Here is a 115,343-nt window from a genome sequence, read left to right as displayed (position 1 = left end):
GACTACGGTTTACAATCGTTAGATTCCAAGTGGATCTCCAACCGTCAAATCGAAGCAGCCCGTGTGGCAATCACACGTTACATGAAGCGTGGTGGGAAAGTTTGGATTAAGATTTTCCCTCACAAATCCTACACCAGTAAAGGTGTTGGGGTCCGGATGGGTAATGGTAAAGGTACGCCTGATGGCTGGGTAGCCCCAGTTAAGCGCGGTAAGGTTTTGTTTGAAGTGGGTGGCGTTTCTGAAGAAACCGCTCGTGAAGCCTTACGTTTAGCTGCCATGAAGCTTCCCGTTCGTACGAAGGTTTTATCCCGAGAGGAAGTAGGTGGCGAATCAAATGAAAACTAAAGACATCAACGAATTAACCACTGCTGAAATGCTCGATAAAGAAAAGAGCTACAAGGACGAATTATTTAACCTGCGTTTCCAATTAGCTACTGGTCAATTGGAAAACACCGCACGGTTGAAGCAAGTTCGTAAGAACATTGCGCGGATTAAAACCGCTCTTCGCCAACAAGAACTGAACAAGTAGAATACGATAAGAAGGAGGTCACTAATACATGAGTGATGCACGTAATAACCGCAAGGTTTACCGTGGTCGTGTCGTTTCCGACAAAATGGAAAAGACGATCACTGTCGTTGTAGAAACGACGAAGACGGATGCAAGATATGGCAAGCGTGTCAAGTACTCCAAGAAGTACAAGGCACATGACGAAAACAACGAAGCCCACACTGGCGACATTGTTGAAATCATGGAAACTCGTCCTCTGTCTGCTACCAAGCGGTTCCGCTTAGTCGACATTGTTGAAAAAGCAGTAATCATTTAGGTGTCGTTTTTATCGTATTCTGAATTAGAACTGAAGGGAGGACACTAGCTGTGATCCAACAAGAAAGTCGCTTAAAGGTTGCCGACAACTCTGGCGCCCGTGAAATTCTGACTATCAAAGTTCTGGGTGGCTCCAAGCGTCGCTACGCCGGAATTGGTGATATCATTGTCGCTACTATCAAACAAGCAACACCAGGTGGCGTTGTCAAAAAAGGTGACGTTGTGAAGGCCGTTGTTGTTCGTACGAAGTCCCGTGTACGTCGTAACGATGGTTCATACATCAGCTTTGATGAAAATGCTGCAGTGCTGATCAAAGACGATAAGAGCCCACAAGGGACTCGGATCTTCGGACCAGTTGCCCGTGAATTACGTGACAACGATTTTATGAAGATTATCTCATTAGCACCCGAAGTACTGTAATCAAGAAACGTTTAACAAGGAGGTGCCCACAGGAATGCTTATTAAAACTGGTGACAAGGTCCGCGTGATCGCCGGCAAAGACAAAGGAAAAGAAGGAACTGTTTCCAAAGTCATGAATGCCAAGAATCGTGTGATCGTTAAAGGTGTCAATATGATTAAGAAGCACCAAAAAGCTTCTCAAGCCAACCCACAAGGTGGCATTATCGATATTGAAGCACCAATTCACGCATCCAACGTTATGCTCATCGATCCTTCGAACAACGAACCGACCCGGCTTGGCGTTCGAGTAGAAGATGGTCACAAAGTCCGTTTCGCTAAGAAGTCCGGCGAAACCATCGACAAATAATCTTTGAAAGGAGGAACATAATTTCATGTCAGCTCGTTTAAAAGAAAAGTACGTTAATGAAATTACACCATCATTGGTGGAAAAGTTCAGCTACAGTTCTGTTATGCAAACGCCGAAGATCGAAAAGATCGTTTTGAACATGGGTGTTGGTGATGCTGTTTCCAACGCTAAGAACCTGGACGAAGCCGTTGAAGAATTGGGCTTGATTTCTGGTCAAAAGCCATTGGTTACTAAGGCCAAGAAGTCAATCGCCACCTTCCGTCTTCGTGAAGGCATGTCAATCGGTGCTAAGGTTACCCTGCGTGGGGACCGGATGTACGAATTCCTGGACAAGTTAATCAACGTGTCATTGCCACGTGTTCGTGACTTCCGTGGTGTTAGCAAGCGTGCCTTTGATGGCCGCGGTAACTACACCTTGGGTGTTAAGGAACAATTGATTTTCCCAGAAATTAACTTTGATAACGTTAACCGTGTTCGTGGTTTGGACATCGTTATCGTTACGACGGCTAACACTGATGAAGAGTCACGCGAATTGCTGACTCAATTCGGTATGCCGTTTGCACACTAATTTAAGGAGGTTCACACAAATTGGCTAAGAAATCTCAAATTGCTAAGAACAAGCGTCCTGCGAAGTTCTCTACTCAGAATTATACTCGTTGCGAACGTTGTGGACGTCCACACTCTGTTTATCAAAAGTTCCATCTTTGCCGTATCTGCATGCGCGAATTAGCCCACAAGGGTCAAATTCCTGGCATGAAGAAGGCTAGCTGGTAAAACGAATTTTAAACAAAGGGAGGGTAAACGTTAATGTCCATGACTGATCCTATTGCAGACTTCTTGACGCGGATCCGTAACGCCAACATGGTGCGTCACGAATCACTCGAAGTACCTGCATCAACAATTAAACGTGACATCGCTGAAATCCTGAAGCGCGAAGGGTTCATCCGTAACGTCGAATACATCGATGATGACAAGCAAGGCATCATCCGCGTATTCCTGAAGTACGGTAAGGATAACCAACGTGTCATCAGTGGTTTAAAGCGTATTTCAAAGCCCGGCTTGCGTTCATACGTTAAGGCCGACGCTGTACCAAAGGTATTAAACGGTTTGGGTATCGCTATTATCTCCACCTCTGAAGGTGTAATTACTGATAAAGAAGCGCGCGCCAAGAAAATCGGTGGCGAAGTTCTCGCCTACGTTTGGTAAAACTTTTAAGAAGATAGGAGGTGCCTTACAGTGAGTCGTATTGGTTATAAAACTGTCAACGTCCCAGCCGGCGTTGAAGTTAAACGCGATGGTGATCAAGTGACCGTCAAGGGTCCTAAGGGTTCTTTAACCCGGACTTTCTCAAACATCATTTCTATGAAGATTAGTGATGGTGCGGTTGACTTCGATCGTCCAGATGATAACAACAAGACGCGGGCCCTTCATGGGACTCAGCGGGCTAACTTAAACAACATGGTTGAAGGTGTTGTAAGTGGCTTTGCTAAGACCTTGAAGCTCGTCGGTGTTGGTTACCGTGTTCAAGCTAAGGGCAAGACCTTGGTATTGAGTGTGGGTTACTCCAACCCAGTTGAAATGGCTATTCCTGAAACCTTAGATGTTAAGGTTCCAGATAACACCACTATCAACATTTCCGGTATTAGTAAGCAAGAAGTCGGTGACTTCGCTGCTGAAGTTCGTGCCGTTCGTTCACCAGAACCTTACAAGGGTAAGGGTATCCGTTACGAAAACGAATATGTTCGTATCCGTGAAGGTAAAACTGGTAAGTAACATTAAAGCAGCTTAAAGCTGATAATTCTACAAAGAGGTGACTATTTTGATTTCAAAACCAGATAAGAACAAGACACGTCAAAAGCGTCATATGCGTGTCCGGAACAAAATTTCTGGGACTGCAGAACGCCCACGCTTAAACGTTTTCCGCTCTAACAAAAACATCTACGCTCAAGTCATTGATGACGTAGCGGGTGTCACGCTTGTTAGTGCCTCAACGTTAGATAGCGATGTCAATGGTGACAACAAGACCGACCAAGCTAAGGCTGTTGGTGAATTAGTTGCTAAGCGCGCTGTCGAAAAGAAGATTAGTGATGTTGTGTTTGATCGTGGCGGGTACTTGTACCATGGCCGTGTCCAAGCATTGGCAGAAGCTGCTCGCGAAAACGGGCTGAAATTTTAACAGTAAGGAGGAATAACCACACATGGCAAAATTTATTGATCCTGACAAGTTAGAACTTGAAGACAACGTTGTTGCTATCAACCGTATCACTAAGGTTGTTAAAGGTGGCCGTCGTCTGCGGTTTGCTGCGCTTGTTATCGTCGGCGATAAGAACGGTCACGTTGGCTTTGGTACTGGTAAAGCTCAAGAAGTTCCAGAAGCTATCCGTAAAGCCGTTGAAGCCGCTCGTAAGAACCTGATCGAAGTACCTATCGTGGGAACGACCATTCCTCACGAAGTTCTCGGTTCATTTGGTGGGGGCAAGATCATGCTCAAGCCTGCTGCTGAAGGTTCTGGGGTTACTGCCGGTGGCTCAGTTCGTTCCGTCATGGAATTAGCTGGTGTTGCTGACGTTACTTCCAAGCGTTTGGGTTCTAACACGCCAGTCAACGCTGTCCGGGCCACTTTTGATGGCTTGGCTCAGTTGAAGCGTGCTGAAGAAGTTGCCGCTCTCCGTGGTGTCTCTCTTCAACACTTAGCTGAATAAGGAGGGGTATTAAAATGGCTCAATTAAAAGTTACTTTAATTCATAGTGTTGCTCACCGCCTCCCTAAACAGCGGAAGATTGTGGAAGCTATGGGCTTACACCGAGTAAACAGCACCGTTATCCAACCAGATAACGACGCAACTCGTGGTGCGCTTTTCCAAATCGCACATTTGATTAAGGTTGAAGAAGTTAAGTAATTCTCATATCATTAAATAAGGAGGTGCGCAATAGCATGAAGTTGAATGAATTAAAACCTGCTGAAGGCTCACGGAAGGTTCGTAACCGGGTTGGCCGTGGTGATTCATCTGGTAATGGTAAGACCGCTGGCCGTGGCCAAAAAGGTCAAAAGGCTCGTAGCAAGACTCGTTTGGGTTTTGAAGGTGGCCAAATGCCATTGTACCGTCGTATTCCAAAGCGTGGGTTTACCAACATTAACCGTAAGGAATTTGCTGTCGTAAACTTAGCTGCTTTGAACGTCTTTGATGATGGTGCTGAAGTAACTCCAGCTGCCCTGGTTGAAGCCGGTATCGTTAAAAACGAAAAGGCCGGTGTTAAGATCTTGGGTAACGGTGAGTTAACGAAGAAGTTGACGGTGAAAGCCGCTAAGTTCTCCAAGTCAGCCGCCCAAGCTATCGAGGCTGCTGGTGGTAAAACTGAGGTGATTTAATGCTATCAAGCTTGAAAAACGCCTTTAAGATTAAAGACATTCGTAAAAAAATTCTCTTTACTCTATTGGTTTTGATTGTCTTTCGGTTGGGTACTTATATTACCGTCCCCGGCATTAACGCAAAGGCACTTCAAAGCGTTGCGTCTTCTGGATTGGTTAGTATTTTAGATACCTTCAGTGGTGGTGGGTTGACCAACTATTCCATCTTCGCGATGGGGGTTTCACCTTACATCACTGCACAAATCGTTATTCAATTGCTACAAATGGACATCGTTCCACGCTTCGTTGAATGGAGTAAGCAAGGGGATACTGGTCGGCGGAAGTTGAACCAGGCCACGCGTTACTTAGCGATTGCTTTGGCATTCGTTCAGTCTATCGGGATTACGGCTGGTTTCAGTGCCTTAAGTTCACTGAAATTGGTCCAAAATCCAAGTGTTACCACGTACCTCTCAATCGGGTTGATCCTGACTGGGGGAACGATGTTGACGACTTGGATGGGTGATATGATCACCGATCGTGGGTTGGGTAACGGGATTTCAATGATTATCTTTGCGGGGATCATTGCCCGGACACCAACTTCTGTTTACAAGTTGTACCAAACTTACTTCGTTGACGCTACGGCGGGCACCATGTGGAAGAGTGTCGTTTTCGTTCTTGCTTTAATCGTGTTGGTATTGATCATTGTGACCTTTACCACCTGGGTTCAGCAAGCGGAACGCCGTGTACCTATGCAGTACACGCGGCGGGTATCTGGTTCGCCAGATAGCAGCTACCTTCCATTAAAGGTTAACGTTGCTGGGGTTATCCCAGTTATCTTCGCTAGTTCGTTTATTGCGACCCCTCAGACTATTCTGATGGCGTTCCAAAACACGCACTCCCAAGATGCTTGGTACCAGACGTTAACAGATGTCTTCAACATGCAAACGGTCGATGGGGCCATTTTGTACACTGTTCTGATCATTGTGTTCACGTTCTTCTATGCGTTCGTGCAAGTCAACCCAGAAAAGTTAGCTGAGAACCTGCAAAAGCAGGGGAGCTACATTCCTGGTGTTTGGCCGGGTCACGAAACACAATCATATGTTTCCAACTTATTGATGCGGCTCAGCACTGTTGGGTCACTCTTCCTTGGATTCATTTCCTTGATTCCGTTATTAGCCCAAAACCTTTGGGACTTAGATGAGTCAATTGGTTTAGGTGGGACCAGCCTCTTAATCGTCGTTGGTGTTGCTATCGAAACCATGCGGCAAGTTGACGGATTGATGATGAAGCGCGAATACGTTGGCTTTATCCAAGATCCAGAACCAGCTTAATGAGTTTCCAGCGGGTGTGTTGATCTATTTAGCACACCTGCTTGTGTTTTTCGGGCAAATTTTCGAATAAGGAGAACGAACATGACAGCAATGAATTTGATTCTCATGGGTTTACCAGGCGCCGGTAAAGGGACGCAAGCCGAAAAGATTATCAAGGAGTTCCACTTACCGCATATTTCTACGGGAGACATCTTCCGGGAAGCGATGAAGAACGAAACTGAAATGGGTTTGGCTGCGAAGAAATTTATCGACAAAGGTGAATTGGTACCGGACGAAGTCACTAACGGCATCGTGCGTGACCGGTTAGCCCAAGATGATACCAAAGACGGGTTCATGTTGGATGGGTTCCCCCGTTCCTTAGTTCAAGCCGAAGCGTTAGACACCTTTGGCCCTGAACTGGACCGGACCATCAACGCCGTGATCAACATTCACGTCGAACCAGATGTTTTGGTAGAACGCCTTTCTGGTCGTTACATCTGCCGGACTTGTGGGGCTACTTACCACAAGCTCTACAAGCAACCTAAAGTTGCCGGCACTTGTGATGTCTGTGGTGGGCATGACTTCTATCAACGTGAAGACGACAAGCCAGAAACGGTGAAGAACCGGTTAGCGGTCAATCTGAAAATGAACACGCCGCTGGTTGATTACTACACCAAGAAGGGCTTATTGTTCACTGTTGATGGTGACCGTGACATCGATGATGTTTATGTCGACATCGAAAAAATCCTGAAGAACCTGTAACAGGTCGCTAAGTTCTTGCGTCTTCGTAAGAATTATGGTAAGCTTATTCAGGTTTAGCCTGTAAATGGCGCGCTGTCGCAATTCACAGGTGCTAGGCGGGGGCAAGGTCCTTGTCCCTACCGCTTTTACGTGTATTTTACACGCAATTAAAAGGGAGGTACTTTCGTGGCGAAAAGCGATGTCATCGAAGTCGAAGGTAAAGTTACCGAAACATTACCTAACGCAATGTTTCGGGTCGAATTAGAAAACGGTCATGAGATTCTCGCTCACGTTTCCGGTAAGATTCGGATGCACTACATCCGGATTCTGCCTGGTGACCGAGTAACTGTTGAAATGTCACCGTATGACTTGTCTAAAGGCCGGATTACTTATCGGTTTAAGTAACCGCCTGGACAGATGTAGGAGGGATATTCATGAAAGTAAGACCATCAGTTAAGCCAATGTGCGAACACTGCAAGGTTATCAAGCGTAAGGGTCGAGTAATGGTTATTTGCTCAGCCAACCCTAAGCACAAACAACGCCAGGGTAAGTAATTCAATTTATAGGAGGTGCACTTAAATGCCACGTATTGCTGGAGTGGATTTACCACGTGATAAGCGAATCGCTTACGGTTTGACTTACATTTTTGGAATTGGGATCAACACCGCGCACAAGATTGTTGCGGATGCTGGTGTCCCAGAAGACGTTCGGGTTCGTGATTTAACCCCTGAACAAGAAGACAAGGTTCGTGTCGAAGTTGACAAGTACAAGGTCGAAGGTGACTTACGTCGTGAAGTTAGCCTGAACATCAAGAACTTGCAAGAAATCGGCTCATACCGCGGTATGCGTCACCGTCGTGGACTGCCTGTTCGCGGCCAACACACCAAAAACAATGCCCGCACTCGGAAGGGTAAAGCCGTTTCGATCGCCGGGAAGAAGAAGTAAGGGAGGTTTATCACTTTATGGCTACTAGAAAAACTAGTCGCAAGCGTCGGGTCAAAAAGAATATTGAATCCGGTGTTGCACACATCCATGCTACGTTTAACAACACTTTGGTCATGATCACTGACGTTCAAGGGAACGCTATTGCTTGGTCATCTGCCGGTGCTTTAGGTTTCAAGGGTAGTCGGAAGTCAACGCCATTTGCTGCACAAATGGCCGCTGAAGCCGCTGCCAAGGCATCACAAGAACACGGTGTTAAGTCCGTTGAAGTTGCTGTTAAGGGTCCTGGTTCAGGACGTGAAGCTGCTATTCGGGCAATCCAAGCTGCTGGGATCGAAGTCACGGCTATCCGCGATGTTACCCCAGTTCCTCATAATGGTACTCGTCCTCCAAAGCGCCGTCGGGTCTAACGTGAGCGTTTCATTAATGAGGGCAACCTTCATGATGGGATTGACTTATAGGAGCTCAACGCGGTTTGAAAGGGGTAAACGATAAGAATGATTGAATTTGAAAAGCCTAACATTCATAAAATTGATGAGAGTAGCAACTACGGTAAGTTTGTTGTTGAACCGTTGGAACGTGGATACGGGACAACCTTAGGCAACTCCTTACGGCGGATCTTGCTTTCATCATTACCTGGTGCAGCTGTTACCAGCATTCAAATCGACGGGGTTCTGCATGAGTTTTCGACTGTCGAAGGTGTCGTAGAAGACGTCACGCAAATCATCTTAAATGTTAAGAAGATTGCGCTGAAGTTGAACGGTGCTGACGATCAGGAAGAAACGATGGAGATCAACGTTAAGGGACCCGCTCAGATCACCGCTGGTGATATTGTGGCAGGTGCTGACGTTGACGTTTTGAACCCAGATCTGTACATTGCTACAGTTGCTGATGGGGCAACGTTCCACATGCGAATGACTGCGGACAAGGGCCGAGGCTACGTTTCTGCTGACGAGAACAAAGCTCGTAATACAGAAATGCCAATTGGTGTTTTAGCCGTAGATTCCATTTACACCCCAATCGAACGGGTTAACTACCAAGTAGAGAATGCACGGGTTGGCCAACGGGCTGACTACGATAAATTGACCCTGGATGTTTGGACAAACGGTTCAATTAATCCAAGCGAAGCCATTGCATTGGCTGCAAAGATCTTGACCGAACATCTGGCTATGTTTGTCGACCTGACCGACGAAGCTAAGAATGCGGAAATCATGGTTGAAAAAGAAGAAACGCACAAGGAAAAGATGCTTGAGATGACCATCGAAGAGCTCGACTTGTCCGTTCGTTCTTACAACTGCTTGAAGCGTGCTGGAATCAACACGGTTCAGGAATTGAACAACAAGACCGAAGCAGACATGATGAAGGTTCGTAACTTGGGTCGCAAGTCCCTTGAAGAAGTTAAGGCTAAGTTAGCTGACTTAGGTTTGTCACTTCGGAAGGAAGACTAATTTTAGACACTCAAAGGAGGGTTTCTGGTTATGAGTTACCGTAAATTACAACGGACTAGTTCTCAACGTCGTGCCTTGTTACGCGATTTGACCACTAGTTTAATCTTGAACGGCCGCATCGAAACGACTGAAGCACGCGCTAAGGAAGTTCGCAAGACGGCTGACCAAATGATTACCTTGGGTAAGCAAGGCGACTTACACGCCCGGCGTCAAGCTGCTGCTTTCATCCGTAACGTGGTTGCAGATGTTAAAGAAGACGGCGATGATGTTGTCGTGACTAGCGCATTGCAAAAGGTATTTAGCGAATTAGCACCGAAGTACGCTGATCGTAACGGTGGTTACACGCGTATCTTGAAGACGATGCCTCGTCGCGGTGATGGTGCCGCTATGGCCATCTTGGAATTCGTTGACTAATTTTTAGTTAAGCGATTCGGGAGTGTCCGCGTCCTTAAACGGGGAACAATAGTTACAAATTAATCACTAGAACCATGTGGTATAGAGCGCTACGATGATGGAGGAAATTCTTTCCGAGTCTAGCTTGAATGGGGGCTAACGCCTCAGCGCCGCTGGTTTGTTAGTGATTTTTTTTGTACACTTTTTTCGCTTTGACTAGGCGTCACGGACGAGTCGTCAGGATTTTGCGGCGCGGCTGAAAGAATCTGGCGGAACACTTCGGAAATTCACAAAACTTTGCTATAATTAGCGGTGACATTTTACTAGGAGAATCAAAAACGCGGATGGCAAATATCATTGAAGTCAAACATCTTTCATATGCATACGGGGACGACCAGCGTCCGGCGCTAACGGACGTGAGTTTTGATGTCCACGCGGGGGAATGGTTGGCCATTGTTGGCCACAACGGCAGTGGCAAGTCGACCTTAGCGAAGTCTCTAGACGGTCTGTTGCCGTTTACTCAGGGGACGATCACGGTGGCTGGGATTACGCTGACTCCCGACACCGTTTGGGACGTGCGCGAAAAAATCGGCATGATCTTTCAGAACCCGGATAACCAATTCGTGGGTGCCACGGTTGAAGACGACGTCGCCTTTGGCCTGGAGAACCGCCAGATTGCGCGGACAGACATGGTACCGCGGGTTCAGGCCGCACTGAAAGAAGTGGGCATGGCTGAATTCGCCCAGCGCGAACCCAGTTCACTATCAGGCGGGCAAAAACAGCGGGTGGCGTTGGCCGGTATCGTGGCCATTGCCCCGGACATTTTGATCTTGGATGAGGCCACGAGCATGTTGGACCCCCAAGGCCGCCACGATATGCTAGCGCTGGTCCGGCGGTTACGTGAACAGCAACACTTGACCGTGATCTCCATTACCCACGACATCGACGAAGCCGCCGGTGCCGACCGAATCTTGGTGATCGATGACGGCCGACTAGTGGAAGAGGCACAGCCGGCGACCATCTTTGCGCGTGGCGAGGCCCTGATTGATATGGGCCTCGACGTGCCATTTCCCGTTAAATTACAGACGGCACTCAAGCAGCGGGGCATCACCCCACCCACGACTTATCAAACGACGGCGGAAATGGAGGAATGGCTGTGGCAATCGCTTTCGAACACGTAACCTATACTTATCAAGCCGGGACGCCGATGGCCCACACCGCGGTCGAGGATGTTTCCTTTCAGGTGCCGGATCACGGTTATTTGGCCATCATCGGCCATACCGGTAGCGGTAAATCCACGCTGATCCAGCAACTGAATGCGTTGTACAAGCCCAGCGCGGGGACGATTCACGTCGATGACTTTACCGTCACGCCGGCCACGACCAACGCGGCCTTGAAACCCTTACGCCAACACGTGGGCATGGTGTTCCAGTTTCCAGAGAGCCAGCTCTTTGAGGAAACGATTCGCCAAGACATTGCCTTTGGACCGAAGAATTTCGGCATGAGTGAGGCCGACGCCAACGCCCTGGCGGATGAAATGCTTACGACGGTGGGCCTCGACACCAGTTACGCTGAGCGCTCACCATTTGAGCTCTCCGGTGGGCAAATGCGGCGGGTGGCCATCGCCGGAGTCTTGGCTATGAAGCCGCAAGTCTTGGTCTTAGACGAGCCGACAGCGGGCTTAGATCCCCAAGGTCGTCAGGCGATGATGGCACTCTTTGAACGGCTCCATCAAGAACAGGGACTGACCATCGTGTTGGTGACCCACCAGATGGAAGACGTCGCCCAGTACGCCGAACAGGTCGCAGTGATGCGGGCCGGTAAGCTGGTCAAATTTGGCACGCCCCATGACGTCTTTGCCGACCCCGATTGGCTACGAGCCAACCAACTAGATGTGCCGCGGGCCGCGCAATTTGCCCAACAGTTACGCCAACGTGGCCTGAACTGGGACACCTTACCGTTGACGGCTGACCAGCTAGCCGACCAAATTGCGGCGCGTTGGCCAGCAAAGGGGGCCGACCATGTCTAAATTTATCTTTGGGCGGTATTTGCCCCTGAACTCGGTCGTGCACCGTTTGGATCCCCGGGCGAAATTGATGCTGAGCTTTTGTTATATCATTTTAGTTTTCATGGCCAACAATCCGGTGACCTATGCGATTTTGATTGCGCTGACGGTCGGGTCGATCCTGGCGTCAAAAATCAGCCTGGGCTTCTTCTTACGGGGTATTCGGCCACTACTTTGGCTAATTGTCTTCACCGTGGTCTTGCAACTCTTATTCAGCCCCGTGGGCGGCCACACGTACTTTCACTGGGCCTTTATCAATATCAGTCAGTTTGGGCTGATCAATGCCGGGTATATTTTCATTCGGTTTCTGTTGATCATCATGATGTCCACGTTACTGACGCTGTCGACGCAGCCGCTGGACATTGCGACCGGCTTGGCCTCGCTGATGAAGCCGTTGCGGTGGCTCCACGTGCCTGTGGATACGCTGGCAATGATGCTGTCGATCGCGTTGCGTTTCGTGCCGACGTTAATGGACGAAGCGACTAAGATCATGAACGCCCAGCGTGCGCGTGGGGTTGACTTTGGGGAGGGTGGTTTGTTCAAGCAAGCCAAGGCCCTGATTCCCTTGATGGTGCCGCTGTTCATGAGCGCCTTCAACCGTGCCGAGGATCTCTCGACGGCGATGGAAGCGCGCGGCTATCAAGACAGCGAACACCGCAGCCAGTATCGAATTTTGACCTGGCAGAAGCGAGATACGGTGACCTGGATTTTATTTTTGATTGGATTTGCGGCGATTCTCGCTTGTCGTCGTTGGTAGGAGGAACTGAATGCAACGCTACAAAGTAACTTTTATGTATGACGGGACCGACTTTGCCGGTTTCCAGCGCCAGCCCAATAAACGGACCGTGGAAAGCGTCCTGACCAAGGTCGTCAATAAGATGGCCAAGAACCCGGATCCCGCCATCGTCATCTACGGATCGGGGCGGACTGACGCAGGTGTCCATGCGCTGGCCCAGGTGGCCCATTTCGACTTTCCCTTCGTGATTCCCGCGGACAACATGCGCAAGGGCTTAAACAGCATGTTACCCATGGATATGGAGGTCTTAAAGGTCGATCTGGTCTCCGCAGACTTCCATGCCCGATATGACGTGTCTGGCAAACGCTACCTGTACCGCATGGACATGGGCGAGTTCCGGAATCCCTTTAAACGCCACTATACCGGCCAATGGAAATTCCCGGTTGAACTGGATAAGATCAACGTGGCCTTACAGGACCTGGTCGGCGAACACGACTATACCAGTTTCGTAGCGTCGGGCGCACAGACGCGGACCTTCGTGCGGACCATTTACGAGGCCACTTGTCATATCGACCACGCCAACAATGAATTGGTTTTTGAATTTTACGGCAACGGCTTCATGTACAACCAGGTGCGCATCATGGTCGGGGTGCTGGTCGAAATCGGCTCTGGGACCCGACCAGTTCACGATATTTTACGACTTTATCAAGTCAAGGATCGCAAACAAGCGCGGCGGACGGTTCCGGCGGCTGGCCTGTATTTAAAGCACGTGTATTACCAGGGGGAGGACCCCGAACATCCCACCAAATTGCCGCAACATCAACGGTAATTTTTGGTTAAGGGGCAAACAATCATTGACTTTATGGGAAAAACTTTGTATTATGGTTGTTGGTATTGTTTGCCCCACGATAAGCCCCGGAAAGTTTACTTGGTGTCAGACAAACACAGATTTATGGAGGAATTTAACGTGCGTACAACTTATATGGCAAAACCTAACGACATTGACCGCAAATGGTACATTGTCGACGCAACCGACGTGAGTTTAGGTCGGCTTGCTTCAGTCGTTGCTTCTGTATTACGTGGTAAGAACAAGCCAACGTTCACCCCTAACGTGGACACTGGTGATAACGTAATCGTCATCAACGCTGAAAAAATCGCTTTAACTGGTCGTAAGGCCACCGACAAAGTCTACTACCACCATTCTGGTTTCGCTGGTGGCTTGAAGTCACGGACTGCTGGTAACTTCCGGGAACAGAACCCAGAAAAATTGATCGAAACTTCTGTACAAGGTATGCTCCCTAAGAACTCCTTAGGTCACCAAATGGCATTGAAGCTTCACGTGTACGCTGGTGCAGACCACAAGCACGAAGCACAAAAGCCAGAAGTATTAGACATTATTAACCTTATCTAAGGAGGAAAACCAAATTGGCACAAGTTCAATATCGCGGCACTGGCCGTCGTAAAAACTCCTCTGCACGTGTACGTTTAGTACCCGGCTCAGGTAAAATCGTTATGAACAACAAGGCAATTGAAGACTACATCCCATTCGCAAGTATTCGGGAAGTTGTCTTACAACCATTCAACGTTACGGAAACGCTTGGTAACTACGATGCATTAGTTACTGTGCGCGGTGGCGGTTTCTCCGGTCAAGCCGGCGCAACTCGTCACGGGATCGCTCGGGCATTGCTCGAAGTTGACCCAGATTTCCGTGGTCCGCTGAAGCGTGCGGGTCTTTTGACTCGTGACGCCCGGATGAAGGAACGGAAGAAGCCAGGTCTGAAGAAGGCACGTAAGGCTTCACAATTCTCCAAGCGTTAATATTTCGATATTATCAATTGGGAAATCCTCACCAGTTATTTGGTGGGGATTTTTTGTTTGGTGAAAAAATGGTGGACTGACGGGCGGTTAGCTGTTTTGAACGACACCAGTTGCCGGTGGGCACACGTTGCGGCCGGAAGCGACATTGCGATTTCACAAAGCATCTGCTAAGATTAGGGGTATCAAGTATTGGTGTGGCCGATAATTTTTTGGTTAAAGTATTGTGGCGGCGCCAGTGGATAAGAGGCGGAGTATGGGGAAGTTAGTGAAACGGTGTCGTGGCATGATTGTGTTGGTTGCGGCGGTCTTGGTTGGTGTGGGGATGTTAAATCAGGTTCAGACACCGACTGCGCAGGCGCAAGCAACGTCATCTTATAAGGCGTTGAAGAATGTACCGAAGAAGATGCGGGGAACTTGGTACCATTACTTCAAGGGGAGAGGACTCTATCAGCTAGTGATTAAAAAGCATCATTTGCGAGAAGGATTTGTTAAAGATGGGTTGTATTCACTCCCCAGCTTAACCATTCACAAGCTAGGGCGGAAACATAAACGGACCGTCTATGCCTTTAACAGTAAGACGCACCCAGCTGATGGGCCGTCTTATGCGACCTACGTCAAGAAAATCAAGGGTAAGAAGCGTCACGTCTTAATTGAACCGCAACAAGATGCAACTTTGAAGCCAACCGTCTTCACCCACTTCAAGCCAAAGAAAGAATATTTCACGGCGTTATCGGTTGAAAAACAATTTGCTTAAACGCCACTAAAAATCTCACCACACACCGAGGTGAGATTTTTTATTTAGATTTTTGTGAAAGCGATAACCCCGAAACGATTGGTCATCGGCACGTTCGCCCAGCGTAAAATCCGGTTGAAATGGGTATTGTTTTCCCGCTACGTTTGGCTTAAGCTGAAAGGAATAGCTTAATAGGACTGGAAGACTTATGGAAAAAATTTCGCGTTTTAAATTGTTTGATACACTCTCAAAAAAGATGGTCTGGGGGTTCATCCTCCTGATCACGGTGGGGACCATCCTGCTGAGCTTGCCTGCCGCGACGAACGGGATGCGCGGTACCAGCTTCATCAATACCGTGTTTACCGCCACGTCGGCGACCTGTATCACCGGGCTAACGGTGGTCAACACGGCCGAGCACTGGTCGTTGTTTGGGCAGATTGTCATCTTGGTGCTTTCCGAAATCGGGGCACTGGGGTACATGACCTTTGCCGTGCTGTTATTTAACATCATTCGCCGCAATCTGGACTTGTCGACGCAACTGATGGTCAAGGAATCCTTGAACCTGGAAAACCTGAGCGATACCAAGAGCGTCATGAGATACGTTGTCGGCCTCTCTGCGCTCTTTCAGGTCGGTGGGGCGTGTTTGATTGCGGTCGACTTTATTCCGCGCTACGGCTGGAAATGGGGGCTATACACGTCGGTCTACCATTCGGTCATGTCTTTTTGTAACGCCGGCTTTGATGTCTTTGGCAACAGTCTGATGGGTTTTCGGGATGATTCCTACCTCCTGATTGTGACCATCATCCTAATCATCGGCGGGGGCCTGGGCTTTCTGGTCTGGCGCGACCTGCTGTTGTACCACGAGCGCAAACGGCTGAGCCTGAACTCTAAGCTGACGCTGGTCACGACGGGGACGTTATTCGTGATTGGCTTCTTGTTGCTGCTGATGACGGAAAAAGATTTGACGTTATTACCCAAGGGGACGTCGTGGTTCAACCGGACCATCAACACGTTGTTCCTGAGCGTGACGCCGCGAACGGCTGGACTGGTGACCTTGCCAACCAACGACTTACAGGCCGGGAGTATTTTTTTGATTATGATCTTAATGTTTGTCGGCGGGACGCCGGGATCCACGGCCGGGGGAATCAAGACCACCACATTTGGCGTCTTGATGCTTCAAAGTATTGCCCAGATCCGCGGCAAAAAGGACGTTGAATTCAGTCGGCGGCGTTTCAGCCAGACCAATATCAGTCGCGCGCTGTTACTGATCTTTCTGGCCAGCGTCGTGATTGTCATCGCCACGCTGATTTTGACCCAAACCGAGAAGATTCCGAAAGGTTTTGGCTTGGAATACATCGTGTTTGAGGTACTGTCGGCGTTTGGTACGGTCGGCTTGAGTCTGGGCTTGACGCCCCATCTGACGGTCATCGGCAAGCTGGTCATCATGTTGCTGATGTTCATCGGGCGGGTCGGCATCTTCACGTCGTTGTACTCGCTGTCCAAGCGGCAGACCAAGTTCAACCAGATTCGTTACCCGGAAGAAAACATTTTAATTGGTTAAGGAGTTTTTGAAAATGACGAAAAAGAGTTTTGCGGTGCTGGGGCTCGGCCGGTTTGGCCAAAGCGTCGTGCAAACATTAGTGGAGGCCCATCAGGACGTCTTGGCGGTCGACGTCAAGGAAGAGCCCGTCAATGAGATGATGGACGTCGCCACGCAGACCTTGATTGCGGATACGCGGGATGAAGACGTGCTGCGCGGTTTGAACATCGACACCTTTGACTACGTGATCGTAGGGATTGGGAACAACATGGAAGCCAGCATCTTGACGACCATGTTGACCAAGGAGCTGGGGGCCAAAAAGGTGATTGCTAAGGCCGAAACTAGCGACCACGGTCGCGTGTTAAAACGAGTGGGGGCTGACCAAGTCATCTTCCCCGAACGGGACATGGGCCACAGCATCGTGCGCAAATTATTGTCCAATCACATTCTGAATTTCATCGACCTGAGTGATGAGTATACGCTGGCCGAGGTGGTCATCACCGACCCCAACTTCGTCAACCAGGACCTGGTCAAGCTCGACTTGCGCCGGCGCTTTGATCTGACCGTCATCGCCATTCAACACGGTCACGCCATCAACATTTCCCCACAACCCACGGACATCGTCCAGCTACATGACGTGCTGACGGTGGTCGGGCCGATTGCCAATGTGGAGAAGCTGGATGAGACGTTGAAGAAGTAGATTAGCTAGCCATTGAGTTAGCCGGTTAATCGCTAGCAGGTGCATGACGAAAACTGTTGCTTTGCTTGGTGAATATGATATATTTAAGCAAATCAATTAGGCGGGTGACGATGATGAATCAGAGCGCTAATAATCGTGATGACGTTGCTCGGGCACTCTGGGCTGCTCTCGAGAAGGCTGAACAAAGAGGGACTGTCTCGGCTGAGGAGACCCGCCGCTAATTAGGCTTTAACCGGTAGCACTTGTGTTTGAGGAATTACAATTTGTCCAAAACAGTACCATTCGTTTATTTCCTAACGGGATAGGCGAGTGGTACTTTTAGACTTTAGATTTTCAGCTAGCGCCAACTTAGGCTGGTCAATTTAAGACCAGGAAGGGAAGATGAACTTGGAAGACGACAAAATTATGCAGACATTCTTATCAATGCTAAAGGCCACCCCGTATGAGAAGCTGTCGGTGCGGACTATCATGGCGCAGGCCGGAGTGACACGAACGGTGTTTTATGTTTATTTTGATAACAAAGATGACCTTGCCCGGGAGACCTTGGCCGAGCAGTTAGAGGATGTAATCTTACGTGTGAGTCAGGTCTTTACGAGCTCACGTACCATGAATGTGCAGACGACGGTAGAAAGCCTGCGTATTTTACGGTCGAAACAAGATGACATTCGTCGACTCTTCGCCATTCAGCGTACGCAGCTACATTTGCGTGCTGAGTTTCAAGATCAGGTTGCCCAGTCGATTTCAGAACAGGTCCGTCGGTATTGGCCGAAAACGCCAGCACAACAACAAGACTATTTTTCACAGTTATTTGCGGCCTCAATGATCGCGACGATTCTCTGGTTCTTCCAGCATCAAGATGTGTCTGAGGCAGATTTGGTTCAGGTGATCAATACCTGTGTTTTCCAAGGACTTGCCAAGCTTTTGACAGATTAACAGAAGTGTCTACCTTGTTATCAAAAGACTCGGTACACTTAGGGTATCCTGAATGAGGAGGAATCCTAATGAAATCTCTTGAAAGCGTTTTGAATGTGAAATATCCTATTATTTGTGGTCCGATGGCATGGACTTCGATGGCACCGTTAGTGGGTGCGGTCAGCAATGCGGGTGGCTTCGGTGTTTTGGGGGTCGGGTTTGCCCCAACTGAAGTCGTTGAACGTGAAATTAAGGCGACAAGGCAATTGACCGATAAGCCTTTTGCCATTAATGTGACGCTCTTTCCCGAGGCAGAAGCCAATCTTGAACGAATTACGGAGATTGCTGCTAAGGAACAAGTGGGGTATATCTATGCGGATAATTTTGCTGGACTCGTTCATGACTTTACGCAGAAATGGTTCGATCGGTGGCATGCGTTGGGGATGACGGTCTTAACTAAGGTCATGACGAGCCAAGAAGCCCAAGTGGCAGATGATTGTGGTGCCGATGTCATTATCGCTAAAGGTTGGGAAGGTGGCGGTCACATTTCTAAGGAAGGGACCTTTGCCTTACTACCTCAAGTACGTGCGGTGGTTAAACACGCGGTATTGGTGGCCTCCGGTGGGATTGCCGATGGTCAAGGCTATGCTGCGGCCAGAGTATTTGGTTATGCCGGCATTGAAATGGGTACGGCATTTATGGTTGCTACTGAGGGGAGTACCCATCAAAACGTCAAAGACGCCGTGGTTAAGGCAGTTGATGGCGACGTGACCATGACCGGGGCTTCAACAGAGGCCCCATGTTGGCAGTTACAGAATGACTTGTCAGACCAAATGGCGCAGATTGAGCGGGAAAATAAACCAAGTGTAGCGGCTGAGAAGCTCCAATCCTTAGCGACCAGCTCGTTGCGACAAGCATCTGAGCAAGGCAACGTGACCGACAAAGGGGCCGTTATGGCTGGACAGGTTGCCCCACTGATCAAAGAACAAAAAACAGTTGCCCAAATCTTGGCGGACACTTATCAAGAGGGTATCCGTATTTTGCGGCAGGTTGCTGATCTGCCCGAATTAGCTAACTAAAAAGTAGAAAAGCACAGCTAATGCGCCGTCATGCAACGGGTACTAGTTGTGCTTTTTAATATGAAAAGATATTTTTACAGTAAATGAATCCCATGGGCTTCACATTGATCAATCATTTCTTGAGGCCACAAAGCGGCTTGAACTTCACCGACGTGGGCCTTGCCCAACAGCAACATGCACAGCCGAGATTGGCCGATACCGCCGCCGATGGTGTAAGGGACTTCTTCGTTTAAGACCATTTGGTGGTAAGGCAACTTGGCCCGGTCTTCGGCGTGAGCCAGCTTGAGTTGGCGCTTCATGGCCGCGGCGTCGACCCGGATGCCCATGCTGGAGATTTCGATGGATTGGTTTAATGGTTCGTACCAGAATAAGATGTCACCGTTTAACGTCCAGTCATCGTAGTCGGGGGCCCGGCCGTCATGACGTTTGCCACTCTTCAAGGCGTCACCGATCTTCATCAAGAAGACGCAGCCCAGTTTCTTGGCGATGGCGTTTTCCCGTTCGCGCGGCGTCATCGTCGGGTACATGTCTTCCAACTCTTGCGTCGTGATGAAGTGAATCTCGTCTGGCAGGTGGTGGACAGCTTCAGGGAACTTGTACCAAACTTCATGCTCCATGTGCTTGATGACCTTGAAAATGGTCCGCACGGTGGCCTTCAAGGTCTCTTCGGTCCGTTCATCCTTGGCGATGACTTTTTCCCAGTCCCATTGATCCACGTAAGCGGAGTGGAAATTGTCCAGGTCCTCGTCCTTACGAATGGCGTTCATGTTGGTGTAGAGGCCTTCGTGCATCTTGAAGCCGTACCGCTTTAGGGCCACGCGCTTCCACTTAGCCAGGGAGTGGACGATTTCAATGGTTTCGTCGCCCATGTCGGCCATGGTGAAGGAGACCGGCTTTTCGACCCCGTTCAAGTTGTCGTTAAGTCCCGTCGACTTTTCAACAAACATCGGTGCGGACAGCCGCGACAGATTTAATTGCTTACCAAATTCTTCTTGGAAGGTTTCCCGGATGTAGCGAATCGCGGTCTGGGTCTCCCGAACGGATAATTTTGGATCGTATGATTTTGGAATAATTAAATGCATAAGCACGTTCTCCTTTTGTGGGCCAAATTTTTTTTAAGATAAAACAAAAAGGTTTTCCATCCCTTGTGAAATCAAGGGACGAAAAACCTTTTCGCGGTACCACCCAAGTTGTCGATCCAAATGATCGGCCAGCTCAATTAGAGTACAAACATACTCTACCGATGGTAACGTACCGGTTAACGGCTTACCCTAGCGTGACGGCGTCATTTCAGGCAGCAACTAAGAAAGTGTTATTCGGTAAGCTCACGCCCGATTGGGTTTGCACTAAGTCCCAACTCACTGACGGGGTGATCAAACGTACTGGTCTTTCCTGCGTTTTTTATCTTGTGGCATTAATATTAGCACCAATTTTCAAATTGTAAATACGTAAATTAAAATTTAACGAGATTTAGACCGCGGCGGTCGCTAATTTTTTAGCGGGCATCTATAGTAAAAACGGGACAACCATGCGGGGAAAATAATTTTTTCAATGGCTGTTGGTACAAATTAAATTATTAGAGTTTAAGTTTATCTGTAGCTGGATTCGTGGGTCTAGACCAGTCGCAAGTAACACGGTATGCTGGAACTAACTTTTGAGAGTAGGGGATGACCAGCATGCATTTTGAAGACTTGTTTAGCTTGAATGGCCAGTTGAATGGCGCCGCCCGCACCCTTGAGATGGGAGAGACCATCACCGACCGGATTCGTGTAGAGGAGGCCGTCGATGAACCCAGAAGATGAGCAGATTCGCCGCCTGATTCAGACACTCCTGGTGCAATTGCGCAATGCGGGGATTCATGTGGCGGTCACCCATCACCGCACACCCAGCCTTTACCTGCATTTAGACCATGACGTGTTAAAAGAGATTCGCCTCAGTGACCACCCGATGGGGCGCAAGTCACGCCACCGCGTGGGTTATGATATTTTGATCAATTGTGAACGTCGGCGCCGGTACTCGGCCGCTACCCGTTGCTTTCAATACGGGACGAACAACGCGCTGACCGTGGTGGCCCAGGTAGTGACAGACCGGGATCGCAAGGTGGCCCAATTGGGCGGCACGATCAGTTATCGCAGTCTGGTTCAACTCGCCCAGCAGCGGCCGCAATTACCCAGTAAGCAGGCAGCATTTGAAAATAAGCTCAGTACGTTTCTCGACCAGGCTCCGGCAAGCGGTGGTCGCCGGGAACGGCCGCGGGTGTGAGTGGCTTCTGTGAAAACAGTTATGTAAATAATTTAAGGATTGACACGGCATTTAGGGGGGGATAATCCTTGGAAGTAACTGCTTTCAGCGGATTGTCTATTGACATCTTTGCCAAATGAAATTAGAATATATGAATTAGTTTTAATCGTATTTTAATCAGCCATTTGGAAGGAGGGGGATGTCAGTGGGACGACCACGGCAACTCTTTATTAAAAAGCAGGTGCAAACAGACTTGTACCGCAAGACGGGGTTGGAAAAGACGTTGACTGCCTTTAGCCTGACGACGATGGGTATCGGTGCCATTGTCGGCTCCGGGATCTTTATCACGCCCGGCTTGATTGCGGCCAACTACACGGGTCCCGGGGTCATGTTATCTTACTTGATTGCCGTGGTGGTGTGTGCGATGGCTGCACTGTGTTATTCGGAATTTTCCTCGACGATTCCTTTGGCAGGGAGTGCCTACACCTACGTTTACGCTGTTTTCGGTGAATTTGCGGCCTGGATTTTGGGCTGGGCGCTGATCTCGGAGTATTTATTCGCGGTGTCCTCGGTGGCCGTTAGTTGGTCGTCGTATTTTCAAAACCTGTTGGCGGGCTTTGGGATTAAGCTCCCGAATTTCTTGCAGGCCGCAGCGGGTACCGCCGGCGTGCATGGCGGTGGCGTCGATATTGTGGCGCTGGTCATCACCATGTTGGTGGCATGGCTGCTGTCCAAGGGGATTCGTGAATCGGCGCGGATCAATAACATCATGGTCATCGTGAAGATTTTGGTCATCCTCTTATTTATTGGAATCGCCATCTTTTACGTGAAGCCCGCTAACTACAATCCGTTCCTGCCATTTGGGACGAGTGGTATCTTCAAGGGGGCTGCGGTGGCCTTCTACGCCTACATCGGATTTGACGCCGTGTCGACGGCTAGTGAAGAAGTCAAGAATCCCAAACGTAACATGCCGATTGGGATCATCAGCTCACTGTTGGTCGCGGCCGTCTTGTACATCAGTCTGTCAGCCGTGTTAGTCGGGGTCGTCCACTACACCAAGTTAGGGGTGGCAGACCCTGTCGCATTGGCCCTGACGCTGATTCATCAAAACTGGGCATCCGGCGTGATTTCACTCGGGGCCATCGTGGGGATGACGACGGTGCTGATCGTCATGTCTTATGGCGGCACCCGCTTGTTATTTGCCATCAGCCGAGACGGCTTGTTACCAGCCTCGCTGAAACGGCTGAATCCCAAGACACACGTACCGGTCGCCAACACCTGGATTTTTGGGGTGGTTGCCAGTCTCTTTGCGGCCGTGATTCCCATTGATAAGATTGCGGAACTGGTCAACATCGGGACGCTGTCGGCCTTTGCCATGGTGTCACTGGGCATCGTCTTTTTGCGACACGACGAACGGTTCAAGAACCTGGATACCTCGTTTAAGGTGCCGTGGTATCCTTACCTGCCGATTGCCTCGTTTCTGGCCTGTGTCTATCTGATGACGCAGCTGCAAGCCTTCACCTGGCAAGCTTTTGGCATCTGGGTCGTCCTTGGCCTGATTGTCTACGTCAGCTACGGCTATCATCACAGTCGCGTGCGGTCGGCCGCATAGTGCGATAACGCTTTCATTTGTGGTAAACTATTCTCAGACTATGTGAGAGGGATGACTGGATGCGTTACTTAGCAAGTCCAAGTTTAGATATTCGGCAAAATTTAGCGATTGAAACCTATCTGATGGAGCACGCCGATTTGACGGAGCCCATCTTGTACTTTTATGTGAATTCACCGTGCATCATCGTCGGGCGGTACCAAAACGTGCTGGCAGAAATCAACCAGCAGTATGTCAAGGACCACCACATCATCTTGACCCGACGGACATCCGGGGGCGGTGCGGTCTATGATGACCTGGGCAACGTCAGCTTTAGTTTCATTACCAAGGATGATGGGGATGCTGTGGGTAACTTCAAGCGTTTCACCGATCCAGTGATCAAGGCCCTTCATCAAATGGGCGCGACCGGCGCAGCCATGACCGGGCGGAATGACCTGACGATTGACGGCAAGAAGTTCTCTGGCAATGCCATGCACGTGGAAAATGGGCGGATGTTCTCGCACGGGACACTGATGTATGACGTGGACCAAACGCAAATTGAACACGCCTTACAGGTGCCGGCCGATAAGCTCGCTACGAAAGGCATCAAGTCTGTCCGCAGCCGGGTCACGAACCTGAAGCCGTACTGTGCTCCTGAATTTCAAAACCTAACGATTGAAGAATTCCGGGATACCCTGGCTAAGGAAATCCTCGGGGTCTCTGACCTGACGCAAGCCCACCACTATCAGTTGACGGCCGAAGATCAGGCGGGGGTCAAGGCGTTAGCTGATCAGTACTTTAACAATTGGGACTGGATCTACGGCAACGACCCAGCGTATTCCTTAACACGTCGGCGGCATTTTCCGGCTGGTACGGTTGAGTTTGACCTAGACGTTGACGGGGGAAAGATCAAGGCCATTCAGATTCACGGCGACTTCTTTGGCCAATTACCAATTGAAGATGTCACAGCTAAGCTGACCGGCGTGACCTATTCGCCAGCGGCCATCCAAGCTGCCTTTGACCAGCTGGACGTGCCAAGTTACTTTGGCAAGATTCCAGCCGCTGATTTGGTCGACTTGTTGAGTAAGCAACCGCAAGCGTAACTAAAGATTGAAAATAGCATTAACGCGGTAATTCCCGCAATGACAGTATCCGGTTCACTAAAATTAGTCAAACCAGGAGCCTGCGTCAGTCAGAAATTCCGCCTGCTGGGGAACACCTCCAGCCTGAGAAACGGGCTTCCGGTTCGCTTGAAAGCCTGGCATAAACCGCCAGTCTCTCAAGTCGCGCCACGCTATAGGCGGAGAAAAGACCTCAGCCAACACCATCGACACAGCTGGGGCCATCTCTGACTGCCTCCGGCGAAGAGTGACGATCATCAGCAATACTGTGTTAGTCAAAAAACTAGTTGCCAAAACAGCCGCTACCTGGGGCTAAACCGCTTGTTACTGGTACGCACTTTTGTAGCCGGGAGTCCGCCAAATATGGGTTCAACCCATAGTTGGCGGACGGTAGGCGGACAGCTCAAACTACGAAGCTGTAAACGACTAATTTTTACACCATATTTAATAACCAGAGAAGCGCCACTGCCCCGGCGGTGACGCTTTGTTTTTTTCTTAAGGTTGGGCGGAACTTAAGTCGTCTTAAGGTGTAACCCCTATAATGGTCAAGTTGATTAAAATCAGAAAAATCCGCCAGTCGGCACAGAATCGGCTGGATTGAAAAGGTGGCTATCAAACTATGGCAATGGAAAAGCGGCAACGGCCGCGGCGAAAGAAGCATCCCATCCGCAATCTCCTGATTATCTTGGTGATTGCGCTGTTAGCAGGCGGGACCGCGTATGGCATGCATAAGTATCAAAGCATTAAAGATTCCGTCGACAAGACCTATAAGGCGTCCGGCGTGAAGAAATTACGGAACGTCAATCAAGTCTTGAAGGACAAGCAACCCGTCTCGATTCTATTGATGGGGACCGACACGGGCGCGTTGGGGCGGACCTTTGCTGGCCGGACCGATAGTATGATGGTGGTCACCTTGAATCCCGCAACGAATAAGACGACCATCACCAGTATTCCGCGAGATACGGCTGTGACTATTCCGGGTTATGAGGATTACGGCCTCGCGAAAATCAATGCGGCCTACGCCTATGGCAAGTCCAAGACAGCCATTACGACCGTGCAGGACATGCTAAACGTGCCCATCGACTTCTACGCCATCATCAACATGGGTGGCATGGAAAAGATCATCGACGAGGTTGGCGGGGTCGACTTGAAACCATCGCTGTCATTTAGCTATGGCGGCTATTCCTTCAAGAAGGGCGTCAGCACGCACATGAACGGCAAGAAGGCGCTGGCCTACGCCCGGATGCGTGACGATGATCCATTAGGGGATTACGGCCGGCAAACGCGGCAACGGAAGGTCATTATGGCGCTATTGAATAAATCCAATTCAGTGACGTCATTGCTAAATGAATCCTTCATTTCGTCGCTGTCCAAGCAAACCCAAACGGATTTGACGTTTGATGATCTGACAGCCATTGCGACTAATTACCGCAAGGCCACGCACCACATCAAGACTACGCATTTGCAAGGTACCAGCGAGACCATCAATGGTCAAAGCATGGAGGTGGCCTCAAAGTCCGAACTTCAGCGAATCACGAACTACATCCGCACAGCCCTGGGTTTGACACACAAGTCGACCGGGACGATTGCCCAGTTGGACGCCACGTCATCAACGACCACGACGACCGACGGCAATACGGGCGGCACTGATACTAGCAATAACGGCGGCCCGGGTGGCGGCTATTAACCGATAAATGAGGACCGTCGCACTTGATTTGCGGCGGCCCTTTTTGGATAATTGGCATCAGGAGGGGATTGGATGAACAATTTACTAGTAACCGGGGGTGCCGGGTTCATCGGCGCCAATTTTGTCCGTTATGTGGTGGCCCAGCACCCGGCGGTCCACGTGACCGTGTTGGACAAGCTGACCTACGCGGGTAACCGCACCAATTTGGCGGGCTTACCGGCTGACCGGGTCCAGCTGGTGGTCGGTGACATTGCGGACGCTGCGCTGGTCAACCAGTTAGTCGCGCACACCGATGCTGTGGTCAACTACGCGGCCGAGAGCCACAACGACCGTTCGCTACAGGATGCGGACCCGTTCATCCAAACCAACATCGTCGGCACCTACACATTGCTACAAGCCTGCCGCCAATTTGATGTCCGCTACCATCAGATTTCAACGGATGAAGTGTACGGTGACTTGCCGTTACGGCAAAATGGGGTGGGCGCCAAATTCACACCGACCTCCCGTTATCAACCCAGCAGTCCCTACTCAGCCTCTAAGGCCAGCGCGGATCTATTGGTCCAGGCTTGGGTCCGGTCGTTTGGCCTGCGCGCGACGATCTCTAACTGTTCGAACAATTACGGGCCGTACCAGTACATTGAAAAATTTATTCCGCGGCAAATCACCAATATTCTAAGTGGCCGTCGTCCGAAGCTCTATGGCAACGGGGCTAACGTCCGTGACTGGATTCACGTGACCGACCACGCGCGGGCCGTCTGGGAAATTCTGACCCGCGGCCAAATTGGGGTGACCTACCTGGTTGGGGCCAACGGCGAGCGCAGCAATCGGGACGTTTTAGCACTCATTTTAAAGCTGATGGCCCAGCCCGCTGACGACTTCGATTGGGTCAAGGACCGGCCGGGACACGACGTGCGGTACGCCATTGATGCCAGTCGGTTGCGTGATGAATTGGGCTGGCGACCAGCAGTCACGGATTTTGAAACGGGATTACGGCAGACCATCGCCTGGTATCGGGCACATCCAGAGTGGTGGCAGGGTGCTAAGGCCACAGTGGAGGCGGATTACCGTCGAAATGGCCAGTAAATTACGATTTTAGTCATTGAAAAACGCGCGTTCGCTAGCGGCTCGTCAGGGTGTTCGGTAAGCTGGTTAGAGGACGTTAGGCAGCGTTTATGGTATACTGAGTGAACGCTTCTGACCGGACCAATTTTTTCAGAAGGGATGGCTGAAGCAGTGGCATTTTGGTTGACCTTAGCACCTTTATTAGCACCGGTCGTTTCGATAGCGACGATTGGTGGTATCGTGATTGCCTTGATTCAGTTGCAAGTCGTCTTACGAAATCGCCGGATTGATTTAGCCGCCACGAAGTTTGATCATACGATTCAGGCTTATCAATTTTACCAAAATAATGTGGCGGAGATTTTAGAAGGAACAATCGCACAGTACGAGACGGCTTTACGAGTGAATGAATTTCAAAAAAAGAAAGATGAGCATGTTCGCCGATCAATTATCATTCAAGCGATGGTCGTCGCTGATTTTGGTACTTGCTTTCAACGTCTAAACATTCTAGAAAGTTATGTTTATTACGACGAAATTGATAAATATCAGCTTTATAGTAGTATAGGTGATTCTATCTATGAGTTAATTCGGCTCGAGGGATTTGCGTTTGTCCAAAGTCAGTTCTTAAAAGAACAAGCGATGAATAATTATGTTTATCTATTAAATGATATCCAACAGTATGTACAGAAAAGAAGGCGGAAAAATGACGCAAAAGATTGATCACTTGGAATATGAAATTGACCCCAAAGAACGTGCTGCTATTCTTGAATTTATCAACGAACCTGGTGGCGACCAGGAACTAAAGCGAAATCTACAACGATATTCACCAGATGAAGTGGATGCAATGAATCTGGAACGTATCCGCCAACAAATGCTCCATACCCGCGTTATCTTCCCGCACCACTAGCAAAAACGCCCTCGCCAAATCAAATCGGCGAGGGCGCTTTTCTTAACCAAATTTAGTAACCACGACTGACGTCAACCAAGTTCACAGACAAGGTGCCATCTGCTTTCCAACTCTTCAAATTATCAGTCAGATAACCGAAGATGGGACGGATGTTATCGACGTCAAAGCCCGTTTGGTGTGGCGTAATCAAGACGTTCGGGTAGTCCCACAGCTTGGAATCCTTAGGTAGCGGTTCATGCTCAAAGACATCCAGCGCGGCGTTCAAGACGTTTTGGTAGAGCAGGGCGTGCATCAAGGCGTTTTCGTCGACGGACTTGCCGCGGCCGACGTTGACAAAGATGCGAACGCCGTTGAGTTGCGTGAAGTAATCGTTGTTGAAGTAGTGGGTGGTCTCAGCGGTGGCCGGCATTGCGTTGATGACCACGTCGGCGTCCTTGACCAGGTCCGCATCGTCCTTCAGGCTAACGGTGCCTTGGAAACCTGCGACACCGTGGCCGGACCGGTTGACGCCAAATGGGTAGTTGCCAAAGCCGTTGAGCAATTCAGCGATGTGTTGGCCAATACTCCCGGTACCATAGATGACGACCTTTTGATTGGCCAACGTAGCCAGCTCCGAACGCGCTGGTACTTGCCAGAAATGGCCGGCCTGATTCTTTACGGCGTCGTTGAAGTCGCGTAAGAAGTAGAGCAGGTAGCCAATGGTAGATTCCGCAATGGCCGCGGAGTAAGCGCCACTGGCGTTGGTCACTTGCACGTGGTGGGCTTGAATCCAGTCGAGGGGCAGGTAATCGACCCCAGCGCTAAACGTTTGGATCCAACGGACGTGGTTCTGCGGATTTTGCAAGACTGCTGCGCCGTGTGCGCCCCAGCCAAAAATGATGTCGATATCAGTGGCCGTTTCCCAGTCGCTGGCAGGGATGACCTCGACTCCGAGGGCTGTCAGCTGATCAATTTGCGTTTGATTGAGAGTTGGAAAGGTGAATAATCTTTCTGTCATGTGAAAAACCTCCTTCGACGGATGCCGTCTCCTATATTTTAGCACGAGTGACCCGGTTCCACCTAGGAATCCCGTCAAATCAGCGAAATCGCTTACATAAACGACACACATTTTCAAATGTGTCACGATGACTGGCAACTTAATTGCACACAAATTTCGAATGTATTCCATTAACTTTCAGTAGATTGACACCGAACCATTGCGCATTGACTTATCACTCGATATAATAGAGTCAAGACAGCAATTATTTATTTACACTAATAACGTTTGGGGAGGTTAGAAAAATGTTAAATCTTGGTCTGGATATCCTAGGCCTAGCGCGATTCCAATTTGGAATGACCACTGTCTTTCACTTCTTCTTCGTTCCATTTTCCATCGGGTTGGCCTTCGTCGTTGCCGTCATGGAAACGATGTATGCGATTAAAGGTGATGAGGATTACAAGAAGATGGCCCAGTTCTGGGGCAAAATGTTCCTGTATAGCTTCGCCGTGGGTGTGGTTACCGGGATCATTCAAGAATTCCAATTTGGGATGAACTGGTCTGAATACTCGCGATTCATGGGTGACATCTTCGGGGCACCATTGGCCATTGAAGCCTTAGCCGCCTTCTTCATGGAATCCACGTTCATTGGGATGTGGATGTTCACTTGGGACCGCTTTAATAAATGGGTCCACACGCTCTTTATTTGGCTCGTTATGTTCGGGTCTTCACTATCGGCACTGTGGATTTTGGCCGCTAACAGTTTCATGCAAAACCCATTGGGCTACATCATCAATCAACAAACGGGTCACGTCCAAATGGTCAGCTTCGGCGCCGTTTTGAGTAACCCGCAACTGTGGAGTGAATTTCCACACGTTATCTTCGGTGCATTTGTGACCGCTTCCTTTGTCATCGCCGGCTGTGCCGCTTGGCGGTTACTGAAGAAAGATCACGTCACGTTCTACCGGAAGTCATTGAACGTTGCGCTGGTCATTGGGTTGATCTTCTCCTTGGGCTCCATTGCCAGTGGGGATATTCAAAGTCGTTACTTAATTAACAATCAGCCGATGAAGTTCGCCGCTATGGAAGGGCTCTACAAGGACTCGACCAACAAAGGGGAATGGGCTGCGATTGCTGGTTTTGATAACAAGCAACACAAGACCACCTGGTCCGTCGATGTGCCTTACGTCTTGAACTTATTGAGCTATCACAAGACGACCGGGACCATCAAAGGTATGAACACCATCAACAAGGAATTACATGCGAAGTATGATAAGAAATATGGCAATGATATTAATTATTACGTACCAACCAAGACCTTGTTCTGGAGCTTCCGGATCATGTCTGGCGCCGGCGCTTTGTTTGCCTTGTTAGCCATCGTGGGCTTGATCTTTAACCGCAAGAAGTCCCAGCTGATTATGAGTCAACGCTGGTTCCTGTACATTTTGGGTTTGTGCCTGTGGCTACCATTCATCGTTAACACAGCGGGTTGGTTCATTACTGAATTTGGGCGGTACCCATGGGTCGTCTACGGCTTACTCACGATTGCCGATGCGGTTTCGCCAAATGTTTCCGTTGCGTCGCTACTCACGTCAAATATCATCTACTTCCTGATGTTTGCGGGCATGGGCGTCGTCATGATCGTCTTATGCCACCGGACATTGAAGGCTGGACCTGACATTGAAAATACCGATGGGTATGCGGCGGGCGATACTGACCTTGATCCGTACTCAAAGGGGGCGTTCAACCATGACTAACTTACAACTACTCTGGTTTATTCTGATTGGTGTCCTGTTTAGCGGTTTCTTCTTCCTGGAAGGTTTCGACTTCGGGGTGGGGATGCTCGTAAAGAGTTTCGCCAAAAACGAAGCCGAACGTGACGTCGTGATTCGGTCGATCGGACCGCACTGGGACGGCAACGAAGTGTGGTTGATCACCGCTGGTGGGGCCATGTTTGCCTCCTTCCCTATGTGGTACGCGACGTTGTTCTCCGGGTTCTACCTGGTCTTATTCCTGATTTTGGCCGCCTTGATTTTCCGGGGTGTCTCGTTTGAATTTAGAGCGAATATGCAAACGGAAAAATGGCGGAACTTCTGGGAATGGGCTTCCACGATTGGCAGTTTCTGCGCAGCGTTCTTATTTGGGATGCTGTTCACAGCGATGATTGCCGGGATGCCTATCGATAAGAACGGCGACATGACAGCCCACTTCTTCGACTACGTGAACTTGTTCTCCTTAGTCGGTGGGGTCGCAGTGACCGTCTTATCCTTGGTCCACGGCTTGAACTTCATTCGGTTGAAGACGTCCGGCGCCTTACGTGAACGGGCCCTGGCCTGGAACAAGATTTTGTACCCCGTTCTCTTTGCGGGCGAAGTCCTGTTTGCCATCCTGCTGTACTTCTCAACTGACTTCTTTGCCAAGAAGCCATTGACCACGACCGCGATTGTCGTTGCCCTGGTTATCTTCACTTGCCTGGCTTACTGGGGTGTCTTGGGCAACCACGAATGGCTGTCCTTTATCGGCAGTGGGCTATCGCTGATCAGTGTGGTCGTCTTGATCTTCAACGGGTTATTCCCGCGGGTCATGATTGCCAACAATCCAGCTTACTCATTGTTGATCAAGAACTCTTCTAGTTCGCCTTACACGCTGCACCTGATGACGATTCTGACGTTTAGCATCCTGCCAATCGTCTTGATCTACTTCATCTGGAGCTACTGGGTCTTCTACAAGCGCTTGGCATCACCTAAGCAAAACGCTTAATCAAGTAAAAATGAGTCACCAAGTCTCCGCGGCTATCCGGCTGCGGAGACTTTCGTTTTTTGAGCAAACACTTGGCGGTAACCTGCGCCAGTTAGGGGTTTCACCTGCTGGACAACGACAGAGTGGTTGCTGGCCGCCTACCGTTCACCAACTATGGGTTGGAACGCGGTGGGCGGACGGGCCGAGCCATAGGACGGTCTCGGCGCCTCGCTTTGAGCCGAAGCCCGCGTCTCAAAGACGCCAGTTTCCTAAGCGGCAAAGGCCACCGCTAAGGGAACTCCCACGGCTGAACCCATAGTTGGCGAACTCACGGCTGCGGTAGTGTTTGTCAGTCACCGTGTTGTTAAGTCCAAGTCCTTGTTAGCCTGAACTGACATCTTTGGTGATAGGCTGAATACATATGTCGCCAGAGGAGCTCAGGAGTAAGTGGCTTGCGACCAATTTAATTGGCAAAAACAAGCTGGTTTACCGTGATTGGTAGCGCTTAGATACCAGAAAAATGCTATCATAGCAGTATGAGTTATCACTTGTTGTAAGGGGGCATCACTTTGATTGATCAACGTGTTTTTAAATTTCCCGGAGTGAAACCGGCCGCGGCCATCGAGGCAGTGCTGACGCTGATTCAAGCCATTATGATTATTATTCAAGCGCAGTACTTGTCGGTCGCAATCGTTCAGCTCTGGAAACAACAACCCATTGGGACGATTGTCACCCCGCTGGCAATCTTTGCCGTGGCCTTTTTGGCGCGTCACTTGTTGACAGTCTTAAAGGATTGGCTACTGTATCCGTTCGTGGAGAAGACGACTAAGACCTTGCGGAAGCAATTTATGGCCAAGCTTTTTGACCTGGGGCCGAGTGTCGTGGCCGAGAAGGGGACGGGAAATGTCGTCACCATGGGACTAGAGGGAATTGATAAGATTCAGACCTATCTGATGATGATCATCGGTAAGGTCTTGGACCTGTCGATCACGCCGTGGCTGGTGCTGATCTACATTGCCTTTATCCAGTGGAAAGAGGCCCTGTTCCTACTGGCCATCTACCCACTGATTATTCTCTTCATGATTATTTTGGGGCTGGCAGCGCAGGCCAAGGCGGATCGCCAATACGCCGGGTACCAACGCCTGTCTAATCACTTTGTCGATACGTTACGGGGCCTGCCGACCTTGAAGCAGCTCGGGTTAAATGAGACTTACGCCGACAACGTGTACCAGGTCAGCGAAGACTACCGCAAGAAGACTATGGCGACGCTGACGATTGCCATGACCTCCACGTTTGCCTTGGACTTCTTCACCACGTTGTCCATCGCCATCATCGCTGTTTTCCTAGGTTTTGGACTGATGGACAACACGATTCAACTACTGCCAGCGCTGGTGATCTTAACGTTGGCGCCAGATTATTTTGCGCCAATTCGTAACTTTGCAAACGATTATCACGCCACGTTAAACGGGAAGAATGCCCTCACGGCGGTGCTGGATATTTTGCAGCGCGAAACGCCAACGGACCGGCAACTCTTGCCTACTCGCGAACCCGTCTGGCAAGCGGACGATTCCCTAGCGTTAGCCCACGTTAACGTCAGCTACGGTGATGATGCGCCAACGCTACGCGACATTAATTTTAACGTTCACGGCTTTCAAAAGGTCGGTATCATTGGGGCGTCTGGCTCCGGTAAGTCGACGCTGATCAACACGCTAGGCGGCTTTCTCAGCCCCGCCGACGGGCAAATTACCGTGCGCGGGACTGCTGTGCCTCACCTGGACCAACAAGCCTGGCAGCGTAGCTTTGTGTACATTCCTCAAGCACCGTACTTGTTCCACGCGAGTCTGCGTGATAACTTGGCTTTCTATGCGCCGGATGCCAGTGAAGCGGCGGTCACGGCTGCGGCAGCGAAGGCTGGGTTGACCGATTGGATTGCGACCTTGCCGGACGGTTTGGCGACGCAAATCGGTGAAGGTGCGCGGGGCGTCAGTGGGGGCCAAGCCCAACGGATTGCGTTGGCACGGGCCTTCCTGGATGATTCGCGGCGCGTCTTGTTATTTGATGAACCGACAGCGCATTTGGACATCGAAACTGAAGTTGAACTGAAACAGACCATGATGCCAGTCTTCAAGAATCACCTGGTCTTCTTTGCGACCCACCGGTTACATTGGATGAATGAAATGGATTATATTTTGGTCATGGACCACGGCCAAATCGTTGAGCAGGGGACGCCGGCAGACTTGCAAGCTAAGAACGGCGCCTACGTGCGGTTACGGTCGGAAATGGAAGGAGCGACGACCCGATGAAAGGATTCTTTGCGACATTTAAACATGATCACTGGGTCATGCCGTATTTGCGGCGTTACCGGAAATTGCTGGCGTTGGTCCTGTTCTTAGGCTTTATGACGTTCTTCTGTGGGGGCGCGCTGATGTTTAACTCTGGCTATCTGATTAGTCGTGCGGCCACGCATCCCTACAACATCCTCATGATCTACGTGCCCATCGTGCTCGCCCGGGCCTTTGGGATCGGCCGTCCCGCCTTTCGCTATGCGGAACGGTTGACCAGCCACAACTGGGTCTTGCGGATCGTCTCGGACTTTCGTAAGCGCCTGTACCAAGCCGTGGAAAAGCAAGCCGTGGCGATTCGGCAGACCCATCAAACCGGGGATGTCTTGAGCATCTTAGCCGAAGACATCGACCACATCGAAAACTTGTACTTGCGGACGGTCTTTCCACTGGTCATTGGGTGGTTGCTCTACCTGTTCGTGGTGATTGGGATTGGCTACTTCAACTGGGCGTTTGGCCTGTTGATGCTGATTTTGCTGGGGGTCATCGTCATTTTCATGCCGCTGTTATCCGTGGCCGTCAATGGGCGGCGAGAATTTCAAGCGCGGCAGGTCCAGCGGCGGTTTTACACGCAGTTGACGGATGCCGTCTTGGGGTTAGGCGATTGGCTGATTTCTGGCCGTCGTCAAGCCTTCTTGCAGCAACAAGACCAGCCCATTGATGAGATTGCTACACTGCGGCGGGCGGACCATCATTTTCAATGGTGGCGTAACTTTGCGATTGAATTCATCTTCGGTGCGGCGGTCGTCTTGATCGTGTGGTGGGCCGGTTTGACCTTTACCCACAATCAGGCGGAAGCCAACTGGGTGGCCGCCTTTGGTCTGGCGTTATTTCCGACGGTCGAACCGTTTTCGGGGATGAGCCAAGGGGTCAGTGAATGGCCGGTCTATCAGGATTCAATCAAACGCGTGAACCGTTTGGATGAACACGAACCGGTGTTGCCAGCGCAGACCACGATTGGGGCACTGGATGAATTGAAATTGGATCACGTGACCTTTACTTATCCGGGCGCCGAGCGTGAAGTGATCGACGACCTGTCGCTAGACCTGCATCCCGGCGAGAAGCTAGCCTTATTGGGGCCGAGTGGCACCGGGAAGAGCACGCTGCTCAAATTGATCTTGGGCGACGAACAACCGTCTAGCGGCCAGGTCACGCTCAATGGCGTACCGGTCAGTCAGCTACAGCAGCAACGGGCACAGCTCTTTGGCGTGCTGGATCAGCAGCCGTATTTGTTCGACACCACGGTCATGAACAACGTGCGCCTGGGTAATTTGAACGCCACCGATGAACAGGTCCATGCCGCGGTCAAAGCCGTTGAGCTGGATGAATTGGTCGGCCGGTTGCCCCAGGGCTACGATACGGAAGTTCAAGAGGCCGGTAGCCGCTTCTCCGGTGGGGAACGGCAACGATTATCGTTGGCCCGGATCCTGCTACAAGATGCGCCCATCATTATCTTGGATGAGCCGACCGTGAGTCTGGACCCCATCACCGAACAACATCTGCTAGACACCGTCTTCAGCGTGCTGCAGGACAAGACGATCATTTGGGTCACACACCATTTGGCGGGCATCAACCACGTCGATCAGGTCCGTTTCATCGAGGACGGGCACTTCGATATGCAAGGGACACCAGCCCAGCTGTATCGGGATAATGCGCGGTTCCGGTCGTTGTATGATTTGGACCGGGGCAAATGAGTGAGATTTAAGTCAATGAATTTAGTCAAAAGGGTCCAGTTACTGGCGTATCGTCGGTAACTGGACCCTTTGGTTATGCAGTTTTAATGATCACGTCGCAGTAGCATCGTCGTCAGCTTAGCCAAGTCATCTTGGACTGGACCAGCAGGCAGTTGGTGAATCAGCGATAAGGCTTTTTCAGTGTGCACGGTCGCTAGCTGCCGCGCTGCGCCGACCCCGTCGACTTGGGCGACCAGTGTCTGGACCGCTTGAATGTCGGCCACGGTCATGTCCTGCTTTTTTCGCAGGAGGTGGTGAAAGTCGCGTTTGGCGTGGGGGATGGCGAGAATCAGTGGCAACGAGTAAACGCCAGAACGCAAATCCTCCAGGACCGGCTTTTGTGTCTTAGCCGGGTCGCCGGCGTAGTCGAGAATGTCGTCTAACATCTGATAGGCACAGCCAATCGCAATCCCGATTTTACGGGTCAAGGCCGTGACGCTGGCCGGTGCTCCGGCCAAGCGAGCGCCCGTGTCACAACTGAGCGCAAACAGTTCCGCGGTCTTTCCCGCGACTTCATTCAAATAGGCCGCCACCGTGGTGTCTTCACGGTAGTTCAGGTCCATTTGGTGCAACTCACCCTGTAAGATGCGGTGCATGGCGTCGATGTGTTCTTGGACTAATGCCCGGTCACGGGTGGCCTTTAGGACCTGATTGAAGTACACGGTAAACATGAAGTCGCCCGCGTAAATGGCGTTGCGCTGGCCGTATTTCATCTGAATCGTCCGCACACCGCGGCGGGTGGGGGAGTCGTCGATCACGTCGTCGTGAATCAAGGTCCCCACGTGAAGGATTTCCAGGGCCGCCGCGCCAGCCTGTAATTCAGCCGGTGTGCCCTGGTCACCGAATTTGGTGAATAGGTAAAAATAACCGGGACGTAACAACTTGCCGCCGGATTTTAATAACGCTAATATTTTACTATGGATGGGTTGGTTATCCAGCTGAACTTCCTGGAAAAGATATTCCTGTAGCGCATCCAGTTGCGGTTCTACTTGCGGAAATTGCCGCCAAAGTTGTCGATCCATTTTGCACCTCGCTATGTCATGTCACGTTAAAATTTATCTTACCGACAACTGGAAACGTTGTCAATAAAGGTTACTCCCGCGCTATCAGATTATGCGGGCCATCACCCGTGACACTCTCCATTTTAGCACCGATGGCCGGGACTGCGGGGGAAAATCATGGGCTGATTAAGTGGCCGACAAAACGGCTGGGAAGCGGCGGTTGAACTGCTGCGTGACATGGGCTATCATCAAAATTAAGACTTATGCGGGAGGAACGATCATGACTGTCAGTGTTTTTTTAGAACTTGTTGAGATCAAGGCGAAGATTGCCTCGGTCTGGCCATTTTTGCTGGGCATGCTGTTTGTCCAGGCCAACTTTCACCAGTTAAATTGGGGAGTGTCGCTCTTATTCTTCGTGGCGATGGTCCTCTTCAATATGGCCGTCGACATCAATGATAATTATCAAGACTACACCAAGGCGGGCAACCAAGCCGCGGAATGGAAGAAACACACCAATATCATTGGGGTCCACCATTTGGCGGTGCCCCGCATCTTTGCTTTGATGGCCAGTTTGGCCACGGTAGCGGGTGTGATTGGTCTGTATTTAGTGTGGCGCACCGGCTGGCCACTACTGGTCATGGGCGTCTTTTGCTTTCTAGTCGGCTACCTCTACGCGGGCGGGCCGCGGCCGTTGTCGGGTACGCCCACTGGCGAATTCTTTGCCGGCTTTACCATGGGTTACATGATCATGTTGATCACGGTTTACTTGAATCTGTATCAAACGTCAGCGTTCACCTGGGGGCTGATGGCGCGGGTGCTCCTGGCGTCTGGCATCGCCGTGATGGCCATCGCCGCGTTATTGCTAGCTAATAACATCTGTGACGCCGATGAAGACCTTTCCCTGGACCGGAAGACCATCGTCTATTATCTGGGCAAGCAGCGGTCCTTATGGCTGTTTGCGAGCTTCTACGTGGTGGGCTACCTGTCCTTAGTGGCTAGTGTGATGATCGGCGACCTGCCCAAATGGTCGCTGCTGGCGCTACTCAGCATGCCGGTGATTACCCGCAACGTGGTGGGATTGTTCCGGGTGCAGGTGAAAAAAGAAACGTTTATCTTGGCCGTTCGCAGCTTGGCCGTTCTAGCCTTAGTGACCGTAGTGGCAGAGCTGTTGGGGGTGTGGCTGGGATAGCTGTGCTGTCGTCGCATTGGGCGTCGTCGGTTCGTCCACCGCGTTCCCGGGCATCTTTCGCGAACAGGCGGCCAGTACCCACTGTGTCAGCAATGAATGCCGTTACAGCAAGCGATAGTCGCCAAACAGTTGCTTAAAACATTGCTAAATCTCACGCCAAGTGGCTGTTTTTTAAGAGACAATCAGGTAGAATGAAAGAAATACTTTTTGGAGGGTCAAGAGAGATGAAAATTTTAGAAGATCGCATTCGCCAAGACGGGACGGTCCTACCCGGGAACGTATTAAAGGTCGACAACTTTTTGAATCATCAGATTGATCCCCAATTGATGGATCAGATGGGGGCAGAATTTGCCCGGCAGTTCGCCAATCAGGGGATTACCAAGGTTCTGACCGTGGAATCTTCCGGGATTGCGCCAGCCGTGATGGCGGGGTTGCACTTACAGGTACCGGTGATTTTTGCGCGGAAACACAAGAGTTTGACATTGACTGACAATCTTTACACGGCCAAGGTGTACTCCTACACCAAGCAGGTCAGCAACGACATTTCGATTGACCGACGTTTCTTAGATGCCAACGACCGGGTCTTGATCATTGATGACTTCTTGGCCAATGGGCAGGCAGTCCAAGGCCTATTCGACATTGCCGAAACGGCCGGTATCGCGGTGGCTGGGGTTGGCGTTGTGATTGAAAAACGGTTCCAAAAGGGCCACCAATTAGTCGTTGACGCGGGAGTGCCGTTGGTTGCCTTGGCCAGCATCGCGTCCTTTGAAGACGGACAAGTCGTTTTCACCCAAGATTAGTTGGGCTCTGGCTTGTTTAATCGGTGGTTAAACTCTAAAATGAAAGTGAACGGATTCAACTTGAACTAAATTCAAAATAAGTCATGCAAGAAAGTAGGGAGTAAATTGGCGAACACGGTCTTATATCCTGGAGATACTGTTGGGGTGATTGGTAATAGTGCCAACGCCGCGATGTTGGTTACCACGGCTCGAAAAATGGGGCTACGCGTCGGGGCATACGGTGCCGACGAAACGAGTGAGGCATTACAATTAGCAGACTTCAAGGCTGTCGGTACTAGCAAGGACCGCGACAAGCTCCAGCACTTTGCTGAGAGTTGCGCGGCCATCGTGTACGACTCGGACCAAGTGAGCACGGACGTCGTCAAATTTCTGGCGCAATTCACCCGGATTCCGCAGGGCAGTGACATGCTGGAAATCATGCAAGATCGCTTGCTCGAGCGGGCTTTCTTTGAACAACTGAACGTTAACATTGCCCCGTACGCGACGATCATTAATTTGGATGACGTCTATCAATCCGTCAACTCGATTGGCTACCCGTGTGTTTTAAAGCCGATTCAAAAGGAATGGTCCCACGGCCGGGAGTTGGTCATCAAGACGCAGACCGATATTGCCAAAGCGGCCGGGTTGTTGGACTGGGGGACTTATATTTTAGAGTCACAGATTGCTTATGACCGGGAGTTCTCCATTCTGGTGGCGCGGGATGCGCAAGGCAATCAACAGTCCTTCCCCATCACCGAGATCCACTCGGTAGACGATCGACCACAACGCGTCTGGGTACCGACTGAAATTGATGACGCCGTGGCCAGTGAGATTCACCGCATTGCCAGCGAAGTCGCTAAGAACGTGTCTTACGTGGGTGTGTTTGAGGTGTCCTTCTACCTGACACAAAGTGGCGCCATTTACGTGAAGAAGATTGTGCCTGCGCCAAGCGAAACGGGGTACGTCTTTGCGGCGGCTGGGACCGTTGATGAGTTTGCGGAACACATGCGCGCCGTAGCGGGGTTACCCCTGGCGACACCGCAACTGTTGACGCCGGCCGTGACCGTGAACTTCACGGTCAAGCAGCTGACGGCGATTCGGACGCAATGGCAGATCAAGCCCAACTGGGACTTCACGTTCTACCATTTGCGCAAGCAAGCCGATGAAGACGTGATGGGTCACGTTACCGTCCAAGGACCAGCAGTCAAGACGCTACTGGACCAATTGGATGATACGGCCATTTGGACGACGCCCAGTGACGACGAGACGACGAATCAAGACTAAATGAGGAATGCTTACCCGAACGCACTTGATCACCAGTGACTGGCTGATTGAGTGCGTTTGTCGGTTAAGCTGCTAAAGGCTGGCCGCCTACCGTTCGCCAAATATGGGTTGGAACGCGGTGGGCGGACCGGACCGAGCCTGAGAAACGGTCTCGGCCTCGCTTTGAGCCGAAGGTCGCGTCTCAAAGACGCCAGTTGTCTAAGCGGCATGAACCACGCCACTAAGACAACTCCCACGGCTGAACCCATATTTGGCGAACTCTCGGCTACAAAAGTGCGCACCAGTAACAAGCGGCTTAGCCCCAGGTAGCGGCTGTTTTGGCAACTAGTCTTTGGCTAACACAGTATTTCTGGTGGACAAAACGCTGTCGCTCCGGGAGTCAAGACATTAATTCAGCTTTCAATCTTTGGTTAAGTTGCTATTGGAATTTTTGTGTAACCGGTCACGGAAATTTCTTTTAAAATATCGGTGAGAGTTCCAGCAGAACGTATGTTTTTTTGGTATACTATTCAAGACTAATTACAGAGAGGACTGGGTTCTAGGTGGCAGGAGAAGAATTGTTAACTGGCATGAACGATAAGCAAACGGAGGCCGTCCTTCAGACGGAAGGGCCCCTGTTGGTATTGGCGGGTGCCGGTAGTGGGAAGACCCGGGTGTTAACGCACCGGGTCGCCTACCTGATTGAACACAACAACGTGATGCCGTGGCGGATCTTGGCGATTACCTTTACCAATAAGGCCGCTAAGGAAATGCGCGAACGGGTCATCAAATTACTGGGACCGGACGGCAACGACGTGTGGGTCTCCACGTTCCACGCCCTGTGTGTCCGCATTTTACGGCGGGACGCAGATAAACTCGGTTACAACCGGGCCTTCACGATTGCCGATCCCGGCGAACAACGCACGCTGATCAAGCGGGTCTTGCGCCAACAGAACTTGGACGTGAAAAAATTTGACCCCCGGTCGGTCTTAGGGGCAATTTCCAACGCGAAGAACGCCCTGCAGACGCCGGCAATGATGCGTGAAGCTGCGGGCAATCCGTTTGAAACGACGGTGGCCACGGTCTACGAAAGTTATCAACGTGAGCTGCAGGCTAACCAGGCCATGGACTTTGATGACCTGATCATGTTGACCATTAAGCTGTTCAAGCAAGATGCCGACGTGTTGGGTTACTACCAAGAAAAATTCCAGTACATCCACGTTGATGAATACCAGGATACCAACGACGCACAGTATACGTTGGTCAACTTGCTGGCAAAAAAGCACGGTAATCTGTGTGTTGTCGGGGATGGTGACCAGAGTATCTACGGTTGGCGAGGGGCCAACATGGAAAATATTTTGAACTTTGAACATGATTACCCCAACGCCCACGTGACCTTGCTGGAACAAAATTACCGGTCGACCAAGACGATTTTGAAGGCCGCCAACGACGTCATCCAAAAGAACGTCAACCGGAAGAAAAAAGACCTGTGGACGGACAATCCCGAGGGCGATAAGATCTCGTATTACCGCGGGCAAAATGAAAACGATGAGGCCCATTACGTCGTGGCTAAGATTCAAGAGGAACGGGAACAACACCACCGCGGTTACGGCGATTTCGCCATTTTGTACCGGACCAACGCCCAATCCCGGGTGATTGAAGAAACGCTGGTCAAGGCCAACGTGCCGTACACCATGGTCGGGGGCCACAAGTTCTACGACCGTAAGGAAATCAGAGACGTGTTGGCCTACCTGACATTGGTGGCCAATCCCGCCGATTCCATGAGCCTGGAACGTATCATCAACGAACCCAAGCGGGGCATTGGGGCTACCAGTGTCGAAAAGCTGCGTGACTTTGCCGAAATGAATGATTGGACGGAACTCGAGGCCACACAAAATATCGCGTTGGCAACGAATTTGGGCGCCCGCATTCGCAATGCCATGGAGAAATTCGGGATGACCTTAAAGCACATCCAGGACCAGGCAGCGACCATGACGGTGTCGGAAATCACCAATGAATTGTTGGATAAGACCGGCTACATGGCGGCACTCAAGGCCGTTGCTGCTAAGAACTTGGAAGCCGAAACGCGGATCGAAAACATTCAAGAATTCTTATCCGTGACGCAGAAGTTTGACGACGACTGGGACAAAGCGGACCATGACGAAACGGAAGAACGCTTAGTGGAATTCCTGGCTGATTTGGCCTTAGTTTCTGCACAAGACGACGTTGAAGAAGAACCCGCCGAAGTTACCTTGATGACGTTGCACGCCGCTAAGGGACTAGAATTCCCTGTAATCTTCTTGATGGGTCTGGAAGAGGGGATTTTCCCACTGTCACGGGCCATGCTTGAAGACGATGAGTTGGAAGAAGAACGACGCTTGGCTTATGTCGGCATTACGCGGGCCCAAGACAAGTTGTATTTGACCAACGCTTATTCACGGATGCTGTACGGTCGCCGGCAAACGAACCCGCAATCTCGCTTCGTTACGGAAATCGAACCGGAACTGCTGCATTTAGACTACAGTGAAACCAAGTCTGGGTTGACACCGAGTCGCCGCGACGTCCCATTTGCGCGTCGGACCGCTGGTGCGGTAGCCACCCCTTACCACGGTAAGACGGGGCGGGTCAGTGAACCGACTGGCACCGGGGCTGGCAAGGTTAGCTGGGGCGTTGGTGACAAGGCTAGCCACAAAAAGTGGGGCATTGGGACCGTCGTCAAGGTCAACGGGACCGGTGAAGATGCCGAACTCGACATTGCCTTTCCAGAGCAGGGTGTTAAGCGGTTGTTAGCCGCCTTTGCACCAATCAAACGGGTTGAAAAGTAGACGTTAACGTGGGAGGAATTTGATGACTGACAAACCCATTAATACCTTAACTGAGGAGCAGGCGGCCACTGAGGCGGCGTCGCTCCGGCCCCAACTTTTACAGTGGGGCAAGCAGTACTACGATGCGGATGCACCGCAAGTGGAAGATGCCACGTACGACCGGGTGTATGCGCGGTTGGTGGCTTTAGAAACGGCATTTCCGGCAATCGTCACGCCGGACTCACCCACACAGCGTGTCGGCGGGACGACCCGCGGCGACCTGCCTAAGGTGACCCACGAGATTCCGATGCTGTCATTGGGGGATGTCTTCTCTATTGACGAGCTCAAGGAATTCGATGAGCGGTTGCGGAGTAACGTTGACGAGGCCTTTGATTATAACTGTGAATTAAAGATCGACGGCCTGGCGATTTCACTGCGCTATGAAAATGGTGAATTCGTCCAGGGCTCCACGCGGGGCAATGGTCAGATTGGTGAAGACATCACGGCCAATTTGAAGACCATCGACTCGATTCCCCAAACGTTGAGTCGGCCGTTGACCATTGATGTGCGGGGCGAATGCTACATGCCTAAGGCGGCCTTCTTGGCGCTCAATGAACGGCGAGAAGCGGCTGGTCAAGCACCATTTGCCAATCCGCGAAATGCGGCGGCCGGTAGCCTGCGCCAACTGAACACTCAGGTCACAGCCGACCGGCAATTGGCCACGTTCATGTACAACATTGCCGATTATGAGCCACTGAATACACGGACGCAAAGCGGTCTACTGGATGAGTTGGCGGAACTGGGTTTCACGACTAACCCTACGTATCAAGTGGCGCACAATATGACGGATGTCGCCGCTTATATCGACCAATATCAAGGCAAACGGGCCGACCTGCCATACGGCATCGACGGCATCGTCATCAAGGCTAATCCGCTGCCGCTACAACGGTCATTGGGGGCCACGGTCAAGGTACCGCGGTGGGCGATCGCCTACAAATTCCCACCCGAAGAGGTCCAAACCAAGGTCTTAGACATTGAATGGACCGTGGGCCGAACGGGCATCGTCACGCCGACTGCCGTCATGGAACCAGTCGCGTTGGCCGGTAGTACGGTCGCGCGGGCTTCTTTGCATAACCCTGATTACCTGACTGCCAAGGATATTCGGTTGGGCGACACGGTCCTGTTGCACAAGGCTGGGGACATCATCCCCGAAATCTCGCAGTTCGTCGCCGATAAACGGCCGGCCGACGCACAGCCGTACCCGATTCCGACGCACTGTCCGTCCTGTGGCGCCGAACTGGTCCATTTGGATGAGGAAGTGGCCCTGCGCTGCATTAATCCGCGGTGTCCGGCACAATTGGCAGAAGGCATGAATCATTTTGCCTCCCGCAATGCCATGAACATCGCTGGGTTAGGTCCACAAATCGTGGCGCAACTGTTTGATCGCAAATTGGTCGATGATGTGGCCAGTTTGTATCGGTTGACGACCGATCAATTATTAACTTTAGATAAATTTGGGGAGAAGTCGGCCCAAAACCTCTTGACAGCGATTGATAATAGTCGCAATAATTCATTAGAACGTTTGCTATTTGGCTTAGGCATTCGTCACGTGGGTGCCAAGGCTGCCCGGTCGATTGCCGCTGAATTCGGTGACATCGGTAGTCTGATGGCCGCGGACAGTGACCAGATCTCGGCTATTGATACGGTCGGGGGCATCATCGCGGATAGTGTGGTGACGTATTTTGCCAACACGCAGGTCCAAGAGCTGATCGCGGAACTCCGCGCCGTGGGCGTCAACATGACTTATACCAGTGGTGCCGCGACGCCCGTCGATACCGAAGGGCAATTTGCCGGTCAGCGAATCGTACTGACGGGTAAGTTGCAGGAACTGACCCGGCCGGAAGCCACGGCCTGGTTGGAGCAACACGGCGCAACCGTGACGGGCAGTGTCTCCAAGAAGACGGATCTGCTGATTGCCGGTGAAGCTGCCGGTAGCAAACTCACCAAGGCCCAGTCGCTCAACGTTCCCGTGTGGAACGAAGCCCAACTGCAGGCCGCGATGAACGCAACGAAATGATGATTTTAGGAGGAAACAAGTCGTGAAACGGTTACGAACTTTTCTGGCGTTAGCCGCAGTGCCGCTCTTTTTGGCCGCGTGTGGTAATTTAGGCAGTTCCAGTATGTCCGGGACTTCCGGTGGGAGTAAATCCGGCGGCACCCAGCTGACTGGACAGAGCAGTGATGGCGATTACGAAGGGGTCATTAAGAGTGGCCACTACCAAACGAGTAAGTCGCGAGGGGTCACGAATAGTCAAGACTCTGGTAACACGTACAACCTGAAGAGCTTTGAAAATGGTATGTTGAACGTGTCCAAAAAGGTCTTCTCGACTAAGAGCTATGTGTTCCAAGAAGGGCAATACCTGACGACGTCGACGGTCCAAAATTGGTTGGACCGGAAGAGTAAATCCAATCCGACGGGACTGAACCCCAAGAGCAATGGCTCAACGTCGCCAACTAAACGGAATCCTATCTACATTCAAGCGATTGAAGAACAAGATTACATGACCCAAAAGAATAACAAGCTGCATCTAGGTGGTGTCACTGTAGGAATCGCGGTCAACTCCGTGGATTATTACAAGAAGACGCAGTACGGTGCGACCTATGAAACGAAGATCACCAAGGCTGCGGGTGAGGCGTACGCCAAGCAAGCTGCCAACACGGTCCTCAAACGCTTGCGGCAAAAGTCAGCGCTGAAGAACGTGCCCATCGTGGTTGCAATTTACCGGCAGGCGTCCAACGATAGCCTGGTCGGCGGGGACTTCATTGCCTACTCGCAAAACAAGGCGGGGACGACTAGTGTAGCCAAATGGACGGCGATGGACGAAAAGAACTACGTCTTCCCAATTTCCAGTGGGTCAAGCAGTCCGAACAGCAATGATTCCAGTGCGTTCACCAATTTCAAGACTGAAGTCGAGAACTTCTTCCCGAACTTGAGTGGGGTGACTGCCCAAGCCCATTACAACGGCAAGTCATTGACGGGGATGCACGTCAACATTCAGACGCAATTCTACAGTCAAACGGAAATCATTAGTTTCACGCAGTACCTCCAAACGGCGGCACAAAAGTACTTGCCATCCGGGGTACCAATCGACATCACGGTGGCTTCAACGGACGGCACACAAAGCTTCCTGTCACGAGCCAGTGGAGCCAAGAAGTTTACGAGTCACGTCTTTAACAGTTACTAAAATGAATTGATTGACAAGAAAAGCGGACGACAGCGGATTCATCACCTGGTTTGTGAGTGACGAGTGCGCGGTTGTCCGCTTTTCACTTCAGTTGTTCATGTGAATAGTTGGTGAGTGAATTAGGGGGTAACGATGGCTTGAGTAAGGGCTAGCGGTTCGCGCGCAAGTCATCTAACCCTGTGAGGTCTTCGGCGAGGCGTGCCAGTTGGGTAGGTCGCAAGTTTATGTACTATTTCTGATAACGAAATGGTGATGACGATTTTCGTTGACAGGCACCACTGTAGCCGAGAGTTCGCTAGAAATGAGTTCAGCTGTGGGAGTTCCCTTAGCGGCACGATTCACGCCGCTTAGGGAACTGGCATCTTGAAGACGTGGGTTACCGGCTTCAAGGTGAGGTCCAAGACCGCCCTTTGGCTTGGACCGGCGCCCTCAGCGTTCCAACTCATTTCTAGTGAACGGCAGGCGGCCAATCAGCACAAACCGTCGTAACTCCGAAGAAAATTAACGCATAATCTTTGGCGGACCGCAGATATATGGTAGAATGGCAATGTATGTTTATTCTTGGCGTAGTCTGGAATAAACGGTGAATTGCGGATAAATTAGAAAGAGGGATAATTGATGGCTAATCGAATTAATCGAGAACAAGTTCAACACGTTGCCGGTCTGGCAAAGCTTGAATTTACGGATGCCGAATTGGACGCCTTTACGCCCCAATTGGACGACATTATCGGTATGTTTGAATCACTGAGTGAAGTGGATACCGATGGTGTTGACGTCACCAGCAACGTTTCCGACCAACTCAACGTGATGCGTGAGGACGTCGCCGATAACTGGGGGCAGAGCTCAGCGCTGTTGCACAACGCGCCAGATGCCGCTCGTGGCTTTATTAAGGTACCTGCCATCATCGATGAAAGCGAGGATAACGACTAAATGAATTATTTTGACAAAGATCTCGCTGGTCTGCATGCTGACCTGGTCGCTAAGAAAATCAGTGCCAAGGAATTAACGCAGGCGACTTTCGATAACATTAAAGCAACCGATCCTCAAATCGATGCTTTCTTAAACTTAAACGAAGAGGCTGCTTTGAACCAAGCGGCCGAAATTGATCAACAAGGAATTAACGCCGACCAACCCCTGGCTGGGATTCCAGTGGGGTTGAAGGACAACATCGTGACCAAGGGTCTGACCACGACGGCGGCTTCCAAAATTTTGGAAAACTTCAAGCCGGTCTACGATGCGACGGTAACTGAAAAATTGGCAAACGCCCAAATGATCACGGTCGGCAAGACCAACTTGGATGAATTTGCCATGGGTGGGTCAACCGAAAACTCCGCCTTCAAGACCACGAAGAACGCTTGGGACCAAACCAAGGTTCCCGGTGGGTCTTCTGGTGGTTCAGCGGCCGCAGTGGCTTCGGGTCAAGTGCCCGTTGCTTTGGGGTCTGATACCGGTGGTTCGATTCGGCAACCGGCTGCCTTTAACGGTATCGTGGGGATCAAGCCCACGTACGGTCGGGTTTCTCGGTGGGGTCTGATCGCCTTTGGGTCCAGTTTGGATCAAATCGGTCCGATGACTCGCAGTGTCAAGGATAACGCGACGATTTTGAGTGCCATTGCCGGTCATGACGACCACGATTTGACGAGTTCAACGCAGGCAGTGCCGGACTTTGCGGCTGACTTAAATGACGCCACGAGTGTCAAGGGCATGCGCATTGGGCTGCCTAAGGAATTCTTGGCCGAAGGGGTCAACCCTGACGTCAAGGCCGCCATTTTAGCCGCTGCTGATACGTACCGGAAGTTAGGCGCCACGGTGGATGAAGTTTCCTTGCCGCACAACAAGTATGGCGTGGCTGCTTATTACATCATCGCCTCATCCGAAGCGTCTTCCAACTTACAACGGTTCGATGGTATCCGTTACGGTTACCGGGCCAAGGACGTTAAGAACCTGGAAGACGTCTACGTGAAGTCACGTTCCGAAGGCTTTGGCGAAGAAGTCAAGCGCCGGATCATGTTAGGGACGTTCTCCTTATCCGCTGGGTTCTACGATGCTTATTTCTTAAAAGCAGCGAAGGTCCGGACGGTCATCATCAACGACTTTAAAGCGGTCTTGAAAGACCACGATTTCATCATGGGACCCGTTGCGCCAACCCCAGCCTTTGGTATCGGCGACGAAATCAAGGATCCAATCACCATGTACATGAACGATGTCTTGACGATTCCGGTCAACTTAGCCGGTTTGCCAGGCTTATCCTTACCCGCTGGCTTCAGCAACAACTTGCCAGTCGGCATGCAATTAATTGGTCGGCCATTTGACGAAAGCACGCTGTACAAAGCGGGTTACGCCTTCGAACAAAACACCGACTTTCATTTACAAGTACCCACGTTAGGAGGTCAAAACTAATGAACTTTGAAACCACGATTGGACTAGAAGTCCACATTGAGTTAAAGACAAATTCAAAGATCTTTAGCCCGTCACCAGTTGCTTATGGTGCTGACCCTAACGCCAATACCAACGTCATCGACTGGGGGTATCCTGGGGTACTGCCAACCACCAACAAGGGCGTGGTCGCTGATGGTATCATTGCCGCACTGGCATTGCACGCCACGGTGGAACAACACACCCACTTTGACCGGAAGAACTACTTCTATCCGGATAACCCGAAAGCCTACCAAATCACGCAATCTGACAAGCCTATCGGTCACGATGGCTGGGTCGAAGTCGACGTGGACGGCGTGAAGAAAAAAATCGGGATCGCCGAAATGCACATCGAAGAAGATGCCGGGAAGAACACCCACGAACGGGACTACTCCTACGTCGATTTGAACCGGCAAGGCACGCCACTGATTGAAATCGTGTCGAAACCAGACATTGCTTCACCAGCCGAAGCCTACGCTTACCTGGAAGCCTTACGTCAACGGATCCAATTTACCGGGATTTCTGACGTGAAGATGGAAGAAGGGTCCATGCGGGTCGACGTCAACATCTCCGTGCGGCCAGTTGGCCAAAAGAAGTTCGGGACCAAGACTGAGCTGAAGAACTTGAACTCCTTTAACTACGTCCAACGGGGACTAGAGTACGAAGAAAAGCGACAACAACAAGTCTTGATGTCCGGTGGTTCTGTGCAACAAGAAACGCGGCGGTTTGACGAAAAGACCGGCGAAACGATTCTGATGCGGGTCAAGGCCGGCTCAGATGACTACCGTTACTTCCCAGAACCCGACCTGCCATCACTGAATATCAGTGATGACTGGATCAAGGAATTGGGCGACGCAATGCCAGAAATGCCAGGGAAGCGGCGTGAACGTTACGTCAACGAACTGGGCTTAACGGATTACGACGCCATGGTCATCACGCAGACCAAGGAAATGTCTGACTTCTTCGATGCCACGGTCGCTTTAAAGGCTGATCCGAAGATGGCGGCCAACTACCTGCAAGGGGACGTGAATGCGTACCTGAACGAAAAGCAAGTTGACTTACAGGCGACGAAGCTGACACCAGCTAACTTGGCCGGGATGATCAATTTGATCTCTGACGGCACCATTTCAAGCAAGATGGCTAAGAAGGTCTTCAAGGCCATTACCAATGGTGAAGAACCTAAGGCCTACGTGGAAGCACACGGTTTGGTTCAACTGTCAGATCCAGCCAAATTACAACCGATCATCGACGATGTTTTGTCGGCTAATCCGCAATCCATCGAAGACTTTAACAACGGGAAAAAGCGGGCCGTGGGCTACTTAGTGGGTCAAATCATGAAGCAAACGCACGGGCAAGCCAACCCACAAGTCGTTAACAAATTGTTAATGGCCGCATTACAGCAATAGAACATGGAGGCACATCATGCGTAAACGGGCACGGGTCATTTATAATCCGACTTCAGGACGCGAGGCGTTGAAGAAAGACCTAATCGATATTTTGGCGGTGTTCGAGCAAGCGGGGTACGAAACCAGCGCTTACGCGACCACTGCGGCACCAAATTCAGCACGCGACGAAGCTACTCGGGCGGCCAAAGCCGGCTTTGAGTTAGTCGTTGCGGCCGGGGGCGACGGGACCATCAACCAGGTCGTCAACGGTTTGGCTGGCTTACCTCATCGTCCCAAGATGGCCATCATTCCTGCCGGTACCACGAATGACTATGCCCGAGCGCTGCACATTCCGCGGGAAGACCCGTTAGCAGCAGCCAAGGTCGTCTTGAAAGACCAAACCATCAAGATGGACATTGGCCAGGCTGGCGATACCTACTTTATCAATATCGCTGGCGGGGGCCTGTTGACGGAACTGACCTACGACGTGCCGTCTAACTTGAAGTCCATTTTCGGTTATCTGGCTTACCTGATGAAGGGCGCCGAGCTGTTGCCCCGCATCAAGCCGATTGAAATGGACTTGACCTATGATGGTGGCCATTTCCGCGGGAAGGCGTCGATGTTCTTGTTGGCGTTGACTAATTCTATCGGCGGCTTCGAGCAGATTGTGCCCGACGCGGCGCTAGATGATGGCAAGTTCACGATGATCATCGTGAAGACAGCCAGCATGCCGGAAATTTTGCGGCTGATGGGCCTGGTCCTCAACGGGGGCAAGCACATCAATGATCCGCACATCATTTACGAGAAGACCAGTAAGGTGGTCGCACGGCCGGTTGAAGACCGCATGATGATCAACCTGGATGGCGAATACGGTGGTGACGCTCCAATGAAGTTCCGCAACCTGCGGCAACACATTGAGATGTACGCTAATCTGGATGATATTCCGGATGCGGCCGTCACTAGCGAGTCACCAGAATTGCTGGCCGCGGAGCAAAACTTCGTGAAGCAAGTTGAGCGTTTACCAGAGGACCAAGACGAACAGTCCGAAGACTAAACGGGTTATAGATAGTTACTGGAAGGGATTTTGCGCGACGAATGAGCAGCAAAGTCCCTTTCTGATTAAAGAAATTGAGGTTATTATGAAAACAAAAGCACCAGTCAGTAAAAACGAACGCCTAGACGTGACCATCACCGACCTGACTTATCAGGGGATGGGTGTGGCCAAGGTCGACGACTTCCCGTTATTTATCGAAAACGCCTTACCTGGCGAAGACATCACGATTCAAGTGACCAAGGTTCAGAGCCACTACGGCTTTGCCCGCGCCATTTCATGGCAGAGCGAATCAGCCGACCGGGTCAAGGACGTGGACAAGACCTACCGGCAAACGGGAATCGCGCCACTGCAACACCTGGCTTACCCGGCCCAATTGAAATTTAAGCAACACCAGATTGAAGAACTGTTCAGTAAGGCGCACCAAGACGTTGACGTGGCCCCAACCCTGGGGATGGCCAACCCGACGCAATACCGGAATAAGGCACAAGTGCCGGTGCGGATGATCAAAGGGAAGCTGGAAACGGGATTCTATCGTCAACACAGTCATGAGCTGATTCCGTTGACGGACTTCTACATCCAAGACCCCGCCATTGATGATGCCATCGTGAAGGTCCGTGATTTACTGCGCCAATTTGAAATTCCGGCTTACAACGAAATCAGTGACAAGGGTGTCATCCGGAACATCATGGTTCGCCGCGGGTACTACAGTCATGAAATGATGATCGTTTTAATCAGTCGTCAGCAGAAATTACCAAGTCAAGACCAATTAGTCGACCAGATCCACAAAGCCTTGCCAGAGGTCACGAGCATCGTCTTAAACGTCAATGCTAAGAAGACCAACGTCATCATGGGGAACGTGACCCGGACGCTGTACGGTAAGCCAACGATTGAGGATACCTTGATGGGCTTGACCTTCGCCATTTCGGCGCGGTCTTTCTACCAAGTGAACCCGCAACAGACGGAAAAGCTGTACCAAATGGCCATCGACAAGGCCGGCCTGACCGGTAAGGAAACCGTGATCGATGCCTACTGTGGGATTGGGACGATTTCGCTGGCCCTAGCCAAGCATGCCAAGCGCGTTTACGGGGTCGATATCGTGCCCGAAGCCATCGAAGACGCCAAGGTCAACGCCCAAAAGAACCATTTGGCGAACGTTGAATTTGCCGTAGACAAGGCCGAAGACCAAATGGCCAAGTGGCAAGAAGCGGGCATCAAGCCTGACGTCGTGGTGGTTGACCCACCACGTAAGGGTCTGGCCGAAAGTCTGATCGACTCCACCGCCAAGATGGGACCCAAGAAGGTCGTCTACGTCAGCTGTAACCCAGCAACCTTGGTGCGTGACGTGGCCCGTTTCCAAGAGCTCGGTTACGACATCGACGGGCCAATTCAACCCGTTGACCAATTCCCACAGACGCCGCACGTGGAATCCGTGACGGTGTTAGTGAAGAAGTAAAATTTTAGGTGAATTTTTAACCAAAGAAAACAGCGTCATCACTGAAAAAATCAGTGGTGGCGCTGTTTTTGGTCAGTCCTAGCGGATGGGCTACTTTAACCCAGCCAGCTGGGCTTGGAGTTGTTGCTTCGCATACATCAAGACGGACCGTTGGCGTTGAGGAGACAGCTGCGCGAAAACGGCTTCGAAGTTGATGTTGTTATCCAACAAATCTTCATCAAACCGCGGATCGATAGCGGATTTATGTATGCCAAGCGCGGTTGCCAGCTTTTCAACGTTAGCGGGGCTGGGGGTGGAGCGTTGCGCAAAGTAGCCGGACAGAGTTGAGGTGGGAATGCCGGTTTTCCCCGCTAGCTCAGCTTGCGTAATATCGTGGCTGGCTGCCTTTAAATTTTGTGCAATGATTCGGCGAATATTTTTTTCAAAAGGCGATAGTTCATGGCGGGGCACGACGTTCACTCCTTTGTCTAATTTTAGTAAAATGGTTCTTTATATCGTCATTATAACGAATTGCGAGAATACAAGCAAATTTGTGCGAAAAAAACTTAAAAAACACCCCTAATTATTAAACAGCAATTGACAAAACGAATAAACTCGTTTAAGATGTGAAAGTGTTTGTAAGGAGGAGTCCGTGATGGATAAGGTGCAAATGACACTGGAAGCCGCTCGGCACAATGCCGGGTACTCGCAAAAGGAAGCTGCGGCTTGCTTAGGAATCCATTACCAAACGCTGGCTGCTTGGGAACGGGACAGTTCGAACCTCGGAATTCAAACGATTGAGCGCTTATCGGCACTCTATCAGGTCCCACAGAACTGTCTCTTTTTTGGTAAAAAGAGTGATTTTATCCACGCTTTACGGCAGCGTGCGGCTAAGGATAAGCTGTAGATCGCTTGAACCATTGGGAGGAGTCATAGCTAATTTCCATTAGGGAATTAGGCTGCTAACGTCGCGAGGGATATTCCCTGGCGATTTTTTTGCGCCCGTAAACTGTTGGGTAAGATGATTATTTGATGATTGGGTGTTGACCTTACCAACCTCCTGTCCTTAATTACGGCATAGCGAAAAGGTTTTACAGTAGAAAGATATGAGTCGTTAGTAGATTAATGGTAAATCTATTATTGTGCGTTAGCTTACCAGCTTCTGGTGATGGGGTCAAGACAAATGCAATGGGGCGGTTCTGGTAACAACAGGACATAGGGTTAGACCCCTGAACTTTTTAGGCGAGCGATTGTTGACAACGCATTCTACTGTGGGTAGACTAAAGAGGTTGTGTCAGTGGCGCATTGCTTGAAGATGAAGGCGTCCGATACACAAATTGGCCTCGGTAGAAGCCGGTAGGGGATGGATTGTATGAAGAAAAGTATCGTTGGATTGTTAGTTCTAGGCGGATTAATTAGCGGTGGCTTGGTGCCTCAGCCAGCGCAGGCCGCTAAGAGTTATCGACTGAATTGGATGCACGCGTGGGCACGGAATACGTTTAAGTTCCGCAAATCTGGTTACAAGCACTACGCCTATACACTACATAAGGTAAAGCATAACCGGTATCGTTTGAAGCGGGCGTATCGCCTGGGGACGAAGAAAAATAAAGTGGTTCATCAGATTAAGGCCATGTCTTTAGGTAACTATGAGTATGTTTACGTGACGTATAAAGGAAAGGGCGTCTGGGTAAACGAAAAGTATCTAGTCTACAGTCGACCAAAGAAGGCTACCAAGAAACGCTCTACAAACACGACTAACTCGGTACAGCCAACGCGAAAATCTGCGACGACGCGTTCTACTAGTAGTACTGCCGAAGCAACACAAACAACCCCTGCAGTAACCAGTGGGAAAGGGCAGTCTAGCAAATCGCAGACTACGCCGGCCACGACGTCAACCAGCACGAAATTCTACATCAAGACCAACAAACATATTTCTTGGCAGGAATGGCTCAGCTTGCCAGATTTGAAAGGCCAAGTGAACGGACTGACGTTCTATCACGTCGATAATGTACCTTACGATGAGGACGGCTTTCCCTACGTGACCCAGAATATGTTCTCTGCACCGTTGCAAGTGCGAATGATGAAGAGTGAATTTACCGCAGCCACCTATCAAGCTATTTCTGATAAGTGGGATACGTATTATGTTAGTGAGAAGCACGCGCTGTTCTGCCCGACCAATACCGAAGTCGGCCAGGCCATCCGTGATCAGATGCCTGACTAAATCATTGAAATTTAACGCAAAATCGACTGGATAATCGTGTCCGGCCGATTTTTTTTAAAAATTTTTTACCGTAAAAATGAGGCCCTTCAACGTCGTCCCCATGAACTATCAGATTTCACAAGAATTTTTGAAAACGCTATCACGACGGGCTTTGATTAAGTAAAACGATTAACCCAATAAGTGAAACTTTTTCGCCCACCCCCTGCACGTTCGTTCACGATTTTGAACAGCGGTTCAATCCGGGGGTTTACAAATGTGCAGCTATCCGGTATGCTATTGGTGATAAATGAAAGGGGTTTCATATAATGACATTAACCAAAGCACAAGTCGCAAAATACATTGATCACACGAACTTAAAAGCTGATGCCACCGAGGCCAGCATTAAACAAACCTGTGACGAAGCCAAGCAATTTGACACCGCTTCTGTCTGCGTTAACTCTTACTGGATTCCATTCGTTGCTGAACAATTGAAGGACAGCGACGTCAATCCAATCGCCGTTGTCGGCTTCCCATTAGGGGCCATGGCCACGGATAGTGAAGTCTTCGAAGCCAACAAGGCTATTGACGACGGCGCCGAAGAAATTGATATGGTCATCAATATCGGTGAATTGAAGTCGGGGAACAATGATGTTGTTGAAGCCGACATCAAGGCCTTGGCTGATGCCGTTCACGCCAAGGGTAAGCTCTTGAAGGTTATCTTGGAAACTTGCCTGTTGACCAAGGACGAAATCGTCTTAGGCTGCAAGCTGAGTGAAAAGGCCGGCGCTGACTTCGTTAAGACGTCCACTGGGTTCTCCACTGCCGGTGCGAAGGTCGAAGACGTGAAGTTGATGCGTGAGACCGTTGGTGACCGGTTAGGCGTCAAGGCTTCCGGTGGTGTTCACAGCTGGGACGAAGCCTTAGAAATGATCGATGCCGGTGCCAGTCGTTTAGGTGTCAGTGCGACGGTCGCTATCTTGACCGGTGCCGACGCAGGTGCCAAGGCAGGCTATTAGACTTAATTTTTTGAAAGCGGGTATGTAGGTATGAAGTTCAAACGCATTTTTGGTTTAGTCATGGATTCAGTGGGTACCGGGGCCGCTCCCGATGCCGCTAAGTACGACGATGAAGGTTCTGACACGTTGGGTCACGTCGGCCAACATTTTGCTGGCAAGCTGGCGTTACCGAACTTGGCTAAGATTGGGTTATCTAACCTGCGCGACACGCCAATCGAAGGTGTGCCCGTTGCTGACGACCCGCACGCTTACTACGGTAAGATGCGCGAAGTCTCAGCCGGTAAGGATTCCATGGATGGCCACTGGGAAATGATGGGCTTGCCAGTTCGTAAGGCGCTTAGCACGTTCCCGAATGGCTTCCCAGCCGACATCATCGACAAATTGGAAAAATTCTCTGGCCGCAAAGTCATTGGTAACCGGCCAGAATCTGGGACCAAGATCATCGCTGAATTAGGGGAACAACAGATGGCTAAGGGCGACCTGATCGTCTACACCTCTGGCGACTCCGTTTTACAAATCGCAGCTCATGAAGATGTCATTCCGTTGGATGAACTCTACAAGATTTGTGAGTACGCTCGTTCCTTGGTCAACGGTCCAGAATACTTAGTTGGGCGGATCATTGCCCGGCCATATGTGGGTCCTGATGCCCAACACTTTACGCGGACCGCTAACCGGCGGGACTTCACGTTGGAACCTACCGACGAAACCGACTTGGATCGCTTGCAAAAGGCTGGTGTTCACGTGGTCGCTGTCGGCAAGACCAACGATATCTTCTCTGGTCACGGGATTGACGAAGGCTACCACAACGAAAGCAACATGGACGGGATGGACCACGTCGATCACGTCATGGCCGAAGACTTTACCGGCTTTTGCTTCATTAACTTGGTTGATTTCGATGCCATGTATGGTCACCGGCGCAACCCTGAAGGCTTCGGTCAAGCCCTGATGGACTTTGACAAACGCCTGGGGACCGTCTTAGACAACATGCATGACGATGACCTGTTGATGATCACCGCTGACCACGGGAACGACCCAACCTTCAAGGGTTCCGATCACACCCGTGAACAAGTGCCATTGCTGGTCTACTCACCAAGCTTTAAGCAAGGTGGGAGCTTAGGTGTTCGGTCACCATTTGCTGACTTTGGCGCAACTGTGCTTGATAACTTTGGTGTGGCTGGCAACGATGAAGGCCACAGTTTCTTAGCAGACTTGAAATAGTGAACAACCATTTTAGGAGGAACTAATCATGAGTAATCATATTGAAGCGAAAAAAGGCGACATTGCTGATACTGTTTTAATGCCAGGTGACCCATTACGGGCAAAGTACATTGCTGAAACCTTCTTAGAAAACCCAGTTTGCTACAATAAGGTCCGGAACTGCTTCGGCTATACCGGGACTTACAAGGGCAAACGCATTTCCGTTCAAGGAACGGGGATGGGGATTCCTTCAATTTCCATTTACGCTAACGAACTGATCAGAGACTACGGTGCTAAGACCTTGTTCCGGGTCGGGACGTCCGGTGGGATGAGCCCAGATGTTCACGTTCGTGACGTGGTGCTGGCACAAGCAGCTACGACCGATTCATCCATCATCCAAAACACGTTTGGCCCTGGCATCTACTATGCGCCAATCAGTGACTTTGGCTTGCTGGATACGGCTTACCACGTGGCCCAAGATTTGAACATCCCCGTTCGGGTCGGCAACGTCTTAGCCGAAGACCGGTTCTACAACGATGAAATGGACCGGCAAAAGCTGGTTGATTACGGTGTGATTGCTACTGAAATGGAATCCACAGCGCTCTTCATGTTGGCAGCGAAGTACCACGTCCGGGCCTTATCCGTCTTGACCATCAGTAACCACTTGATTACCGGTGAATCAACGACGCCTGAGGAACGGGAAAAGTCCTTCAACGACATGATCAAGGTTGCGTTAGACACAGCCGTTAAAGGTTAAACACTAACGGGTGCGGACACGGTGTCGCACCCGTTTTCTGAAAGTAAATAAGATGAGCCGCTTGCTGTACATGACTCACGGTTAATTAGGCGCCTGCTTGAGACGGACTCCCTTAACCGTTGACTGACACAAGCGGTTTGTCACAGCAGATTGCAAAAAATGATAGTGAGGAGGAAACGGGATGGCAGAGACGACGGAACAGCGATTAGCGCAAGGGTTGACCGTTGCGAAAATGTATTATCAAGCTGACCAGAGCCAAAGTCAGATTGCTCAACAACTGGGAATTTCCCGGCCGACAGTTTCCCGGCTCCTTCAATTTGCTCGTGAACAAGGATTGGTGCGGATTCAAATCGTGGACCCCGTGCAGGACGTGCAGACGCTGGAACAGGCGTTGACCGCGGCCTATCACGTGGAAGTTCACGTGGTGCCAACTCAGTTGACCGCCAACGCGGAATTGTTAAATGCCGTGGGGTCGTACGCGGCTCGCTATCTCGAAGACATCGTGCAGGAACACGACGTTATCGGGATCGGTTGGGGGAAAACGATTTATGCGATTGGGTCTAACTTAGCGCCGGATACGTTGACCGGCGTTGAGGTGATTCAGCTCAAAGGGAGCGTGAGTTATTCCACGGAGCACACGTACGCTTATGAAAGCATTGACGCCTTTGCCAACGCTTTTCACGCCGTGCCCCAGTACTTACCGTTGCCGGTCATCTTCGACCACCAACAAACTAAGGAATTGGTGGAGAAGGAACGGCACATTCAGTACCTCCTCGAGCTGGGTGAGCAGGCCAATATCGCCATTTACTCAGTCGGGACCGTCCGCAATAACGCGTTAGTCTTTCAGCTAGGTTACCTGAGCGAACCGGAAAAGGCCGCGCTCCAGGAACATGCAGTGGGGGATATCTTCTCGCGCTACATTGACGAAAATGGTGAAATCGTCAATCCATCGCTGAATGAGCGGACTATCGGCATCAATTTGGACAGTCTCAAGCAAAAGGAACATTCGATTCTGGTGGCAGCGGGGGATGCCAAAGTCCCGGCCGTTAAGGCGGCCTTGTTAGGCGGCTACCCGAATTGTCTCATTATCGATCAACACGCAGCAGCACAACTACTTAAAGTGTCACCCAATGCGGTGGCCAATTAGAAATGGAGTGGCTGAAACATGAGAATGGTAGACATTATTGATAAGAAACGTAACGGTGGCGAATTAACTAAAGAAGAAATCCAAACCTTCGTTGACGGCGTCGTTTCCGGAGAGATTCCCGATTACCAAACCAGTGCCTTCTTAATGGCAACGTACTTCAATGACATGACGGATGCCGAACGGTCAGAACTGACCATGGCTATGATGAAGTCTGGGGACCATTTGGACTTATCCAGTATTCCGGGCGTTAAGGTCGACAAGCACTCGACCGGTGGTGTTGGGGACAAGACCAGTATTCCGTTGGCCCCAATCGTGGCCGCACTGGGCATTCCTGTCCCGATGATCTCTGGGCGTGGTCTGGGGCACACGGGTGGCACGTTGGATAAATTGGAAGCGATTCCAGGATACCAAGTTGAAATCAGCGAAGACGACTTCAAGAAGCAAGTCAAGAACGAAGGCTTAGCTATCGTCGGGGCTACCGGAAACATTGCGCCGGCCGACAAGAAGATCTACGCCTTGCGTGACGTGACGGATACCGTGGATTCTATTCCACTGATTGCCAGCTCCATCATGAGTAAGAAGATTGCTTCCGGGACCGACGCGTTGGTAATCGACGTGAAGACCGGTGCCGGGGCCTTCATGAAGACCCTTGACGATTCCCGTGAATTAGCCAAAGCCTTAGTGGGCATCGGTAAAGGGGTCGGCATGAACTGCATGGCCATCATTTCCGATATGAACCAACCCCTGGGGAACGCCATTGGGAACGCCTTGGAAATCAAGGAATCCATCGACCTCTTGAAGGGCCAAGCACCCGCTGACATCACAGACTTAGTCTTGACCTTGGGTTCTCACATGGTTGTCATGTCCGGCAAGGCCGACGATTTGAAGACGGCACGGGCGATGTGTGAAAAGACCATTGAAGATGGCTCAGCACTGAAGAAGTTTGGTGACATGATCGCGGCACAAGGCGGCGACCGGAACGTCATCGACCACCCAGAAATCATGCCACAAGCCAAGTACAAGATTGCCCTGCCAGCTAAGACTGACGGGGTCGTTAGCAAGGTCGAAGCCGATGAAATGGGGATCGCCGGGATGTTACTCGGTGGTGGCCGGCAAAAGGCTGACGACAAGCTCGATTACGCGGTTGGTATCATGATGAACAAGAAGGTGGGCGACGCGGTCAAGGCCGGCGACACCTTACTGACCATCTACAGCAACCGGGAAAACGTTGATGACATCAAGAAGATGCTCTATGACAACATCGAAATCAGCGATTCAGCAGAACCAATCACGCTGATTCACGAAACGGTGCGGTAGGCATTACGATAGCTTCATCTCCACGACAAGACCAACTGGCTACGGGCTAGCTGGTCTTTTTGTTGCAACAGTGGGGGCCTCCAGCTGAGAGGCGGCCAGTTACGCTTATTTTTCGCCCAATTCACGGGGATAAGACGGTCACTGAATCTTTTTGAAAAAAGTGACTAAATATGAGTGACATGGGCGCCAATATTGTTTACACTTTAGGTTAACTAAAGATTGGAAGCGAGTCGGTCGCAGTCACGACCGGGCAGGCCCAGTGCTAGTCGACTGACGACCTTTAGCGTTTGTCACACTCATCTTGACAGTTAGGGGATGTACCGTCATGCTGGACAACTTATTAGCAGTTATTCGCGCAGAAAATCTTTCGGAACAGCTGTATCACAGCTTAGTTGGCTTGGAAATCGAGGAGCAGCGGATCGACCAGCACGGCCGATTGAGCCGGCGCCCACATCCCAGTCAGCTGGGTTCGCGGACCTTTCACCCGTATTTGCAAACAGACTTCACGGAAAGCCAGTTGGAAGTCATCACGGATCCCAATCCCAATATCGGGGGGACCCTCGACCAATTAGATACCTTACAAACGGTGGCGTACCGGTCATTGGAAGGTGATGACCGCATCTGGCCGCTGAGCATGCCGCCGGTCATGGACGAAACCGACCTGCAATTTATTGCGGATCACTTTGATCGCCCAGCCATTCGGCCCTACCGTGAATATTTAATCAAGAAATATGGCTTACAGCACGGCTGTTTGACCGGGGTCCACGTCAATTACAGCTTGCCAGACCCGGTCGTTCACCGCTTGTATAGCCATTATGACCAAGAATTTTCGTCACTGGTGGCCTTTAAGAATGCGCTGTATTTTCGCATCGCCCAAAACTTTGTCCGCTACCAGTGGCTGCTGACCTACTTGTTTGGTGCCAGCCCGATTGCGGAAAAGGGGTTCTTTGACCCGTTGCCACCGGAATTGCAACACCCCGTCCGAAGCATCCGCAATAGTCGCTTTGGTTTCGTGAATTTCGACCAGGAACAGGTGACTTACACCTCGTTAGCGGCCCATTTAGGCCAGCTCCAGCGTTTTATTGACGACGGGACCTACTTCTCGGCTCACGAGTTTTACGGCCCGGTACGGCTCAAGGGACAGGCAAACGCCCATGACTTTCAGACGGGCGGCATCCGCTACCTGGAATTGCGGGATTTTGACAATACGCCGTTCACGCCCAATGGGGTCAGTCGCCACATGTTGTACTTCCTAAAAATTTTCATGTTATACCTGTTGACGCAACCATTGCCGGCTGATTTGCCGACCGAGCTCGCGGCTGCGCGGGTCAAAAACCAGACCGTCGCGTTGGAGAATCCACTAGACCCCACACAATATCAAACAGAGGGTATCCGTATTTTTGCGGAGATGCGGGCGATGGCCAATGCACTGGCGACGCACACGGAACAGTGGGAAATCATCGATGATCTAGAAGAGGTCTTGATGCACCCCGAGCTGACCCCGGCGGCTAAATTACTGGAACACGTGGCCCAGGGCAGTCTGATGAAGTTTGGTCAGGCAGTGGCGCGCAAATGGTATCATGACCGCATCAGTGCGCCGGCGCTCTTGCCACAACTGGCCCAGTTGAGTGACCAGGCTCAACGCTTCATTTTGACGGCGCTTCAAGCCGGTGTGCAATTCTACCAGGTCCGCGATGAGAACGGGGCCGACTTGTTGATGTTCACCTTTGATGGGGTGACGCAGGTGTTGGAGGACCGGGAAACCCACGTGGCGGATCCCAATACCCGCTTGCACCAGTTATTTCCTGACTTACCACCGTTGCCGACACCGCTACATTACTAACCGCGGTTGGGGTGAGCCCAGTCAGCGGGGGTTGTAGCGTGAGAAACTGACCAATTTAATGATGAACGAAAAAACCTCTTGCTCGGTTTAGACCGGACAGGAGGTTTTTGGGACTATAGATTTCGTTTAACGATTTCTTTGGTAAAAGTGGTCGTTAGTACGGCGGCCAATCATCGGTATGACCAATGGCTAGTCACTGCTGATAAATGCCACTGTAGGTGTCAGGTACCGACTAGATGTTTATTCCACCGTCTGATGATGTTGATGCCAATAGTAGACTGGCAAGCCAATCAAGGTAAGGGCCAGACCCGTGATGGCCAAGCCAGTTTCGGTGACCAGGGTGGTGACTAGGATAAAGAGTCCACCCAACAGGGCAATCAACGGAATCACGGGGAACCCGGGCACGCGATAAGGGCGTACCAATTCGGGTTCCGTTCGCCGGAGCTTGAATACGGCGATAAAAAGCAAACAGTTGAAACACCACATGACAAAGACCAGCATATCGGTCAGCAGGTCAAAGCTGCCCATCAACATCATGATGAGGGCGATGACAAACTGCACGGTCCCAGCAAAGTAGGGGACGTAGGTCCGGCGAGACAGGCGCCGGAAGTATTTGGAAAATGGCAGGCTGTCTTCTTCGGCCATGGCAAACGGTACCCGCATCCCGGTCAACGTATAGCCGTTGATGGCCCCGTAAACGGAGATGAGAATGCCAATCGTGACCAGTTTACCCCCAAATTGACCGAACAACTTCATGGAAGCATCGGCCGCGGCATTTTGATTACCAGCAATCAGGTCGATCGGTAGGGTCTTGAGAAAGACTAAGTTGACTAACGTGTAGATGATAGTGATACCCGCTAGACCAATAACGATGGCGCGGGGCAGGTCGCGTTCGGGGTGTTTCATTTCGCCGGCAATATTACCAATGCTGATCCAGCCATCATACGCAAACATCGTTGCCAGTAAGCTGGAGCTGAAGGCACTGCCCCAGTTAAGATGGTCGCCGGTCGTAATGGGCCACCACTGGATGGGGTCGTTGGCCGGCACAAATAAGCCAATGCCGACAATGACGATGATGGGAATCAATTTAAAAATCAATGCGACTGACTGCACGGAGCCGCCGACCTTGGCCCCCAGGAAGTTTAGCCCCGTGATGCTGAGGCCACAGATAATGGCTACCGGTAATTGCCAACTGCTGTCCAGGTGAAATAGGGCCACCCATTGCGTGCCAAAAATAATCGACAGTGCCGCAATGTTGGCGGGATAGTAGACCAGTAATTGGGCCCAACCCATCAAGAAACCCACGGGCTTACCGTAAGCGTACTCCAGGTAACGCATCGCGCCCCCAGTACGGGGAATCGCGGCGGCCAGTTCCGCACTGGTCAAGCCAGCACAGATGGTCAATAACCCACCTAAAAGCCAAGCCACGAGCGTCATATTGGCCGAATGGTTAGCGGCCACGACACTAGCGGTCTTAAAGAACACCCCGCCACCGATCACGGTTCCCATGACGGTTGCCAGGGCGGTAAACGTGCCGATTTCTCGGCGTAACTCTTTTGCCAAACTCTTGACGCCTCTCTTCTCTCAAATGACTGATTCAACTATTATAGCACGGATTTTTAGACGATGTCGGTGGGGAGCGTGAAATTTTCCTGAGAATTAGATTGGGCACAACTTAGTGAGTAAAGGGTGGGCTAGTTGTGGTTGTCAGCCATTTAGCGGCTAATGGGTGGAGGTTGGGTAGATTGTTGGCCCGAACTAGAGGGCTGGGAATGGTGGGCTAACAGGTTATTTATGCGATGTGAAAAGTCAGGAGGACGACGAATACGAACGCAAGACTACTGGCCAGTTGGTGGTGTTATTCAGTGACAACCACTATCAAAGCCCATATTTGGCGAACGGTAAGGCGGCCAGGTAGCACAATATCGCAAAAAATCCGCCACCCCAAACTGGGCAGCGGATTAGATAACGCTCGAATTAATTGTCAGAAAAATTCTAGTGGAATGCCATGTTCAACAGCAGAACAATCAGGATACCCACGATGGAAATCACAGTTTCCAGCACGGTCCAGATGCTCAGCGTTTGCTTAACCGTCAAATCGAAGTATTCCCGGAACATCCAGAAACCAGCATCGTTAACGTGAGAAGCGGCTAAGGAACCAGCACCAATGGCCAGTACCATCAAGGCAGGGTCAACACCGGATTGGGCCATCAATGGGGCAACGATTCCGGCGGCGGTCAGTGCGGAAACAGTGGCGGAACCTAAAGCCACCCGCAGAACCACAGCGACTAACCAACCTAAGATCAGTGGGGACATGTTGGAATCGATAAAGAGCTTGGCAACTTCTTTACCAACACCACCGTCGATGAGGACTTGTTTGAAGGCCCCACCACCACCAATAACTAACAGCAGCATAGCGATTGACTTAACGGCATTTTCCAAGGTTGCCATGATGTCAGCGGTCTTACGTTTCCGACCCCAACCCATGGTAAACATCGCAACCATCAGTGAAATTAACATGGCGATGGCTGGGTCACCAATCAGGGCCACGATTTGGTCCAACATGGTGGCGTTCTTGGTAGGAGTAGCCCCACCGTCAACAGTCATCTTGTAAATGGTCGTGATAGCCATCAAGATAACTGGGAAGAGGGAAGTTAAGACGGATAAGCCGAAGCTAGGTGCTTCAGAAGGCTTGAAGGTCTTGACTTCACCTAATGAAGACAAGTTCCCTTTTTGTTGAAAGGCAGTTGGTGCAAACTTTTGCGCTAACTTCGTAAACAATGGTCCGGCAACGATGGCGGCTGGAATCGCTACCACTAAACCGAACAGGAGGACCTTACCATCATTGGCGCCCAAGACTTGCGCAATGGCAACTGGTGCCGGGTGAGGCGGTAAGAACCCGTGGGTAACAGACAAAGCGGCTGCCATGGAAATCCCTAAGTACAGGATCGGCACATCAGCTTCAACGGCGATGGCAAAGACGATAGGAATTAACAGAACCATTCCGACTTCGAAGAATAACGCAATCCCCAGAATAAAGGAAGCAAGCATAATAGCTAATTGAAGGCGTTTCTTACCGAATTTGTCAATCAGTGTTGTGGCAATCACATAAGCCCCACCGGCATCGGCAACTAACCGACCCAGCATAGCCCCAAAACCAAAGACCAAGGACAGTTCACCTAATTGGCTCCCAATCCCAGACTCAATGGTCGTGGCGATGGTGGTGAGGTTCATGCCTAACAGAATCGCTGTTAGGACAGAAGTTAAAATCAGGGAAACAAAGGTATTGATCTTGAAACGAATAATAAGGACCAATAAGAAGATGACCCCGATAAGCGAAGCTAGTAGTTCCATAGGAAGTAAGCCCTTTCATATAATGAATTTTGAAAAGCCAACGTGAAAGCGTTGGCTTCTCAATACTTTGTACACACATTGTACTAGACTATATGCGATTTGTATACAATTTACTTGCGAAAAATTAGTTTTTTTGTTTAGTTTCTGAAAGAACTAAACCGGCTAACTTATTTTTGCTTCTTTTGGTGGACGTGGGTCCGTTGATACTCAGCGATGTTCTTGTATTCTGATTGCAATTGCCGACTAAGGCGAATGTAAATCGGAACCAAGGCCCGGTAAGCATCGTAAGTCTCTGGGTTAGGGTGGTGGACGTTAGCCACACCGATGAAGTTCTTCACAACGGAGAGATCATCGATCAAGCCTAACGCGTACATCCCCAACGTCGCGGCACCTAAGGCCGTCCCTTCAGGACTTTCTGGAATCGTGACATCTTGTTCAAAGATATCCGCCAGCATTTGGCGCCAGAGTTCTGAACGTGCGAAACCACCGGTCGCTTGAATGCTCGTTGGTTTGCCAACGACTTCTTCAAGTGCCAACATCACGGTGTACAGGTTGTAGACAATCCCTTCAAGAGCTGCCCGAACCATGTGTGCCCGTGAGTGGGTCCGCGTCAAACCGAAGAATGAACCGCGGGCGTTAGCGTCCCAGATAGGGGCCCGTTCGCCACCTAAGAATGGGTGGAAGATCAGGCCGTCGGAACCAGCAGGAATCTTAGCAGCAATCTCAGTTAAGAGGTCGTAAGAGTCGACACCCATTTGTTCAGCGGTCAGCTTTTCTGGTGCGAAGAGTTGATCACGAACCCAACGGAAGACGATCCCACCGTTGTTGACAGGGCCACCGACAACCCAGTGGTCTTTGGACAAGTAGTAACAGAAGACCCGACCCTTAGGATCGATCTTTGGCTTGTCCGTAACGACCCGCACGGCACCGGAAGTTCCGATAGTCACAGCGACGACACCAGGCTTAATGGCGTTAACCCCTAAGTTGGCGAGGGGACCATCGGAAGCACCCATGATAAAGGGAGTTTGTGGGTCCATACCAATCACACCAGCGTAATCTGCGTTCATACCAGTGATTTGGTCAGTTGTGTCGACCAATTTAGGTAATTGGTCACGGGTAATCCCGGCAACTTCTAAGGCTTGGTCGTCCCAGTCCATCTTAAAGATGTTGAACAGACCAGTGGCGTTGGCAATGGAGTAGTCTTCTTGGAGTACACCGAACAAACGGTATAAAACGTATTCCTTGATACCGACGAACCAACGGGCTTGCTTGAACAAGTCAGGTTGGTCATTGCGTAACCAGATTAATTTGCTAAGTGGCGTCATTGGGTGAATTGGTGTCCCGGTCTTTTCGTAAAGTTGCTTACCCACACCGTTCTCACGTAATTCATCCGCGTACTTCACCGCACGGTTATCAGCCCAAGTAATTGCTCGGGTCAGCGGCTTGTGGTCTTCATCTAACAGAATCAGACTGTGCATGGCAGCTGAGAAGGAGACACCTTGAATCTTGCCGTTCTTCAAATCTGCTTTGCGCATTACCGTGGTTAACCCATCGATCATTGCGGAGAAAATCTCATCTGGATCTTCTTCGGCCATGTCGGGCACATCTTGATAGAGGGGATAAAGGTTGTTTGAATAGCCTTGCATCTGACCCGCAGTATCATAAAGTACGGTCTTGACACTGGTAGTACCAATATCGACCCCAATCATGTAGTCCATAGAGCTCTTCCTTTCGTGTCGCTAATTAAAAAGTATTATTTGCCAGCCTTGTCCATTGCGTGGCCACCAAAACCGTTACGTAAAGCAGAAACCACTTTACCAGTGAAGGTGTCATCTTGCATTGAACGGTAACGCATCATTAAGGCTAAGGCGATAACTGGCGTTGGAACGTGGCTGTCCAAACCTTCTTGAACAGTCCATTGACCTTCACCAGAAGCATGCATGCGGCCAGCGATCTTTTCAAGTTCAGGATCCTTGGCAAATTGTTCTTCAGCCAATTCCATGAGCCAGCCCCGGATAACAGAACCGTGGCTCCAAACCTTGGCAACGGCTTCGTTGTCGTAGTCGAAGTCAGAAGCTTCAAGCACTTCAAAACCTTCGGCGATGGCTTGCATTTCACCATATTCGATACCGTTGTGGACCATCTTCAAGTAGTGACCTGAAGCGGCACGGCCGGTGTAAAGGTAACCGTCTTTTTCAGCGATGTCATCGTATAATGGACGAATCGTTTCGAAGGCTTCCTTGTTGTCCCCACCGATCATGAAGTTACCGTGTGAACGTGCACCTTCCATACCACCTGAAGTCCCACAGTCAAAGAAGTCGATACCCTTGGCTTTTAAGATTTCGTTGTGACGAAGAGAATCCTTGTAGTAAGAGTTCCCACCATCAATCAAGATGTCGCCCTTGCCGAGCAACGTGCTCAATGATTCAATCGTGGAATCCGTTGGCTTGCCGGCTGGAACCATGACCCAAACAATCTTAGGTGAAGGTAACTTAGCAACCATGTCTTCTAAGCTATCGGCGCCTTCAGCACCTGCAGCAACTGCCTTGTCAACAAAATCTTTGTTTAAATCGTAACCAACGATTTCGTGGTTGTGATCCATAGCGTTTTCTGCGAGGCTAAGACCCATCTTACCTAAACCAATTAATCCGAGTTTCATGAAATTAATCTCCTTTGCATGATGCGAAATTTTTCTGACAACGCTATTATATGTAAAAAAGTTTCACTTTTCAAGGCTTTTGATGTAAAATGTTTACAAAAAGTGAATCACCGCAGCAAAATGCTGTTAGAAAGGGGGCGGCGACCATCGCGCGTTCAACGATTGGCAAGATTCGCGGGACCTATGATCAATTGTCCCGAACAGAAAAGAAAGTTGCCCAGCTCGCTTTGGATAATCCAGGCGTCGTGAGTGAAATGACTATCAAAGAACTGTCGAGTGCGACCGGTGTGTCCACGGCGACGATTTCACGGTTCGTCAAACGCATGGATTATGCCAACTATCGCGAGTTTACCATGGCCTTAGCCCATATGGCGATTGAAGACACACCGCAAGTTAGTTCATTTCCAGAACTAGACGAGGGTGATTCGCTGTCAACGATTGCCAATAAGACGTTCCGCTATACGATTCATTCCTTGGAGGCCACCAACGAGGCGCTGAGTGAACATGAATTGGCGCGGGCAGTCTTGAAGTTGATCCATGCCCAGTCGGTGACGTTCTTTGGGTTAGGGGGGTCGTCGATTGCGGCCTTGGATGGCTATCATAAATTTTTACGGACCTCACTCAACGTGGCCTTTTATCCAGACTACGATATCCAGCTGATGCAAGCAGCAAAATTGGGTAAGGACGACTGTGCCATCATTATTTCCCATTCGGGACGTAATCATGAGACGTTAAATATTGTGAATGAATTAAATAATAATGGGGTCACGGTCATTGCCATCACCAGCTACAGCGGGTCGCCGTTGGCCCAAGCGGCAGATGTTTCCTTCCTGTCATTGACGGATGAGGTCAATTACCGCTCGGAGGGGATGTACTCCTTGATCTCGCAGCTGGCAATTCTGGACAGCCTCTTCATGATGACGGTCTTACGCATCTCCTCGCGGACGGATCAGACGCTGACCAAGGTGCGCGACGTGATCGAACAGACCAGACATGAACTGTAGGTTGTCGGCAACCAACGTAAACAACTAAAGGTTGGCAGACGCTGACTAACAGACATTCTAGTTGGCGGACGGTAGGTGCCAGTTTTCGCTATGAATCCGTAAACGACTAATTTCTACGCTATGAGTCGCGCTCTGACAATGTTTCTAGCTAATTTTCATCTTTCAACATGTCTTCAGTGAAACACCTATACGCGATAAAATGATGAGCCCCCAAAATTGCTTGGTGGCTCATTTTTCTTTAAATTTTTTTAGGGGATAAGCATGGTATAATAGATGGTATTCTAAAAGCTGAGGAGAAGTGGTGACTGACGGTGAAACGACGTGAGGTGCAACCCATCTATGAGAATACGTATCGTCGTCGGCATCATCGCCGGTGGTGGGTGTTACTGGGACTGATTGTCGTGGTGCTCATTGCGGGGTTCGGTTGGACCCAATGGCAGGCGCACCAGAAGCGACAGTTGGCCAATTATCCGATCCGTGGCGTGACGGTCAATCAAGACAGTGGGTACCTAGATTATCAGCAACTGGCTAAACACGTTCAGTTCGTGTACCTGCAGGCGACCTCGGGGGCCACGTATACCGATGACGATTTCAGTGATAACTATTCTCGTTCCCAGGGGGCCAGCGTCAAGGTTGGTGTCGCGCACACGTTTAGCTTTACCACGTCTGCCAATCGCCAGTACCGCCATTTCCACACGACGGTCGGCCAAGATACGGGGACGCTACCAATCATGGTGGCCGTAAATTATTATGGTAAGTATAATAGTAGTAATGTCGATATGGCCAAGCAGGGACAGAAACTAAAGAAATTAGTCAGTGAACTCGAATGGTATCATCAGGGAGTCATTATCTTGGCAACGCAACAGGTGTTGACGCAGTTCGTCCAGCCGGTCTTGCCCGCGCAAGATTACTGGGTCACCGGCGGCAAATTGGCCGGGCACAGCGCCCAGGTCAAGCTGATTGCGTATGACGCGGATGGCAGTGTTACCCAAAATGGTCAGAGTTTACCCGTTGTCCGTTCCGTGTTCAATGGCAACCGGCACGCTTGGCAGAAGTTTGCGGCCAACTAGTTGCGCAGTGGCGGGGACCATCTGTCAGCGGTGGAAGGGCGTTTTATTAAATCAATAGACAAAAAATTAGCTCTGCAAAACCACATGGGTTTTACAGAGCTAATCTTATTACTCAGCCACAATTAGGCGACCATTATTTTTCATTAGCGTTATCTGGCTTCGGCGTCAGGGGCTGCATCGCGTAGGTGCAGTCGTCTGCTTCGTCGAAAAAGGAAATTGGTTGGCGTTCATTGGCGTGGATCGTCAGATGATAGCCGAACTTATCTTGGAATGTAAGCTGCTGTTCATTGAGGTCTTTGACGCGGACCTGCAGTTGGTGGTCATCGATTTGCACGTCAAGATTAGGACTAATTTCGAGCCGGTGGCGGCGCTGGTTGTGGGGGTCAATGAACTGCCACGTGCCAACGTAGAATAGCGGCGACGTGCTTGGTTGTGGGTCTTTCTTTTTGCGCATCGAAAAGCCGCCAGTCAATCCGGCAACCAGTGAAATTCCAAATAAGGCAATGTCTCGACCTTTCACCGGTAATCCCTCCCTTGAATTTAGGTTTCTTCTTACAATATAACATTTCTAGCGAGAAAAACCGCAATATTTCCCTTGGATTTTGGGGAAATTTAATCCGCTGGCTATCGCCGGAACGCTGGTCCTGGTAAAATAAGGCATGCGGCAAACTACTGGGACTTGAGATACGGGTGGGCTTAGCTATACCAATTGCTGATAACGGCCCCAACTTTTCGGCCCCACGAACGTAAGCGACCGTTTGAACGGTTAAGTGTGGTACTCTAAAAGTGGTCTTAGTCTTTTTCAACGATAACTATTAAATAGGAAATTAAACAATCTGGAGGGATCAACATGATTCGCATGGGAACAGTGGGCACTAACTGGATTACGCAACAGCTGGTCGAAGCCCTAGCCCTCAGTGGGCAATACGAATTGGCGGGGGTATACTCGCGGCATCAGGAAACAGCGGCGGCTTTTGCGACGAAGAATCACGCACAAGCTAGCTATACCAATTACGAAGAGATGTTAACACAAGGGCGCTTGGACGTCGTGTACATCGCTTCACCCAACAGCCTGCATTTTAAGCAAGCTATGGCGGCCATCGACCATGATATTTCCATCGTGGTCGAAAAGCCTGCTTTCAGTAATCGTCAAGAAATGGTGGCCATTCAAGCGGCCTTGGCCCAGCACCCACAAGTGAAATTCTTTGAGGCGGCGCGGCACGTGCATACGCCCAACTTCCGGGAACTGGAAAAGGCGCTTCTCGGCTTACCGCTGATCCAAGGGGCGGCGCTGACGTACATGAAGTACTCATCACGCTATGATTTGGTCTTAGACGGTGAAGTGCCCAACGTCTTCAGCCGACAATTCTCGGGTGGGGCGCTGCAAGACCTGGGCGTCTATCCCATTTATTTAGCCATTGCCTTGTTTGGCCAACCCGAGCACGTGCAGTACTACCCGACGCTGATTGCGACCGGCGCGGATGGCAAGGGCGTCGCAATGCTGCGGTACCCAGGCTTTGACGTGACCGTGTCCTTTGGCAAGACCAGTAATTCATTTGCGTCGTCAGAAATTTACGGCCTGAAGGAAACGGTCACGCTGGATAGTGCGGGAGAATTGACCCACGTCGAGGAACGGGCTGCGGACGGCGCGGTGCGCGACTTGAGCCAACCGGCCTTGGCTAATCCGATGTTACCTGAGGTGGTCGACTTTGCCCGGGTCCTGTTGGCCCCCGATGACCCGCAGAACCAAGCGGACTATCAACGGTGGCTGCAATGGAGTTTGACCGTGAACCAAGTGCTCTACAGCCTGCGAGTTAGCGCTAACCTGCGTTTCCCAGCTGATGAGAACGACTAGAAAGGAAACAGCATGTTAAAACAATTTGAAAAACATTTTACGGAATTAGGGTACCAAGCACCGACCGCCATCCAAACGGCGGTGTATGACGCCATGGTCGGCGACAAAAACGTGTTGGGGTTAGCCCCGACCGGTTCTGGCAAGACGGTGGCCTTCACGTTGCCGGCTTCAGCCAATTTATTGCCCGGTGACGGCACGCAATTGATCGTGTTAGAGCCCTCACAGGAACTGGCGATTCAGACCAGTCGGGTGATGCGTGACTGGGGGAAGTTACTGGACCTCAAGGTGGTCGCGTTGACCGGGGGCGCCAATGTCAAACGCCAAACGGAACGCCTGAAGAAGCGTCCAGAGATCGTGGTCGGGACCCCAGGACGGGTCTTGAACCTGGTCAATGACCGCAAGCTCAAGTTACATTTGGTTTCCATGTTGATCGTCGATGAAGCCGATGACCTGTTGACGGGGGATACCTTGGACACGGTCCGTGAGATTGCCCAGGCCACGCCGGCCGACGTGCAGTTGGGCTTCTTCTCGGCGACCGATACGCCAATCTTGCATGAGCTGGACAAATGGTTCGGTCAAACCGTTGAACGCGTGGACGTTCGTGACCAGGACAACACGCAAGGGGAGGTCCGCCATGGCCTGCTTCAGGTGGGGATGAACAAGCGTGACCAAATGCTTAAACGGCTACTGGCGATGCCAAACTTCCGGGCGCTGGTCTTCTTCAAACAGTCCAGTACCTTACGGAAGACAGCCACGCGCTTTTATCACGACCACGTGTCCGCGGCGGGCTTGACCAGTGATTTGCGACAGGTGCAACGTGAAAAGGCGCTCCAAGATTTCCGGCAAGGGCGGATTCGCTTACTACTGACGACGGACGTGGCGGCGCGGGGCTTGGATATTCCCAAGTTACCAGCTGTCATCAACTACGATTTGCCAGATAAGGTCAACGAATACGTGCACCGGGTCGGTCGGACAGGCCGCATGGGCGAACCCGGCCAGGTCATCAGCTTAGGCGACGACCATGACTTGCGTGATTTGAAACGCCTGCTCAAGGATACTGACTACGACTTGGTTCCCCTGTACTTCAGTGGCCGCGAGCTGACGACGGAACGGCCAACTGCCGCGACGGTCAAGGCTAACGAAACGGCCAAGGCTCAACGCGTCACCGCAACGGCAAGCACTGCCGGGCAGACTGCTGCGACGGCGACTAAACCGAAAGCGGGTGCTAAGGCTAACGCTAAGGCGACCGTGAAAGCCGAAACGCCGAACCCTAGCAAGAAAAAGAAGCATAAGAACCGGCACACCAAGAATAAGGGGATGCGCAAGAAGTGGCGGGACCACGACGCGCAGAACTAGTCCTTTACAATTTCCCAGATCCGTGTGAGAATTATAAGCGGATCTTTATTTTGGCCCTATAGCACAACTGGATAGGGCACTCGCCTCCTAAGCGAATGATCCCGGTTCGAGTCCGGGTGGGGCCAGTTAAATACCAAGATTGTGGCGCCACTGACAGGTTATCTGTTGGTGGCGCCACTTTTGGTTAGGGTTAAGCCAGTTTCATTGGCGCATATCAGGCAATCAGTGCCCCTGACATTGTTGACGGATACCTGCTTTTTAACGCATTCACCTCCCCAATGGAATCGTTTTCGGCTATAATAAACGTAGTGCTGAAAAAGTGAGGAGGAGTTTCAATGGACAATGCAGGATCAATGAACCCAAAGAAGTTTACGCGGATATTGGTTGGGGTGGATGATTCACCCGATGCCCAATTGGCTTTCCGTTATGCCATGAACCGAGCGAAGTTTGATGAAGCTGAGCTGGTGATCTGTTCCGTCTTGGAATCAGACAACATGAACATCTACCAAGCGCTGAGCAAGGACTATGTTCACGGTCAGCGGGCCGATTTGCAAAAGCACTTGGAAGGTTACGAGAATTTGGCGCGGCGCTTCGGCATTACCAAGGTGAAAATCATCATTGGTGAAGGTGACCCCGGTGAGACCATCGTCAAGCAGATTATTCCCGAAGTGGAACCCGATTTGCTGGTCGTGGGGTCGTTGTCCAAAAACGGTGTGCGGAAGTATTTTGGTAGCCAAGCGGCCTACATGGCAAAATATTCTCCAATTTCTGTAATGATTGTCAGATAGCGTTTTCATAGCTGTTTTCACAAGCAAACTGTAAATAATATTCAGATTCCCTCTTGCAAGTTGAAAAATTTTTTCATACAATGATTCTTATGCGACAAGATAGAATTTGGCTACGGCAGGCCGATTTTATCAGAATCGAGCATAAGAAAAGAGAGAGAAATATGCAGTTCGTGATTTTGTTATTGGGTATTTTACTTTTGCTCTTCTTGATCATTCGAGTAAAGTTAAACACCTTCGTTTCACTGATCGCTACGTCAATTTTAGTAGCGCTCGGTTTAGGCATGAACCCGGCAAATATTGCGGATTCCATTAAAAACGGTATCGGGAGCTCCATGGGCGAACTGATTATCGTTTTTGGATTCGGTGCCATGATTGGTCGGTTAGTGTCTGATGCTGGGGGTTCTTACCGAATCGCCCGGACGTTGATTAGAATTTTTGGGAAGAAACGCCTCCAGGTTGCCATCGTGGTTGCGTCCTTCTTGATTGGGATTTCTCTGTTGTTTGAAGTGGGGCTGGTCTTAGTTACACCAATCGTCTTTGCGGTTGCGCTGGAAGCCGAAGTGCCATTCCTCTATCTGGGAATCTCGATGGCCGCGGCCTTGTCTGCGACCCAAGGATTCTTACCACCACAACCATCTCCAACCGCCGTTGCGACGGCCTTGGGGGCAAACGTGGGGGAAATGTTAATGGTCGGAATCATCGTGGCCATTCCCTGTGTGATCGTCGCTGGTCCAATTTGGACCCGAGTGATTCGCCGGTTTAATCCAGATTTATTCGTCATCAAACGTTCCTTGCCCGCTTTTGGGGAAGTTAAGGAATTTGACTTGAAGGAAACGCCAGGCTTCGGTCTGTCCGTCTTCACGTCACTGTTCCCAGTAGTCTTCATGATTTTGGCAACCGTTTACCAAATGGTTGTCAATGGTGGGACTGCGCCGAAAAATCCGCACGGCTTAGATGCGGTCATTACCATGCTGGGGAATCCCGTTATCGCCATGGTTGTGGCCTTGCTGTTTGCCATCTGGTCCATGGGTTTCCATCGGGGTCGCTCGATGAAAGAAATCAGTGGGACACTGGAAGACGCCATCAAGTCGATCGCCATGTTGCTGATGGTCATTGCTGGGGGTTCAGCCTTCAAGCAAGTCCTGATCGACGGTGGGGTTGGTAAGGCCGTGCAACAATTGATGATGAACTCGACGTTCTCACCAATTCTGTTGGCTTGGCTGATCACGGTTATCTTACGGATCTCTTTGGGTTCCGCAACGGTTTCCGGGATGACGGCCTCTGGGCTGATCACGCCATTGATGCACTCATTGGGTGCCGACCCGGTCATGATTGCCTTGGCCATTGGGGCTGGGTCCTTAGCCGCTTCTCACGTGAACGATGCTGGTTTCTGGATGTTCTCCGAGTACTTTGACTTGAGCGTTAAGCAAACATTCCAGGTCTGGACGACATTGGAAACGGTCATCTCTGTGGTGGGGCTGTTGATGGTCTTACTGATGAATACAATTATTCACTAATTTTTAAAATGAATTTGGCCTGTGTCCTTAGGGGATGCAGGCTTTTTTGTCGTCCGCTGTGGAAAAGGGCAGACTAAAAGCGCCCAGGGACCACTGTGGCTAGACGCGAAAATTAGTCGGTTACAGCATCCTAATGAGAACTGGCCGCCTACCGTCCGCCAAATATGGGTTGGAGCGCTGGGGCGGACGGGTCGAGCCAAAGGGCGGTCTCGACGCCTCGCCTTTGAGCCGCAGGCCACGTCTCAAAGGCGCCAGTTATCTAAGCGGCATGAACCCCGCCGCTAAGATAACTCCCACGGCTGAACCCATATTTGGCGAACTCTCGGCTACTAGAGTGTGTGCAAGTAATCATCGGCTTAGCCCCAGGTAACAGCTGATTTAGCGGCTGGTTCCTATCGCAGTATTGCTGGTATTTCACAACCCGCCGGAACCTCTGGCTGACGCAGGCGCTTGGCTTCACTAATTTTAGTGGATAGAACACGATCGTTCCAGTCCTCAAGGCATTAATTCCTCTTTCAACTTTCGGGGGATTATTGTATAGCGGAGATAAAGAAACGGAGGCGACTACTAGTTAGCTTTTGACAAGTAGAAGTCATCACCGCCAAGAAAAAAGAGCTTGGAAAAATTTCCAAGCTCTTACGTGGCAACTTTAAATGCTTATTTTTCTTCCCGGACGATGTATTTCGGCCGGTGTTTCGTTTCCAGATAAATCTTGTTGATGTACTGGCCAAGAATTCCCAGACAGAACAATTGAATCCCACCGATGAACAGCATGATGGCGACCAGAGAAGGCCAACCAGCCACAGCGCCACCAACGGTCAATGCCCGGATGATAACGAAGAGCAACCCGAAGATCGACAGGATAAAGGAAATACTGCCGACCCAAGTGGCGAGCCGCAACGGGGCATTGGAAAAGTCGATGATGCCTTCAATGGAATAGGCAAACAGTTGACGTAGATTCCAATGCGTGGTGCCGGCCGCCCGTGGTTGACTTTCGTAGGTCAAATAGGTGGTCTTAAAACCGACCCAGCTGAAGATGCCTTTGGAGAACCGGTTGAATTCAGGCAAAGAAATGACGGTGTCTACGAATTGCCGAGTCATCAAGCGGTAATCCCGCGCGTTGGGTTCGATCCGGACATCGGAAATTTTATTGATGACGCGGTAAAAACTACTGGACAAGAAGGCCCGCAGTTTGCTTTGGCCGCGCCGTTCCTTTTGAATCGTGCCCACACAGTCGTAGCCCTCGTTTTCAATCAGGGCAAACATTTTAGGTAATAACTCCGGTGGGTCTTGCAAGTCGACATCCATCACGGCGACTAGCTCCCCAGTCGTGGCTTGAAGCCCCGCTGCTAGTGCTGATTCTTTCCCAAAGTTGCGGGAGAACGACCGGTAATGGACGGTCTCCGGATGGCTTTGGTGTAACTCTTTCATTTCCTTAAGGGTGTGGTCACTCGACCCATCATCCACGAAAATGTATTCCGGCGTGACCGTCGGGGTGGGGGTGTTCATTGAGTCGATCACCTTGCTAACAGTTCGGTAAAATAATGGAATTGACTCCTCCTCATTATAGCAAGGAACGACCAGACTGATCTTTTTCATGTTTAGACATTCCTTTCAGACAACGATACTATCTTACCTCAAATGTTCAGGGCTGACCATGACATTTCCCTTAAAAGTTCGCGACAACGACTGATTAAGGGGTGAAAAACGGGGGAGTGCAGGATAGGCACTCAGACGTCTGAGGAAAAGTGGTTGAGCTCAGTGTAGCATTTCTCGTAAAATACGGGAATTAATAACATGGGCGAGTGGCTTCTGCTATAATTGACCTAATCAACACCACTTGGAGGAGAGATTGTGACAAACCCAATTAAAGTAATGACGGTCTTCGGGACGCGTCCTGAAGCGATTAAAATGGCCCCAATTATTTTGGCCATGCAGCAACGACCAGCCGAGTTCACCCCAATCACGGTGGTGACGGCACAGCACAGAGAGATGCTGGACCAGGTGCTGGATATTTTTAAGATTACTCCAGATTATGACTTGAATATCATGCGGCCGAAGCAAACGCTGAGTGACATCACGACGCGGGTCTTGACCAAGCTAGACACGGTCATTGATGAGGCCAAGCCCGACATCGTGTTGGTCCACGGCGACACGACCACGACCTTTGCGGCCAGTATCAGTGCCTTTTACCACCAAACCATGCTGGGTCACGTGGAGGCTGGCTTGCGGACCTGGAACAAGTACTCACCGTTCCCAGAGGAAATGAACCGACAGCTGACGGATATTTTAAGCGACTTGTACTTTGCCCCAACGGAATTGTCGCGGCAAAATCTCTTGAAGCAAGCCCATCCGGATGACCACATTTCCGTGACCGGGAACACCGCGATCGATGCGTTGAAACAAACGGTCGACCCCAATTATCATCACGCCGTCTTGGACCAAGTCCAGCCGGGCCATCGCATGATTTTGATGACCATGCACCGACGGGAAAATCAGGGGGCCCCGATGCACGCGGTCTTCAAAGCGGTTCGCCAAGTGGTCACTGATCACCCGGACATTGAACTGGTCTACCCGGTACATTTGAGCCCAGTCGTTCAAGCGGCGGCGCACGAAGAGTTGGATGGGATGGACCGGATTCATTTGATCGACCCACTGGACGTGGTTGATTTCCACAACCTGGCTGCCCGGAGTTATTTCATCATGACGGATTCCGGTGGTGTCCAAGAAGAGGCGCCATCGTTGAACAAGCCGGTGCTGGTGCTACGCGATACCACGGAGCGGCCAGAAGGGGTCACGAACGGGACATTGAAGTTGGTCGGCACCGATCCTGCCAAGGTCACGGCAGCCATGGAAACGCTGCTTACTGACCAGGCGGCGTACGACCAAATGGCGCAGGCCAAGAATCCTTACGGGGATGGCCGCGCGTCAGAACAAATTTTAGCTGCCATCGAAGCAGCGATTAATGGGGGCAATGCGAATGGCTGAGACGGCATATGACCGGGCCGAGATTAAGACCACAGAACAATTATCAGAAATTATGCGCGACATTCATTTGGCCGCAAAGAAGCACAATGAACGCTTCGACTATAAAATCTTGCGCAACGTGCATTTCGCCAACAAGGTCAAGAATCCAGTGACGCAGGAAATGAATGACGGTGATTCCTGGCGCGTCATGCAGATCGACAACCTGTTGGTCACGTCCTTTGGCGTCATCAACGTGGAAAGTAAGTACTGGCGGGGGATGATTTTCCATGACCTGTCTGAAGAAATCTTTTCTTCTAGCCTAGACGACTTCACCGGCGTCAACCTGGGCAACCGCGAAAAGGACACGGCCAAGGCGCTGACCAACCGGCTGGACCGTTTCTTCTTGCCAAACCTATCCGAAGAAAATGAATCCCTGACGCAAGGCTACACCATGAGTCTGGAACAAGAAGGCCGGGGACAACGGTCCATCACGCTGCACACGGGGATCAGTAACCCCGCGACGCAAGCAGAATTATCGTCTAAACTGCTGGTGCGCTATATCAATAGTGAAATTACCATGCACAAGCAATTGGAAAATAAAAACGATCGGATCATCGACTTCGTGAAGCCGTTAGTTTATTATAATTATTACGACCGTTATGATCGGAGTAATTCATTGGTCGTGGGGAACAAGACTAAGCTCAATGCCCACGACGCTTACAACTGCACGGCGGTGGCCAATTATGAGGACTTAAAGACGTTTATCGAGTCCTTCCGCCAGGCTAAGCGAGTCCGTTTCAGCCGCAAGACGCTGGAAAAGATGATTGGCACGCTCAAGTTCGCCGAAGATTATGGGTCGTTTTAACCTGTACCGGCTGGAGGTTGAAAGATGAAAAACAGCTAGACATATTGTCACCACGCGGCTTGTGACGTAAAAAATAGTCGTTTACAGCTTCGTAGTTCGAGCTGGCCGCCTACCGTCCGCCAACTATGGGTTGGAACGCGGTGGGCGGACCGGGCCGAGCCTGAGGGACGGTCTCGGCCTCGCTTTGAGCCGAAAGCCCACGTCTCTGGCCTCATAGCCGAAACGTGTACCAACAGGCAACTGGTTCCGCTTAACACCGATAGGCAAATAATCCAGAATCGGGATTATCCACCTATCGCCGTTAATGCTCGCCAGTTAACCGCCTGTCGCCACACTCTTTTTCAGCGGCTGAACCCATATTTGGCGGACTCTCGGCTACAAAAGTGCGTACCAGTAACAAGCAACTTAGCCCCAGGTAGCGGCTGTTTTGGCAACTAGTCTTTGACTAACACAGTATTGCTGATGATTGTCACTCTTTGCCGGAGGCAGCCAGGGTGGAGCCAGCGAACTGGAAGACCGCTTCTCGGGCTGGAGGTGTTCCTCAGAGCAGGCGGAACCCCTGGCTGACGTAGGCTGGTTGCCAAACGGTAGGCGGCCAGCACTGACTTCACCATGAAAATTGAACCGAACCGAAATCAACCAAGAAGGGAGCCAACCGACCGTGACCACTCAGTGGCGTAAGCGGGGTGCGCAACTCAAGCGCATCTACACGACCATCATCAAGCACTACACCATGGCCAACGTCTCGGACTCGGCTGTGGTCTTGGCTTACTATACCTTGTTGTCATTGTTTCCGGCACTGCTGGTGCTGGCCAGCTTATTACCGTATCTCAATATTCAAACCAGTACGGTGCTAGACAGCATTGAACCAATGGTCCCCGAGAGCATCTTTGACATGCTTGAACCGATCATCCATTCCTTTCTGAATAACCGGAGCGGCGGCGTCTTATCCATTGGGGTCATCGTCTCCATCTGGTCATCGTCCCGAGCAGTCGCGGCCTTTCAACGCACCGTGAACCGTGCGTATGGCGTGGCGAAGAATCAAAACGCCTTCGTCAATCGCGTGGTGGCCTTCATCTGGATGGTCGTGCTAATTGCCTTGCTATTTGCGCTGATGATTTTCTTCAGTTTCGGTCAAATCGTTTTGGAAAAATTGACGCCGTTACTGCATTTACCTAGCGCGATTCTGGCCTACGTCAACGCCTTGAAATGGCCACTGACGTTCTTCGTGGTCTTCGTGGTGTTGATGATTCTGTTTTACTTCGTGCCCAACGCCAAATTAAAATGGCGATTCGTGTGGCCGGGAGCCTTGGTCGCCACGGTCGGTTGGTTATTGTTGTCGCAAGCCTTCTCCATCTACGTGAAGTATTTTGCCCACAATATTGACAGTTACAAAACCATTGGGACCTTCATTTTCTTAATGTTCTGGCTGGATTTCACCGGCCTGATCCTGATGTTTGGTGCGGTCTTGAATGCGGCCATTCAGGAGCTGATAGTTGGTGCCATCGAGGAACAAAAGGCCTTGGCGATTCCGAACCTCTTGAAGTATCGGAAATATCATTTAAAAAATAAGTCATCCAAATAAGTGGGTGAACGCAAAAACAGACCAGACGGCAAGTTCGTCTGGTCTGTTTTGTCAGGCTATTTCTGATTTATGATCATGGTAGGGACGAGTGCCTTGTGCCAAGAGCAACAGTGGGAACACTTAAGCGTGTGCGTGATGATAAGTGTCGACGAGCTGTTGGGCCATGGCGTCCAGCTGGTCGATCGCCGCTTGGTCGGGAGCCAAATTGATTTTGACCGGCGCCGCCCCACGAGTAGCGCCCGTTTGCTGGAACGTGGTCTCGAAGTGATCAACGGTAGTGTTGTAGTACTCGCCATAGAAGGTGTCGCCAGACCCGGCCACGCCATAAATCTTGCCAGTGAGGTCTAAGTCTTGCAGGTCCTCGTAGAAGTCCATACCTTCGTCGGGCAGGGACCCCTCGTCATAGGTGTAGGCGCAGACCACACAGATGTCGACGTTTTCAAATTCGGCGGCGTCGGTCTGGGAGATTTCCGTTTCCTTGACCTGACATCCGAGGTCCTCTAACTTTTCCGTGACAATGTCGGCCACGTCTTCATTGTTGCCAGTGATGGTGGCAAAGACTACTTGTGCTGATACCATTTCGTTTCACTCCTTAGGTTAAACCCGTGTTTGCCGTTAATTATAACAGGTTGCCGTGGCGGTGACTAGGAACGGTTGGGGGAAATAACTGTGTGTTCCGCGAAAAGATGATTGACTAACAAATCTGGCACTCTGCTTCCCACCCACCCCTGAGAACTGGTAAAATGGTGCCAGAACAGTTAAAGAGTGACCAGATTTTTTTAGCGAAGGATGTGACTTTAATGGCCGTCATTACCATGATTGAGGCCCAGAAGAAAAATAGCGGCCGTTATAACGTATACGTTGACGGCGCCTATGCGTTTCCGGTCAGTGAGAGTGTCCTGATTGATTTCCGCCTGTACAAGGGCATGGAGGTCACCAAGGACCTAGAAACCCATCTGGTGGATGCGGACAACGTTGCTAAGGCCTACAACCGGACGCTGGACTATTTGTCCAAACAGTTGCGGACCGAAAAAGAGATCCATGACAAGTTGGTCGAACTGGAGATTCCGGAAGAAACGATTGCGTTAACGTTTCAGAAATTACGAGAGTTAAACTTGGTGGACGACGCCCACTACGCCGCCAGTTACGTGCGGACGATGATGCACACGGGGGATAAGGGCCCGCGGGTGATTCGCCAGCATTTGCGGCAAAAAGGAGTCGGTGAAAAGTTGATTGATGACGCCCTGGTCTTGTATACGCCAGAAGACCGCTTGACCGTGGGGACGGCCGTAGCGGAAAAATTGGCCAAGCGGTATCACCGCCAGGCTTTTGGCACGCAACAACAGAAGATTCGCCAGGGCCTGATCAGCCGTGGTTTTAACAACGACGAGGCGGGCCAAATGATTGACAGTCTAGACCTGACACCCGACCTCGACCAGCAGCACGACTTGTTGGTCAAGCAAGGCGAAAAGATTTGGCGGCGTTATCGAGCGTTGAGCCCGTCAGAACGCAAATATAAGACCAAACAGACGTTATATCGCAAGGGATTTCAACTGGACGATATTAGTCAGTGGTTGGCTGATTTAGGGGAATCAGCGGAGTAGGCAGCATCAAAGAGTAAGGGGGAGTTGTCATGCGGAAGAGAACTTTGGGCATCTTGGTATCGTTGGGGATGATCTTGGGCATTGGTGGCGGCTTAGCTTGGTGGTTCAATGGGCAGACGCAGAGTCACGCGGAACCCGCAGCCACTAGTAGTTCGGTCGTTAAGCCCAAGCCAAAACCCAAGCCTAAGGCCAAGAAGCTGGCTAAGAAAAAGGCCAAGCCAAAAGTCACGGCGGCCACGCGGCAGATTGACGCCATTTTACGGGCTAATCGGTTCGTGGGGACAGCGTTAGTCGTGCGTTCGGGTAAGACCATGTTTGAGCAAGGCTTCGGCTATGCCCAGGCCAATGAACAAAAGAAGAATGGCATCAACAGCGTTTATCAGTTGGCCTCCGTTCAGAAGTCCTTTACGGCGGGGCTGATCATGAAGCTGGCCGCAGCGCAAAAATTATCGTTGGGCGATCCTTTGTCGAAGTACTATCCACAGATCAAGGGGTCAGCGCGCATCACCTTGCGTGACATGCTGGATATGAAGAGTGGCTTGACGTTAGAGGCCTTTCCGGATTCGTTGAATTCAGAAAATGGCATGATCAAGTTCATCTTGCATCACATCATCAGCCAGCCCGCCACGATTGGCAAATGGGACTACTCACCGGTCAACTTCATGTTGCTGGCGGGAATCATCCAACAAGTTACCGGTGAAAGTTACCGGCAGTACTTCACGGAAAACATCATTGAACCGTGGCATTTGCACCACACGGGTTTTGTCTTTAACATGGCCCATCGTGCAGCCTTTTCTCAAGGGTATCAAAACAACAATCAGGCCGATGTCGGTACCAATTACGATTCGGAATACCCAGAGTCGCGGGCCTCGATGTTCTACCAATTTGGGACGGGGCAAGTCTACATGTCTGCTCACGACTTATACGTTGGGGAACGGAACATGTTGCTGGGTAAACTGTACCCGCAAAGTGACGTCAACGTCTTACTGACACCAGGGTCCAATTCAATGTACGGTGGTGGCGCGTACGTTTACCCAGGCTATATCCGCGTGCACGGCTTGGCGTACGGCTATGAAGCCACAGCGCTGGTCAGCAAGGATGGCCAAGATGCGGTTATCTTACTGACGAACTACTACCGGGCTAACCAGTTGGCACAAACACCGGCTATCCAGATATGGAATCTGCTTGAGTCAGGGCAGCTTAAGAACTAGGTACGATGACAGCCAGTTCTCGCGACTAAGCTGTCAATGACTAGTTTCAACGTTATGAATTGTTAAAAAATACCCGCAGTCACTAGCACGTTGCCAGTGGTTGCGGGTGTTTGTGTGTGGTAGCGGAGCCGTTGCCCTAATCCTTAGGCCGACTGCCGTAAGCCCGTTTAGACTTGTAGCCAGCGGCCAGGATTTGACGCATGTCGGCGATGTGGCGCTGCTTGGTCGCATCGGCCTTGGCGCCGAAGATGTAACGGGCCCATTCGCGCTGGTAGCCGACGGTCAGGTCGTTGAAAAAGGCCGTTAGCTTAGGGTCATCCGCCAAGAGATCAGCGACCTGAGGAATCATGGGTTCAAAAGAACTGAGGGGTGCTTGTGCCATGGATAGTTACCTCGATTTTTTAAGATTTTAAGATTGAAAGTAGCATTGACATGGTAATTCCTGGAACGAAAGGGTTCTGTCTACTGAAATTAGTGAAACCGGGAGCCTGCGTCAGCCAGGGATTCCGCCTGCTATGGGGAACGCCTCCAGCCTGAGGAGCGGTCTTTCAGCTGGCTCCACCCTGGCTGCCTCCGGCGGGTTAGTAATTATTGGCAAAATTGTGTTAGTTGAAGACTGGTTGCCAATTTAGCTACAACTTGGAACTAAATCAACTGTGACTAGAACGCACTCTAATAGCCGGGAGTCCGCCAAATGTGGGTTCAGCCGTGGGAGTTGTCTTAGCGGCGCGGTTCATGGCGCTTAGGCAACTGGCGTCTTTGAGACGTGACCTTCGGCTCAAAGCGAGGCGTCGAGACCGTACTATGGCTCGACCCGTCCGCCCACCGCGTTCCAACCCAGATTTGGCGGACGGTAGGCGGCCAGTTCTCGCTGGGATGCTGTAAACGATTAATTCTTACACCATCAGTCGCCTAGTGGCCATGTTTATAGCTGATAGCTATCTTTCAATCTTTAAGGTTTTAAGTTAATAGTGCACTTGATTGAGAATTTTGGCAAGCATGGGTGATGGCGCTTAGGGAACTGGCAACTCGTCTCTAGCGAACGGTAAGGCGGCCAGTCAAATCTACCGGACAATTTAAGGCGACCAAAAGAATTTGTTCAGGAGAATCGGTCTGAACCTATTCAAGGGAGGCTTAATCTGGTATAATATTGAGTGAATTTTTATAGTTACCCGTTACTTAGAAAGTAGGGTTTAGACATGACGCGCGAAGCTAGAGGACCTAAGGAAGGCGACTTCATTACGATCAAAAGCTACAAGCACGACGGAAGTTTGCATCGAACTTGGCGCGACACTATGGTACTCAAAACAAGCGAAAATGCCCTCATTGGCGTCAATGACCACACCTTGGTCACTGAAGACGATGGGCGGCGGTGGGTGACTCGTGAACCCGCTATCGTTTATTTTCATAAGCATTATTGGTTCAACATTGTTGCGATGATTCGGGATAACGGGGTGTCGTATTACTGTAACTTGGCATCCCCGTACGTTTTGGATAAAGAAGCGCTCAAATACATTGATTATGATCTCGACGTGAAGGTTTTTCCGGATGGTGAAAAACGCCTGCTCGACGTTGACGAGTATGAAGATTTCAGTCAGCGGTGGCAGTATGGTGAAGCGACCGATCGGATTTTGAAGGCCAACGTGTTGACCTTGGTCGATTGGATCAATCATCATAAGGGGCCTTTTTCCCAAGCCTACGTCGATCTCTGGTACCAACGTTATCAGGAGTTACTTCGACGCTCGAATGATCAGTAAGAGTTGTCTTCCGTACCACCAGGAGCAAGTCCATTCGTGGCTCGCTCCTTTTTTCTAAAAATTGGACCAGCTACCGTGGCTGGTGAAACGAAAGGAGTGCCCCGCGATGAAATGGGTCGCCAACTCGCGGATCATGTTTTGGTCACTGGAATTATTGATCGTGGCCGCGTTGATCTGGGTCTGTACGCAAATCAGTTTTCTGTTTTCCCCAATTGGGGTTTTCCTATCGACGATTTTCGCGCCACTCTTGTTGTCTGGGGTCCTCTTCTACCTGTTGAACCCCTTGGTCAAGTTACTAGAGAAGGTGCGGTGGCGAAGATTTCACATCAACCGCACCGGGGCCGTGGCACTGGTTTTCTTACTGCTGGTGCTGGTCTTAGTCGCTGGGGGGATGTGGCTGATTCCCCGCTTGGCAACGCAGATTACCAATCTGATTGGTAACATCCCAGGTTTTGCCAAGTCCAGTGAGGCGGTGTTGAGTAAATTTATCGATCAGCCGGCCTTCAAGAATATTGATTTTACCAAATATCTCAGTCAACTACAGTCAGCCTTTGCCAAATACGCCCAGGGCTTCATGAGCGGCCTTACCAGCGGCATTGGCTCGATTATCGGGACAGTGACCACGGTGACCGTAACGGCCGTTACCGTGCCTGTCATGCTGTTTTACATGCTCAAGGATGGCGACAAGTTCATGCCGGCCATCCGCAGTTGGTTACCCGAGAAACACGGTGACCAGATTGCTGAATTGCTGAGTCGGATGAACAAGACGATTGCCCGCTACGTGGGTGGGCAGATCATCGAGTGCTTGTTCGTCGGGAGCTTCACGGCCATCGGCTACTTCTTAGTGGGAGAGAAATACGCCTTGCTGCTAGGCTTGTTTGCCGGGATCTGTAACCTGATTCCTTACGTGGGTCCTTACATTGGCATCTTGCCCGCGTTGATTGTCGCTTTTACCAGCAGTACGAGTCTGGTGCTCTATGTCATCATCGTGGTCGTGGTGGTCCAACAGATCGACGGCAACTTGGTTTACCCCAACATCATTGGCAAGAGCTTACAAATTCATCCGCTGACGATTATTATTATTTTACTCGCGGCTGGCAATATTGCGGGTCTGCTGGGGATGATCCTTGCGATTCCCTTATATGCCGTGGTTAAGACGATTGTTCAGTATCTTTACAGTATTTGGCAACTGGAGCACAGCAAGAAATCCGCGCTGTGAGCGGTCAAATTTCTCAAGAATTGCGTAACGTTTGTGGTTTGAAGTTGACGTGACCGCTGAATATGCTACTATTTAGATTGTTATTGGAATTTTTTTGCGCCCCCTGCAGACTGTGGTGGGGAAAATTAACCAGATAAAGTAGGAGAGTCTACATGAAAAAAGTAATTACGTACGGGACGTTTGATCTGTTACATAAGGGTCACATTCGGTTATTGAAGCGGGCGAAAGCCTTGGGTGATGATTTGACAGTGTGCGTGTCTTCTGATGAATTCAACGCCGAGAAGGGCAAACGGGCTTACACGTCTTATGAAGACCGTAAGTACATCCTCGAAGCCATTAAGTACGTGGATCACGTGATTCCAGAAACTTCTTGGGACCAAAAGATTCGCGACGTCCAAGATAATGATATTGATATCTTCGTCATGGGTGACGACTGGAAAGGCAAGTTTGACTTCTTGAAGGACTACTGTGAAGTGGTTTACTTACCACGGACAGAAGGCATTTCCACGACTAAAATCAAGCACGACTTAGGCCTATCAGACGAAGAAGACTGGAAGGAAAAAGAGTAGTGTTGGTGAAAATCCTTAGTCGTTGACTAGGGATTTTTTCTTATTAGAGCGTAGACGGAGGCAGAGGAATGCAACAGATTATTTTTTTAGTGACGTCGTTAAACGGGATGCATAAGCCCAATTTTACCCAGCAATTACCGCAGGCGGTCAAGCAAGGCGTGCCGGTCAGCGTGTTAGTCGCCCTAGTGGACTTTGAAGCGACTTGGAAAGTCCGGACTTTCTTGAACCGTTTGGCCCGGAAAAATCCCGGCGTCAGTGACGTAAAATTGGTGACGTTAGCTGACCTATATCAAGATGAACAGGGGTTGAAGCTGACCAGTGGCGAACGGAATACGCCGATACTGACGAACTTTGACGAGCGTTTATTTGCCGACAACGAAGAACAGGTCAAACGTTACTTGGATGCCGGTCATTTGGTGGCAGAATTACGGCAGATTGACGATGAGACGCCCAAGGTTTTGCGGCAGTATCACGCCGACCAACTGGTGCAAATCGACACTTACGGTTTGTCCGGCCAAGTCGTCGGAATCGAGAAAATCGCAGACGAGGTCGCCCAGACCAGTTACGTGCTGAACGCCAAAGGAGAAGCCGTCTTGCGGTTTGTCCGGCATGAACGGCCCATCAATCACGTCTTCAATTTGAGTGACACGTCGGCCATGATGGCCACGGAATTTGCGGACGCCAAGCAAAATGCGGCGTTGGCTAATATGACCAAGCGTCAGCGGAGCAAAGCCGAAGCGGCGACGGTGGACCACACCGCAATCGTGTCGGCGACGGAGACCTACTACGGCGTATTGGCTTACTCGAACTACCGGCGTTTTGACGACTTGTACACCTTCTACCAAGCGGTCTTGAGCCACATGTTGACACCGGAGACCCGTCTTTACGTGGACCTGGCGATCAACGCAGCGATTTCACCACAAATGCCGAACCAGCTGATTTTTAATTACTAAGGAGTTTTTCCATCGTGCGTGCGATTTTATCTGGATTACATCATAAAAAGAATTTACAGGAACTCGAACTTGAACTGATCGACGTGCCGGAACCGTTTGATGACTTAGCGGTCACCTTCTTGGAAAAAAACACCAAGGCCTCGATCACGGTTCCCATTAGCAAAATCGTCAGTGCCGAAGTGGTACGGATTCGCCTTAACGCCGCCGACCTGCAGATCTTGCACTCAGAACAAAGTGAGTTCAGTTGGGAATTATACTTAAATATTCGGCAACAAAACACTCGCGGCTTGATTCAAGTCGAAAGTGAATACCTAAGCGACCGACACCAATTAACGTTGACCAGTTTTTACCAAGTCAATAGTGATGCCGAGGGGATGGCACTCTTCAATCTGCACACCCAACAAGCAGAATCAGAGTTCACCATCAGTGCCATCAACTTGCAAGATGATCAGCTCCAGGTGATCGGTCGTAGCCGGTTGAATGGGCAGGCCATCGAGAATCAACGGTTGGTCTTGAAGAATGAAAAGCAAGCCAGTTCTGCGGAGTGGCCGATTACCCACATGAGCCTGCACGGCTTGTTTACGGGGGCCATTCCGTTATCTGATTTGCCACAAGACAGTACCCAGCAGTTGTTCATCCGCTCTACGGTAGCGGGAACTGATCTGGAACAACGCGTGGTCTTGGCTAAGTCCTTGGCCGGGCAGGTCACCCAAGCAATCACGGCCAACCACCGGCTAATCTTAGTCCAAAAGCGCTTTGACAACGGGATTCGGATTCAAGAAATGGCGGCGCCAACGTTGCCACAACGCTTGGCCAATGTGCCAAGTAAGATCGGCGGGGCTACCAAGCTGTTGTCCTTATTGATGGACAAAGTCAACCTGGCCCGGATGCGGCGCTTATTCAAGCGGGGCCACCGGCCATTTGAGCAACCCACTTTGATTTTTGAAAGCTTCGGTGGGCGGCAAGTCAGTGATTCACCATACGCCATTTACCGGTTGTTCGTGCAACTGTACCCAGGCTTTAATTTCGTCTGGTCGATCGACAAGTCACAAAAGAAGTTCTGTCGGGAAAATCAAATCCCGTTTGTGGTGCGCCGGACGGCTAAATGGGTCCGGACGCTGGAAAAGGCCAGCTTCTGGATCAGTAACGCCCGCTTCCCAGCCTGGGTTCGTAAGCCCAATTACGTGACTTACATCCAGACTTGGCACGGAACGCCGTTAAAGAAACTGGGCTTGGACATTGAAAACGTGTCGATGCCGGGGACCACGACGGCCAAGTACCACGCTAACTTCGTGAAGGAAGCCAACCGCTGGGATGCCTTGGTTTCGCCTAACGACTACTCCACGCGCATCTTCCGGTCGGCCTTTGGCTTTAACAATCAGATCTTAAAGGTCGGTTATCCCCGAAATGACGAACTCATTAACAGTACGCCAGAAGACGTGGTCGCGTTGAAGCAACGACTCGGCATTCCGTTGGATAAGAAGGTCGTCTTGTACGCGCCAACTTACCGGGATAACCAGTTCGCCGAAAAGGGGAAGTACACCTTTGAACTGCCATTCTCGCTGGATGATTTCCGCGAGAAATTTGGGCAAGACGCGGTCTTAGTTTTGCGGATGCACTACTTGATTTCCAACGCGCTGGATATCAGTGGGTATGAAGGGGTCGTCTTTGACCTGTCCAATCATCCTGATATCTCTGAGCTGTACTTGATCTCAGATATGTTGATCACCGACTACTCATCTGTCTTCTTTGACTTCGCTTACTTGAAGCGGCCAATTCTGTTCTACCCGTACGATTACCACATGTACAAAGACGAACTGCGGGGCTTCTACTTGGATTACGAAAAGGATTTGCCGGGTGAGATTGCCCACAATGAAACGCAGTTGCTGGACATGATCGGCGAGAAGCTCCAGACGCCTGACATGAGTGGTAACCAGAAGTTCATGGACTTCTATCGCCGCTTCTGTGCCATTGATGACGGGCTGAGTTCCTTGAAGATCGTCAACTACGTGGTTCAACAGATTGAAAAGAACGTTTAAGTGTTTGTGACAACTGTGGCTGACGAGATGATGCGGGGCTGACCGTCTTACCGTTCGCTAAAGGTGGTACACGGTCAGTTAGGTGGGTTTAAACCTATCTAGCTGGGCACCGCTAACTGTCGTGATTCTCACGGTGACAACTTAAATGACCATACAAACGAAAACTGCAGGCACTCACGTTGATGTGAGAACCTGCAGCTTTTTTGATTGTTGTTGTGTCATTGATTATCGTGATGGGGCTGACTGCGGTGGGGCCGCAATGCCTACATGACTTTTAACCTTTAGTGTGCCGCGGCCTGTTATGGTGGGCAAACGGATTGCTGGTGACGTGCGGTATTGTGGCCGTGAGTGAAGTGAAATCTAGGCTCAGCCGGGGAATTTACCAGTGGGTTTTGCTGGTAAATTGGTGACTTTGAGACGTGCTCTTCGGCTCAAAGCAAGGGGCGAGAACTTGGCTCGGTCCGTCCTTCCTCAGCGTTCCAGCCTAGAGTTTCACGTAACGGTAGGCGGCCAGTATTAACCTTGTTGCTGGAAGTGTCCCCATAGTAGGCGGAATGTCTGGGCCACTGGCGGAGGCCTGGTTTGTACTAGCCAATCTTACCGTTGATAACTAGTGGCTTGGCGGTAGGCGTGCGCGGTCAGCTGATCGACTTGCTCGGTCGTGATGCCCGTCTGCTTGAAGTACGAATGCAAGATTACCCGGTAATTGCGCCGCACCAATTGCACGTTAGGCTGCTTGACCGTCGTGAGCTGGTGTTGGGCTTCCTTGGCTAGGCGCAACGCGTGCGTCGGCTGCTTGAGATTCTTGACCAGGTAAGTGACATTCTTGCTGGCCTTCTTGGCTTGAGGACTAACCGGTTGATTGGCCGTCCGGCTGCTGGCCAGCGATTGTTTCATGTTGGCGGTCAGGCTGGTGACTTCGTAATATTGATTCTTTTTTAATTGGACGTGGTCGTAGCTCCGAAACAACAAGTTGTTGAGCAGCAACGCAATCACCGCTAGCCCGGCACCACAGAGAATCACAGACATGGTGGGCCGCAATGGTTGGTGCTTGGCCCGCGCGATGAGCAACCCGGCCAGGCCACCCAAGACCACTAGGGCTCCCACACCAAAGACGATTTCAATGAGTAAGGCTTCAGTAGACGCCGACATAATTTCACCCGTTTCTAAGAATAAACTTCATTCCTTAATCATACCACGAAATCCCAGCAACCGACGAACTAGCTGGCAAAACTCTGACGGGGCCCCTGAACTGTCTAGGTCGGAGCCAGGTGTTCACCGGCTGATAGCTTTCAACAGCCTGCTAAATGTGTTAAAATTACTAGCTGTGACCTTTAAACTTAAATGAGACTCTAAATACTAAATAAAAAAATTTGTGAGGAAAAAATATGAGTGAAAAAACTTTAGCGTCAGCGGTGGATAAACGCCGGACGTTTGCCATCATCTCTCACCCCGATGCCGGGAAGACGACGATTACCGAACAGCTGCTGTTGTTTGGGGGCGTGGTCCGGGAAGCCGGGACCGTTAAGGCCAGAAAGAGTGGTAATTTTGCCAAGTCTGACTGGATGGAAATCGAACAGAAGCGGGGCATCTCCGTTACCAGTTCCGTGATGCAATTCGACTACCAAGGTAAGCGAATCAACATTTTGGATACCCCAGGACACGAAGACTTCTCTGAAGATACTTACCGGACCCTGATGGCCGTGGACTCCGCGGTCATGGTTATCGACTCCGCCAAGGGGATCGAACCGCAGACCAAGAAGCTGTTCCAAATTTGTAAGATGCGAGGCATCCCGATCTTTACCTTCATGAACAAGCTGGACCGGGATGGTCGTGACCCGATGGACCTCATCGCTGAGCTGGAAGATGTCTTGGGCATCGAAGGTTATCCGATGAACTGGCCAATCGGAATGGGGAAGGAATTAAAGGGTCTGTATGACCGTTACCACCACCGTGTGGCTTTGTTCCGGCCCGATGACGACGCCCACCAGTATTTGCCATTAAAGGATGACGGCGACTTGGCCGAACCCAACGCCTTGGAAGAGGACAGCTGGTACCAGGATGCCAAGGACAACATGGAGCTGATCAGTGAGGCCGGTAACCAATTTGACGAAGCTAAGATTGCCAGTGGGGACCAAACGCCGGTGTTCTTTGGGTCCGCCTTGGCTGACTTTGGGGTCAAGACGTTCTTGGAAACGTATTTGGAATACGCGCCGAAGCCGGCGAGCCACCACACCGAAGAAGATACGGACGTGGCACCGACCGACCCTGAATTCTCCGGTTTCGTCTTCAAGATTCAGGCCAACATGAACCCGCATCACCGTGACCGGATTGCCTTCGTGCGGATCTGTTCCGGTGAATTTGACCGGGGGATGGACGTGATCCAGGAACGGACCGGTAAGAAGCTCCGGTTGTCCAACGTGACGGAATTCATGGCCGACACACGGGAAAACGTGGAAACGGCCGTGGCTGGAGACATTATCGGACTGTATGATACGGGGAATTTCCAGATTGGCGATGCCATTTATACGGGTAAGAATAAGATCAAGTTTGAAAAGCTTCCCCAATTTACGCCAGAACTCTTCGTACGGGTCTCAGCTAAGAACGTCATGAAGCAAAAGTCCTTCCACAAGGGGATCAATCAGCTGGTCCAAGAAGGGGCCGTTCAGCTGTACACGTCGTATTCGACTGGCGACTACATCTTAGGGGCCGTGGGTCAACTGCAGTTCGAAGTCTTCCAGTTCCGGATGCAAAACGAGTACAACTCCGAAGTTGTCATGGAACCAATGGGTAAGAAGACTGCCCGCTGGATCAATCCGGACCAATTGGACGAACGGATGTCGTCATCCCGGAACCTGTTGGTCAAGGACAATCACGGTGAGCCACTGTTCTTGTTTGAAAACCACTTCGCAGAACGTTGGTTCAAGGACAAGTACCCAGATGTTGAATTGACTGCTAAACTTTAAGCATAACTGAACCGTCGCAACGCGCCTCTTGGGAGGCAGCCGTTGCGGCGGTTTTTGCCTGCTGTCAGCGAATCGGATTATCAGGCAGTGAGTTGGTCAATTACTGAAAGTCAAATTTCGAAGCTTGCTCTTCGAAATCTGCTCGACTCAGTCGGAAAAAGCCTATTTCTGTTACACTATAAACGAAATGGTCATGGCAGATAGAGATTAAGTCCCACAACCGTTTGGGGACAGAGAGGAGCGGTTGCGATGAAACGAAAGAATTGGTTAGGGTGGGTCGTTGGCCTGGGATTACTGCTGATTGGCGGTACCGTGGCGCAGGCGGATGCGGATTATGATCAAGCGTTGAAGACCGCACCGCAGGGAATCTCCCTCGATAACATTTTTGTGCCGGGGACCACGAGCAATAACCAAGCCGCGGTGGTCGGTACGACGAATCCCGCCATTACAGGCACGCAGGCAGCGAAGGTCAACAATGGTAAGAAGCAATTTGGGGCGCTGTGGTCAACGGCGGACAACGTTTTTGATTTGACTCAGAACCAGTCCGCCTCGATGTGGCTATACTTCGGCAACACTGGCAAGAAGGCCGCGGACGGCATGGCTTTTGTGATGCACAACGATGAAAGCGGTTTAGCGGCCACGCCGAAATTTGGCAAGAATGTGTCTGGCGAAACGCTGGGTGTCTGGGGCGTCGACACAGATAAGAAGCAGACGACGCCAGACAAGCTGGCCACGACGGCGATTCAAAACAGTTGGGCGCTGGAATTTGACACGCACCTGAACACGTCGACGAATTACGGCAATACCGGGGACGCGGATTCCTTTGACGTCGGTATCGCCGGCCCACACATCGCCAATAACTATCCCGCCGCAACGAGCAGTTACCAAATGGTCCGAACCTCGACGCTACTGCCCATCTACAGCGTGGGCTACTACGCGACGCAGACCCACGATGGCCTGTTGAAGGGGGACTACACGCTGCTGGCTAACGGGGCGTGGCACCATTTAAGCTTAGATTGGGATGCGAGCACGCAGGAAATGACGTACACCTTCAACGATAAGGACCCGGTGTCGGGGACGGCTCAGTCTGGCCTGCAGGCGACCGCCAAGTTGGATTTAAACAAGATTGATCCGAAAAACACCGGTCAAATCCGGTGGGGCTTTACCGGTGCCACTGGGGATAGCTATGAAAATAATTTAGTGGTCATCGAAGAAGTTCCGGGCTTGGTCGACGCGCGGGCGACTGCCAAGCTAACGGATACCACGACGGGCAAGGTCATTCAAGATGGCGATAGCCTCAAGGGGCAAGACGCGTTTAAGCTGGAGTACCAATTGGCTTATTTGAGTGGTAAGCAAGACTGGCAGGACGTGCAAGCGCAACTCCAGATTCCAGACCAACTGGCAGTCGACGCGGGGAAAATCACCTACGCGGATGGCACCACGGCAACGGTCGACCTGGCGGGGCTGACGAACAATCAGGTCACGGTCAAATTGGCCCAGGCACTGTCCGCTGCCAACGCGACGGCTACCATCAGTCTAACGGGAACGGCGAATAATTTGAAAGCACCCGTCACCGTGAACTCGGTGGCTAGTACCTTTAGTGCCGTCAACGGGGTCGTGACCACGGATACGCCGGCCTTTACTCTGAACCCAACGCTGGAATTGTACGCGGCGTCGCTATCCGGCAGTAGCGTGCAGCTTGAAGCAAATGAAGACGCAATCATGAAGGGGCTGGTCGTCGTGCCGGAAGGGGTCGACCTGACCAATCCGGACATGACGGTCCACACCAGCTTGAACGGCAAACAACGCCCAGATTTTCAAATGACGGCCGGCGATGACCCATCCAGTGGGCGTTTCGACGTGACGGTTGCGGCAGCCGACCTGCAAAGTGGTCAGAACACGCTGATCACCACGGTGTCCGATCCCTACGGCAACGTGTCGAATGAAGTGAAATTTACGATTACCGTCAGTCGTCAGCTGGTGTTCCAGACGGTCGCGGACCGAAGTTCATTTGAAGAGACCACGCTGACCGGCACGCACCAACGGGTCAAGCGGACACTGGACTGGCAGGTCGAAATCCTTGATACCCGGGAGGCCGGGGCAAAGTGGGCGCTCCAAGTGACCAGCACGCCGTTTGTCAATCAACACGGCCAAATACTGGCGGGCACGTTGAGTTACCATGATGGGGCTGACCGCACGCCGATTGGAACGACGCCCATCACCATCAGTCAAGGTGAGGCTGAAGACGCAGACGTGGTCACCAATGTGGTCGATGACTGGGACGACGAGAGCGGGCTATTGCTCGAGGTCAACAGTGCGGCCTTGTCCGGTACCTATTCGAGTACGGTGACCTGGCTGCTGAACGATGTCCCGTAACACTGGGGCAAGAGTCGATTAACTAGCGAGTATCAAGGCTGATAATGAATAAGCTAGGAAAGGATTCTGGATATTAAAATTGGCTAAATCAGAGCCTGCGTTCCACCTGCTGCCTGCTATGGGGACCACCGCCAGCCTGAGAAACGGGCTTCCGATTCGCTTGAAAGTCTGGCCCAGACTAAAAGGTTGTGCCGCATTCTGAAGTGAATGCGCACAACCTTTTTAAGCGTTATTCGGTTAAATAAAGAAGCGTTATTCGGCTGGTTGGAGCTTAGCGACCTTGGCTTGTGCCGCTTGGGCCAAGATGTTCAGGTAGTTGAACGGCCGGTCGAAGTTAGGCTGGAAGAGCATGTCGACCATGGCCAGGTCGTCAATCGTGTTTTCGTTTTGGATGCAAACGGAAAGGGTGTTGGCTGATTGTGAGACGTCGTAGTGACTCATCAGCGCGCCACCTAAGATCCGCCGACTGTCGGGATCAAAGACCAGCGACATTAAAACGGGTTCCGTGGTTGGCATGAATTCTGGCCGGTAGTTGTCCTTGACGATAACTTGTTCGGCGTTGATGCCTTGTTGCTTGGCAGCGGCCAGCGTCAACCCGGTCGAGACGATGGTCCGGTCGTAGAGGGCTAAGCCAGAGGAGGATTGTGTCCCCATGTACTTCACGGTTGGCTTGACCAAGTTCTTACCAACTAAGATTCCTTGACGCACCGCGTTGGTAGCCAGTGGGATGTAGGCGTTTTGGTGGGTCGGGTTGTAGTGCACAGCGGCACTGTCGCCGGCAGCGAAAATGTCTGGGTTAGAGGAGCGCATGTAGTCATCAGTAATGATGGCGCCATTCTTAGCCATGTCGACCTTGCCCTTTAAGAGGTCCGTGTTTGGCCGGAAGCCGATGCACAAGATGGCTAAGTTCGTGTCGTAACTCCCTTTGTCGGTCTTGATGGTGACGCCATCACCGGTATCAGTGAAGCTCTGAACCGTTTCGCCTAAGGCTAATTGCACGTGGTTATCGCGGTAGTCTTGCTCGATCACGTCTGTGAATTCTGAGTCAAAGTACTTTGGCATCACGCGGTCCATGGCGTCGATCAACGTGACGTCGTGGCCAGTCGTTGAGTAGGCTTCAGCCAGTTCGGCACCGATGTAGCCGGCACCAATCACGGTAATGTGTTTAGCTGATTTGGCTTCTTCAATTAAAGTTTGGGCGTGGTTCCAGTTCTTGCAAAGCTTGACGTGGTCGCCGTCAATCCCCGGAATCTTAGGCACGATTGGCCAAGAACCAGAGGTCATGACCAGCTTGTCGTAGTCGGCCGTCGTTTGTTCATGGGTATTCATGTCTTCGACGGTCACGGTCTTTTGATCAGGGTCGATGTTCAAAACATTGTGATTCATTTGGACATCGGCGCCTAAGCTCTTGAGTTCTTCAGGACTGGAATAGAATAAACCTTGGGGGTCCGCAACCTTTCCACCGAGGTACAAGGCAATCCCACAGGACAGGAAGGAGATGTTATCGTTCTTTTCGTAAACGGTGACTTCTGCATCTGGATGTTCTGCTAAGATCTGCTTAATGGCAAAGGTGCCTGCGTGTGTACAACCAACAACTGTGACTTTCATGATGGTGCCTCCCAAAACAAGATTTTTTGAAGGGTACTTCACAAGTAAGTGTATGTGAAATTCCTATCAATTGAATACAACTCTATTTTAGACAATTCATTCTAAATGTCAACACTTTTTTGAAAGTGTTACCATTTTGTCATTATCACGGGTTAAAGCCGAAACTAGTCTTGCGTAGGGAAAAGCGGTAAAATATGATTCGTAGAAAAAATAAGGAGTGACCACTAATTATGAAATTCGCAAAGCATCTCTCGGCTTGTACGTCTGTCTTAGTCGGCAAGGACGCAACGGTCGATGGCTCCACGCTCATCGCTCGAAACGATGATACCTTCTTACCCCTGACCCCACAACGGTTTTACGTGCACCCAGCCGAACACGACCAACCCAAGCGGACCTGGGTCTCCAATCAAAATGGCTTCACGGCACCCATCCCTAGCGACGGCTACCGTTACTTGGCGACCCCGAACGTTGAGGTCGACAAGGAAGGGGTCTACGCCGAAAGCGGCTTTAACGAAAAAAACGTGGCAATGAGTGCCACCGAAAGTGTTTACGGCAACCCGGCACCGCTGGCATTAGACCCCTTAGTGGAAAATGGTCTGGCGGAAGATTCTCTCCAGACGATGGTCTTGCCGTATATCAACTCCGCTCGTGATGGGGTGCGCTATCTCGGCAATCTGATCAAGGAATATGGGTCACCTGAAGGTAACGGCGTGCTCTTCTCTGATCATGATGAGGTTTGGTACATGGAAATCGTGACTGGCCATCACTGGGTGGCGCAACGAATCCCGGATGACGCTTACGCCGTGACCGCCAACCAAGTGGCCATTCAACAGGTCAGCTTTGATGACCCCGATAACTTCATGTATTCTGAGGGCATCCAAGCGTTTGTGGCCGACAACCATTTGAACCCAGACCAAGACGGCTGGAACTTCCGGCACATCTTTGGGACTGATAATGAAAAAGACCGGCACTACAACACGCCGCGGGTCTGGTTTGGCCAACACGTCCTCAATCCGGAAATTGAACAGGACCCGCAATCCAGCGACCTGCCATTTATTTGCCGGACCAGTCACAAGATCAGCGTAGAAGACGTTGAGTACATTTTGAGCTCGCACTACAACGAGACTAAGTACGATCCGCTGGGTCCTGGGGATGATGCCGATAAGCTGAAATTCCGGCCGATTTCCATGAACCGGACGCAAAATTCTCACGTGCTCCAGTTACGTAACGACGTGCCAGCCGAAAGCTCCGCTATTTTCTGGTTGAACTTCGGGGTACCGGCCTTCAGTCCTTACGTACCGTTCTTTGCCAACGCCACGGATACGGACCCATCGTACAGCCAGACGCCAGTTCACTTGGATGACGTCAGTGCTTACTGGATGTACCGTAAGCTGTCGATGATCGTGGAATCACACTACGTTCAGTTCATCGAGCAGGATACGGACTACATCACGGCCGCTAAGCAGAGTCTGCGGGCTCACGTGGCCACGACCCTAGCCCAAGCCAAGTCGTTGTCAGGGGACGATTTAACGGCCTTTCTGACGAAGCAAAATCACCAGGTCGTCGCCGACATGCGCAAGGTCACCACGCAACTGACCAACGACCTGATTGAAAAAGGTCTGACGCTGTCACATCTGACCTTCAACATGGATAAGAACCTGTAGTCAATCAACACTGTGGCAACTGGCTTGTCTAGTGTTCAGGTAAGGCAGTCAACTGGTACAGACAGTACCACCGGAACAAGCAATCTCATCAAATAAAATGAGCGCTACCGAAGAGCCGTGAAGGCCGGTCGGTAGCGCTTTTTGGTTTGGTTCCGGGCAAGTCTCCAGAAATCTTCACAAATTGCACTAATTCTATACAAAACTTTTCGTAATAATAAGATTATAGTAATTGATACGATGATTCATTTATATAACGGAGGATTAAACTATGAAGAGAAAAGAGATGACGAAAATTCAGTTAACAGCGCAGCAGGGCTTAACGGCTCGTCAGGCACAAGAACGCCTGGACCAATTTGGGACGAACCAATTGGTCGCTGCGAAGAAACCCGCATTGTGGCGGCAGGTGGCGCGCCACCTGAGTGATGTCTCCTCGCTGGTCTTGCTGTTTGCGGTCGGACTGGCCAGCTACATGGCGTTGTTTCAAGGCGGTGGTTGGACCAAGACGATTGTGATTGGGTCCATTTTAGTGATTAATGTCATTATTGGGTTGTACCAAGAAGCCTCCGCGGAAAAGGCGCTGGCGGCCCTGCAGTCCATGAGCCTGCCGACGACGACCGTGCGCCGAGACGACATCGCCCAGACGCTCCAGGCAAAAGACGTGGTGCCAGGCGACCTGGTGCTCTTAAAAGCCGGCGATCAAGTTCCGGCCGATGGCGTCGTGCTCCAGAGCACCAACCTGGCTGTTGACGAAGCCGTGTTGACGGGAGAAAGTGTGCCTGTGGCGAAGGAAAAATTGACGGACCCCGCAGCCGCCACGGAAAGCCAACAGGTCTTCTCCGGTACGGCGGTCACGGCAGGTACGGCCATCGTGCAGGTCGTAACGACGGGGATGGCCACGGAATTGGGCCAAATTGCCGGCCTACTGAACAAGACGAAGAAACGGGCGACGCCGCTTCAAGGACGGTTGAACCGCTTATCCGGTTGGTTGACGGCCTTTGCCGTGCTCGGAGGACTCGTGATTTTTGCCCTCAGCATTTGGATGCAAAATCAAGGGTTAGCGGATAGCTTGATGATCGGGATTTCCCTAGCCGTGGCGGCCGTACCAGAAACGTTGCCAATTATCGTGACGATTAGTCTGGCGCATGGCGTGAAGCGGATGGCGAAACGTAATGCCATTATGCGCCGGGTCAACGCGGTGGAAACCATCGGGGGTGTTGACGTGATTGCGTCTGACAAGACCGGGACGCTGACGCAAAACCAGATGACGATTACGCGTTACTGGACACCCAACACGCAAAATGCGCTGGCGGCCGAAGACCTCTCGCCGGCTGGGGAACAGCTGATGCGGTACCTGGGATTGGCGACGAATGCCGAGATTCAAACCGTTAATGGCCAAGAAGAAACCATGGGGGACCCCACGGAACTGGCCATCGTTCGGTGGTTAGCGCAACACGACCGCAGTCGTCAGCAATTTGAACAACAAGCCCCACGGTTGGCCGAAGACCCGTTTGACTCTACGAAGAAAACGATGGCGACGATTCACCGGTTGGCAGATGGCCAGCAGCTGGTCATCGTGAAGGGGGCCTTTGACCGCTTGCCGATTGACTGGCAGCCAGCCCAATTGGCCCAGGCGCGGGCCATGCATGACAGTTTTGGCCAGCAAGCACTGCGGGTCTTATCAGTGGGGTACCGGGTGATGCCGGCCACGCAGACGCATGACTGGGCAGTGCTCACCCAAGGCCTGAAATTTGCGGGGCTGGTGGGCATCATTGACCCGCCGCGGCCAGAAGTGATCCCGGCGATTCGCGAAGCCAAGCGGGCTGGTATCAAGCCGGTGATGATCACCGGGGACCACATGGTGACGGCCGAAGCAATCGCTAAGGAAATTGGCCTCTTAACGCCAGGCCAGCTGGTGATGTCGGGCGATGAACTCCGGACGCTCACGGATGACCAACTGGATGCGCAGATCGCTGATGTTGCGGTTTATGCCCGGGTCTCACCGACGGATAAGATTCGGATCGTTCAGGCGTGGCAACGTGCTGGCAAGACAGTGGCGATGACTGGGGATGGGGTCAACGATGCCCCAGCCTTAAAGGCGGCTGATGTGGGTATCGCCATGGGTATCACCGGCACCGAGGTCTCCAAGGGAGCGGCCGACATGGTCTTAACGGACGATAATTTTGCGACGATCATTGCGGCGGTCAGAGAAGGTCGGACGGTGTACCAAAACATTTTAAAGGCCGTGGAATTTCTGGTGGGGGTCAACTTCGCCCAGATCTTCCTGATGGTCGGTTCTGTCTTGATGGGCTGGGGTGCGCCGTTACTGGCGGAACAACTCCTGTTGATCAACGTGCTGGCTGACGGGATTCCAGGCTTCTACATTTCCCGCGAGCCGGGCGAAAAGGAAGCTATGGAACAACCGCCAGTGGCCAACGACGAAAGTCTATTTGCCCGCGGACTGGGGAGTCGACTAGCCACCCGCGCGGTAACCTTTACCTTCCTGACACTGGGAATCTACGCGCTGGGCCGCTTTGGCCTATCCGCTGGTCAAGCGACGGTGGGCATGACGATGGTCTTCTTGGTGCTGGCAGTCGGGTCGATGATCGACATCTACGCCATCAAGGACCGCCAGCCGTTGACCACCCAAAGTCTGCGACGCAACCCGGTCCTCAATGGGGCCATGTTCTTGGCCATCGCCTTGGTGATTGGTATCGCGACGGTTCCGGGCCTGCAAGGGATGTTTGGCCTCGTGAGCTTACCATTCGTGGCCTGGATGGTCGTGATTCCGGCAATGTTCGTGCCGACACTGGTCTTGGAAATTGCCAAGCGCTGGCAGCGGCGAGACAATGCTGATTGGCTAGTAGAAACTGACTAGGGCTAGCAAATTGAACGGCAGAAAAACCAGTGCCATTTTAAAGTGGCATGACAAAAAAGAGAGTCCGGAAATTTTCCCCAGGACTCTCTTTTTAACGTTATTGAACGAATTAAGCGTAAGCGACGGGAGCCAAACGGACATAGCGCGCGTTGATGTACGCGTCCGGTCCAATTTGGTACCAGACCAGTTGTTGGTCATCCACGATCTTGCCGCGAATATCCAGTGCTTCGCCGTGTTTCAGTTGGCCCGCCGTTTCGCCATACGGTTCGCGGTAGATGGACACCGCTTGATGAGGGATGTAATCCACCGTGCCGATGCGCGCAAAGGCTTGGGGCCGCCATTTGGACGGTGCCGGCAAATGTAAGTCGATGAACTGGTGGTCGCGGCGAACCGTCTCTGGCGCGCGGAGCCACTGTTCGCCCCCGAGGTTGTACCATTCGTCACCGTTGGTCAGGGTGATGACCATGAACAGGCGCCACAGCGAATCGGTAGGAAATTGGTAGCCGTACGGTTGGCCATTAGGTGCGTCGTAGACTTGGTGGTCGCTTTGTAAGAAGACAAATTGATGAACGCGCTGAACCGTTTGCCAAGAATCCCGCCGGTAGTAGTAGACCACTTGTCCTGGCTGCTGAGAGAAGGTCCCCCGTTGTTGCCCTTGAGCCTGGAAAATGTGGTAGTTGGTGACGGCCGGTGGTGTCAATGAAAACGGTGTGCCCAGCCGCCCGCGCAAAATGGTGGGCAGTTGTAGTAAACGTCCGGTATCGTAATCCACGAGGTAGCTGATGATCGGTTGTCCCCAGTGCCGCACGTAGACCAAAGTCGTCAGACCGTATTCGCTGAGATAGGTTTGCGTGAAGCCGTGGACGTCGCGCAGCGCGTATCCCGGAATCTCCGGAAAGCGGAAATGGACAGTGTGATGCAGCTGACCGGTGAGCACCAGTGCCGGCTGTAGCGGCCGGTTTTGGTCATCGACCAGGCGAATCACCAAGGTAGCTGTGATGGCGGGCTGAGCGGTCGTCGCTGGTGTCGAACTGGGTGTCGGGGACCCGGGTTGCGGCGCAGGTGGTAAGGGCGCAGGCGTGGCTGGTACGGGTGGGGTTACCGGTTCAGTGGGGGACGGGGGCGTTGGCACCCGCCGTTGCGCATGCCGCGGGCGATGCTTCGGCGGTCGCGTCGGTTCGATCACTCGCCGTAACCAGTCAAAAAAAGCCATGTCCTTTCACCTCCAGAAGTTTCGTTAAAACCAGTATACCGCATTCTGCGAACTGATTGCAGACCCTAATTGCAAAACGCTTCCATGACAGGCAAAAAATTGGAAAATTGGCGGGGAGACGGGGAATCCGATGTCCGTGAAAGTTAGTGAAACCAGGAGCCTGAGTCGGCCGGAGATGCTGCCTACTCTGGAGGAACATCGCCAGCCTGAAAAGCGGTTCCGTTTCGCTTGAAATCCTGACAAAGCGAACCAGGTCCTTGAGGCGGCCCACACTGTAGACTGAGAAGGAATCTCAGCCAATACCGGTGACACAGCTGGCCCCATCTCTAGTGAACGATAAGGCGGCCAGCAGACCGCATTGTAGCCAACAAAAAAACGACAGCCGCCCGTAGGCAACTGTCGTTTAATCAGGTTACTGCTTATCGGTATCCGCCGTAGATTCCGCCGCGTCAGCCTTATTGGCCTCGGTGTCGGCAGCTAAGACGATCTTGCCGTCTTCAATCTTGGCCACGAGGTTCTTAACGTCCGCGTGATCCAAGTAGAAGTCCGCAATCCGATCTTCAATTTCTTCTTGAATGACTCGCCGTAATGGCCGAGCCCCCATCGCTGGGTTGTAACCCTTAGTCACAAGTTGTTCCTCAACTGGTTCAGTGACGTGAATGTGCAGGCCTTGACCAGCCAGCATACTGTTGACGTCACCAATCATTAAGTCAACGATGTGCATCAAATTATCCTTGCTCAAGGCATTGAACTCGATGATATCGTCAAACCGGTTCAAAAATTCTGGCTTGAAGTAGTTGGTCAAGTTGCCCAGAACAGAGTGGGTCTTGCCTTCAGCGGCGGCCCCGAAACCAACGTTGGCTTCGGCATCACCGGTCCCGGCGTTACTGGTCATGATGATCAGCGTATCCTTGAAGGAAACCGTCCGACCTTGAGAGTCGGTCAACCGGCCGTCGTCGAGAATTTGTAAGAACATGTTCATGACGTCGGGGTGGGCCTTTTCAATTTCGTCCAGCAGGATCAAGGTGTACGGATGGCGACGGACTTGTTCCGTCAATTGGCCAGCTTCTTCATAGCCGACGTAGCCAGGTGGTGACCCGATCAATTTAGAAATGGAATGTGGTTCCATGTATTCAGACATGTCAAAGCGAATCATGGCTTCTTGAGAGCCGAAGAGTTCGTTGGCCAATTGCTTGGCTAATTCGGTCTTCCCAACCCCAGTAGGGCCGACGAAGAGGAAGGACCCGATTGGGCGACCCGTGCCGTTCAAACCAATTCGGTTCCGGCGAATGGCCCGCGCAACCTTGTCGACGGCTTCGTTTTGGCCGATGACGTGCTTTTCCAAATCAACCGGGAGACTTTGCAACTGGTGTTGTTCCTTGGCTGCCAGTTCACCGACTGGGATGGACGTCTTTTCTTCGACGATGTCTTGCATGTCCTTAACGGTGACCGTGGCTGATTGATCTTGTTCAGCGTTCTTGGCGGTCTCCTTGGACTTTTCTAACTTGTTGACTTGATCACGGTAGTAGGCGGCTTTTTCGTAGTCTTCCTGCTTCAAAGCGGCCTGCTTTTGGTCTTCAGCGCCCTTGATCTTTTCATCAATGGCCTTAGGATCAGCCACGTTGATCGTCAAATTCTTCCGCGAACCAGCTTCATCCAACAGGTCAATGGCCTTGTCGGGTAAGAAGCGGTCTTGAATATACCGGTCTGACAACCGAACGGCGGCCTCAATCGCGTCGTCCGTGTAGTGAACGTGGTGGTAATCTTCATACTTCTTTTGGATGCCTTGTAAAATCTTGATGGCTTCATCAGCACTAGGTTCGTTGACCGTTACGGGTTGGAACCGCCGTGCCAGGGCTTGATCCTTTTCAATATCTCTGTATTCATTTAAAGTCGTCGCCCCGATGAGTTGGAAGTCTCCCCGTGCCAAAGCTGGCTTCAAGACGTTACCCGCGTCCATGCCACCTTCAGCGTTGCCGGCACCCATGATTTCATGGATTTCGTCAATGAAGAGGATGATGTCCGGATTGCTCTGGACTTCCTTCATCAATTGTTGCATCCGTTGTTCAAATTGGCCCCGGATCCCGGTTCCTTGAACCAGGGAAACCACGTCCAACCGAATAATTTGCTTATTGGCTAATTTTTCAGGAACGTTGCCTTCAACAATGCGTTCCGCAAGGCCTTCAATGACGGCCGTCTTCCCAACACCGGCTTCCCCAATTAAAACGGGGTTGTTCTTGGTCCGGCGATTGAGAATTTCGATGACTTGAGCCGTCTCCTTGTCCCGACCAATGACGGGATCAACTTTCCCATCCTTAGCTAACTGGGTCAGGTTCAAGCCGTACTGACTGAGTAGGCCATTGCCTTTACCCCCGTTGTTGCCGGTTGGTTGGGTCGGTTGACCAGGTTGGGCACCGGATTGCCGGTAGTCAGCTTGATCGTTGCTGTTGCCGCCTTGCATTGCCCGGAAAATATCATCCAGGTTGCCAAAGCCGAATGGATCTTGTGCCATACGGCCACCTCCATTTCCAGAATCGTTTTGTTGCTGCTTAAGCAGTTGGTAACAATTTTGGCATAGGTCAACTTGTTGCCGCTGCCCGTTCACGCTCATGTATAGGTGAATCGTTGCTTCATTGCGGTGGCAATTTTGACATAGCATCTTGTCGTCTCCTTTCTTGCCTGGAATTCTCGTGGGAGGTCCCACGCAGGTCCGTTCAAAAGGGCTTGACCTTTCTTGACCATTGACCACATTATACCGCGTTCACGTCCCCGTGCAAGTAATTTGTTTCGGGGCAGAAACGGTGCGCAGTGGGACATCTCCAGCGAACATTTTCATTCTAGCACTCTCCTAGGTAGAATGCTAAAATCACTACTTGAAAACGGCCAAATCTTTAAAAACGGGGTGTTCTGACGGGCCCAGACTACCGGGATGACGGCGAACATGCTAAACTAGAGGCAATGATGAGTGGTGGTCTAAATCCTAGTGCGACTAGTCGTGACGGGTGGTCGGGTGCCGGTAAAATATTAGCGTTGGTGCGAAATGGTTTAAGGGTTGGCCACCTTACTAACGGAAGCCGGCAGGGCACGCTTCGACCGCCGAAGACGTTAAATTGGCAGGCGGCGGTTAATCCAGGTATACTATTAGTCTCAGGCTGGCCACTTGGCTTAGCCGCCACAGATAACCAGCATTAAAGAGGAGGCAGAAAAAATTTGGCAAAAGATTTTACCGCGCTGATGAACCAGCTGAAAAACAAAGAACTTGATGAATTTGAAGTTACCCCGGAAGAATTTCCCGCCTTTCAAAAAGCCTTCATGGCCTTTGAAACGCGGAAACGGGTCGTGGGTCAAGCCCACAAGGGAGGCAAACTCATCTACCGTTACGATGATGGGGGCCAAAATGACGATGAATCATGATTATTTGATGTAAGCGGTTCATGAATGCTTGTAATTTAGGGGCGAGATTGATATTCTTAGAAGGTAGGCGTAACTCACAAAATGGTTGTTTGACCCATGCGCAAGGTCAGGGTGAGTCACGTTAGATAAGAAATCAACCTAAGCTTAAAGGAGATCGATCAATTATGGAAAAACGCGAATTTCGTGTCACTGCAGAAACTGGTATCCACGCCCGTCCAGCGACGTTATTAGTTCAAGCTGCTAGCAAGTTCAACTCAGAAGTTAGCTTGCAGTACCAAGACAAGTCCGTTAACTTGAAGTCCATCATGGGCGTTATGTCCTTAGGTGTTGGCCAAAACGCTAGCATCACCATCACGACTGACGGCGACGACGAAGCAGATGCCATGAAGGCTGTGGCTGAAACGTTGAAAAAAGAGGGTTTATCTGACTAATGAGAGCGATGCTCAAGGGAATTGCCGCCAGTGATGGGGTGGCTTGCGGCCGGGTTTACCGGTTTGTTGAACCAGACCTTAGCACAAAAAGACGGTCAATCACTAATCTTGATTACGAATTAAATCGATTCCATCAGGCCCTTGAAGCAGCCGTCTCAGAAGTCGAGACGATTAAAACTCGTGCAACTAAAAACCTGGGCGCTGACAGTGCCCAGGTTTTTAGTGCTCACATTGAGATGCTCCAGGACCCGGAATTTATTGGTGCCGTTGAAACGCAGATCAAGACGGAACACATCAATGCCGAAGTCGCGCTGGCCAGTGTGGCCAAAATTTACGAAAGCCGGCTGCAGGAGCAGACCAACACGTACATGCAAGAGCGGGTCAGTGACCTGCACGACATTACCAAGCGGGTCACGGCCCATTTGCTAGGGGTGCGGTTGCCTGATCTGGCGTTGCTGAAGGAACCAGTCGTCGTGGTGACGCACGACCTGATTCCCAGTGATACGGTCTCGGTGGATTCCAAGTACATCTTGGGCTTTGTCACGGACCTAGGTGGTCGGACGTCTCATTCGTCAATCTTAGCGCGGTCGCTGAACATCCCCGCCGTAGTGGGGACCCAATCGGCGACGGCGGATTTGGCGGAAGGAACCACGGTCATCGTCAATGGGACCCGTGGCAGTGTCATCAGTGAGCCGACTAAACCGGAACTGGCGTTGGCCAAGCAAGCAATGCGTGACCGCACGGCGAACATGCAACGGTTGGCGACGCTCCGACACCACACTACGACGAGCCGAGATGGCGTGGGGGTCTTATTGGCAGCGAATGTCGGGACCGCCAATGATATTCCGAATGTGTTGAAGAACGGGGCCGAAGCAATTGGCCTCATGCGCACGGAGTTTTTATACATGGACAGCGAGCAACTCCCCACGGAAGATGAACAGTTCATGGCCTACCGGCAAGTCATTCAGGCACTGGCTCCGCGGCCGGTGGTGATTCGAACGCTAGATATCGGTGGCGATAAGCCGTTACCTTATCTAAAGCAAAAGCCGGAAGCCAACCCCTTCTTAGGGGCACGGGCGATTCGGCAGAGCTTGGCGCACCAAAATGTCTTTCGTAGTCAGCTCCGGGCTTTGCTGCGGGCGTCAGCCTACGGTAATTTGCGGATCATGTTTCCCATGATTGCCACGCTAGACGAGCTCCGGCAGGCCAAAGCTATCTATGATGATGAACGGTCCAGACTGACCACGGCGAACGTGCCCATGGGCAAGGTTCAGGTGGGGATGATGGTCGAGGTGCCGGCCGCAGCCATGCTGGCGGACCGGTTTGCCCAAGAAGTCGACTTCATGAGCATCGGGACCAACGACCTGATTGGCTACACCATGGCGGCTGACCGCACGAACCAAGACGTGGCTTACCTGTATCAGCCCTACCATCCGGCTATTTTGCGGTTGGTCGACCGAATCGTCACGGCGGGCCACGCGGCTGGTATTCCAGTCGCAATGTGTGGTGAAATGGCCGGCGACCCGATTGCGGTACCGTTGCTGTTGGGCATGGGCCTGGACGAGTTTTCCATGGGGGCAGGAACGATCCTCAAGACGCGCCAGCTGATCAGTCAGTTGAACGCCAAGGAGCTCCAGTCCTTAGTTGAGACGGTCTTGAATTCAGCCAGCACCAGCCAAGAGGTCGTTACGATGGTCCAAGCGGCAGTGCCTGATGTCTTGAATCAAACAGATTAATGGAAAATGAAAGCAAATGATTGAGCGGAACCGGCTGCCTTTGAGCGCCCGTTTCGGCTAATTAAGGTGATACACAGGAGCCTGGGATATTTTTCCCGGGTTCTTTGTCGTTGAAAAGGGTTATTAATTAAAGATGAAAATTGGCTGGAAAGAGTGTCACCACGCGACTTGTCGCGTTAAAATCAGTCGTTTACGGCTTCGTAGCGAGGACTGTTCCAACTATGAGGTGGAACGCTGGGGCGGACCGAGCCTGAGAAACAGTCTCGGCCTCGCTTGGAGCCGAAGAACGCGTCTCAAAGACGCCAGTGTCCTTGTGCAGTGACAATGTGTTAAACTGACAGAACGACGGCGCCAGCAGATTGGCTGGCGGTAGGTGAAGAACATCGAAAAGCTGTGCAACAATTAATTTGACCGCAACTGCCGTTGTAGTTTGCAATCACCTAGGCAAACCCATATAATTATGATGATTGTAAAATGCGTAGTACCTAACTATTTAGCCAAAACACAAGACGCAAGGGGGATTGGCAATGAACATTGGCATATTTACGGATACCTATTTCCCTCAAGTGAGTGGGGTTGCGACTTCAATTAAGACGTTGCGAGATCAATTGGAAAAACAGGGGCACCAAGTCTACATTTTCACGACCACTGATCCACACGTGGAGAAGAACGTGTATGAGCGCAATGTCTTTCGGTTCTCGAGTATTCCGTTCGTGTCATTTACTGACCGCCGAATCGCGGTTCGGGGACTGTTTCAGGCCTACCAGATCGCTAAAGAGCTGAATCTGGATGTGGTCCACACCCAAACGGAATTTTCGATGGGGTGGATCGGTAAGTTTGTGGCGCGTAATCTGGAGATTCCGTGTCTGCACACCTACCATACGATGTACGAAGACTATTTGCATTACGTGGCTAACGGGAAGATTCTGAAGCCCGTTCACGTTAAACAGGGGACATTAGCGTTTTGTTATCATTTAACTGGTGTGGTGGCGCCTAGCGACCGGGTATTGACGACCTTGACGGATTATGGCGTTAAGGCGCCGATTCGTGTGATTCCAACGGGGGTCAACTTGCATCAGTATGAGCAACCCGACACGGCCAATTTGCGCCGGCAGCTGGGGTACGACCCGGATACGCCGGTCATCTTGTCGCTGAGCCGCTTGGCTTATGAAAAGAATATCAAGGCCAGCATTACGGCACTGGGCCGGATCTTGGAACAGGTGCCTAACGCCCAACTTCTCATCGTGGGGGATGGGCCGGCTAAAGAAGACCTGGAAGCCCAGGCTCAGGCGTCGGGCTACAACGACCACATTACCTTTACCGGTGAGGTCAACAACGATGAAGTGTTCCGCTACTATCATATGGCTAACGTCTTTCTGTCGTCCTCGGATTCTGAATCCCAAGGGCTGACCTATATTGAGGCGATGGCCGCTGGCACGAAGATCGTCGTCATGACCAGTCCGTATACCGACGAGTTATTGTCGAGCCGGACACTGGGGGTCACGTTCACGACCCAAGATGAATTGGTGACGAACGTCGTCGACTACTTGTTGCACGGGGATGAAGAGCAAGATCCTGAGCTGTTGGCGCAAAAATTGTCCGAAATTTCTGCGGATACTTTTGGCCGGCACATCATTGAATTTTATCAGGATGCGCAACTGAGCTACGAGCAGTCGCACGAGGATACCCCAGACTTTAGTGATTAGAGGAGTTATTGGATGTTAAAAATCAACATGTTTTCTGCGGCTGATTCCGTGAAGGGTCAGGGCGTGGGGAGTGCCTACAACGAACTCATGAATCTTTTGGCAACGCGCTTGAATCAGGAATTTGACGTATCCGTGAATAGTTATCGTCGCGTCGATCTGACGCATTACCACACGATCAACTTTTCCTATTACTTGTCAACATTTCTACCGCACCGGGGCCGCAAGATTGGTTACGTCCACTTTTTACCGGAGACCTTGGAGGGGAGCCTGAAGATTCCGCAACCGTTTCGGGCGATTTTCTACAAGTACGTGATTGCCTTTTATAAGCGGATGGATCACATCGTGGTGGTCAACCCGACCTTCATTCCGAAATTAGTGGCGGCGGGGATCCCTGAGGAAAAGGTCACGTATATCCCCAACTTTGTCAGCCGGCAGGAATTCTACCCGGTCGACGCTGAACAAAAAGTAGCGTTGCGCCAGCAGTACCATTACGACCCACAGCGGTTTACCATCTTGGGCATCGGCCAGATTCAAGAGCGCAAGGGGTTATTTGATTTTATCAAGTTAGCTCGGAACAACCCGGACCTGCAATTTATTTGGGCCGGGGGCTTCTCCTTTGGGCGGATGACGGATGGCTATGCCGAACTCAAGAAGGTCGTCGATAATCCGCCGGCTAACCTGAGCTTCCCGGGCATCGTTGACCGCGATAAGCTGGTGGACTATTACGACTTAGCAGACCTGTTCTTGTTGCCGTCATTTAACGAGCTCTTCCCGATGTCGGTCCTCGAGGCCTTCAGTACCGGGACGCCCGTCTTATTACGGGACCTGGACTTGTATCAGGCCATCATTGCGGGCGATTACCAGCCAGCTAAGGATTACGCGGAAATGAATGCGCAATTGCAGCGACTGCCCCATGACGCTGCCGCGCTAGCCGACTTGCGCCAGAAGAGTCTGGCCGCAGCTGACCGTTACTCCGAAGAACACCTGACAACTATTTGGCGGGAATTCTACACGCAACAGGCAAAAGAGGGGTAATGCATGTCACGACGAAATAAATGGGTGTTAGCCTTAATGTTTCTGTTGGGAATCGCGATTTTTGCGTACTCCCTGCGTGACATTAAATTTTCTGTACTAGTCAATGATTTTGTGAATATTAACTTCTGGTGGTTTGGGGTGGCTATTTTGTGCATGGCCATTTACCTGGGCCTAGAGGCGTGGATCGTTAAGGTGTTCATCTCGGATCGCATCAGCGGGTTTACCTTCAAGGATGCCCTGCGCATTCCCATGGTCGAACAGCTGTTTAACGGGATTACGCCGTTTTCTTCCGGTGGGCAGCCCGCGCAGCTGATCGCGTTGATGCAGACTGGGGTCGATGCCGGGAAGGCCAGTTCGGTCCTACTGATGAAGTTTGTGGTCTACCAGTCGATGATTGTGATCAACTTCTTATTTGCCTTGGTCATTGGCTTTCACAGCATTCAGGACAAACTGCACGCGCTGGCTTGGCTGGTGGTGTTTGGCTTCACGATTCACTTGGCCGTGATCATTGGCCTGTTGATGGTGATGTTCTGGCACGCCTTCACCAAGAAATTGGTCGGGGTCATCATGACGCCAATGAAATGGTTCATGAAGGCCGAACGGTTTGACCGGATGGCCGCCAATATCAACGGTAAGATTGATTCCTTTTATGCTGAGAGTGTGCGAATCAGCGGGCAGTGGAAGCTCATGCTGCGGGTTTTTGTGATTACCTTCTTCCAGCTGATGTTCTACTACCTGATTCCGTATTTTATTATGTTGGCACTGGGCTATACCACGGCCAACATCGTCATGGTCACGAGTTTACACATTTTAATTGTGATGGTGATTTCACTTTTCCCGATTCCTGGTGGGTCTGGGGGAGCAGAGTACAGTTTTGAAATGATTTTTCGCAGCTACATCTCGTCGAATAGTAAATTAGTGTTAGCCATGATCTTATGGCGGCTGCTGACCTACTACCTGGGGATGCTAGCGGGCTTAGTGGCGATGGTGATTCGTCCCGACAAGGTCCAAGAGAACCCCGGGAAACGACCGAATTCTGGAAATGATTGAGATTTTCTGGATTAGGGCGTGCCATAGTGGCCTAAGTTTGGTAAAATCATAGTGAAAGCTAGAAAGGGGACCAACCATGGAAGAATCTCAACTGATTGGCATCATTAATCGCTTGAAGGCGATGCAAGAGGATGCTACCGACGAGCCACAACCCCGTCGTTTTGAAAAAGAAGGCGTGGAACAAGCAACGGTCGTATTTAACCAATTGACCCACACTTACACGTTAACTGAACACAATCCGGAAACGACCTTTGAGTTTGATAACATTGATTTAGTGGCTATCGAATTATTTGATTTACTGACGGATAACTAATCACAAAACTATGGGTGCCATAGTTTTGTTTTTTTTTAGAAAAAAAGGCGTTCACGGGGTGTGGCGTTTTTGTGACTAAAACTTGAATTTTTTCAAAGGTTCCGTAATCAGATTGATTACCCCCTAATATCCGCTATACTGTAGTGAGTTAATTACTTTGTGGAGGCTGTCTCATGGCGAACTTTTTTAAACGGAACATGAACTGGATCAATACCCGCATGGGCTTTTTCCTGTTAACCATTGTTCTCTTCTGGGCAAAGACTTACATTGCCTATCAAACTGAATTTACTCTAGGAGCCAAGGGGAGTGTGCAGCAGTTTCTACTGTTCATCAACCCGGTACCGGCAGCACTGCTGATATTTGGGATTGCGCTATACTTCCGTGGTCGGCTGGCCTATTGGCTGATGATGATCATCAACGTGCTGGAGTCGACTTGGATCTTTGCGAACGTCTTATACTATCGTGAATTTTCCGACTTCCTGTCCTTTGGGATCATGAAGGGTTCTAGCGACGTGGGCAACAACCTGGGGAAGAGCCTAGCGCAAATCACCCATGCCTATGATTTTTTTGTCTATATTGATATTGTGATTTTGATCATCTTGCTGGTGACCCACGTGATTCGCATTGACCCGCGGCCGTTCAAGCGGCGGTATGCCTTTTCGATCACTGTGCTGTCATTTGGCTTGATGTTTGCCGAGTTTGGCATGGCCAATGCGGACCGCTCGGGGTTGTTGACGCGGACGTTTGACAATAACTACATCGTCAAATACATGGGGTTGAATGAGTATGCGGCGTTTAACGCGTACCAGACCCAAAAGGAAAGTGCTACCCGGGCGAGTGCCAATGCCAGTGATATGAAGAGTGTGCTGAAATACCTGAAACAAAACCGCGTGAGTCCCAATGTGTCTTACTACGGTAAGGAGAAGGGGAAGAACGTCTTTATCATTCACCTGGAGAGTTTCCAACAGTTCTTGATCGACTACAAGGTCGACGGTAAGGAAGTTACCCCGACGCTCAACAAGTTCTACCATAGTCAGAACACGTTGTCGTTTGACAATTTCTATAATCAAGTGGCGCAAGGCAAGACGTCTGACGCCGAAATGATGCTGGAAAACTCCCTGTTTGGGTTACCTCAGGGTTCGGCGATGACCACCTACGGGACGCAAAACACGTTCCAGGCGGCACCGGCTATTTTGAGTCAAGAAGCAGGATACACGACAGCGGCCTTTCATGGGGATGTCCCGAGTTTTTGGAACCGGGATAACACCTACAAGTCATGGGGCTATCAATACTTCTTCAGCTCCAGTTATTACCATGAAAAGCCGGGGTATACTGTGGGGTACGGTTTAAAGGATAAGATTTTCTTTGAACAGTCGGCCAAGTATATCGAACAGCTCCCACAACCGTTCTATGCAAAATTGATCACGCTGACGAACCACTACCCGTATGAGTTAGATAAGAAGAATACGGACTTCCCCGCAACTAAAACGGGGGATAAGACCGTGGACCCATACGTACAGACGGCTCATTACTTGGATCAGTCCTTTGCGGAATTCCTGACGTACCTGAAGAAGGTCGGTCTGTACAAGAATAGTATGATCGTCGCTTATGGGGACCACTATGGGATTTCGAATAACCACCGGCCAGCGATTGCCCAATTGTTGGGGAAGAGCAAGGTCACTAACTTTGACTTGGCACAATTCCAGAAGGTACCGTTCATGATTCATGCCACGGGACTCAAGGGTGGCGTGAACCACACGTATGGTGGCGAAATCGACGTGCTGCCAACCTTGTTAGACCTGCTGGGGGTAAAGAACACGGATACCGTGCAATTTGGCCAAGATCTATTGGCCAAGAACCGGAATCAGACGGTCGCCTTTAGAAATGGTAATTTTGTCTCGCCAAAGTATACCAAGATCGGGGGAACGGTCTACGATACTAAGACGGGGAAAGTCTTAACACTGACGGCGGCGCAAAAGAAGACCGTGGCCCAGTTGCAAAACCACGTGACGACGGAGCTCTCACTGTCTGACCGGGTCATCTATGGAGATTTACTCCGTTTCTACAAGCCTAAGGGCTTCAAGAAGGTCGATAAGGCGTCCTTTACCTATAAGTACAAACCAGCGATGGCAAAACTCGCTGAGGCCGAAAAGGAAGAGAAGACCAGTGCTTTAGTGAAGAACCACAATAAGACCACGACGTACAAGACGGATGCACCAGAACTTAAATAATTAGGCGAAAGTGCCCATCACGCAGTAGAATGTGTGATGGGCACTTTTTTCTATGTTGAAATGATGGGGCTGGTGTGCGAGGTAGACCACCTGAAGGGCGTGAATACGGGATTTGAATCCTGTAGTGAAGAGGAGCGGCAACCCTGACTGAAAATAATTTCAGTAAATATTCATTTTCCCCTTGACCGGAGCGGCGGATATTGGTAAACTATTTTTTGTTGTCAATTACGCAAACAAGCGTTGTGACGACAACGACGAATTGAGATTCAAGTAATTGAAAAAAAGGCTTGACGGTCTTAGCAATTCTTGATATAGTAGTAATCGTTGTTGAGAATATTTATTCAATTAGTTGCAGCAAACATCAATATTTATTCAAAAGGATGTTTAAAAATTAGTTGACATGATTTTGACAGCATGATATACTTTAAAAGTTGTCACGGAGCGATTGCTTCTCTGATAACTTGGTAGACCTTTGAAAACTGAACATTGTTTCGACAAACCAAATATGTGTAGGGCGGTTTGATACTTGGTATCAAACCCAAACAATATTTGCGAAGTCAAT

General features: G+C 51.0%; 107 protein-coding genes and 1 tRNA gene (1 of these 108 running past the window's edge). 92 read left to right on the top strand and 16 right to left on the bottom strand.

Translation table 11 applies throughout. From position 1 onward, the window contains the following. From rplP to EKM83_RS01330, 32 genes are all read left to right on the top strand, one after another. Positions 1–345 carry the 3' portion of a 50S ribosomal protein L16 gene (rplP, locus tag EKM83_RS01485; RefSeq protein ID WP_125574882.1) on the top strand. 90 nt of this gene lie to the left of the window's left edge, so the window shows 345 of its 435 coding nt (coding positions 91–435); its start codon lies off the left edge, out of view; it ends in the stop codon at positions 343–345. Then, positions 335–529, top strand: coding sequence for a 50S ribosomal protein L29 (gene rpmC, locus EKM83_RS01480; RefSeq protein WP_024746875.1), 195 nt, complete (start codon positions 335–337; stop codon positions 527–529). Before rplP ends, rpmC begins: the two co-directional genes overlap by 11 nt. 28 nt (positions 530–557) lie before the next feature. Further along, positions 558–824 carry a 30S ribosomal protein S17 gene (gene rpsQ, locus EKM83_RS01475; RefSeq protein WP_048735510.1) on the top strand — a complete coding sequence of 89 codons (267 nt, stop codon included), beginning with the start codon at positions 558–560 and terminating at the stop codon, positions 822–824. A 50-nt stretch (positions 825–874) separates the two neighbouring features. Next, complete coding sequence (gene rplN / locus EKM83_RS01470; protein ID WP_125574881.1) at positions 875–1,243, top strand: 50S ribosomal protein L14; 369 nt, start codon at positions 875–877, stop codon at positions 1,241–1,243. A gap of 34 nt (positions 1,244–1,277) precedes the next feature. Continuing rightward, a complete protein-coding gene (gene rplX / locus EKM83_RS01465; protein WP_125574880.1) occupies positions 1,278–1,589 on the top strand; it encodes a 50S ribosomal protein L24 in 312 nt (103 codons plus the stop codon). Between the two features lie 25 nt (positions 1,590–1,614). Next, a complete protein-coding gene (gene rplE, locus EKM83_RS01460; protein WP_125574879.1) occupies positions 1,615–2,157 on the top strand; it encodes a 50S ribosomal protein L5 in 543 nt (180 codons plus the stop codon). A gap of 20 nt (positions 2,158–2,177) precedes the next feature. Further along, entirely contained in the window at positions 2,178–2,363 is a 186-nt protein-coding gene (locus EKM83_RS01455; protein WP_082153261.1) for a type Z 30S ribosomal protein S14, read from the top strand. Between the two features lie 33 nt (positions 2,364–2,396). After that, entirely contained in the window at positions 2,397–2,795 is a 399-nt protein-coding gene (gene rpsH / locus EKM83_RS01450; protein ID WP_048735521.1) for a 30S ribosomal protein S8, read from the top strand. 30 nt (positions 2,796–2,825) lie between these two features. Continuing rightward, entirely contained in the window at positions 2,826–3,362 is a 537-nt protein-coding gene (gene rplF, locus EKM83_RS01445; protein ID WP_125574878.1) for a 50S ribosomal protein L6, read from the top strand. 37 nt (positions 3,363–3,399) lie between these two features. Beyond that, positions 3,400–3,765, top strand: coding sequence for a 50S ribosomal protein L18 (gene rplR, locus EKM83_RS01440; protein ID WP_308707493.1), 366 nt, complete (start codon positions 3,400–3,402; stop codon positions 3,763–3,765). 22 nt (positions 3,766–3,787) lie between these two features. Continuing rightward, entirely contained in the window at positions 3,788–4,291 is a 504-nt protein-coding gene (rpsE, locus tag EKM83_RS01435; RefSeq protein WP_125574876.1) for a 30S ribosomal protein S5, read from the top strand. 14 nt (positions 4,292–4,305) lie between these two features. Next, entirely contained in the window at positions 4,306–4,488 is a 183-nt protein-coding gene (gene rpmD, locus EKM83_RS01430) for a 50S ribosomal protein L30 (protein ID WP_125574875.1), read from the top strand. 35 nt (positions 4,489–4,523) lie between these two features. Further along, positions 4,524–4,958 (top strand): 50S ribosomal protein L15, encoded by a 435-nt coding sequence (gene rplO, locus EKM83_RS01425; RefSeq protein ID WP_125574874.1) that lies wholly within the window; start codon positions 4,524–4,526, stop codon positions 4,956–4,958. Continuing rightward, the gene (secY, locus tag EKM83_RS01420) at positions 4,958–6,268 is read left to right on the top strand and encodes a preprotein translocase subunit SecY (RefSeq protein ID WP_125574873.1); all 1,311 of its coding nucleotides are present in this window, start codon (positions 4,958–4,960) and stop codon (positions 6,266–6,268) included. Before rplO ends, secY begins: the two co-directional genes overlap by 1 nt. Positions 6,269–6,358: 90 nt before the next feature. Next, on the top strand, positions 6,359–7,009 hold the full coding sequence (locus EKM83_RS01415) for an adenylate kinase (protein ID WP_308707515.1): 651 nt from the start codon (positions 6,359–6,361) through the stop codon (positions 7,007–7,009). A 165-nt stretch (positions 7,010–7,174) separates the two neighbouring features. After that, complete coding sequence (gene infA, locus EKM83_RS01410; RefSeq protein ID WP_011668477.1) at positions 7,175–7,393, top strand: translation initiation factor IF-1; 219 nt, start codon at positions 7,175–7,177, stop codon at positions 7,391–7,393. A 29-nt stretch (positions 7,394–7,422) separates the two neighbouring features. After that, positions 7,423–7,542 (top strand): 50S ribosomal protein L36, encoded by a 120-nt coding sequence (rpmJ, locus tag EKM83_RS01405; RefSeq protein WP_011668476.1) that lies wholly within the window; start codon positions 7,423–7,425, stop codon positions 7,540–7,542. Between the two features lie 25 nt (positions 7,543–7,567). Next, entirely contained in the window at positions 7,568–7,933 is a 366-nt protein-coding gene (gene rpsM / locus EKM83_RS01400) for a 30S ribosomal protein S13 (RefSeq protein WP_125574871.1), read from the top strand. A 17-nt stretch (positions 7,934–7,950) separates the two neighbouring features. Continuing rightward, on the top strand, positions 7,951–8,340 hold the full coding sequence (gene rpsK, locus EKM83_RS01395) for a 30S ribosomal protein S11 (RefSeq protein ID WP_125574870.1): 390 nt from the start codon (positions 7,951–7,953) through the stop codon (positions 8,338–8,340). An 87-nt stretch (positions 8,341–8,427) separates the two neighbouring features. Further along, positions 8,428–9,378 (top strand): DNA-directed RNA polymerase subunit alpha, encoded by a 951-nt coding sequence (locus EKM83_RS01390; protein WP_125574869.1) that lies wholly within the window; start codon positions 8,428–8,430, stop codon positions 9,376–9,378. Positions 9,379–9,408: 30 nt separating this feature from the next. Beyond that, positions 9,409–9,792 (top strand): 50S ribosomal protein L17, encoded by a 384-nt coding sequence (gene rplQ / locus EKM83_RS01385; protein ID WP_020090123.1) that lies wholly within the window; start codon positions 9,409–9,411, stop codon positions 9,790–9,792. Positions 9,793–10,115: 323 nt separating this feature from the next. Next, positions 10,116–10,952, top strand: coding sequence for an energy-coupling factor ABC transporter ATP-binding protein (locus EKM83_RS01380; protein ID WP_125574868.1), 837 nt, complete (start codon positions 10,116–10,118; stop codon positions 10,950–10,952). Continuing rightward, positions 10,928–11,800 (top strand): energy-coupling factor ABC transporter ATP-binding protein, encoded by an 873-nt coding sequence (locus EKM83_RS01375; protein ID WP_125574867.1) that lies wholly within the window; start codon positions 10,928–10,930, stop codon positions 11,798–11,800. Before EKM83_RS01380 ends, EKM83_RS01375 begins: the two co-directional genes overlap by 25 nt. Beyond that, complete coding sequence (locus EKM83_RS01370; protein WP_125574866.1) at positions 11,793–12,593, top strand: energy-coupling factor transporter transmembrane component T family protein; 801 nt, start codon at positions 11,793–11,795, stop codon at positions 12,591–12,593. The genes EKM83_RS01375 and EKM83_RS01370 overlap by 8 nt, the downstream gene beginning before the upstream one ends. 10 nt (positions 12,594–12,603) lie before the next feature. Beyond that, complete coding sequence (gene truA, locus EKM83_RS01365; protein WP_125574865.1) at positions 12,604–13,401, top strand: tRNA pseudouridine(38-40) synthase TruA; 798 nt, start codon at positions 12,604–12,606, stop codon at positions 13,399–13,401. A gap of 138 nt (positions 13,402–13,539) precedes the next feature. Beyond that, complete coding sequence (gene rplM, locus EKM83_RS01360) at positions 13,540–13,983, top strand: 50S ribosomal protein L13 (protein WP_125574864.1); 444 nt, start codon at positions 13,540–13,542, stop codon at positions 13,981–13,983. A 14-nt stretch (positions 13,984–13,997) separates the two neighbouring features. Beyond that, on the top strand, positions 13,998–14,390 hold the full coding sequence (rpsI, locus tag EKM83_RS01355; RefSeq protein WP_011668466.1) for a 30S ribosomal protein S9: 393 nt from the start codon (positions 13,998–14,000) through the stop codon (positions 14,388–14,390). Positions 14,391–14,643: 253 nt separating this feature from the next. Next, entirely contained in the window at positions 14,644–15,144 is a 501-nt protein-coding gene (locus EKM83_RS01350; RefSeq protein WP_125574863.1) for a hypothetical protein, read from the top strand. Between the two features lie 187 nt (positions 15,145–15,331). Continuing rightward, the gene (locus EKM83_RS01345; RefSeq protein WP_125574862.1) at positions 15,332–16,684 is read left to right on the top strand and encodes a TrkH family potassium uptake protein; all 1,353 of its coding nucleotides are present in this window, start codon (positions 15,332–15,334) and stop codon (positions 16,682–16,684) included. A 13-nt stretch (positions 16,685–16,697) separates the two neighbouring features. After that, positions 16,698–17,363, top strand: coding sequence for a potassium channel family protein (locus tag EKM83_RS01340; RefSeq protein WP_125574861.1), 666 nt, complete (start codon positions 16,698–16,700; stop codon positions 17,361–17,363). A 405-nt stretch (positions 17,364–17,768) separates the two neighbouring features. Continuing rightward, entirely contained in the window at positions 17,769–18,296 is a 528-nt protein-coding gene (locus tag EKM83_RS01335) for a TetR/AcrR family transcriptional regulator (RefSeq protein WP_164505559.1), read from the top strand. A 68-nt stretch (positions 18,297–18,364) separates the two neighbouring features. Continuing rightward, positions 18,365–19,354 carry an NAD(P)H-dependent flavin oxidoreductase gene (locus EKM83_RS01330; protein WP_125574859.1) on the top strand — a complete coding sequence of 330 codons (990 nt, stop codon included), beginning with the start codon at positions 18,365–18,367 and terminating at the stop codon, positions 19,352–19,354. A gap of 74 nt (positions 19,355–19,428) precedes the next feature. Here the strand turns inward: EKM83_RS01330 and asnA are convergent, their stop codons facing one another. After that, positions 19,429–20,436 (bottom strand): aspartate--ammonia ligase, encoded by a 1,008-nt coding sequence (asnA, locus tag EKM83_RS01325; protein ID WP_125574858.1) that lies wholly within the window; start codon positions 20,434–20,436, stop codon positions 19,429–19,431. A gap of 594 nt (positions 20,437–21,030) precedes the next feature. Between asnA and EKM83_RS13505 the strand changes: the two genes are divergently transcribed. The 8 genes from EKM83_RS13505 to EKM83_RS01285 all read left to right on the top strand — a co-directional run bounded on the left by EKM83_RS13505 (position 21,031) and on the right by EKM83_RS01285 (position 27,957). Further along, positions 21,031–21,156 carry a hypothetical protein gene (locus EKM83_RS13505; protein ID WP_263853767.1) on the top strand — a complete coding sequence of 42 codons (126 nt, stop codon included), beginning with the start codon at positions 21,031–21,033 and terminating at the stop codon, positions 21,154–21,156. Beyond that, positions 21,140–21,616, top strand: a complete 477-nt coding sequence (locus EKM83_RS01315) for a hypothetical protein (protein ID WP_125574856.1) — start codon at positions 21,140–21,142, stop codon at positions 21,614–21,616. The genes EKM83_RS13505 and EKM83_RS01315 overlap by 17 nt, the downstream gene beginning before the upstream one ends. Before the next feature lie 184 nt (positions 21,617–21,800). Next, positions 21,801–23,207: an APC family permease gene (locus EKM83_RS01310; RefSeq protein WP_164505558.1), complete on the top strand. Its 1,407-nt coding sequence runs from the start codon at positions 21,801–21,803 to the stop codon at positions 23,205–23,207. A 59-nt stretch (positions 23,208–23,266) separates the two neighbouring features. Beyond that, on the top strand, positions 23,267–24,286 hold the full coding sequence (locus EKM83_RS01305) for a lipoate--protein ligase (RefSeq protein ID WP_125574854.1): 1,020 nt from the start codon (positions 23,267–23,269) through the stop codon (positions 24,284–24,286). Between the two features lie 637 nt (positions 24,287–24,923). After that, entirely contained in the window at positions 24,924–25,991 is a 1,068-nt protein-coding gene (locus EKM83_RS01300; RefSeq protein ID WP_125574853.1) for an LCP family protein, read from the top strand. 72 nt (positions 25,992–26,063) lie between these two features. Beyond that, positions 26,064–27,074: a dTDP-glucose 4,6-dehydratase gene (gene rfbB / locus EKM83_RS01295; RefSeq protein ID WP_125574852.1), complete on the top strand. Its 1,011-nt coding sequence runs from the start codon at positions 26,064–26,066 to the stop codon at positions 27,072–27,074. Positions 27,075–27,212: 138 nt separating this feature from the next. Further along, positions 27,213–27,770 carry a hypothetical protein gene (locus EKM83_RS01290; protein WP_125574851.1) on the top strand — a complete coding sequence of 186 codons (558 nt, stop codon included), beginning with the start codon at positions 27,213–27,215 and terminating at the stop codon, positions 27,768–27,770. Next, complete coding sequence (locus tag EKM83_RS01285; RefSeq protein ID WP_125574850.1) at positions 27,754–27,957, top strand: hypothetical protein; 204 nt, start codon at positions 27,754–27,756, stop codon at positions 27,955–27,957. Before EKM83_RS01290 ends, EKM83_RS01285 begins: the two co-directional genes overlap by 17 nt. 52 nt (positions 27,958–28,009) lie before the next feature. Here EKM83_RS01285 and EKM83_RS01280 read toward each other — a convergent pair whose 3' ends face one another. After that, positions 28,010–28,954, bottom strand: a complete 945-nt coding sequence (locus EKM83_RS01280) for an NAD(P)-dependent oxidoreductase (RefSeq protein WP_125574849.1) — start codon at positions 28,952–28,954, stop codon at positions 28,010–28,012. Positions 28,955–29,238: 284 nt separating this feature from the next. Between EKM83_RS01280 and EKM83_RS01275 the strand changes: the two genes are divergently transcribed. The 4 genes from EKM83_RS01275 (at position 29,239) to cydC (ending at position 35,708) form a co-directional block, all read left to right on the top strand. Beyond that, positions 29,239–30,690, top strand: coding sequence for a cytochrome ubiquinol oxidase subunit I (locus EKM83_RS01275; RefSeq protein ID WP_125574848.1), 1,452 nt, complete (start codon positions 29,239–29,241; stop codon positions 30,688–30,690). After that, the gene (gene cydB, locus EKM83_RS01270; RefSeq protein WP_125574847.1) at positions 30,683–31,693 is read left to right on the top strand and encodes a cytochrome d ubiquinol oxidase subunit II; all 1,011 of its coding nucleotides are present in this window, start codon (positions 30,683–30,685) and stop codon (positions 31,691–31,693) included. Before EKM83_RS01275 ends, cydB begins: the two co-directional genes overlap by 8 nt. Positions 31,694–32,241: 548 nt before the next feature. Continuing rightward, positions 32,242–33,975 carry a thiol reductant ABC exporter subunit CydD gene (gene cydD, locus EKM83_RS01265; protein WP_125574846.1) on the top strand — a complete coding sequence of 578 codons (1,734 nt, stop codon included), beginning with the start codon at positions 32,242–32,244 and terminating at the stop codon, positions 33,973–33,975. Then, positions 33,972–35,708, top strand: a complete 1,737-nt coding sequence (cydC, locus tag EKM83_RS01260) for a thiol reductant ABC exporter subunit CydC (protein WP_125574845.1) — start codon at positions 33,972–33,974, stop codon at positions 35,706–35,708. Before cydD ends, cydC begins: the two co-directional genes overlap by 4 nt. Before the next feature lie 83 nt (positions 35,709–35,791). Here the strand turns inward: cydC and EKM83_RS01255 are convergent, their stop codons facing one another. Then, entirely contained in the window at positions 35,792–36,769 is a 978-nt protein-coding gene (locus EKM83_RS01255; protein WP_125574844.1) for a polyprenyl synthetase family protein, read from the bottom strand. A gap of 259 nt (positions 36,770–37,028) precedes the next feature. Between EKM83_RS01255 and EKM83_RS01250 the strand changes: the two genes are divergently transcribed. The 11 genes from EKM83_RS01250 (at position 37,029) to rlmD (ending at position 52,335) form a co-directional block, all read left to right on the top strand. Continuing rightward, complete coding sequence (locus EKM83_RS01250; protein ID WP_125574843.1) at positions 37,029–37,937, top strand: 1,4-dihydroxy-2-naphthoate polyprenyltransferase; 909 nt, start codon at positions 37,029–37,031, stop codon at positions 37,935–37,937. Between the two features lie 224 nt (positions 37,938–38,161). Further along, positions 38,162–38,737, top strand: coding sequence for a xanthine phosphoribosyltransferase (locus EKM83_RS01245; protein ID WP_125574842.1), 576 nt, complete (start codon positions 38,162–38,164; stop codon positions 38,735–38,737). A 105-nt stretch (positions 38,738–38,842) separates the two neighbouring features. Then, positions 38,843–40,000: an ATP-grasp domain-containing protein gene (locus EKM83_RS01240; protein ID WP_125574841.1), complete on the top strand. Its 1,158-nt coding sequence runs from the start codon at positions 38,843–38,845 to the stop codon at positions 39,998–40,000. A 542-nt stretch (positions 40,001–40,542) separates the two neighbouring features. Next, the gene (gene pcrA, locus EKM83_RS01235) at positions 40,543–42,804 is read left to right on the top strand and encodes a DNA helicase PcrA (RefSeq protein WP_164505557.1); all 2,262 of its coding nucleotides are present in this window, start codon (positions 40,543–40,545) and stop codon (positions 42,802–42,804) included. A gap of 22 nt (positions 42,805–42,826) precedes the next feature. Continuing rightward, a complete protein-coding gene (gene ligA / locus EKM83_RS01230) occupies positions 42,827–44,860 on the top strand; it encodes an NAD-dependent DNA ligase LigA (protein WP_125574840.1) in 2,034 nt (677 codons plus the stop codon). 22 nt (positions 44,861–44,882) lie between these two features. Further along, a complete protein-coding gene (locus EKM83_RS01225) occupies positions 44,883–46,028 on the top strand; it encodes a CamS family sex pheromone protein (RefSeq protein WP_125574839.1) in 1,146 nt (381 codons plus the stop codon). 618 nt (positions 46,029–46,646) lie between these two features. Then, positions 46,647–46,958, top strand: coding sequence for an Asp-tRNA(Asn)/Glu-tRNA(Gln) amidotransferase subunit GatC (gene gatC, locus EKM83_RS01220; protein ID WP_125574838.1), 312 nt, complete (start codon positions 46,647–46,649; stop codon positions 46,956–46,958). Then, positions 46,959–48,428: an Asp-tRNA(Asn)/Glu-tRNA(Gln) amidotransferase subunit GatA gene (gatA, locus tag EKM83_RS01215; RefSeq protein WP_125574837.1), complete on the top strand. Its 1,470-nt coding sequence runs from the start codon at positions 46,959–46,961 to the stop codon at positions 48,426–48,428. After that, positions 48,428–49,849, top strand: coding sequence for an Asp-tRNA(Asn)/Glu-tRNA(Gln) amidotransferase subunit GatB (gatB, locus tag EKM83_RS01210; protein ID WP_125574836.1), 1,422 nt, complete (start codon positions 48,428–48,430; stop codon positions 49,847–49,849). Before gatA ends, gatB begins: the two co-directional genes overlap by 1 nt. A 16-nt stretch (positions 49,850–49,865) precedes the next feature. Continuing rightward, the gene (locus tag EKM83_RS01205) at positions 49,866–50,882 is read left to right on the top strand and encodes a diacylglycerol kinase (protein WP_125574835.1); all 1,017 of its coding nucleotides are present in this window, start codon (positions 49,866–49,868) and stop codon (positions 50,880–50,882) included. Positions 50,883–50,967: 85 nt separating this feature from the next. Continuing rightward, a complete protein-coding gene (gene rlmD / locus EKM83_RS01200) occupies positions 50,968–52,335 on the top strand; it encodes a 23S rRNA (uracil(1939)-C(5))-methyltransferase RlmD (RefSeq protein WP_125574834.1) in 1,368 nt (455 codons plus the stop codon). A 90-nt stretch (positions 52,336–52,425) separates the two neighbouring features. Here rlmD and EKM83_RS01195 read toward each other — a convergent pair whose 3' ends face one another. Continuing rightward, positions 52,426–52,785: a helix-turn-helix domain-containing protein gene (locus EKM83_RS01195; protein WP_125574833.1), complete on the bottom strand. Its 360-nt coding sequence runs from the start codon at positions 52,783–52,785 to the stop codon at positions 52,426–52,428. Positions 52,786–52,969: 184 nt separating this feature from the next. On the opposite strand from EKM83_RS01195, the gene EKM83_RS01190 reads away from it, so the two are divergent. From EKM83_RS01190 to EKM83_RS01155, 8 genes are all read left to right on the top strand, one after another. Further along, the gene (locus EKM83_RS01190) at positions 52,970–53,221 is read left to right on the top strand and encodes a helix-turn-helix domain-containing protein (RefSeq protein ID WP_125574832.1); all 252 of its coding nucleotides are present in this window, start codon (positions 52,970–52,972) and stop codon (positions 53,219–53,221) included. Between the two features lie 465 nt (positions 53,222–53,686). Beyond that, complete coding sequence (locus EKM83_RS01185) at positions 53,687–54,535, top strand: hypothetical protein (RefSeq protein WP_125574831.1); 849 nt, start codon at positions 53,687–53,689, stop codon at positions 54,533–54,535. Between the two features lie 305 nt (positions 54,536–54,840). Continuing rightward, positions 54,841–55,530, top strand: a complete 690-nt coding sequence (gene deoC, locus EKM83_RS01180) for a deoxyribose-phosphate aldolase (RefSeq protein WP_125574830.1) — start codon at positions 54,841–54,843, stop codon at positions 55,528–55,530. A gap of 30 nt (positions 55,531–55,560) precedes the next feature. Then, positions 55,561–56,748 carry a phosphopentomutase gene (locus EKM83_RS01175; protein ID WP_125574829.1) on the top strand — a complete coding sequence of 396 codons (1,188 nt, stop codon included), beginning with the start codon at positions 55,561–55,563 and terminating at the stop codon, positions 56,746–56,748. Positions 56,749–56,776: 28 nt separating this feature from the next. Then, a complete protein-coding gene (gene deoD, locus EKM83_RS01170) occupies positions 56,777–57,484 on the top strand; it encodes a purine-nucleoside phosphorylase (RefSeq protein WP_125574828.1) in 708 nt (235 codons plus the stop codon). 181 nt (positions 57,485–57,665) lie between these two features. Beyond that, positions 57,666–58,631, top strand: coding sequence for a sugar-binding transcriptional regulator (locus EKM83_RS01165; protein ID WP_125574827.1), 966 nt, complete (start codon positions 57,666–57,668; stop codon positions 58,629–58,631). 18 nt (positions 58,632–58,649) lie between these two features. After that, entirely contained in the window at positions 58,650–59,948 is a 1,299-nt protein-coding gene (locus EKM83_RS01160; protein ID WP_125574826.1) for a pyrimidine-nucleoside phosphorylase, read from the top strand. A gap of 325 nt (positions 59,949–60,273) precedes the next feature. Then, positions 60,274–61,791, top strand: a complete 1,518-nt coding sequence (locus EKM83_RS01155) for a gamma-glutamylcysteine synthetase (protein ID WP_125574825.1) — start codon at positions 60,274–60,276, stop codon at positions 61,789–61,791. Between the two features lie 240 nt (positions 61,792–62,031). On the opposite strand, the gene EKM83_RS01150 is transcribed toward EKM83_RS01155, so the two are convergent. The 4 genes from EKM83_RS01150 to gnd all read right to left on the bottom strand — a co-directional run bounded on the left by EKM83_RS01150 (position 62,032) and on the right by gnd (position 67,804). Further along, complete coding sequence (locus tag EKM83_RS01150) at positions 62,032–63,354, bottom strand: APC family permease (protein WP_125574824.1); 1,323 nt, start codon at positions 63,352–63,354, stop codon at positions 62,032–62,034. 432 nt (positions 63,355–63,786) lie between these two features. Further along, a complete protein-coding gene (locus tag EKM83_RS01145) occupies positions 63,787–65,145 on the bottom strand; it encodes a gluconate:H+ symporter (RefSeq protein ID WP_125574823.1) in 1,359 nt (452 codons plus the stop codon). A gap of 167 nt (positions 65,146–65,312) precedes the next feature. Beyond that, a complete protein-coding gene (gntK, locus tag EKM83_RS01140) occupies positions 65,313–66,863 on the bottom strand; it encodes a gluconokinase (RefSeq protein WP_125574822.1) in 1,551 nt (516 codons plus the stop codon). A 35-nt stretch (positions 66,864–66,898) separates the two neighbouring features. After that, positions 66,899–67,804: a phosphogluconate dehydrogenase (NAD(+)-dependent, decarboxylating) gene (gnd, locus tag EKM83_RS01135; RefSeq protein ID WP_125574821.1), complete on the bottom strand. Its 906-nt coding sequence runs from the start codon at positions 67,802–67,804 to the stop codon at positions 66,899–66,901. 89 nt (positions 67,805–67,893) lie between these two features. Here gnd and EKM83_RS01130 point away from each other — a divergent pair, with 89 nt between their 5' ends. Next, positions 67,894–68,808, top strand: coding sequence for a MurR/RpiR family transcriptional regulator (locus EKM83_RS01130; RefSeq protein ID WP_125574820.1), 915 nt, complete (start codon positions 67,894–67,896; stop codon positions 68,806–68,808). A 311-nt stretch (positions 68,809–69,119) separates the two neighbouring features. Continuing rightward, complete coding sequence (locus tag EKM83_RS01125; RefSeq protein WP_125574819.1) at positions 69,120–69,878, top strand: GH25 family lysozyme; 759 nt, start codon at positions 69,120–69,122, stop codon at positions 69,876–69,878. 133 nt (positions 69,879–70,011) lie between these two features. Here the strand turns inward: EKM83_RS01125 and EKM83_RS01120 are convergent, their stop codons facing one another. Next, on the bottom strand, positions 70,012–70,398 hold the full coding sequence (locus EKM83_RS01120; RefSeq protein ID WP_125574818.1) for a DUF4828 domain-containing protein: 387 nt from the start codon (positions 70,396–70,398) through the stop codon (positions 70,012–70,014). Between the two features lie 330 nt (positions 70,399–70,728). On the opposite strand from EKM83_RS01120, the gene EKM83_RS01115 reads away from it, so the two are divergent. The 5 genes from EKM83_RS01115 (at position 70,729) to EKM83_RS01095 (ending at position 75,394) form a co-directional block, all read left to right on the top strand. Further along, the gene (locus EKM83_RS01115) at positions 70,729–71,733 is read left to right on the top strand and encodes a Gfo/Idh/MocA family protein (RefSeq protein ID WP_125574817.1); all 1,005 of its coding nucleotides are present in this window, start codon (positions 70,729–70,731) and stop codon (positions 71,731–71,733) included. A 12-nt stretch (positions 71,734–71,745) separates the two neighbouring features. Continuing rightward, positions 71,746–73,089 (top strand): DEAD/DEAH box helicase, encoded by a 1,344-nt coding sequence (locus EKM83_RS01110; protein ID WP_125574816.1) that lies wholly within the window; start codon positions 71,746–71,748, stop codon positions 73,087–73,089. A 52-nt stretch (positions 73,090–73,141) separates the two neighbouring features. Continuing rightward, positions 73,142–73,214: transfer RNA gene (locus EKM83_RS01105), tRNA-Arg, on the top strand. A gap of 210 nt (positions 73,215–73,424) precedes the next feature. Then, the gene (locus EKM83_RS01100) at positions 73,425–73,877 is read left to right on the top strand and encodes a universal stress protein (RefSeq protein WP_125574815.1); all 453 of its coding nucleotides are present in this window, start codon (positions 73,425–73,427) and stop codon (positions 73,875–73,877) included. Between the two features lie 161 nt (positions 73,878–74,038). Further along, positions 74,039–75,394 (top strand): gluconate:H+ symporter, encoded by a 1,356-nt coding sequence (locus EKM83_RS01095; protein WP_125574814.1) that lies wholly within the window; start codon positions 74,039–74,041, stop codon positions 75,392–75,394. 657 nt (positions 75,395–76,051) lie between these two features. Here EKM83_RS01095 and EKM83_RS01090 read toward each other — a convergent pair. Next, positions 76,052–76,993, bottom strand: coding sequence for a glycosyltransferase family 2 protein (locus tag EKM83_RS01090; protein WP_125574813.1), 942 nt, complete (start codon positions 76,991–76,993; stop codon positions 76,052–76,054). A 255-nt stretch (positions 76,994–77,248) separates the two neighbouring features. Between EKM83_RS01090 and wecB the strand changes: the two genes are divergently transcribed. The 3 genes from wecB (at position 77,249) to EKM83_RS01075 (ending at position 80,811) form a co-directional block, all read left to right on the top strand. Next, positions 77,249–78,382: a non-hydrolyzing UDP-N-acetylglucosamine 2-epimerase gene (wecB, locus tag EKM83_RS01085; RefSeq protein WP_125574812.1), complete on the top strand. Its 1,134-nt coding sequence runs from the start codon at positions 77,249–77,251 to the stop codon at positions 78,380–78,382. Further along, positions 78,375–79,226, top strand: a complete 852-nt coding sequence (locus EKM83_RS01080) for a nuclease-related domain-containing protein (protein ID WP_125574811.1) — start codon at positions 78,375–78,377, stop codon at positions 79,224–79,226. The genes wecB and EKM83_RS01080 overlap by 8 nt, the downstream gene beginning before the upstream one ends. Positions 79,227–79,887: 661 nt before the next feature. Next, a complete protein-coding gene (locus tag EKM83_RS01075; protein WP_125574810.1) occupies positions 79,888–80,811 on the top strand; it encodes a YihY/virulence factor BrkB family protein in 924 nt (307 codons plus the stop codon). A 120-nt stretch (positions 80,812–80,931) separates the two neighbouring features. On the opposite strand, the gene EKM83_RS01070 is transcribed toward EKM83_RS01075, so the two are convergent. Next, positions 80,932–81,390, bottom strand: coding sequence for a flavodoxin (locus EKM83_RS01070; RefSeq protein WP_125574809.1), 459 nt, complete (start codon positions 81,388–81,390; stop codon positions 80,932–80,934). A 221-nt stretch (positions 81,391–81,611) separates the two neighbouring features. Here EKM83_RS01070 and recX point away from each other — a divergent pair, with 221 nt between their 5' ends. After that, positions 81,612–82,415 carry a recombination regulator RecX gene (gene recX / locus EKM83_RS01065; RefSeq protein WP_125574808.1) on the top strand — a complete coding sequence of 268 codons (804 nt, stop codon included), beginning with the start codon at positions 81,612–81,614 and terminating at the stop codon, positions 82,413–82,415. Between the two features lie 29 nt (positions 82,416–82,444). Next, on the top strand, positions 82,445–83,626 hold the full coding sequence (locus tag EKM83_RS01060) for a serine hydrolase domain-containing protein (RefSeq protein WP_125574807.1): 1,182 nt from the start codon (positions 82,445–82,447) through the stop codon (positions 83,624–83,626). 136 nt (positions 83,627–83,762) lie between these two features. Here the strand turns inward: EKM83_RS01060 and EKM83_RS01055 are convergent, their stop codons facing one another. Further along, positions 83,763–84,008, bottom strand: coding sequence for a YdeI/OmpD-associated family protein (locus EKM83_RS01055; protein WP_125574806.1), 246 nt, complete (start codon positions 84,006–84,008; stop codon positions 83,763–83,765). An 817-nt stretch (positions 84,009–84,825) separates the two neighbouring features. Here EKM83_RS01055 and ntdP point away from each other — a divergent pair. The 5 genes from ntdP to EKM83_RS01030 all read left to right on the top strand — a co-directional run bounded on the left by ntdP (position 84,826) and on the right by EKM83_RS01030 (position 90,163). Then, on the top strand, positions 84,826–85,383 hold the full coding sequence (ntdP, locus tag EKM83_RS01050) for a nucleoside tri-diphosphate phosphatase (protein ID WP_125574805.1): 558 nt from the start codon (positions 84,826–84,828) through the stop codon (positions 85,381–85,383). Positions 85,384–85,489: 106 nt separating this feature from the next. Then, the gene (locus EKM83_RS01045) at positions 85,490–86,602 is read left to right on the top strand and encodes an AI-2E family transporter (protein WP_125574804.1); all 1,113 of its coding nucleotides are present in this window, start codon (positions 85,490–85,492) and stop codon (positions 86,600–86,602) included. Positions 86,603–86,754: 152 nt separating this feature from the next. After that, positions 86,755–87,171, top strand: a complete 417-nt coding sequence (gene tagD / locus EKM83_RS01040) for a glycerol-3-phosphate cytidylyltransferase (RefSeq protein WP_125574803.1) — start codon at positions 86,755–86,757, stop codon at positions 87,169–87,171. 68 nt (positions 87,172–87,239) lie between these two features. Next, entirely contained in the window at positions 87,240–88,124 is an 885-nt protein-coding gene (locus tag EKM83_RS01035; protein WP_125574802.1) for a hypothetical protein, read from the top strand. Positions 88,125–88,138: 14 nt separating this feature from the next. Further along, positions 88,139–90,163, top strand: a complete 2,025-nt coding sequence (locus tag EKM83_RS01030) for a CDP-glycerol glycerophosphotransferase family protein (RefSeq protein ID WP_125574801.1) — start codon at positions 88,139–88,141, stop codon at positions 90,161–90,163. Positions 90,164–90,760: 597 nt separating this feature from the next. Here the strand turns inward: EKM83_RS01030 and EKM83_RS01025 are convergent. Then, positions 90,761–91,315 carry a hypothetical protein gene (locus EKM83_RS01025; RefSeq protein ID WP_125574800.1) on the bottom strand — a complete coding sequence of 185 codons (555 nt, stop codon included), beginning with the start codon at positions 91,313–91,315 and terminating at the stop codon, positions 90,761–90,763. 236 nt (positions 91,316–91,551) lie between these two features. On the opposite strand from EKM83_RS01025, the gene EKM83_RS01020 reads away from it, so the two are divergent. Beyond that, entirely contained in the window at positions 91,552–93,129 is a 1,578-nt protein-coding gene (locus tag EKM83_RS01020) for a peptide chain release factor 3 (protein ID WP_125574799.1), read from the top strand. Between the two features lie 249 nt (positions 93,130–93,378). Continuing rightward, complete coding sequence (locus EKM83_RS01015; protein WP_125574798.1) at positions 93,379–95,505, top strand: L-type lectin family protein; 2,127 nt, start codon at positions 93,379–93,381, stop codon at positions 95,503–95,505. 252 nt (positions 95,506–95,757) lie between these two features. Here EKM83_RS01015 and EKM83_RS01010 read toward each other — a convergent pair whose 3' ends face one another. Continuing rightward, positions 95,758–97,113, bottom strand: a complete 1,356-nt coding sequence (locus EKM83_RS01010) for an FAD-dependent oxidoreductase (RefSeq protein ID WP_125574797.1) — start codon at positions 97,111–97,113, stop codon at positions 95,758–95,760. A 230-nt stretch (positions 97,114–97,343) separates the two neighbouring features. On the opposite strand from EKM83_RS01010, the gene EKM83_RS01005 reads away from it, so the two are divergent. After that, a complete protein-coding gene (locus EKM83_RS01005) occupies positions 97,344–98,777 on the top strand; it encodes a C69 family dipeptidase (RefSeq protein WP_125574796.1) in 1,434 nt (477 codons plus the stop codon). Between the two features lie 268 nt (positions 98,778–99,045). Beyond that, on the top strand, positions 99,046–101,652 hold the full coding sequence (locus tag EKM83_RS01000) for a cation-translocating P-type ATPase (RefSeq protein ID WP_125574795.1): 2,607 nt from the start codon (positions 99,046–99,048) through the stop codon (positions 101,650–101,652). Between the two features lie 109 nt (positions 101,653–101,761). On the opposite strand, the gene EKM83_RS00995 is transcribed toward EKM83_RS01000, so the two are convergent. Both EKM83_RS00995 and EKM83_RS00990 read right to left on the bottom strand, forming a co-directional pair. Then, positions 101,762–102,865 (bottom strand): MucBP domain-containing protein, encoded by a 1,104-nt coding sequence (locus EKM83_RS00995; RefSeq protein ID WP_125574794.1) that lies wholly within the window; start codon positions 102,863–102,865, stop codon positions 101,762–101,764. 412 nt (positions 102,866–103,277) lie between these two features. Then, entirely contained in the window at positions 103,278–105,524 is a 2,247-nt protein-coding gene (locus EKM83_RS00990; protein ID WP_125574793.1) for an ATP-dependent Clp protease ATP-binding subunit, read from the bottom strand. 551 nt (positions 105,525–106,075) lie between these two features. Here EKM83_RS00990 and EKM83_RS00985 point away from each other — a divergent pair. The 8 genes from EKM83_RS00985 to EKM83_RS00950 all read left to right on the top strand — a co-directional run bounded on the left by EKM83_RS00985 (position 106,076) and on the right by EKM83_RS00950 (position 114,781). Next, entirely contained in the window at positions 106,076–106,279 is a 204-nt protein-coding gene (locus EKM83_RS00985) for a hypothetical protein (RefSeq protein WP_225418602.1), read from the top strand. Between the two features lie 164 nt (positions 106,280–106,443). Next, positions 106,444–106,710 carry a phosphocarrier protein HPr gene (locus EKM83_RS00980; RefSeq protein ID WP_125574792.1) on the top strand — a complete coding sequence of 89 codons (267 nt, stop codon included), beginning with the start codon at positions 106,444–106,446 and terminating at the stop codon, positions 106,708–106,710. Then, positions 106,710–108,446, top strand: a complete 1,737-nt coding sequence (gene ptsP / locus EKM83_RS00975) for a phosphoenolpyruvate--protein phosphotransferase (protein ID WP_125574791.1) — start codon at positions 106,710–106,712, stop codon at positions 108,444–108,446. Before EKM83_RS00980 ends, ptsP begins: the two co-directional genes overlap by 1 nt. 527 nt (positions 108,447–108,973) lie before the next feature. Next, entirely contained in the window at positions 108,974–110,152 is a 1,179-nt protein-coding gene (locus tag EKM83_RS00970; RefSeq protein ID WP_125574790.1) for a glycosyltransferase family 4 protein, read from the top strand. A gap of 12 nt (positions 110,153–110,164) precedes the next feature. Then, the gene (locus EKM83_RS00965) at positions 110,165–111,187 is read left to right on the top strand and encodes a glycosyltransferase family 4 protein (protein WP_125574789.1); all 1,023 of its coding nucleotides are present in this window, start codon (positions 110,165–110,167) and stop codon (positions 111,185–111,187) included. 3 nt (positions 111,188–111,190) lie between these two features. Then, positions 111,191–112,237 carry a lysylphosphatidylglycerol synthase transmembrane domain-containing protein gene (locus tag EKM83_RS00960; RefSeq protein ID WP_125574788.1) on the top strand — a complete coding sequence of 349 codons (1,047 nt, stop codon included), beginning with the start codon at positions 111,191–111,193 and terminating at the stop codon, positions 112,235–112,237. A gap of 76 nt (positions 112,238–112,313) precedes the next feature. Continuing rightward, positions 112,314–112,550 (top strand): YkuJ family protein, encoded by a 237-nt coding sequence (locus EKM83_RS00955; protein ID WP_125574787.1) that lies wholly within the window; start codon positions 112,314–112,316, stop codon positions 112,548–112,550. Between the two features lie 173 nt (positions 112,551–112,723). After that, positions 112,724–114,781, top strand: coding sequence for an LTA synthase family protein (locus tag EKM83_RS00950; RefSeq protein ID WP_125574786.1), 2,058 nt, complete (start codon positions 112,724–112,726; stop codon positions 114,779–114,781). Positions 114,782–115,343: the final 562 nt, after the last annotated feature.

Origin of the sequence: Levilactobacillus angrenensis (assembly GCF_003946085.1) — a bacterium.
GTDB classification, from domain to species: domain Bacteria; phylum Bacillota; class Bacilli; order Lactobacillales; family Lactobacillaceae; genus Levilactobacillus; species Levilactobacillus angrenensis.
The sequence above is the reverse complement of the archived record's forward strand: the minus strand, read 5'-3'. Positions and strand labels throughout refer to the sequence as shown.

Bases quoted from the DNA above. Each gene is read 5' to 3' on its own strand.
- EKM83_RS01300 (WP_125574853.1), top strand. From the start codon at position 24,924: ATGGCAATGGAAAAGCGGCAACGGCCGCGGCGAAAGAAGCATCCCATC.
- ntdP (WP_125574805.1), top strand. From the start codon at position 84,826: ATGACGCGCGAAGCTAGAGGACCTAAGGAAGGCGACTTCATTACGATC.
- gatA (WP_125574837.1), top strand. From the start codon at position 46,959: ATGAATTATTTTGACAAAGATCTCGCTGGTCTGCATGCTGACCTGGTC.
- EKM83_RS01185 (WP_125574831.1), top strand. From the start codon at position 53,687: ATGAAGAAAAGTATCGTTGGATTGTTAGTTCTAGGCGGATTAATTAGC.
- ptsP (WP_125574791.1), top strand. From the start codon at position 106,710: ATGAGAGCGATGCTCAAGGGAATTGCCGCCAGTGATGGGGTGGCTTGC.
- EKM83_RS01335 (WP_164505559.1), top strand. From the start codon at position 17,769: ATGCAGACATTCTTATCAATGCTAAAGGCCACCCCGTATGAGAAGCTG.
- EKM83_RS01245 (WP_125574842.1), top strand. From the start codon at position 38,162: ATGAAAATTTTAGAAGATCGCATTCGCCAAGACGGGACGGTCCTACCC.
- EKM83_RS01190 (WP_125574832.1), top strand. From the start codon at position 52,970: ATGGATAAGGTGCAAATGACACTGGAAGCCGCTCGGCACAATGCCGGG.
- rpmJ (WP_011668476.1), top strand. From the start codon at position 7,423: ATGAAAGTAAGACCATCAGTTAAGCCAATGTGCGAACACTGCAAGGTT.
- EKM83_RS01280 (WP_125574849.1), bottom strand. From the start codon at position 28,954: ATGACAGAAAGATTATTCACCTTTCCAACTCTCAATCAAACGCAAATT.
- EKM83_RS01010 (WP_125574797.1), bottom strand. From the start codon at position 97,113: ATGAAAGTCACAGTTGTTGGTTGTACACACGCAGGCACCTTTGCCATT.
- deoD (WP_125574828.1), top strand. From the start codon at position 56,777: ATGAGTAATCATATTGAAGCGAAAAAAGGCGACATTGCTGATACTGTT.
- EKM83_RS01205 (WP_125574835.1), top strand. From the start codon at position 49,866: ATGCGTAAACGGGCACGGGTCATTTATAATCCGACTTCAGGACGCGAG.
- secY (WP_125574873.1), top strand. From the start codon at position 4,958: ATGCTATCAAGCTTGAAAAACGCCTTTAAGATTAAAGACATTCGTAAA.
- EKM83_RS01175 (WP_125574829.1), top strand. From the start codon at position 55,561: ATGAAGTTCAAACGCATTTTTGGTTTAGTCATGGATTCAGTGGGTACC.
- EKM83_RS01305 (WP_125574854.1), top strand. From the start codon at position 23,267: ATGCGTTACTTAGCAAGTCCAAGTTTAGATATTCGGCAAAATTTAGCG.
- EKM83_RS01115 (WP_125574817.1), top strand. From the start codon at position 70,729: ATGATTCGCATGGGAACAGTGGGCACTAACTGGATTACGCAACAGCTG.
- EKM83_RS01370 (WP_125574866.1), top strand. From the start codon at position 11,793: ATGTCTAAATTTATCTTTGGGCGGTATTTGCCCCTGAACTCGGTCGTG.
- EKM83_RS13505 (WP_263853767.1), top strand. From the start codon at position 21,031: ATGCATTTTGAAGACTTGTTTAGCTTGAATGGCCAGTTGAATGGCGCC.
- EKM83_RS01160 (WP_125574826.1), top strand. From the start codon at position 58,650: ATGAGAATGGTAGACATTATTGATAAGAAACGTAACGGTGGCGAATTA.
- EKM83_RS01110 (WP_125574816.1), top strand. From the start codon at position 71,746: ATGTTAAAACAATTTGAAAAACATTTTACGGAATTAGGGTACCAAGCA.
- EKM83_RS01055 (WP_125574806.1), bottom strand. From the start codon at position 84,008: ATGGCACAAGCACCCCTCAGTTCTTTTGAACCCATGATTCCTCAGGTC.
- EKM83_RS00960 (WP_125574788.1), top strand. From the start codon at position 111,191: ATGTCACGACGAAATAAATGGGTGTTAGCCTTAATGTTTCTGTTGGGA.
- EKM83_RS01250 (WP_125574843.1), top strand. From the start codon at position 37,029: ATGACTGTCAGTGTTTTTTTAGAACTTGTTGAGATCAAGGCGAAGATT.
- EKM83_RS00955 (WP_125574787.1), top strand. From the start codon at position 112,314: ATGGAAGAATCTCAACTGATTGGCATCATTAATCGCTTGAAGGCGATG.
- EKM83_RS01290 (WP_125574851.1), top strand. From the start codon at position 27,213: ATGGCTGAAGCAGTGGCATTTTGGTTGACCTTAGCACCTTTATTAGCA.
- EKM83_RS01145 (WP_125574823.1), bottom strand. From the start codon at position 65,145: ATGGAACTACTAGCTTCGCTTATCGGGGTCATCTTCTTATTGGTCCTT.
- EKM83_RS01315 (WP_125574856.1), top strand. From the start codon at position 21,140: ATGAACCCAGAAGATGAGCAGATTCGCCGCCTGATTCAGACACTCCTG.
- EKM83_RS00990 (WP_125574793.1), bottom strand. From the start codon at position 105,524: ATGCTATGTCAAAATTGCCACCGCAATGAAGCAACGATTCACCTATAC.
- gnd (WP_125574821.1), bottom strand. From the start codon at position 67,804: ATGAAACTCGGATTAATTGGTTTAGGTAAGATGGGTCTTAGCCTCGCA.
- EKM83_RS01060 (WP_125574807.1), top strand. From the start codon at position 82,445: ATGCGGAAGAGAACTTTGGGCATCTTGGTATCGTTGGGGATGATCTTG.
- rpmC (WP_024746875.1), top strand. From the start codon at position 335: ATGAAAACTAAAGACATCAACGAATTAACCACTGCTGAAATGCTCGAT.
- EKM83_RS01255 (WP_125574844.1), bottom strand. From the start codon at position 36,769: ATGGATCGACAACTTTGGCGGCAATTTCCGCAAGTAGAACCGCAACTG.
- EKM83_RS00995 (WP_125574794.1), bottom strand. From the start codon at position 102,865: ATGGCTTTTTTTGACTGGTTACGGCGAGTGATCGAACCGACGCGACCG.
- EKM83_RS01130 (WP_125574820.1), top strand. From the start codon at position 67,894: ATGTTTACAAAAAGTGAATCACCGCAGCAAAATGCTGTTAGAAAGGGG.
- gatC (WP_125574838.1), top strand. From the start codon at position 46,647: ATGGCTAATCGAATTAATCGAGAACAAGTTCAACACGTTGCCGGTCTG.
- deoC (WP_125574830.1), top strand. From the start codon at position 54,841: ATGACATTAACCAAAGCACAAGTCGCAAAATACATTGATCACACGAAC.
- ligA (WP_125574840.1), top strand. From the start codon at position 42,827: ATGACTGACAAACCCATTAATACCTTAACTGAGGAGCAGGCGGCCACT.
- EKM83_RS01165 (WP_125574827.1), top strand. From the start codon at position 57,666: ATGGCAGAGACGACGGAACAGCGATTAGCGCAAGGGTTGACCGTTGCG.
- rplE (WP_125574879.1), top strand. From the start codon at position 1,615: ATGTCAGCTCGTTTAAAAGAAAAGTACGTTAATGAAATTACACCATCA.
- cydC (WP_125574845.1), top strand. From the start codon at position 33,972: ATGAAAGGATTCTTTGCGACATTTAAACATGATCACTGGGTCATGCCG.
- rpsH (WP_048735521.1), top strand. From the start codon at position 2,397: ATGTCCATGACTGATCCTATTGCAGACTTCTTGACGCGGATCCGTAAC.
- EKM83_RS01100 (WP_125574815.1), top strand. From the start codon at position 73,425: ATGGACAATGCAGGATCAATGAACCCAAAGAAGTTTACGCGGATATTG.
- EKM83_RS00965 (WP_125574789.1), top strand. From the start codon at position 110,165: ATGTTAAAAATCAACATGTTTTCTGCGGCTGATTCCGTGAAGGGTCAG.
- EKM83_RS01020 (WP_125574799.1), top strand. From the start codon at position 91,552: ATGAGTGAAAAAACTTTAGCGTCAGCGGTGGATAAACGCCGGACGTTT.
- EKM83_RS01275 (WP_125574848.1), top strand. From the start codon at position 29,239: ATGTTAAATCTTGGTCTGGATATCCTAGGCCTAGCGCGATTCCAATTT.
- rplO (WP_125574874.1), top strand. From the start codon at position 4,524: ATGAAGTTGAATGAATTAAAACCTGCTGAAGGCTCACGGAAGGTTCGT.
- rpsM (WP_125574871.1), top strand. From the start codon at position 7,568: ATGCCACGTATTGCTGGAGTGGATTTACCACGTGATAAGCGAATCGCT.
- EKM83_RS01415 (WP_308707515.1), top strand. From the start codon at position 6,359: ATGAATTTGATTCTCATGGGTTTACCAGGCGCCGGTAAAGGGACGCAA.
- EKM83_RS01015 (WP_125574798.1), top strand. From the start codon at position 93,379: ATGAAACGAAAGAATTGGTTAGGGTGGGTCGTTGGCCTGGGATTACTG.
- EKM83_RS01340 (WP_125574861.1), top strand. From the start codon at position 16,698: ATGACGAAAAAGAGTTTTGCGGTGCTGGGGCTCGGCCGGTTTGGCCAA.
- rfbB (WP_125574852.1), top strand. From the start codon at position 26,064: ATGAACAATTTACTAGTAACCGGGGGTGCCGGGTTCATCGGCGCCAAT.
- rplX (WP_125574880.1), top strand. From the start codon at position 1,278: ATGCTTATTAAAACTGGTGACAAGGTCCGCGTGATCGCCGGCAAAGAC.
- EKM83_RS00950 (WP_125574786.1), top strand. From the start codon at position 112,724: ATGGCGAACTTTTTTAAACGGAACATGAACTGGATCAATACCCGCATG.
- EKM83_RS00980 (WP_125574792.1), top strand. From the start codon at position 106,444: ATGGAAAAACGCGAATTTCGTGTCACTGCAGAAACTGGTATCCACGCC.
- EKM83_RS01390 (WP_125574869.1), top strand. From the start codon at position 8,428: ATGATTGAATTTGAAAAGCCTAACATTCATAAAATTGATGAGAGTAGC.
- EKM83_RS01035 (WP_125574802.1), top strand. From the start codon at position 87,240: ATGCAACAGATTATTTTTTTAGTGACGTCGTTAAACGGGATGCATAAG.
- EKM83_RS01155 (WP_125574825.1), top strand. From the start codon at position 60,274: ATGCTGGACAACTTATTAGCAGTTATTCGCGCAGAAAATCTTTCGGAA.
- EKM83_RS01330 (WP_125574859.1), top strand. From the start codon at position 18,365: ATGAAATCTCTTGAAAGCGTTTTGAATGTGAAATATCCTATTATTTGT.
- EKM83_RS01350 (WP_125574863.1), top strand. From the start codon at position 14,644: ATGGGGAAGTTAGTGAAACGGTGTCGTGGCATGATTGTGTTGGTTGCG.
- truA (WP_125574865.1), top strand. From the start codon at position 12,604: ATGCAACGCTACAAAGTAACTTTTATGTATGACGGGACCGACTTTGCC.
- EKM83_RS01005 (WP_125574796.1), top strand. From the start codon at position 97,344: ATGAAATTCGCAAAGCATCTCTCGGCTTGTACGTCTGTCTTAGTCGGC.
- EKM83_RS00970 (WP_125574790.1), top strand. From the start codon at position 108,974: ATGAACATTGGCATATTTACGGATACCTATTTCCCTCAAGTGAGTGGG.
- gatB (WP_125574836.1), top strand. From the start codon at position 48,428: ATGAACTTTGAAACCACGATTGGACTAGAAGTCCACATTGAGTTAAAG.
- EKM83_RS01025 (WP_125574800.1), bottom strand. From the start codon at position 91,315: ATGTCGGCGTCTACTGAAGCCTTACTCATTGAAATCGTCTTTGGTGTG.
- EKM83_RS01045 (WP_125574804.1), top strand. From the start codon at position 85,490: ATGAAATGGGTCGCCAACTCGCGGATCATGTTTTGGTCACTGGAATTA.
- recX (WP_125574808.1), top strand. From the start codon at position 81,612: ATGGCCGTCATTACCATGATTGAGGCCCAGAAGAAAAATAGCGGCCGT.
- rlmD (WP_125574834.1), top strand. From the start codon at position 50,968: ATGAAAACAAAAGCACCAGTCAGTAAAAACGAACGCCTAGACGTGACC.
- rpsK (WP_125574870.1), top strand. From the start codon at position 7,951: ATGGCTACTAGAAAAACTAGTCGCAAGCGTCGGGTCAAAAAGAATATT.
- rplQ (WP_020090123.1), top strand. From the start codon at position 9,409: ATGAGTTACCGTAAATTACAACGGACTAGTTCTCAACGTCGTGCCTTG.
- EKM83_RS01345 (WP_125574862.1), top strand. From the start codon at position 15,332: ATGGAAAAAATTTCGCGTTTTAAATTGTTTGATACACTCTCAAAAAAG.
- gntK (WP_125574822.1), bottom strand. From the start codon at position 66,863: ATGGACTACATGATTGGGGTCGATATTGGTACTACCAGTGTCAAGACC.
- EKM83_RS01090 (WP_125574813.1), bottom strand. From the start codon at position 76,993: ATGAAAAAGATCAGTCTGGTCGTTCCTTGCTATAATGAGGAGGAGTCA.
- tagD (WP_125574803.1), top strand. From the start codon at position 86,755: ATGAAAAAAGTAATTACGTACGGGACGTTTGATCTGTTACATAAGGGT.
- EKM83_RS01380 (WP_125574868.1), top strand. From the start codon at position 10,116: ATGGCAAATATCATTGAAGTCAAACATCTTTCATATGCATACGGGGAC.
- rpsQ (WP_048735510.1), top strand. From the start codon at position 558: ATGAGTGATGCACGTAATAACCGCAAGGTTTACCGTGGTCGTGTCGTT.
- EKM83_RS01285 (WP_125574850.1), top strand. From the start codon at position 27,754: ATGACGCAAAAGATTGATCACTTGGAATATGAAATTGACCCCAAAGAA.
- EKM83_RS01080 (WP_125574811.1), top strand. From the start codon at position 78,375: ATGGCTGAGACGGCATATGACCGGGCCGAGATTAAGACCACAGAACAA.
- asnA (WP_125574858.1), bottom strand. From the start codon at position 20,436: ATGCATTTAATTATTCCAAAATCATACGATCCAAAATTATCCGTTCGG.
- rpmD (WP_125574875.1), top strand. From the start codon at position 4,306: ATGGCTCAATTAAAAGTTACTTTAATTCATAGTGTTGCTCACCGCCTC.
- rpsE (WP_125574876.1), top strand. From the start codon at position 3,788: ATGGCAAAATTTATTGATCCTGACAAGTTAGAACTTGAAGACAACGTT.
- cydB (WP_125574847.1), top strand. From the start codon at position 30,683: ATGACTAACTTACAACTACTCTGGTTTATTCTGATTGGTGTCCTGTTT.
- EKM83_RS01000 (WP_125574795.1), top strand. From the start codon at position 99,046: ATGAAGAGAAAAGAGATGACGAAAATTCAGTTAACAGCGCAGCAGGGC.
- EKM83_RS01070 (WP_125574809.1), bottom strand. From the start codon at position 81,390: ATGGTATCAGCACAAGTAGTCTTTGCCACCATCACTGGCAACAATGAA.
- EKM83_RS01095 (WP_125574814.1), top strand. From the start codon at position 74,039: ATGCAGTTCGTGATTTTGTTATTGGGTATTTTACTTTTGCTCTTCTTG.